At 39.9% G+C, this 90,808-nt stretch carries 87 protein-coding genes, 1 tRNA gene and 2 pseudogenes; 17 read left to right on the top strand and 73 right to left on the bottom strand.

From position 1 onward, the window contains the following. Window positions 1-340: 340 nt before the first annotated feature. Window positions 341-646 (bottom strand): hypothetical protein, encoded by a 306-nt coding sequence (locus tag JOC31_RS00900; RefSeq protein WP_205016337.1) that lies wholly within the window; start codon window positions 644-646, stop codon window positions 341-343. Between the two features lie 262 nt (window positions 647-908). On the opposite strand from JOC31_RS00900, the gene JOC31_RS00895 reads away from it, so the two are divergent. Together JOC31_RS00895 and JOC31_RS00890 are read left to right on the top strand one after the other, a co-directional pair. Beyond that, window positions 909-1,445, top strand: a complete 537-nt coding sequence (locus JOC31_RS00895) for a TetR/AcrR family transcriptional regulator (RefSeq protein WP_205016336.1) — start codon at window positions 909-911, stop codon at window positions 1,443-1,445. Between the two features lie 266 nt (window positions 1,446-1,711). Next, entirely contained in the window at window positions 1,712-2,971 is a 1,260-nt protein-coding gene (locus tag JOC31_RS00890; protein WP_205016335.1) for an ISL3 family transposase, read from the top strand. Between the two features lie 110 nt (window positions 2,972-3,081). Here JOC31_RS00890 and JOC31_RS00885 read toward each other — a convergent pair. Further along, a tRNA-Thr gene (locus JOC31_RS00885) sits at window positions 3,082-3,152 on the bottom strand. Window positions 3,153-3,371: 219 nt separating this feature from the next. Between JOC31_RS00885 and JOC31_RS00880 the strand changes: the two genes are divergently transcribed. Next, a complete protein-coding gene (locus tag JOC31_RS00880; RefSeq protein WP_205016334.1) occupies window positions 3,372-4,970 on the top strand; it encodes an IS1 family transposase in 1,599 nt (532 codons plus the stop codon). On the opposite strand, the gene JOC31_RS00875 is transcribed toward JOC31_RS00880, so the two are convergent. The 10 genes from JOC31_RS00875 to gatC all read right to left on the bottom strand — a co-directional run bounded on the left by JOC31_RS00875 (window position 4,965) and on the right by gatC (window position 18,363). Next, window positions 4,965-6,389: a restriction endonuclease subunit S domain-containing protein gene (locus JOC31_RS00875; RefSeq protein ID WP_205016333.1), complete on the bottom strand. Its 1,425-nt coding sequence runs from the start codon at window positions 6,387-6,389 to the stop codon at window positions 4,965-4,967. The genes JOC31_RS00880 and JOC31_RS00875 overlap by 6 nt on opposite strands. Beyond that, on the bottom strand, window positions 6,379-9,045 hold the full coding sequence (locus JOC31_RS00870) for an N-6 DNA methylase (protein ID WP_205016332.1): 2,667 nt from the start codon (window positions 9,043-9,045) through the stop codon (window positions 6,379-6,381). Before JOC31_RS00870 ends, JOC31_RS00875 begins: the two co-directional genes overlap by 11 nt. A gap of 13 nt (window positions 9,046-9,058) precedes the next feature. Further along, window positions 9,059-9,259, bottom strand: a complete 201-nt coding sequence (locus tag JOC31_RS09820; RefSeq protein WP_239551611.1) for a hypothetical protein — start codon at window positions 9,257-9,259, stop codon at window positions 9,059-9,061. 11 nt (window positions 9,260-9,270) lie between these two features. After that, the gene (locus JOC31_RS00860) at window positions 9,271-9,546 is read right to left on the bottom strand and encodes a helix-turn-helix domain-containing protein (RefSeq protein WP_205016331.1); all 276 of its coding nucleotides are present in this window, start codon (window positions 9,544-9,546) and stop codon (window positions 9,271-9,273) included. Between the two features lie 267 nt (window positions 9,547-9,813). Further along, window positions 9,814-10,026: a hypothetical protein gene (locus JOC31_RS00855; protein ID WP_205016330.1), complete on the bottom strand. Its 213-nt coding sequence runs from the start codon at window positions 10,024-10,026 to the stop codon at window positions 9,814-9,816. 77 nt (window positions 10,027-10,103) lie between these two features. Beyond that, entirely contained in the window at window positions 10,104-13,649 is a 3,546-nt protein-coding gene (locus tag JOC31_RS00850) for a glycoside hydrolase family 66 protein (RefSeq protein WP_205016329.1), read from the bottom strand. A gap of 519 nt (window positions 13,650-14,168) precedes the next feature. After that, window positions 14,169-15,071 carry a DMT family transporter gene (locus JOC31_RS00845; protein WP_205016328.1) on the bottom strand — a complete coding sequence of 301 codons (903 nt, stop codon included), beginning with the start codon at window positions 15,069-15,071 and terminating at the stop codon, window positions 14,169-14,171. An 87-nt stretch (window positions 15,072-15,158) separates the two neighbouring features. After that, window positions 15,159-16,595 (bottom strand): Asp-tRNA(Asn)/Glu-tRNA(Gln) amidotransferase subunit GatB, encoded by a 1,437-nt coding sequence (gatB, locus tag JOC31_RS00840; RefSeq protein ID WP_205016327.1) that lies wholly within the window; start codon window positions 16,593-16,595, stop codon window positions 15,159-15,161. Further along, window positions 16,595-18,061, bottom strand: coding sequence for an Asp-tRNA(Asn)/Glu-tRNA(Gln) amidotransferase subunit GatA (gene gatA / locus JOC31_RS00835; protein ID WP_205016326.1), 1,467 nt, complete (start codon window positions 18,059-18,061; stop codon window positions 16,595-16,597). Before gatA ends, gatB begins: the two co-directional genes overlap by 1 nt. Further along, entirely contained in the window at window positions 18,061-18,363 is a 303-nt protein-coding gene (gene gatC / locus JOC31_RS00830; RefSeq protein ID WP_205016325.1) for an Asp-tRNA(Asn)/Glu-tRNA(Gln) amidotransferase subunit GatC, read from the bottom strand. Before gatC ends, gatA begins: the two co-directional genes overlap by 1 nt. A gap of 120 nt (window positions 18,364-18,483) precedes the next feature. Here gatC and JOC31_RS00825 point away from each other — a divergent pair, with 120 nt between their 5' ends. Further along, window positions 18,484-19,461: a hypothetical protein gene (locus tag JOC31_RS00825; RefSeq protein WP_205016324.1), complete on the top strand. Its 978-nt coding sequence runs from the start codon at window positions 18,484-18,486 to the stop codon at window positions 19,459-19,461. 19 nt (window positions 19,462-19,480) lie between these two features. Here the strand turns inward: JOC31_RS00825 and JOC31_RS00820 are convergent, their stop codons facing one another. From JOC31_RS00820 to JOC31_RS00805, 4 genes are all read right to left on the bottom strand, one after another. After that, on the bottom strand, window positions 19,481-20,032 hold the full coding sequence (locus tag JOC31_RS00820; RefSeq protein WP_205016323.1) for a cysteine hydrolase family protein: 552 nt from the start codon (window positions 20,030-20,032) through the stop codon (window positions 19,481-19,483). Between the two features lie 3 nt (window positions 20,033-20,035). Continuing rightward, window positions 20,036-20,821 (bottom strand): GTP-sensing pleiotropic transcriptional regulator CodY, encoded by a 786-nt coding sequence (gene codY, locus JOC31_RS00815; protein ID WP_205016322.1) that lies wholly within the window; start codon window positions 20,819-20,821, stop codon window positions 20,036-20,038. 313 nt (window positions 20,822-21,134) lie between these two features. Continuing rightward, window positions 21,135-22,349, bottom strand: a complete 1,215-nt coding sequence (locus tag JOC31_RS00810) for a pyridoxal phosphate-dependent aminotransferase (RefSeq protein WP_205016342.1) — start codon at window positions 22,347-22,349, stop codon at window positions 21,135-21,137. Window positions 22,350-22,619: 270 nt separating this feature from the next. Further along, window positions 22,620-24,374: a glycerophosphoryl diester phosphodiesterase membrane domain-containing protein gene (locus JOC31_RS00805; protein ID WP_239551610.1), complete on the bottom strand. Its 1,755-nt coding sequence runs from the start codon at window positions 24,372-24,374 to the stop codon at window positions 22,620-22,622. A 147-nt stretch (window positions 24,375-24,521) separates the two neighbouring features. On the opposite strand from JOC31_RS00805, the gene JOC31_RS00800 reads away from it, so the two are divergent. After that, window positions 24,522-24,974, top strand: coding sequence for a universal stress protein (locus JOC31_RS00800; protein ID WP_205016321.1), 453 nt, complete (start codon window positions 24,522-24,524; stop codon window positions 24,972-24,974). Window positions 24,975-25,014: 40 nt separating this feature from the next. On the opposite strand, the gene JOC31_RS00795 is transcribed toward JOC31_RS00800, so the two are convergent. Next, window positions 25,015-26,409 (bottom strand): HAD-IIB family hydrolase, encoded by a 1,395-nt coding sequence (locus tag JOC31_RS00795; RefSeq protein WP_205016320.1) that lies wholly within the window; start codon window positions 26,407-26,409, stop codon window positions 25,015-25,017. 62 nt (window positions 26,410-26,471) lie between these two features. Between JOC31_RS00795 and JOC31_RS00790 the strand changes: the two genes are divergently transcribed. After that, window positions 26,472-27,443 carry an asparaginase gene (locus JOC31_RS00790; protein ID WP_205016319.1) on the top strand — a complete coding sequence of 324 codons (972 nt, stop codon included), beginning with the start codon at window positions 26,472-26,474 and terminating at the stop codon, window positions 27,441-27,443. Window positions 27,444-27,473: 30 nt separating this feature from the next. Continuing rightward, the gene (locus JOC31_RS00785; RefSeq protein WP_205016318.1) at window positions 27,474-27,629 is read left to right on the top strand and encodes a hypothetical protein; all 156 of its coding nucleotides are present in this window, start codon (window positions 27,474-27,476) and stop codon (window positions 27,627-27,629) included. A 59-nt stretch (window positions 27,630-27,688) separates the two neighbouring features. Here JOC31_RS00785 and JOC31_RS00780 read toward each other — a convergent pair whose 3' ends face one another. Continuing rightward, window positions 27,689-28,543, bottom strand: a complete 855-nt coding sequence (locus JOC31_RS00780; protein WP_205016317.1) for an aldo/keto reductase — start codon at window positions 28,541-28,543, stop codon at window positions 27,689-27,691. Between the two features lie 121 nt (window positions 28,544-28,664). Here JOC31_RS00780 and nmlR point away from each other — a divergent pair, with 121 nt between their 5' ends. From nmlR to JOC31_RS00765, 3 genes and pseudogenes are all read left to right on the top strand, one after another. Then, window positions 28,665-29,018: a stress response transcriptional regulator NmlR gene (nmlR, locus tag JOC31_RS00775; RefSeq protein WP_205016316.1), complete on the top strand. Its 354-nt coding sequence runs from the start codon at window positions 28,665-28,667 to the stop codon at window positions 29,016-29,018. A gap of 1 nt (window position 29,019) precedes the next feature. Beyond that, window positions 29,020-30,066, top strand: coding sequence for a zinc-binding dehydrogenase (locus JOC31_RS00770; protein WP_205016315.1), 1,047 nt, complete (start codon window positions 29,020-29,022; stop codon window positions 30,064-30,066). Between the two features lie 110 nt (window positions 30,067-30,176). Next, window positions 30,177-30,803, top strand: a pseudogene (locus JOC31_RS00765) (SDR family oxidoreductase). Between the two features lie 42 nt (window positions 30,804-30,845). On the opposite strand, the gene JOC31_RS00760 reads toward JOC31_RS00765, so the two are convergent. Next, window positions 30,846-31,187 carry a winged helix-turn-helix transcriptional regulator gene (locus JOC31_RS00760; protein WP_205016314.1) on the bottom strand — a complete coding sequence of 114 codons (342 nt, stop codon included), beginning with the start codon at window positions 31,185-31,187 and terminating at the stop codon, window positions 30,846-30,848. A 196-nt stretch (window positions 31,188-31,383) separates the two neighbouring features. Here JOC31_RS00760 and JOC31_RS00755 point away from each other — a divergent pair, with 196 nt between their 5' ends. Next, on the top strand, window positions 31,384-32,238 hold the full coding sequence (locus JOC31_RS00755) for a VOC family protein (RefSeq protein ID WP_205016313.1): 855 nt from the start codon (window positions 31,384-31,386) through the stop codon (window positions 32,236-32,238). A gap of 120 nt (window positions 32,239-32,358) precedes the next feature. Here JOC31_RS00755 and JOC31_RS00750 read toward each other — a convergent pair whose 3' ends face one another. The 14 genes from JOC31_RS00750 to JOC31_RS00685 form a co-directional block, all read right to left on the bottom strand. Continuing rightward, the gene (locus tag JOC31_RS00750; protein WP_205016312.1) at window positions 32,359-32,568 is read right to left on the bottom strand and encodes a helix-turn-helix domain-containing protein; all 210 of its coding nucleotides are present in this window, start codon (window positions 32,566-32,568) and stop codon (window positions 32,359-32,361) included. 12 nt (window positions 32,569-32,580) lie between these two features. Then, window positions 32,581-33,054, bottom strand: coding sequence for a DUF2975 domain-containing protein (locus JOC31_RS00745; protein ID WP_205016311.1), 474 nt, complete (start codon window positions 33,052-33,054; stop codon window positions 32,581-32,583). 16 nt (window positions 33,055-33,070) lie between these two features. After that, on the bottom strand, window positions 33,071-33,226 hold the full coding sequence (locus JOC31_RS00740) for a hypothetical protein (protein WP_205016310.1): 156 nt from the start codon (window positions 33,224-33,226) through the stop codon (window positions 33,071-33,073). After that, window positions 33,186-33,503 carry a hypothetical protein gene (locus JOC31_RS00735; RefSeq protein WP_205016309.1) on the bottom strand — a complete coding sequence of 106 codons (318 nt, stop codon included), beginning with the start codon at window positions 33,501-33,503 and terminating at the stop codon, window positions 33,186-33,188. Before JOC31_RS00735 ends, JOC31_RS00740 begins: the two co-directional genes overlap by 41 nt. A 562-nt stretch (window positions 33,504-34,065) precedes the next feature. Further along, entirely contained in the window at window positions 34,066-36,081 is a 2,016-nt protein-coding gene (gene recG / locus JOC31_RS00730; RefSeq protein WP_205016308.1) for an ATP-dependent DNA helicase RecG, read from the bottom strand. Between the two features lie 53 nt (window positions 36,082-36,134). Then, a complete protein-coding gene (gene alr, locus JOC31_RS00725; protein WP_205016307.1) occupies window positions 36,135-37,241 on the bottom strand; it encodes an alanine racemase in 1,107 nt (368 codons plus the stop codon). After that, window positions 37,238-37,612, bottom strand: coding sequence for a holo-ACP synthase (gene acpS / locus JOC31_RS00720; RefSeq protein ID WP_205016306.1), 375 nt, complete (start codon window positions 37,610-37,612; stop codon window positions 37,238-37,240). Before acpS ends, alr begins: the two co-directional genes overlap by 4 nt. Window positions 37,613-37,671: 59 nt before the next feature. Beyond that, window positions 37,672-38,730, bottom strand: coding sequence for a 3-deoxy-7-phosphoheptulonate synthase (locus JOC31_RS00715; protein WP_205016305.1), 1,059 nt, complete (start codon window positions 38,728-38,730; stop codon window positions 37,672-37,674). Then, on the bottom strand, window positions 38,730-39,764 hold the full coding sequence (locus tag JOC31_RS00710) for a 3-deoxy-7-phosphoheptulonate synthase (protein ID WP_205016304.1): 1,035 nt from the start codon (window positions 39,762-39,764) through the stop codon (window positions 38,730-38,732). Before JOC31_RS00710 ends, JOC31_RS00715 begins: the two co-directional genes overlap by 1 nt. Before the next feature lie 96 nt (window positions 39,765-39,860). After that, window positions 39,861-42,380, bottom strand: coding sequence for a preprotein translocase subunit SecA (secA, locus tag JOC31_RS00705; protein ID WP_205016303.1), 2,520 nt, complete (start codon window positions 42,378-42,380; stop codon window positions 39,861-39,863). 151 nt (window positions 42,381-42,531) lie between these two features. Beyond that, entirely contained in the window at window positions 42,532-43,470 is a 939-nt protein-coding gene (gene manA, locus JOC31_RS00700; RefSeq protein WP_205016302.1) for a mannose-6-phosphate isomerase, class I, read from the bottom strand. A 262-nt stretch (window positions 43,471-43,732) separates the two neighbouring features. After that, window positions 43,733-44,623 (bottom strand): fructokinase ScrK, encoded by an 891-nt coding sequence (gene scrK, locus JOC31_RS00695; protein WP_205016301.1) that lies wholly within the window; start codon window positions 44,621-44,623, stop codon window positions 43,733-43,735. A gap of 173 nt (window positions 44,624-44,796) precedes the next feature. After that, on the bottom strand, window positions 44,797-46,752 hold the full coding sequence (locus tag JOC31_RS00690; protein ID WP_205016300.1) for a sucrose-specific PTS transporter subunit IIBC: 1,956 nt from the start codon (window positions 46,750-46,752) through the stop codon (window positions 44,797-44,799). Between the two features lie 251 nt (window positions 46,753-47,003). After that, window positions 47,004-48,896: a sucrose-specific PTS transporter subunit IIBC gene (locus tag JOC31_RS00685; RefSeq protein WP_205016299.1), complete on the bottom strand. Its 1,893-nt coding sequence runs from the start codon at window positions 48,894-48,896 to the stop codon at window positions 47,004-47,006. Window positions 48,897-49,101: 205 nt separating this feature from the next. Here JOC31_RS00685 and JOC31_RS00680 point away from each other — a divergent pair, with 205 nt between their 5' ends. Next, the gene (locus JOC31_RS00680; protein WP_205016298.1) at window positions 49,102-50,544 is read left to right on the top strand and encodes a sucrose-6-phosphate hydrolase; all 1,443 of its coding nucleotides are present in this window, start codon (window positions 49,102-49,104) and stop codon (window positions 50,542-50,544) included. A gap of 4 nt (window positions 50,545-50,548) precedes the next feature. Continuing rightward, window positions 50,549-51,511, top strand: a complete 963-nt coding sequence (locus JOC31_RS00675) for a LacI family DNA-binding transcriptional regulator (protein ID WP_205016297.1) — start codon at window positions 50,549-50,551, stop codon at window positions 51,509-51,511. 272 nt (window positions 51,512-51,783) lie between these two features. On the opposite strand, the gene nusB is transcribed toward JOC31_RS00675, so the two are convergent. The 7 genes from nusB to uvrA form a co-directional block, all read right to left on the bottom strand. After that, window positions 51,784-52,227, bottom strand: coding sequence for a transcription antitermination factor NusB (gene nusB, locus JOC31_RS00670; protein ID WP_205016296.1), 444 nt, complete (start codon window positions 52,225-52,227; stop codon window positions 51,784-51,786). Continuing rightward, window positions 52,220-52,609, bottom strand: coding sequence for an Asp23/Gls24 family envelope stress response protein (locus JOC31_RS00665; RefSeq protein ID WP_205016295.1), 390 nt, complete (start codon window positions 52,607-52,609; stop codon window positions 52,220-52,222). Before JOC31_RS00665 ends, nusB begins: the two co-directional genes overlap by 8 nt. A gap of 67 nt (window positions 52,610-52,676) precedes the next feature. Continuing rightward, window positions 52,677-53,237 (bottom strand): elongation factor P, encoded by a 561-nt coding sequence (gene efp, locus JOC31_RS00660; RefSeq protein WP_205016294.1) that lies wholly within the window; start codon window positions 53,235-53,237, stop codon window positions 52,677-52,679. A gap of 110 nt (window positions 53,238-53,347) precedes the next feature. Then, complete coding sequence (locus JOC31_RS00655) at window positions 53,348-53,566, bottom strand: hypothetical protein (protein ID WP_205016293.1); 219 nt, start codon at window positions 53,564-53,566, stop codon at window positions 53,348-53,350. 63 nt (window positions 53,567-53,629) lie between these two features. Beyond that, the gene (locus JOC31_RS00650; protein ID WP_205016292.1) at window positions 53,630-54,091 is read right to left on the bottom strand and encodes a deoxycytidylate deaminase; all 462 of its coding nucleotides are present in this window, start codon (window positions 54,089-54,091) and stop codon (window positions 53,630-53,632) included. 9 nt (window positions 54,092-54,100) lie between these two features. After that, a complete protein-coding gene (locus JOC31_RS00645; RefSeq protein ID WP_205016340.1) occupies window positions 54,101-55,168 on the bottom strand; it encodes a M24 family metallopeptidase in 1,068 nt (355 codons plus the stop codon). A gap of 126 nt (window positions 55,169-55,294) precedes the next feature. Next, the gene (gene uvrA, locus JOC31_RS00640) at window positions 55,295-58,120 is read right to left on the bottom strand and encodes an excinuclease ABC subunit UvrA (RefSeq protein ID WP_205016339.1); all 2,826 of its coding nucleotides are present in this window, start codon (window positions 58,118-58,120) and stop codon (window positions 55,295-55,297) included. 871 nt (window positions 58,121-58,991) lie between these two features. Between uvrA and JOC31_RS00635 the strand changes: the two genes are divergently transcribed. Continuing rightward, window positions 58,992-59,936 (top strand): magnesium transporter CorA family protein, encoded by a 945-nt coding sequence (locus JOC31_RS00635; RefSeq protein WP_205016291.1) that lies wholly within the window; start codon window positions 58,992-58,994, stop codon window positions 59,934-59,936. Between the two features lie 71 nt (window positions 59,937-60,007). Then, window positions 60,008-60,667: a DUF1129 family protein gene (locus JOC31_RS00630; RefSeq protein ID WP_205016290.1), complete on the top strand. Its 660-nt coding sequence runs from the start codon at window positions 60,008-60,010 to the stop codon at window positions 60,665-60,667. Between the two features lie 151 nt (window positions 60,668-60,818). Here JOC31_RS00630 and rpsR read toward each other — a convergent pair whose 3' ends face one another. The 14 genes from rpsR to JOC31_RS00560 all read right to left on the bottom strand — a co-directional run bounded on the left by rpsR (window position 60,819) and on the right by JOC31_RS00560 (window position 70,808). Next, complete coding sequence (gene rpsR, locus JOC31_RS00625; protein WP_000068664.1) at window positions 60,819-61,058, bottom strand: 30S ribosomal protein S18; 240 nt, start codon at window positions 61,056-61,058, stop codon at window positions 60,819-60,821. Window positions 61,059-61,094: 36 nt separating this feature from the next. Next, a complete protein-coding gene (locus JOC31_RS00620; protein ID WP_205016289.1) occupies window positions 61,095-61,607 on the bottom strand; it encodes a single-stranded DNA-binding protein in 513 nt (170 codons plus the stop codon). Between the two features lie 11 nt (window positions 61,608-61,618). Further along, the gene (gene rpsF, locus JOC31_RS00615; RefSeq protein WP_205016288.1) at window positions 61,619-61,909 is read right to left on the bottom strand and encodes a 30S ribosomal protein S6; all 291 of its coding nucleotides are present in this window, start codon (window positions 61,907-61,909) and stop codon (window positions 61,619-61,621) included. 810 nt (window positions 61,910-62,719) lie between these two features. Then, complete coding sequence (locus tag JOC31_RS00610) at window positions 62,720-63,436, bottom strand: ATP-binding cassette domain-containing protein (protein WP_205016287.1); 717 nt, start codon at window positions 63,434-63,436, stop codon at window positions 62,720-62,722. Window positions 63,437-63,445: 9 nt separating this feature from the next. Continuing rightward, a complete protein-coding gene (locus JOC31_RS00605) occupies window positions 63,446-64,219 on the bottom strand; it encodes an energy-coupling factor transporter transmembrane component T (protein WP_205016286.1) in 774 nt (257 codons plus the stop codon). Then, window positions 64,216-65,205, bottom strand: a complete 990-nt coding sequence (gene cbiM, locus JOC31_RS00600; RefSeq protein ID WP_205016285.1) for a cobalt transporter CbiM — start codon at window positions 65,203-65,205, stop codon at window positions 64,216-64,218. The genes JOC31_RS00605 and cbiM overlap by 4 nt, the downstream gene beginning before the upstream one ends. Then, window positions 65,205-66,050, bottom strand: a complete 846-nt coding sequence (locus JOC31_RS00595) for an urease accessory protein UreD (protein WP_205016284.1) — start codon at window positions 66,048-66,050, stop codon at window positions 65,205-65,207. The genes cbiM and JOC31_RS00595 overlap by 1 nt, the downstream gene beginning before the upstream one ends. 1 nt (window position 66,051) lies before the next feature. Beyond that, a complete protein-coding gene (ureG, locus tag JOC31_RS00590) occupies window positions 66,052-66,666 on the bottom strand; it encodes an urease accessory protein UreG (protein WP_205016283.1) in 615 nt (204 codons plus the stop codon). A 14-nt stretch (window positions 66,667-66,680) separates the two neighbouring features. After that, window positions 66,681-67,394: an urease accessory protein UreF gene (locus JOC31_RS00585; protein WP_205016282.1), complete on the bottom strand. Its 714-nt coding sequence runs from the start codon at window positions 67,392-67,394 to the stop codon at window positions 66,681-66,683. Further along, complete coding sequence (ureE, locus tag JOC31_RS00580) at window positions 67,384-67,836, bottom strand: urease accessory protein UreE (protein WP_205016281.1); 453 nt, start codon at window positions 67,834-67,836, stop codon at window positions 67,384-67,386. Before ureE ends, JOC31_RS00585 begins: the two co-directional genes overlap by 11 nt. Window positions 67,837-67,905: 69 nt before the next feature. Continuing rightward, the gene (gene ureC / locus JOC31_RS00575; RefSeq protein WP_205016280.1) at window positions 67,906-69,624 is read right to left on the bottom strand and encodes an urease subunit alpha; all 1,719 of its coding nucleotides are present in this window, start codon (window positions 69,622-69,624) and stop codon (window positions 67,906-67,908) included. Between the two features lie 13 nt (window positions 69,625-69,637). Beyond that, a complete protein-coding gene (locus tag JOC31_RS00570; RefSeq protein WP_205016279.1) occupies window positions 69,638-69,949 on the bottom strand; it encodes an urease subunit beta in 312 nt (103 codons plus the stop codon). 18 nt (window positions 69,950-69,967) lie between these two features. Next, the gene (locus JOC31_RS00565; RefSeq protein ID WP_205016278.1) at window positions 69,968-70,270 is read right to left on the bottom strand and encodes an urease subunit gamma; all 303 of its coding nucleotides are present in this window, start codon (window positions 70,268-70,270) and stop codon (window positions 69,968-69,970) included. 22 nt (window positions 70,271-70,292) lie between these two features. Further along, complete coding sequence (locus tag JOC31_RS00560; RefSeq protein ID WP_205016277.1) at window positions 70,293-70,808, bottom strand: AmiS/UreI family transporter; 516 nt, start codon at window positions 70,806-70,808, stop codon at window positions 70,293-70,295. Between the two features lie 163 nt (window positions 70,809-70,971). Here JOC31_RS00560 and mutY point away from each other — a divergent pair, with 163 nt between their 5' ends. Continuing rightward, a complete protein-coding gene (gene mutY / locus JOC31_RS00555) occupies window positions 70,972-72,117 on the top strand; it encodes an A/G-specific adenine glycosylase (RefSeq protein ID WP_205016276.1) in 1,146 nt (381 codons plus the stop codon). Between the two features lie 51 nt (window positions 72,118-72,168). Here mutY and JOC31_RS00550 read toward each other — a convergent pair whose 3' ends face one another. The 14 genes from JOC31_RS00550 to JOC31_RS00485 all read right to left on the bottom strand — a co-directional run bounded on the left by JOC31_RS00550 (window position 72,169) and on the right by JOC31_RS00485 (window position 83,881). Further along, entirely contained in the window at window positions 72,169-73,515 is a 1,347-nt protein-coding gene (locus JOC31_RS00550; RefSeq protein ID WP_205016275.1) for an Nramp family divalent metal transporter, read from the bottom strand. Between the two features lie 345 nt (window positions 73,516-73,860). Continuing rightward, window positions 73,861-75,114 (bottom strand): D-alanyl-lipoteichoic acid biosynthesis protein DltD, encoded by a 1,254-nt coding sequence (dltD, locus tag JOC31_RS00545; protein WP_205016274.1) that lies wholly within the window; start codon window positions 75,112-75,114, stop codon window positions 73,861-73,863. Then, the gene (gene dltC, locus JOC31_RS00540) at window positions 75,107-75,346 is read right to left on the bottom strand and encodes a D-alanine--poly(phosphoribitol) ligase subunit DltC (RefSeq protein ID WP_205016273.1); all 240 of its coding nucleotides are present in this window, start codon (window positions 75,344-75,346) and stop codon (window positions 75,107-75,109) included. The genes dltD and dltC overlap by 8 nt, the downstream gene beginning before the upstream one ends. A gap of 349 nt (window positions 75,347-75,695) precedes the next feature. Then, window positions 75,696-76,961 (bottom strand): D-alanyl-lipoteichoic acid biosynthesis protein DltB, encoded by a 1,266-nt coding sequence (gene dltB / locus JOC31_RS00535; protein WP_205016272.1) that lies wholly within the window; start codon window positions 76,959-76,961, stop codon window positions 75,696-75,698. Beyond that, the gene (gene dltA, locus JOC31_RS00530) at window positions 76,958-78,496 is read right to left on the bottom strand and encodes a D-alanine--poly(phosphoribitol) ligase subunit DltA (protein WP_205016271.1); all 1,539 of its coding nucleotides are present in this window, start codon (window positions 78,494-78,496) and stop codon (window positions 76,958-76,960) included. Before dltA ends, dltB begins: the two co-directional genes overlap by 4 nt. A gap of 15 nt (window positions 78,497-78,511) precedes the next feature. After that, window positions 78,512-78,634 (bottom strand): teichoic acid D-Ala incorporation-associated protein DltX, encoded by a 123-nt coding sequence (locus tag JOC31_RS00525; protein ID WP_205016270.1) that lies wholly within the window; start codon window positions 78,632-78,634, stop codon window positions 78,512-78,514. Window positions 78,635-78,644: 10 nt separating this feature from the next. After that, window positions 78,645-79,805 carry an ATP-binding protein gene (locus JOC31_RS00520; protein ID WP_205016338.1) on the bottom strand — a complete coding sequence of 387 codons (1,161 nt, stop codon included), beginning with the start codon at window positions 79,803-79,805 and terminating at the stop codon, window positions 78,645-78,647. A gap of 1 nt (window position 79,806) precedes the next feature. After that, on the bottom strand, window positions 79,807-80,484 hold the full coding sequence (locus tag JOC31_RS00515) for a response regulator (protein ID WP_205016269.1): 678 nt from the start codon (window positions 80,482-80,484) through the stop codon (window positions 79,807-79,809). A gap of 111 nt (window positions 80,485-80,595) precedes the next feature. Beyond that, on the bottom strand, window positions 80,596-81,075 hold the full coding sequence (locus tag JOC31_RS00510; RefSeq protein ID WP_205016268.1) for a GNAT family N-acetyltransferase: 480 nt from the start codon (window positions 81,073-81,075) through the stop codon (window positions 80,596-80,598). Window positions 81,076-81,237: 162 nt separating this feature from the next. Then, window positions 81,238-81,555, bottom strand: a complete 318-nt coding sequence (trxA, locus tag JOC31_RS00505) for a thioredoxin (protein WP_205016267.1) — start codon at window positions 81,553-81,555, stop codon at window positions 81,238-81,240. Window positions 81,556-81,712: 157 nt separating this feature from the next. Continuing rightward, on the bottom strand, window positions 81,713-82,132 hold the full coding sequence (locus JOC31_RS00500) for an acyl-CoA thioesterase (RefSeq protein WP_205016266.1): 420 nt from the start codon (window positions 82,130-82,132) through the stop codon (window positions 81,713-81,715). 10 nt (window positions 82,133-82,142) lie between these two features. Next, the gene (locus JOC31_RS00495; protein WP_205016265.1) at window positions 82,143-82,739 is read right to left on the bottom strand and encodes a sugar O-acetyltransferase; all 597 of its coding nucleotides are present in this window, start codon (window positions 82,737-82,739) and stop codon (window positions 82,143-82,145) included. Window positions 82,740-82,895: 156 nt separating this feature from the next. Next, entirely contained in the window at window positions 82,896-83,393 is a 498-nt protein-coding gene (locus JOC31_RS00490) for a phosphatase PAP2 family protein (protein WP_205016264.1), read from the bottom strand. 263 nt (window positions 83,394-83,656) lie between these two features. Next, window positions 83,657-83,881, bottom strand: a complete 225-nt coding sequence (locus JOC31_RS00485) for a DUF4649 family protein (RefSeq protein ID WP_205016263.1) — start codon at window positions 83,879-83,881, stop codon at window positions 83,657-83,659. Window positions 83,882-84,065: 184 nt separating this feature from the next. Here JOC31_RS00485 and JOC31_RS00480 point away from each other — a divergent pair, with 184 nt between their 5' ends. Further along, window positions 84,066-85,253: an SAM-dependent methyltransferase gene (locus JOC31_RS00480; protein ID WP_205016262.1), complete on the top strand. Its 1,188-nt coding sequence runs from the start codon at window positions 84,066-84,068 to the stop codon at window positions 85,251-85,253. A gap of 232 nt (window positions 85,254-85,485) precedes the next feature. Here JOC31_RS00480 and JOC31_RS00475 read toward each other — a convergent pair whose 3' ends face one another. The 5 genes and pseudogenes from JOC31_RS00475 to JOC31_RS10050 form a co-directional block, all read right to left on the bottom strand. Continuing rightward, complete coding sequence (locus JOC31_RS00475) at window positions 85,486-85,707, bottom strand: DUF4649 family protein (protein WP_205016261.1); 222 nt, start codon at window positions 85,705-85,707, stop codon at window positions 85,486-85,488. 8 nt (window positions 85,708-85,715) lie between these two features. Continuing rightward, on the bottom strand, window positions 85,716-86,072 hold the full coding sequence (locus tag JOC31_RS00470) for a DUF2200 domain-containing protein (protein WP_205016260.1): 357 nt from the start codon (window positions 86,070-86,072) through the stop codon (window positions 85,716-85,718). 94 nt (window positions 86,073-86,166) lie between these two features. After that, entirely contained in the window at window positions 86,167-86,943 is a 777-nt protein-coding gene (locus JOC31_RS00465; RefSeq protein WP_205016259.1) for a hypothetical protein, read from the bottom strand. Window positions 86,944-86,973: 30 nt separating this feature from the next. Next, window positions 86,974-89,316 carry an endonuclease MutS2 gene (locus JOC31_RS00460; RefSeq protein WP_205016258.1) on the bottom strand — a complete coding sequence of 781 codons (2,343 nt, stop codon included), beginning with the start codon at window positions 89,314-89,316 and terminating at the stop codon, window positions 86,974-86,976. 231 nt (window positions 89,317-89,547) lie between these two features. Beyond that, window positions 89,548-90,463 (bottom strand): annotated as a pseudogene (locus tag JOC31_RS10050) (IS982 family transposase). Window positions 90,464-90,808: the final 345 nt, after the last annotated feature.

Here is a 90,808-nt window from a genome sequence, read left to right as displayed (position 1 = left end):
AACAACGACCTCCACTACTATTATACCGGAGGTCGTTTATCTAGTTTATGAAATTAATTTCTGAAAACGATATTTTCTTCATGCGTTTGTCGTGTGCAATTTCCCTAAAAAATCCACAAGTTCTAAGAGAGTTTACTTTAGTATCAAGTTTCAATCGCCAGTGTCTCGGCTAAAAGAGTTGCTTTATACCGTTACTATCCCACCAGACTAAAAAGAGTTTGAGACCTCTTTTGTCCCAAACTCTTCTTTACCTATTCTACAGTCTCTCTACTTCCTGTAGAAATCTTACTATTTAATGACTAGAGAAGCTCTTGTCCTTATCTCCTCTCTCCTATCGCTACTACAAACGATTATAGAGGACATCAACACCTAAATCATGATCGCTAGCAAATACTAAAAAGTCATCGTATGAGGTACGGCAGTTTTGAAAGGCCTCTCCATGGCAAATCTCTTCCAACAATTCCGTCTCTCTTTTTCCTAAAGCTTGTGATGATTTAAAACGAAGTAAAAAGCGTACTTCTTTCATCTCTTTTGGCATTCTGATATAGTAGTCATTTCCATTATCATCACTGATTAAAAATTCATGAAATAAGGCATGGCAATTAGTATCAGTCAATGCTACGTGGCTCTTTAAAAAATAGTTCATATGCGGTCCCTTTCAACATAAATGTTATGTCACTCTGTCACACGAATTTGTTATGGGCAAGAGTTATCTAGACACCATTAAATAGTCTCAGCCTTAGAATACACTATTTTCTTTCAGGACCTTTTACAAATTAAGATGAAATGTCAAATATTTTTTATCTTCTTAATATTTTATCCCTAAGATTAAATTTTTGCATTTTCAAAGATTTCCCTTGATTTCTAATTGTATATACTTTATAATTTATTTGAAGGAGATTGCTAGAATGACTTACAAATGGTCTATTTCTGAGCAAAAAATCTCAGCAGCTCTAGTAACATTATTAACTGAAAAAGAATTCGAACAGTTGACGATTCAAGATATTACTGAAACAGCTGGCGTCAGTCGAGCTACCTTTTACAATCACTTTTCCAATAAAGAAAACATGGTGGAGGTTATTTCAGCGAAATTATTGGATGATATCTCTGTTATCCTCATTCCAGATAGAAAGCTAGGAGAGCCTGTTATTTCACAGGCATTAGCCTATATCAAAGAACATTACAGTCTCGTCTATAGCTTAATCGACCATTTTCCAGATATCGAACTAACTCTTAAGACGTTTATATCAGACACCATTTTACATTCTGATATTGATCTCAAACAAAAAGTTCGCAACTACTATGAGATGCAAGAGAAATTTGCTATAGAAATTTATATCACAACAATTTATTCACTTATTATTACCTGGATTAAAACTGGTGCTAAAGAAAGTCCAGCTGAAATGGCTAAAACCATCAAGCACCCCATTAATCAACACCGATAAGCCTAAAACTATCAATAGGTGGTTTAGGGAGTATTAAATAGTTTAAGAAAAGTTTTAGGATGACTTTATATACTATAACCATCCTAAAACTTTTCTTTTTCATAAATCTCCTCAGGGTTTGGAACAGCTGTTCCAAACCCTTTTGGCTCTATAATTTCTGTAGTGGGTAAATCTCATTCAGATATTGTAGGGCTTTTTGACGGTATGCAAAAAGTCCCATATGACTTATAATGAAAAGCGACTAAACCATCATTAGAAAGTGTCACATGGAACTACAAAATTATATCAAAGAATCACTCAATATTAAAGACCCTAACATCATTTTTGATGACAAAATGGAAACACATTCCACACACAGAGAATACCATGCCAAATTGGATTACAACCCTCCTAAATGTCCTGCTTGTCAAGGACAGATGGCTAAGTACGATTTCCAGAAACCTTGTAAGATCCCCTACCTTGAAACGGTGGGCTTCAAAGTTCTCATCCGCCTTAAAAAGCGTCGTTTCAAATGCAAAGCCTGTGGCAAAATGACCATCGCTAAGACGTCTCTAGTTAGGGAAAATCATCAGATTCCCAACATCATTAACCACAAAATCACAGAAAAACTCATGAGTCGTGAGGCTATGACTAAAATCGCAAATGACCTCTCTGTCTCCGTCTCAACGGTTTATCGACAACTAGATCGCCATGAGTATCAGACTGACTTAAACCACTTGCCTCAAGTCATGTCTTGGGATGAGTATGCTTTTAAAAAGGGGAAAATGAGTTTCATCGCCCAAGATTTCGAGTCCAACAAGATTATCGCTATCCTTGATGGACGAACTCAAGCTGTCATCAAAAAATACTTCATGCGCTATTCTTACAAGATTCGTAAACGCGTCAAAGTCATTACCATGGACATGTTTAGTCCCTACTACGATATCGCGAAGTCGCTCTTTCCCAACGCAGAAATTGTTCTTGATCGTTTTCACATCATCCAAAATTTGTCCCGTGCCATGAACCGTTTTCGCATTCAAATCATGAACCAATTTGACCGTAAATCCCACGAGTATCGAGCCTTGAAACGTTATTGGAAGCTCATTCAGCAGGATAGTCGAAAGCTTAGTGACAAACGGTTTTACCGTCCAACCTTCCGGGCTCATTTGACCAATCACGAGATTGTCAAACGCCTTTTGAGCTACTCTGATGAGCTGAAGCAGCACTATGAACTCTACCAGTGTCTTCTCTTTCATTTTCAAGAAAAGCAAACCGAGCACTTCTTCGGGCTCATTGCAGATACCATCAAGGAGGTTAATCCTAGCTTCAAGACTGTTTTTTCAACCTTCCTCAAAGACCAGGACAAGATCATCAATGCAATGATGCTCCCTTATTCCAACGCCAAGCTGGAGGCTACTAACAATCTCATCAAAGTCATTAAGCGCAACGCTTTTGGTTTTAGGAACTTTACGAACTTCAAAAAACGGATTCTCATCGCTTTAAACATGCAAAAAGAGAGAACCAATCTGATTCTCTCTCGCTGCTGATTATAAGTCAACCCACTACAGTTGACAAAGAGCCACCCTTTTTTGATATAGACCAAAAAAGCATCCTAGTTCGGAAGACGTTCTCCAATACTAGGATGCTTTTGTATCGATGCCACCACCGAGAATTGAACTCGGAACTGAGCATTACCATTGCTCTATTATACCATTTAACTATAGCGGCTACCAACCTATAATAGCATAAAATAGGGGCAGAAGCAAGCCTCTTTTTTCCTACTTATATATTCCAATAATAGGGTGATGGCTATAAAACTTTATTTGAAGAGGTATTCCAACTTCAATTTACTCAGATTTATCACTTTCTCGTTGTGAATTCAAATTTATTTTATGATATAACTATAGTGTAGATAATTAAACTATGTGAATAGATTGAGGTGTGTTTATGAGTCAAAAAGCGCTAAGTTTGAATGATGTGATCAACTATGTTTCTCAATTACCTTTTGCAGACTTCAATAAAGTTGTACGTCAGTATGCAAATAGTCAAAAGGTTGATGTTAGTGATACTATGAACCTTGTCGTAGTTTCAAACTTTGAGGAACGCTTGGCGAAGTTAGGTGTCAATAGTTCATGTCCTCAATGTGGTTCACCATCAATCAGTAAATATGGTAAGCGAAATAATATTCAAGTCTTCAAATGTAAAGGCTGCTCTAAGCGTTTCACTCGTTTTTCAGGAACTGTTTTAGAAAAAACAAGGTGGCACTGGGATATTTGGCTTAAAGTCCTTGAAATGACCCTAAACGGTTACTCTATTGAAGATATGCGTAATGTCCTTATCAATGACTATTCTTGTATTGGGATTGATATTAAGACAGTTTGGTTATGGCGTTTAAAACTTATTACTGCTATGGCTAATATTCCAATGCCTATATTAAGTGGTATCGTACAAGTAGATGAAACTTTCGTCCGTGAGAGTCAAAAAGGAAGTCGTCATCTTAAATCAATGGTTACACAAACTGAAGAACGTAAACCTCGTTATGGTCGCCAATCCTCTAAGTTCGGTGTCATGGGTTCTGAGTTTGCAACAGTTGTAACTGCCATTGATAATCGTGGTTACTGTGTTTGTAAGGTCGCAAGTTTAGGAAGGCTATCTACCAATATTTTCTATGAACTTTTTCATGACCATTTTGATAGCCCTGCTTTTCTATGTAGTGACGCTAATAATATCTATGAAGAATATTGTCGTGTAACCAACACACCTCACTATGTTAGACCATCTAACTTTCTTAAAATTATAGGAAATCATGGCTATATTATTCAAGCAACCGATGAATTTGAAAAGAAAGCCAATAAGAAGGTATTGGAACACCTGTACTATGAAGGTATAACTGACAAGATCACTAATCGTGGCGAAATTCTCTTTGATAAATTCAATGATATTAAATATCAAAATGGCTTGTCATTAGCTCGTGTCAATGAATTACATAATGACATCAAGCGTTTTATCAACCGTGATATGACGAATGTTTCTACTAAGTACCTACAAGACTATATTGGCTATTTTGCTTATATCCGTAATTGGAGAGTGGAACACGGACACTACCCAACGTCTAAAGCAGACGCTGAAGCCATCTTTACTGAAATCCTAAAGACAAAGAAAAACCTTACTTCAACTGAAGTAAGGCAAAAAGAATTAGTATTACCAAAACCAAGTCCTCGTTATATGGAAGTCTTGAAAGAGGAAACCGAGAAAGCTAGAACAGCTATTGATAATCCTTATTTCAAGTTTAACGAGGAAGACGGTGTTTATTCCTTTAACAAGCGTGAGTACCTTCTTGACCTCCCTAAAAGCCGTCTCTTTGAGATAGCCAAGGAGTGTCACTTAACTAAGTATAGGAAATTAGCGCATTGGTCTTTAGTGTCACTGATTTTAAAACAAGACAAAATTCAAGATATTATCTATCAGCAGTTAGCTAGAGATAGAAACCAACTTATAGACGAAGAAGATTTAGAAGTGATGAGATCTAGTGGGTATGTATTATAAATTCTCATCTATAAAAGCGAGGGCTTTCTCTTCATTCTCTTCTATCGCAATTTCAACAGCTTTCACAGCTATCTTTAACAACTCATTGCTCTTTCTCCTTAATGAAAATGATTCTCTAATCAGGTTCCCTATATCTTTCTGAGCATTTTCATCTAACATTGGAATAAGAACTTGTTCTATTTGTGGAACACTCCAATGCTTAATAATAGAACCTCCTGCATCTCTTTTAGCTTGCATTTGAACAATTGGAGAGTTAAGGACTAGAGTTAAATAATCTAGATCAATGCTAATATTATCTTTTTTTATTAGATGCAATAAGGCACTTGAAGTAATTAATTTCCTATCTTCATCAACTTTATACGCTATTCCGCAAGTTCCATCTTTTGAGAAAAGTATTGTACCTTTTTTGGGAGAAATAGCCTGTGAAAAGTATTCAGAGGGCAAATAAACTTTTGGATTGTCAATTCCAAACTTATCAATATCTGCAACACGAACAAAAGGAATCCCTTCTTCTTCATAAAAGTTAGAACCAGGTTCAATGGATTTTTTTATATCAATTAAGTTTTTAAGTTTATCAAATTCATTTTCTTCAATTTGTTTAAGCAAATAATCAAATTTTGGCTGATAATATTCAGCATCAATACGATTCGATACTTCAATCTGTTTAATATTTTTTATTGAGATTTGCTTATCTGAAAATTCGTTGCTATCTATCCGTATATTTAGGATTCTTAATAACTCTTTGTTGACATCATGATAACTTAGATCAGATAATCTCTTTTGGGACAAAGCATTTTTTACGATTTTCTCAATTTCCATTTGGAAGTTATCTGACATTCGTGGAATTTTTAACTTTCGTATCTGAAACATACTAAGCCAAGGTTGAACATTTCCTGTTGAAAAACGTTCAACCTGTTTCAAACCAAATTTTGAATTAAAAAACGTTGTAAAGTAGAAGGGGTTAAAGCTATCATCGATAATAGTTAATTTAACAACATTTTCATTACAGTTGAACCCAACCTCACCTTCAGTAATAATCGATGCACCACCAATTTTTCCTTTTCTTGCCATCATTATATCATAAAGTTTTGTCTGCGAGGCTGGCAATTTTTTATGAGCCACCTCAGATATTTTTGTTAATTCATTAATATTTAGGAAAGTGTTCCCAACATTTCCCGACCTAATATACGGAACTTCTTTTGGATTTGTATCATTCAGTATATTGCTAATTGCTTTAAAACTACCGTTTGAAGTGACATCAGACATCTCTACAATATTTTCGATATAATTAGCGTCTTTTAAAATTAAATCAAGTTGAAGATATTCATTTTTAAAAAACTCTGAGTCAATTCTAAATTCACTATTTTTGGCTATCTCCCTAACATTTAATATAGATACTTCTAATTTTTCATTTGACAAAAGATAGCCCCTCTTTCTTAGCAAACTCCAAAAATGCTTCTGCAATACCGTCTTGTGAGTAAATGTTATGCGGATTTTTATTTTCTAGTAATGGGTCATGATTGAACAAATCATGTTTTACAAAAATATGCCCATGAGTATCCCTGATACGCTCTGAATATTCAATGACTTCCTCAGTTACTTTGTAAAATTTCTTCCATTCACTAGAAAGTTGATTATACTCATCATAGGAAATAAATTTATTATTGTTTTTCCCAAAAATAGGAGATTTCTTATAGTCTTTTTTTTCTGATGTGTTTAGTGATAAATACTCTCCGATAGAGAGCTTTTCAGGTTTGCCATCCGTTTTTTTATTTTTCTTAATGATAAATTCTACATTTTCTAGTTGCCAATACCTGTGGTTATTCAGTTCTCCATATTCCTCTATAAATAAATCCCTTATAAATTGTTTTTCCCCATTATTAGTGGTTTTCTCTATTTTAGTAACCCTATTTTCTGTCTGAATTTTATAATGAGATTTTTTGAACTCTTTTTTATTTTTCTCCTCATCAAATTCTTGCTCCGAAAGAAACACACCATCACTTTTACGAGTAATCACTCTAACAGTTTCATACTCATACTGGTTCCAAGTAAGATAATTTTCAGAAACATAGATTTTGTCTCCTGAACTGTCTTTGGTAGGTTCTTGCATAGTTGCAAAGAAAATAGGATAATCGACATCTCCATTTTCATCAGCCTGGGGTTTGGGACAAATATTGGGATATCCACAAGATTCATCAGTCCATTTCTGAACAAATAATACACTAGTTTTTGTGCTTGTATGAGGTTTAAAAACATGACTATGCAAGCCAACTACCCCTAGTAAGCGACAACGTTCTAAAATATAATCACGAATATATTTTTCGTTAGCATTATTAAAACGTCCTTGAGGTAAAACAACAGCCATTCTCCCACCAGGTTTTAAAAAATCAATATTTCTCTCGATAAATAATATATCTCTACCAACCTTATTCTGAAGTTTTTCTTTAGTTACCCCATTTTTTCGACCTAATAGATACTGTCTTAACTGCTCCTTATTTGTTAAATCTCCTGCGAATGGTGGGTTCGCCATTACAATATCAAAATCAAATTCTTTGAAGCGTTTACTGTCAGTTTTTGCCTTTAAATTACGACTAAGTTTTTTTAATCTGTCAAAACCTTCTCTGTACTTATCAGACCATTCTTCATTTTTGACATAATCTTTTGTCCAATTTTCATAGTCTAAAGTATTTAACTCAATGACATTGGTATGCCCATCTCCAGCAACAATATTAAGCATACGCCCAACTCGGACACTTTTTTCACTAAAATCAATACCGAATACGTTTTCCTTAACGTAATCTTCTTCCCTTTGTGTTCGCTTAGCAGTAGTAAAGAGATTATCTTTATTGGGATTTAAGATATTCCAAGAATGGAATATAGTATGCATTGGAAATCCGCAACTGCCTGCTGCGGTATCAATCATTTTTTCATCAGGAGAAGGATTTAACATTTTCACACACATATCAATAACATAGCGTGGCGTGAAATATTGTCCCATATCCCCTTTTTGCCCCTTATTTACAAGCTGTTCAAATGCTTCATCCACAACCTCTAAGTTGGAGTTAAATAGTTTTACATTTTGAAGTTCCTTGACACACGCTTTGACAGTTGCTTTTTGCATCTCTAACTTTGAGTTGGTTGGAAAGACACCAGTCCATTTATTCTTTGCTTTTTCAAAGAGTTCAGAGATATTGTCATAAATCAAATTTGTATTATCATGCTCTTTAGCTCGAAATTCTAACGCACGAAAGCCTGTATCATCTATCTCTTTAAGTGAACGACCACCATAACGCATTTGATTTGAAATTTCATCCGCATCATCCGCAGACATTTTTTCATCATAAAGTTTTGTGAAGATGAGCTTAAACAGCTCATCAAATGCTTTATCGCTAGAATCATTTGCTCCAAAACGTTGTTCAACATCTGAGATAACTTCTTTTAGAGTTTCATTATTTAAACGGTCGTAAATCATGAGTTGTTTAAGTGTAAATTTTTGCCCATTGACCCAATCTTCAATATCTTCTCCATAACGTAGAAAAGCAGATAAAGACAATTCATTATCAAAGTCAGGAGATTTATAAAATTTCAATAGACTTCCACCGTTTGTAATTACGCCTATTTGAGCTTGATTTTGCTTACAATATGAAGCCATTTGTTCTTTAGGAGTTGTCGACTCATCTCCTTCAATTTTGTTTTCATCTGTTACGTTGGGTCTCTTCACTTCAATAATAGCCGATATTTTCTTTTTCTTGCTATTCTCATAAATAGCTATGTCAATTCTCTTTTCCCTGATTTTTTCTCGGCCTGCAAACGTTGTCAAAACTTCAAAATCAAGTAATTCTTTTGGGTAACCATAAGTCTCGATAAGTTGATGAGCATATAGCTGTCTAACGATTTCCTCTGGTTTTAATTCAAAGTAATCATTATCCCTATTCAACCCCCTAACAACACACTCAACTCCAGCCTTTCCATCTTTTCGAAGATTAATCCTATCGTTAAGCCATTGAATTTCCTCCTTAGAAAAAGCTGTTAGCAACCCAAATTCATTTTTTTTAAGTAAATCTTTAACTTCCATATTACAGCCCCTCTCAAATACAAAAAACAGAATCTATGAATTGCATAATAAATTCTGTTTTTATTTTTGTATTATGAAAAAAGGTTGTAAAAATAACCTTAGTTACTGTGCTGTGCTGTGCTGTGCTGTGCTGTGCTGTGCTGTGCTGTGCTGTGCTGTGCTGTGCTGTGCTGTGCTGTGCTGTGCTGTGCTGTGCTGATGAGTATAACATCATTTTTCTCCTTATCAAGTGTTATTTTTTAGCATAAGTCGTAGAACTTTGTGACCTTGCTCAGTAATTTCGTATTTCCCACGTTTATTTTGATAAGGAATAACAAAATTCCCTTCTTTCAATTCCCGTAAGATACGATTTGTTTTCAGTTTAGACATGTGATTCATGTCTGCTATTTCTTGTTGAGAAAGCGCTACATACCAATGACCTTTTACCTCAACTTGATGCTCCATCAACGATTTTAAAATTTTAAAAGAATCATTAGCAAAAGGCTCAAGAGTAAATTCCATAAAAATCCCCCTTTACAATTATGATTATATCATAATTAAAGTGTAGCAAATCAAACTACATCAGAAAAATTTCTGATTCTCAACATGAAAACAACAAAAATAAGCTATTTTACCTCATTTTTCGGTAGAATAGCTTTTCTTATACCTAGAGCTACAAGGAGTTTGAAGTTTTTATGGATTACCACTCACTGATTGGAATATATAATTTCCTACTGCTCTCTATCAGGTTGGCTTACGACAGTGGTAGCAATACCATTATCGATAGGATTAGCGACGGCGTTTTACTCGGATTTTGATGAGTTGATCATACCCTTTTTCAGCATTTTGCAAGTCAGAACTTACAACGTCACTGTATTTAATGGCTTGAAAAGTGCTGCGCTGTGTTGTTGCTACGGTTGCTGCCTTTACAGGTTTAGCAAAAGAAGCTACTCCCAAGGTAGATACAAACAATACAGCAACTAAAATAAGGTTTTTTTTCACTAGAACTAGTCTCCTTAGATTTGATTTAAAATAGTATAACTATTGTCAGATAATTATCTGATACCAAACTTATTTTGTCAATTAATTGATTTTTCTTTTTTAGTTTTTCTTAGTAAAAGAAAAGCAGAAATTGTTGTTAAGGCGCCTAAAAACGTTAAGATATAAGAGTTTTTCGAAGAGGTCTCTGGTAAACGCGATGACGTCTCCTCTTCTGTTAATCGCTGAGGCTTCTCGCTATCATTAGAAAAGTCACGTTTTTCTGTTTCTATACGCTTAGGCAATTGGATATAAACTGTTTTTTCAGTTTGAATCACAAGGACCGAGACAAGGTCTGTCTCTGGTGATAAAACGGATGCTTCTGTCAAGTTAACATTTACTGGTTGCATCTCTTCGTTTTCATCCTTTGTAGGAGAAACGTCCGCTACTTCAGCGATAGAAGGATTAATCTCCTCTTGACTCTTTGGCACCAAGTCCACTGACTCTTGTAGCCTAGTAACCCCATTTTCATCAGTTTGATGAGGGGCTTCTACCGTCTCTTCCAAAGGGGTTAGTTCTAGAACACTGTCTTTATTAGTATCTTTGTCAGAGACAGCTTCTTGGTGATATTCTGGAGAAAGTGAAAAGGAATGTTCTTGCTCCAAGGCCTTATCATCTTTTTCAGAAGAGTTTTCTGCTATTTCTGTCACTTTAGGACTTGATGGAACATAGGGCTCCACTGACTGATCGTGGTAGTTGTTTGAGAAAGTATCACCACTCACAAAATCGACCAAAATAGGCTCATCAGTTGCTACCTCAGACGGAATTTCCTCAGCAGATACGGTATCGTTCTGACTAGGTAGAGTGACTTCTACAGAAGGTGAGACTTCTGTCGGTTCTAGATGAGACTGTGTTTCTTCTGCTTGAACCCTGTCTGAAAGGCTCTCAGTAGGAGAAACAGGTTCAGTAACTTCCTCTGCTTGAGGCCCAAAGTTCTCTTCTATGACAGGGGACACATCTTCTGACTGACTAGTATCAGATGAGGCCTGACTGTCTTTCTCAGTAATAATCTCTTCTGGCCATGTTTCCTGAGGAGCCGATCCTCCATCATGGTCTGAAGATGGTTGAGACTCTTCTATCGGAGAAGTTGTCGGAAGGCTTGGTTCTGAAAGCTCAGGTTGTGGAGTGATTTCACTTGATTGCGGAGACACTGGCTGCTCATCAGTTTGATCAAGCAGAGGGATTTCTTCTTCCTTTTCCAACTTTGTCTTAATAAAGATCATATCCCACAGGCTTAGTTTAGGCACCTGAATCTGTAGTCCAAAATTGCCATCCTCGTCTGTATAGACGCTTGCTTCAAGTGGTAAGACACTTGAACTTAACCAATCATCTGGTGAAGTGAGATAGGTTTGAGTTGCCATGACCTCTACTTCTTCTCTGCTGTAACCTGGCAACTTGTAAGAGACAGTCAGATTGGATTGCTCCTGTGGTGTTTTATTCTCTTCAAATCCATCTGAATTTTTCCACTCAGCACTGATTCCCATCAGATTAATCAATTGGATAGTCTTAACATTTTCGGAAGCCTTCGTAAATGTCCAAACCTGATGACCGCTTGTTCCGGTCGAATCTTTAGAGACTAGTTGCCCTTTATTATCTTGGGTACTAATCAAATCAGGATTTTCATTCTCCAATCCCCCACGCAGAAGATTTTCATAGGCAGTTACGAACTGCTGATAGTTGTAGAGACGATTGAGCATCTCTGGTGATACCGTCAAAGTTTGAGTTGGGTAATAAGCTGTCTGCAAGAGGCTAAGGTCAGCCTTAGGATTTGCAAGTGCAGCCAAGCTCATATGATAGCCTCCCGAGGCAGCAACAACCGCATCTACCAACAAGGCTGCATCTGCTTGAAACCCTTTACCTGCCTTAACATCACGAGCTGACCCATTCAATGGAAGACTGTCATGATCATAATCAAACTCAGGCTCTTCCATATAGGCACCAACCAGCAATGACTGACCAGTATAGTCATAGGCTTGATCAATACGAGCTTTCAAATCACCGTAACTCGTCTGTGAACGTCCTTTTATTGCTGATCTTCCATTTGGCCAAAGTTCGGTATAAATTACATCTTGAGGAACTTGATAGGTCTTATAGATATTCTCCCCATTAATATCATTAAGGGTGAAATAGTAGTCTGAACCAAAGACGTCTTTGACACGGCTAATAAACTCAGCATAGGTATCGCTCATCATAAATGATTTTTCAAAGTCACCTTTACCTGCATCTGCTGCAGTCGTCACACGGTTATCTCCGATTGTGTCTCCCTGCCAGCCATCAAAACCATAACGTTTCATAGCTTCAAGCATCTTGGTTGAGATAAAGTCTTGCCAGTCTTTATCTGCTGGGTTGTAATAAATTTGAAAAGGCTGTCCGTCAATCGAGTAGGTCATCACTTGCTTCGGATCCCCATAACCTTCGTCGTAAAAATTATAGACCATCTTATCTTTTGAAAAGACTGGTTGACTAGGGTTAGAGTCTGCTGCAATCATGTTGTACAGCATGGCTTTGGCACCTAATTGATGAACAGTATCCACTAATTCAGACACTGACTTAGTCTCCACATAGGTGTCACTCCAAGTATTCCAGTCCTGCTTAAATCTAGGAAGGTCTGGCAAGGGATCTGTCGTGGTGTGATACACATCATAAAAGAAGTATGAATTGATATTCATGGCAGACATCAAGGCTAATTCCTGCTTATACTTCTCCATATTCTCAAGAAGAAGGCTATTGTCACTATTTGGAGACCCTGCGACAACGCCATATCTCGGAAAGACTGTCCAGTCTTCTTCGACAGATAGACCAACATGTTTTTCTGCTAATAGATGATCAGAAGCATCTGATACACTCACCGTTACCAGATAACCTGTATTATTAGCAAACCAACTTGCAGGAAGGGTTAGATTATCAAACGCATAAGTCTCTCCAACTGCAAGAACTGGTGTTGCTTTTTTCACTTCCCCTTTAATCAGATTAGCTTGAGCTAGGCTCAACTTAACTGTCATTGCTTGCTCTTGCTTTGTTGCATTCGTCACTTGAAAAGAATAGGCTACATTCTGACCTGATTGATAAGTCGCTTGACTAGCTACTGGATTTGTTAAATAAGGATTTTTATCAAGATTTATACTAGCAGAAGCTATCGTCTGAGACTCTTCTGGTAGTTCTTGTGTCATTTCCTGATTCATCAGTGAGGCCGGTTCTTCTGACAGTGAACTGGTCGTGCTAACCACATCTCCCTCTGATACATCAGAGTCTGTAATGACCTCTTCTGAACGGTCTTGACTCGAATCCTCCATTGATGTATCCCCTTCAGTAGAAGTCTCTAAAGCAGGTACTTCATAACTCTCTCCTTCGGCTCTGCTTACATCATCGACTGAAGTCTCTCCCAATAATTGCTCTGCCAACTGCTCTGTTGTCATACTCTGCACAGTCGTTTGAGTCAGTAATGCCTCTGTGGCTACCTCCGAAACATCTGAAAAATCAACCTCTGGTGTCTGACCTCCATCCTCTTCGGCAGATACCGTCCTAAACGGAACTAGTAAACAACATAAGGCAACAATAAAGCCATAGAAGCTCTTTTTATTTTCCATCTTCTCTCTTTTAAACCTCATCCTTTTTTAATCTATCTTCAAGAATATCATAAATAGGTTGATACTTCAAGTTATTTCAGAAAGTTTTCAGAAAAAGAGAAACAAAAATTTTTAACCACCCTTAAACATAATGACTCAAAAATAAGCTAAGAGACCTGCTACAGTTACGATAAATCACTTAACCCCGTAATCTTTAAGACTGTTTTAGTTTTCTTTAAGGCTGGTCAACTATACTATAGCCAATCCTAAATAAACTTTTCTTTTTCATAATCTCCAAGAAGAGCTAGCCCTGTGCTAGCTCTTCTTTTTGGTTAGGTCACAATACAATGAAAAAGCCTTTATTCCAATGAACAAAGGCTAGCTATTTCTTGATATTAGAGAATCTCCTTAGGAGCACATAACTAATAAAAGTGATAAACAATCACAAGATGATGATAAATGATCAGCAGGACTTACTCATTAGTGACCAATCTGAAGCGCTCAGTCCTTCTAACCCAAGAAAAGACACTTTCTTCGTAGTTAAGCACTTTTTGAGGCAACTAGGTCCTTAACCGAAATCAGAAGGACGGCTAAGAAGATACAAATCATTCCCAAAAAATCAATTGGGTAAAAAGACTCCCTCATAATCAGAACCGAAAAAAATACTGACGCTACTGGCTCAACTGACGCCAATAAACTCCCCTTTACAGGTCCCACCAAGGTTGTCCCTTTTAAGAAAAAAGTATAAGCAAATAGGGTTCCAATACCAATGATACCAAAGAAAGCCAAGATATTTCCCGTAGACATCACGACCTGATACTGCCATGACTGCGTCAAAACAGGAAAAATCACACCACCCATCAGCATCCCTAAACCAATAACAGGTAAACTGCCCCACTCTCGAATTAATCGCGCTGGAATCAAAATATAAAGAGCATAGGTTACTGCTGATAAGAGACCCCAGAAAAGACCATTAGGAGTTATGGCTAGACTATCCCAACGACCGTGGGTCGCCATAACGTAAGTTCCAAAAATGGCTAATAAAATGGCTATCACTTCTAACATCGTTGGCTTCGTACGATTTTTTAAGCAAATAAATGCCAAAATCAGTACTGGCGTTAAATACTGTAGCACTGTAGCAGTTCCAGCATTTGTTTCTTTAATTGCATTCAAATAGGCGTATTGGTTCATCAATAAACCTGTCAAGCTAAAGAGTAAAACCCCCAATAAGGCTTTTTTCTGGCGTATCAGAGCAATCAAGATTTCCTTTTGATTCATATAAGCCAAAGCTGTTAAAACCAGACCTGAAACCAAGAGGCGCAAAGTCGTCAATAAGTTGACATTGATACCATGGCCCATCAAATATTGACCAGAGACACCAGATATCCCCCATGCAATTCCTGCTGTCAGAACCATAATAGTCCCTTTACTTTCTTTAGACATTACTTCTCCCCTCATGGTAATGGTAGTCCTACCATTATAACATCTTGTCCAGAAAAAAATCACCCTTATGGATGATTTTCAAATAGACTAATCCAATAATTTTTGCAATTCTTGTGCCAAAAGTTTAAGAGCCACTTGTGGATTGGCTTGTCCTTTTGTCGCTTTCATCAAGAAACCTGTGAAGGCCTTGTCCGCATTACGTTTACCAGACTTGAAGTCTGCAACAGCTGCTTCATTGTCTGCGAAGACTTGATGGATAATCGGAATAAGAACATCTGGATCAGAAATCTGAACGAGTCCTGCTTTTTCAACGTATTCACGCGCTGATCCACCGTTCTTAGCTAAGTGAACAAAGACTTTCTTGGCAATCTTAGATGAGATAGTACCATCTTCGATGATGGCAATCATTTCCACCAAGTTCTCTGGTGTCAACTCAATTTGCTCGATGGTTTTACCTTCTGCATTGAGGAATTGAGCCACTTCACCTTGCAACCAGTTAGAGACCTGCTTGGCATCACCACCGATAGCAACAGCTGCTTCAAAGAAGTCTGATGTTGCCTTAGTCGCTGTCAACTGGCTAGCATCGTAGTCTGAAAGACCAAGTTCAGACACATAAGCTGCACGACGTTCTGCCGGGAATTTAGGAAGGGTTTGACGCATTTCCTCAATCCACTCATCCGAAATCTCGTAAAGTGGTAGATCAGGTTCTGGGAAGTAACGGTAATCCGCTGCACCTTCTTTGACACGCATAAGGATCGTAGCCTTGTTCGCTTCATCGTAACGGCGTGTTTCTTGTTGGATTTGACCGCCTGCACGCAAGATCTTCTCTTGGCGAGCCACTTCGTACTCTAGACCTTTACGGACATTTGAGAAAGAGTTAAGGTTTTTAAGCTCTGTTTTAACACCAAACTTCTCTTGACCATAAGGGCGAAGCGAAATATTGGCATCCACACGCATAGAACCTTCTTCCATCTTCACGTCAGAGATCCCTGTGTACTGGATGATTTCTTTAAGAGCAGTCAGGTAAGCGTAAGCCTCTTCAGGAGAGCGCATATCCGCTTCAGACACGATTTCAATCAGTGGCACCCCTTGACGGTTGAGGTCAACCAATGAAGCTTGCGCACCGTGGGTATTCTTACCAGCATCCTCTTCCAAATGAGCACGCTCGATACGGATTTTTTTAGTAGAACCATCTTCAAGAGCTACTTCGATCCAACCATTGTAACCAATCGGCTCATCAAATTGTGAAATTTGGTAGGCTTTTGGATTATCAGGGTAGAAATAGTTCTTACGATCAAAGTGCATGTGCTGGTGAATGTCCATGTTAAGCGCTAACGATGCCTTGATACCTGCATCGATAACACCCTTGTTCATTACTGGCAGAACACCTGGGAATGACCAGTCAATCACATTGGTATTGGCATTTGGATCTTCACCGAAATGAGCAGATGATGGTGAGAAAATCTTTGAGTTGGTGTTCAATTCAACGTGGACTTCAAGTCCGATAATGGTTTCAAAGTTCATTAGTTCGCACCTCCAAAGATGACAGGTTGTTGTTTGTGATAATCAGTTGTCGCCTCAAAAGCTGCTGCCGCTTGATAGATAGTCTCTTCTGAGTATTTTGGACCGATCAACTGCAAGCCAACTGGCAGACCGTCCACAAAACCTGATGGGATTGAAATGCCTGGAAGACCTGCAAGATTGACAGGAATCGTCAAAAGGTCAGCCAAGTACATGGCAACAGGGTCTTGGCTTTGGCTACCAAGGTCGTAGGCAACTGTCGGTGCTGTTGGCCCCAAAATCAAGTCATAATCCGCAAAAACCTTGTTAAAATCGTCAATAATCAAGGTACGCACTTGACCAGCTTTCTTGAAGTAAGCATCGTAGTAACCAGATGACAGACTGAAAGTACCAAGCATGATACGGCGTTTCACCTCTTCACCGAAACCTTGGCTACGTGTTTTGACATAGATTTCTTCCAAGTTTTTAGCGTCTTCAGCACGGAAACCATAGCGAATCCCATCAAAACGTTGCAAGTTTGACGATGCTTCTGACGAAGCGATGATGTAGTAAACGGCCACACCGTACTTGCTGTGCGGTAGGCTAACTTCTTCTACGATAGCTCCCATTTTTTCAAATTGCTGAGCTGCTGCAAGGATATTTTCCTTGATTTTTGGATCAATTCCTTCTCCCAAGTATTCCTTAGGCAAAGCAATTTTCATACCTTTGATGTCCTGACCGATTTTTGAGGTAAAATCAGCCACATGAACAGGTGCAGATGTCGCATCCTTGTCATCAGCTCCAGAAATGACGTTGAGCAACTGGGCATTTTCCTTAACCGTCTGTGAAAATGGTCCAATCTGGTCAAGCGATGACCCGAAAGCAAAAAGACCAAAACGTGACACTGTTCCATAAGTTGGTTTAAGACCAACGATACCGTTAAAGGCTGCTGGTTGGCGGATAGAGCCTCCTGTGTCAGAGCCTAGTGACAAACGAACCTGACCTGAAGCAACTGCTGTGGCAGAGCCACCTGATGACCCTCCAGGAACCTTGGTTTGATCCCAAGCATTCTTGGTTTTCTTGAAATAGGACGTCTCAGTTGATCCACCCATAGCAAACTCGTCCATGTTAGTCTTACCGATGACAATCATACCCTTGTCATAGGCCTGTGCAACAGAAGTCGCATCAAAGATCGGCTCGTAGTTATAGAGCATTTTAGATGCAGCTGTTGTCAAAATACCCTTGGTAGAGATGTTGTCCTTAACAGCCAGCGGAATACCAGACATCATGTTGTCGGCATCGATACCTGCTTCGTCAATAGCCTTGGCTTGGGCAAGAGCTGCCTCATCAGCTACTGTGATGAAAGAACCAACAGCTTCTTCACGCGCATGAACGTCCTCAAGCGTCGCCTGAGTTAACTCTGTCGCAGAGATTTCTTTCTTGACCAGAAGGTCATGCAATTCTTCAATCGTTTTATCATTAAAAGACATTAGGCATCTCCTCCATCTTCAAAAATCGCTGGCACTTTGATAAAGTTATCCTCTTTTTCAGGGACATTTTTAAATAGCAAAGCACGGTCAGTGCCTTTTTCTGCCACATCAGGACGAACAACTGTCTTTCTATCAGCCATAGTTGTTGTGACAGGCACATCCGTCGTGTCAACCTCATCAAGTAAGGCAACCATATCAACAATTTTAGTCAAAGTTGTCGCAAAGGCTGCCGTTTCTTGGTCCGTAAACTCAAGCTTTGACAACTTAGCCACATGGCGAACTTCTTCTTCAGAAATTTTCATGAATTTCTCCTCTTGTATTTTTACATAGTCTCAATTAGTATATCATAAAAGCATGATTCTATCAGCACTTATGCTATAATTAAGTCTTAGCAATATATTAGGAATACAAAAAGGAGCATCATGGGAAAAATTCGCCAACCACTAGCTGAGAAAATCCTAGAAAACTCTGTTTCAAAACACCTTCCAACTGCCATCAAAGAGTGGCAGACCATTTCCAAGATTCACAACGAAATCGATGGTTCTATCCGCTGTCTCTGTGGACAACCTGGTATCAAGGACTGGTACGAGCTGGAAAATGTCCACAACGGCAAGGTACTTATCCACATCGGTGCCAACTGCATCACCTACTTCACTGCAGCAACTGACTTTCTTCCTGCAGATTCCCTCAAAAAACTGGGCAAACTCAAACAAACCGCTAAGGAAGATGAGGAACCTATTTTCACTAAAACGCATTTTCCACAGAGCTTGATTAACTACCTGTGGGAAAACGATGTTTTCAGCGAACGTCCTGAGAATAACTTTCATGCTTACGCTGACTACAAGCGTTTTAACGAACTGATCCACAAGGGGGGTCGTAGAGCCTCTCACTCACCTGAAGAATACGCAGAGCTAACGACCTTATGGCAAGACTTTATCAAGCCTTTTCTCCTAGACCAGCCACGAAAAGAGTTGCACCTAGAGACCTTGGACCACTCTAGCTTCGCTTATCAAAAACGTATCCAAGAATTAGAAAATCAAGTTGCACAGCTCCAAGCACAACTAACCAGGAGAGAAAATACAGCTAAAACTAGGATAAACAACTCCCAGCCTAACACCCCAGAGAAAAAAACAAGTGAACACCTTGCTCCTAGCTCCTACAAAGCCATCCAAACCATTACTCGTCGACGTAAAAACAAGCGTCACCTCCTACCAAGTGACTTTAATCAAGAACTACTGGAGTATTTCCTCGCTCGAGACTTTATCCAAGACCAAGACTATCGCAAGCTAAAAACAGCCATGAGCCATCAGAACTATACCCTCAACGATTATTTGCGAAAAGAAATCAACGCTATCCTAATCCCCTTAACAGAGACGATAAAAAAAGATAAGAGCAGCTGATATAGCTACTCTTATCTTTTTAATCAATAATCTTAGCACCTAGAACCGTTTTAAAATGGTTGAGGGCAAATTGGTGCGCTTCTTCTGTCAATGAAGCAATGGCAGAGGCCTGAATTTCAATGTCGTAGCCTAAGTTATAGGCATCAATTGCAGTATGCAAGACACAAATATCACTAAGAACACCTGTCAAAACAAGAGTCGTAACGCGGCGCTCACGCAATCGGATATCAAGATCTGTCCCTGCAAAAGCAGAATAATGACGTTTATCCATCCAAAACACGCGTCTATCGTAGCGAATTTGCTCATAGAAATCACCTAAGCCGCCATAGAGACGGCGACCTTGAGTCCCTTTGATATTATGTGGCGGAAAAAGCTTTGTCTCAGGGTGGAAAACATCCTCTTCATCATGACAATCAATCATGAAAAAGACGTAATCTCCGTTGTCATAAGCTTCTTTCGTAACGGTAGTGATGCGCTCCTCAATCTTCTGAGCAGGCTTACCAGCTGTTAATTTACCCTCATCTGCTACAAAATCTACAGTGTAATCAATTGAAATCAGTGCTTTGCTCATATCCTAGTCATAGTCCTTAATCTTGTCGAAGATACCTTCGTTAATAACTTTAAGGTATGTTCCTTTCATACCTAGAGAACGGCTTTCAATAATACCAGCAGACTCTAACTTACGAAGGGCATTAACAATAACAGAACGTGTAATACCGATACGGTCTGCAATAACAGATGCTGTCAAGCGGCCTTCGATACCATCAAGCTCGTGAAGGATAGCAGCAACTGCTTTCATTTCTGAATATGACAAAGTATTGATAGCCATATTAACAGCCGTCTGTTTACGGATTGTTTCTTCAAGGTTCTCAGTTTGAAGGTTCAACAACTGAAGACCAACTACCGTAGAAGCGATTTCAACCAAAATCAAATCATCATCATGGAACTCATCGTCATTACGCCAAATGATAAATGATCCTAGACGCATACCACCACCGTAGATAGGGGCAATTGTTGTCAAACCATCTGGATAGATATCTTTTGATTCTACTGGGAAGATGGTCAAATCGCTATCAACTGACAAATTAGCCTCTGTATCATAGACACGGCTAGCAGCCTTCACATAGCTATCTGGAAATTGCTTAGCTTCAAAGAACTCTTCGACACGGTCTGTGTTGGTCTTGTACTTCATGGCATAACCGAGAAGGTTACCACCACCGTTGATAATACAAGCATTACAGTCAATGATGTCTGCTAACTGCGCTGCCATAGTGTTATATGGTAGATCTGTATCAAGACTATCCACAGAGCGTTGCAAAATAGAGGTAATTTTTCTCGTTTTTTCTAACAAATTTGGCATATTATTACTCTTTCATTTCTTTCTTTTTAGTCATTCATAGTCATTATAACAAAGCTACTGTCGAATTGCAAACAATTATCAGAAAATTTTTTATTATCCAAAAAAGAAACAAAATCATTCGGTTTTTTAAACTTTTATACTTCACATTCTTCAAAATATACAGTTTTTATCTCTTTTTTCCGAAGTATTATTTTCGCAATTGACTTGAAAACTTTATACAATTCACAATATTATCGAACATTCTTTCTACTTTTTCAAAAATACACACAAAAAATTGACTTTAATTGAACAAAATCAAAGTCAATTTTTTAATTTAACGTTTGTACTGAGCTAAAACGCGTGTTAGTTTATCTTGAACTTCTGCTAGTTCTTCTACACGTGGAAGATAGACAATTCGGAAGTGATCTGGTTCATTCCAGTTGAAACCTTTCCCTGGTACCAACATAACCTTCTCTTGCTTCAAAAGTTGCAAACAAAACTCTTCATCATCGTCGATACGATACATGTCGCGATCAATTTTAGGGAAAATATAAAGTCCTGCAGTCGGCTTCACAGCTGACAAGCCCGGAATATCATTGATGGCTTTAGTGATAAACTCACGTTGCTCATAGATGCGACCTCCAGGAACCAAGAGTTCATCAACAGACTGGTAGCCTCCAAGCGAGGTTTGAACAACGTGTTGCGCCAAAACATTCGAACAAAGGCGCATATTAGCAAGCATGTTCAGTCCTTCAATGTAGCCCTTAACATTTTGCTTAGGACCAGACAAGACCATCCAGCCCACACGGAAACCACAAATGCGATGAGACTTGGAAAGACCATTCATTGACACGCAGAAAACATCAGGCGCTAGACTAGCAATGGCCGTATGCTCTTTACCATCCATAACAAGGCGGTCGTAAATTTCATCAGCAAAGATAATCAAGTCATGTTGTCTTGCAATATCAACCAATTCTTCTAAAATATCCTTAGGATATAGAGAGCCTGTCGGGTTGTTAGGGTTGATGACGACGATAGCTTTGGTATTTGAGGTAATCTTTGATTTGATATCATCGATATCAGGATACCATCCTGCCTTTTCATCACAGACGTAGTGTACGGCATTTCCCCCTGCTAGACTGACACAAGCTGTCCACAAGGGATAATCTGGCATAGGCACCAACACCTCATCTCCATTATCAAGCAGAGCTTGCAAAGAGAGTGAAATCATCTCAGATACGCCATTTCCAATATAGATATCATCGATATCAACGCCTTGAATCCCCTTCACCTGACAATACTGCATGATTGCTTTGCGGGCTGAGAAGATTCCTTTACTATCTGAATAGCCCTCACTATGACGGGCATTCATAATCAAATCACGAATAACCTCATCAGGTGCTGTAAAACCAAATTCGGCTGGATTTCCTGTATTGAGACGCAAAATCTTTTCGCCATTTGCAATCATACGATTGGCTTCATCTAAAATCGGACCACGAATATCATAAGCAACATGCTCTAACTTTGAAGATTTATCGTAAATTTTCATCATATCTACCAAGAGAGGGGACTCTCTTCCTTTCCTAATAACATAGAAGCTCCTCACTTAGAAGAGCTAGGAACCTTGTTACGAAATAGTTTTTGCTATCTCTTGTTATACTAAGTACTCATGAAGGGCTCTATCATAAAGCACCTTCAAAAGTAGCTGGGTTAGCGTTATAGTGATAAGTCAAAAGCCACGTGACCTTATCTTATCACGAGAGGCTTTTTAGCTTATCAAGTATTATATACCTTATTGTCAGAATTATCAAACTTTCTATTATTGCATCAATCGTAGGAAATAAGCCAAGTAGGATTGATCCTTATTCAACAGTTCTTTTTCTGATTTAACAAGTGCAGGATAGTCAGTAATCACTCCGTCAACGTCTGTCTGAAGGTATTTATCAATATCATCAGTATCATTCACAGTCCAAATAAAGACCTTTTTCTTCAGATGATGGGCACGATCAACCAGTAGTTTATTGTAAGAAAACTCTTCTAAAGCATAGAAATCAACGACTTGACTTGTAAAATCACCAAGCTGTAAGGAGATGGTGTAACCCGTTTGGATTTCAGGAGCTAACTTTTCGACCTTTTCAATCGTTGCTAGCTTCAGTGACATCGCTAAGTAGGTCTGACTAACACCTAGTTCCTTCAGTTTAGTCACAAATAGCTGCTCATAGTCTTCTGGCTCCTCTCCTGTTGGCTTTAGTTCGACCAAGAGTTTAACCCCTAACTCCTTAGCCTTGGCGACATAGGTGTCAAAAGAAACGATACGACTCGTGTGACCATTTTGATGGGTAGCTAGTCCAATCACATCACGCGCTTTCGACTGCGAAATCAACTTGTCTTTTCCTGTCAAACGTTTTAAGTTATTGTCGTGACTCACAATAAACTGCTTATCTTTTGACAAAATAACATCCATTTCAACATAATCAGCACCTTCTTTGGCAGCTGCCTCCAAAGCTTCTAGAGAATTTTCCACACCCTTATTCACATCGCCTCGATGAGCCAATATTTGAGCATTCGTTTCGGCCTTGTCTGATGCCTGTATGCTATTATAAATCAAACTTACCCCACCGATAATGGTCACCAGAACTAGCAAGAGCATACCACGACGTTTGACCCTTTCTCTAGATGCTTCTGAAAGATGGTCAGCCCTGTCACGTCCAATAAGCGTCAACAAGTACGACAAAGAAGTCAATTTAAAGAGTAAGGTTCCCACAAAGCTAAGTCCCCAAATAAAGGACAAAAACAAGACCTCGATCAATAGATTATCCTGATGACTATCCAAATAACTAGCAATACCGATGCCAATACTTGATATCACTCCCATGATAAACATCAAAATGAGCAGGGCTATCACTAGCCCAAACAAGCGAAAACTCTTCACCCCTTTGGTCTCTCGCCACGATGATAGCATGTGATACACAAATCGTTCCCCCTGACCGGTTACCGTAAACGGGATGGTAAAAATCAAGCGGATATTAAGATAGGCTAAACCAAGATAAAGGCTGTAATAAAGCCACTTTCCTTGAGTTGATTTTAACAATTCTCCAGTTAAAAATTTTGGAATATAGAGACCTTCCAGTAAAACTGATGAAAAAAGGAACTGCAAGAAAGGTAAAGTGAGAACCAGATAAAATATGAAAGCAAACAGATGCCAACCAGAGATAGACCTCAGAAAATTGAGAGTATCCGTCCGTAAACGCCTAAAGGTTAGACTCAACTTAGCTTCCTTATGTCTAATCATCTCTACCAAGAGGGAAAATTCAAAATACACCAGAAAAGCCAAGGCAAAAAGATACCCCAAAAGTAATAACAGGGTCACAGGATTTGCCAAAAAACTGCCAAGGTTATCTGTCGTGATCCCTGGTAAATGACTACTGATCAATAGCATCCTAAACAGCAAGGATAAGACAAAAGAGCCCCCTAAGGTCACCACCAACTGCAAGACCATTCCTCGCAAGGTATAGGTGTAACGATGACGGTAAAGATCTTTTAAAACCGTCTGAATCATCTTCATTAAAGACATATCACTACCTCAAAAATAGAATACCTTTATTTTATCAAAAAATGATAGGAAAATTTCACTGAAACGCTTTCATTTTCTTTCAAATGGGAGTATAATAAAGGTGAACTTGGGAAGGTCTTCCCAACAACTAACAAGGAGGGCAAGCTTATGTCTCAAAAATATGAACGTATTCTAGTCGCAATCGATGGTTCCTACGAATCAGAACTCGCTTTTAACAAGGCTGTTAACGTAGCTCTACGCAATGGTGCAGAGCTACTCCTGACACACGTCATCGATACACGCGCTCTCCAAAGCGTTGCTACTTTTGACTCTTATATCTATGAAAAACTTGAACAAGAAGCCAAAGATGTCTTAGCTGACTTTGATAGACAAGCACGCGAACGTGGTCTCAGCAAGATCCGTCAAGTCATCGAATTTGGTAATCCAAAGACTCTTCTTGCTAAAGATATCCCAGACAAAGAAAAGGTCGATCTCATCATGGTTGGTGCGACTGGTCTCAATACTTTCGAACGCCTCCTTATCGGCTCTTCATCCGAATATATTATGAGACACGCTAAAGTTGACCTCTTGGTCGTACGTGATACAGATAAAGTCTTTTAAACAATAAACAAAAGCACGCCCAGAAAATCTAGGCGTGCTTTCATTTGTCATCTTTTTTTCGATTTAAGGATTTTTGAATCTGTCTATCTAATTCTCTTCTGATAGATGGCTCAGGAGCAAAGCGCTCCTCCCAATCATCTGGTTTTAAAATTTTATGCGTTACCGGATCAAAATGTGCCTTGCCATCTGGGAAAATTTTACCCATGTTCGCTTCATGAACGGTATCAAAGAAAGGTTTGGGATCTACCCCCATTAACACAAATGAGCCGTAAGTTAGGTAGAGCAAGTCTGTCAAAGCATCCACTTGTCCCACCAAAGGACTTTCTGGATGTGGTTTTGACAAGACTTTTTTAGCAGCTTTATCAACCGCCTGATGCAGGTTAGCAACCGCCTGCTCAAAAAGCTCTGGATTGCCCTGACAAGCAGCATAGAGGAATTCAACGATTTCTTCTACTTTAAAATCTGAGCGATGACCTCCTTCTACCATATCATATAGACGAGGGGTCTCACAGGTTTCACCATCCATCAACTGATGGAAATCCTTAACCTTATTAAAGTTCTCATCGCTAGATTTAAAACTATGTTCAGGCATCAAATGAACCAAACCATAGTGGGCTAGTGCTTTTGAGATGCCATCGTTATTATTGGATGCTGTTGTGTAGTGAGCGGCTGATTTAACCTCGTCTTTGGCATTTCCCATAGCAACGCCCACTCCGACACCAGACAACATCTCAATGTCGTTTTCAGAGTCTCCAAAAGCCATGACTTCAGACATCTCAAAACCAAAGACCTGACCAACTCGATAAATCCCATGAATTTTAGATTGGTTTCTGGAAATCAGATCGGCTGAATAAGGACTCGAACGGGTTACTTTGATTTGTGGAAAGCGATTTTGAAGTTTTTGAGTCTCTCCTTCTGTGGCTACGAGAACAATCTGATAAACTGGCTCACGCATGATCGTTTTGAGGGCTTCAATATTTTGTGGTTTAAAACGCCTCACCAAATGTTTAAAACTGCGTTCGACTGCTTTTGCCCATTTTTTAGGAACTATAGTAGATACCAACTGACCAAAAGGGCTGGTCCCCATCCCAATAATCCCAGAACCTACCAAACCTGATGAGGTTCCTAGAGAAATTTCACGACGCTTATCACTAGCGTAACGAATCACACGATAAATCATCGATTTTGACAGCTGGTTTTGATAAAGGATGCGATCCCTTGTAAAAATGTATTGACCATTATAAGTGACTGCAAAATCTAAGCCAAGATTGTCCATAAAAGGCTCCACAAAACCTGGACCACGACCAGTCGCAAGCCCTACCAAGATGCCTTGTTCTTTCAAACTTTGGATAGCTTTCTGCGTTGATTTTTGAACCCGTTTCGTATCACTCAACAGCGTCCCATCAATATCAAAAAACACAGCTTTAATTGCCAATTACTGCTTTCCTCTTTCTTTTTATGTTACAATAAATTATAACATATTTTAAAGGTAGTATCATGAACAAACAAAAAAACATCCTCGTTCTGCACACTGGCGGCACCATTTCCATGACAGCTGATGAAGGTGGTAATGTTCGTCCCAATCAAGACAATCCCATGAATCACGTCGGAGTTAATCTCGATCATATCACGATTACTAGCATTGACTTCCTCAATATCCCCAGCCCCCACATCACAACACAACACATGCTGATGATTTATCATAAAATCAGAGAAACGGCTGGGCGATTTGACGGGGTCGTCATCACTCACGGTACTGACACGCTAGAAGAGACAGCTTACTTCTTGGATACCATGGCGGTGCCTGAAATCCCTATCGTCCTGACAGGTGCCATGCGTTCTTCCAATGAACTGGGTAGCGACGGGGTTTACAATTACCTGTCTGCTCTACGTGTTGCCAGTCATGATAAGGCAGCTGATAAGGGCGTTTTGGTCGTCATGAACGACGAAATCCACGCTGCCAAGTATGTCACTAAAACCCACACCACTAATGTGTCAACCTTCCAGACCCCAACTCATGGACCTCTGGGTATTATCATGAAACACGATATTCTCTTTTTCAAAACAGCTGAACCTCGTGTTCGCTTTGACTTAGAGGAGATTTCAGGGACTATTCCTATTGTCAAAGCTTACGCTGGTATGGGAGGAGAAGGTATCATCAGTTTCTTAGGACCTCATAACGTGCAAGGTGTCGTTATCGAAGCCCTTGGTGCCGGCAATATGCCTCCGCGTGCTGCCCAAGAGATCACAACCCTTATCTCTCAAGGTGTGCCAGTCGTCTTGGTCTCTCGCTGTTTTAACGGTATCGCAGAGCCCGTCTATGCTTACGAAGGTGGTGGCGTGCTTCTACAAGAAACTGGCGTCATGTTTGTCAAAGAACTCAATGCCCAAAAAGCTCGCCTCAAGCTCCTCATCGCCCTTAATGCTGGTCTGACAGGAGATGACTTAAAAGACTATATTGAAGGCTAATAGCTCTGCTATTTTTAAAGAAAGAAAATCATGAAACTAACTATCACTGCTACCGATAAAGCAAAAGAACAAGACTTTCATTACGAGCTCAACATCCCCAACAAGCAAGCCATCACAGCCATGGCCTGCACCACTTTGGTTATCTGCTCTCTAATCTGGAGAAAGTCAAAGAAACATAAACTCTAATCACTAACTAGACTAAAACGAGTTTGAGACAAAATAACCTCAAACTCGTTTTTCGTTCATTAAAAAGATTTTCCTACAAATCCAGCCAGAAGTTCAACTGTTGAAGCGGCATGATGGTCTGCAAAAACGGTTAAGGCTTTCTCAAGACTAGTAATTTTAGTCATATCTTCTTGGCTCAATTCAAAGTTGAAAATATCAAAGTTTTGACGGACACGTTCTGGGGTAGCTGATTTTGATAGCGACACAACCCCCAGTTGCAATTGCCAGCGAAGCATGATTTGCGCTGTGGTTTTTTGGTATTTATCAGCAAGCTCCTTAAGAACAGGATTGTTAAAGATATCATACTGTCCTTCTGCAAAAGCTCCCCAACTCTGTGTTTGAACTCCTTTAGCTGCCATGTAATTTCTGTCGTCTTCTTTTTGATTAAAAACATGGAGCTCAATCTGGTTGACAGCTGGCACAATATGATTGAACAAGGAGAGGTTGGCAAGTTGATCTGGTTTAAAATTAGACACACCAATAGCACGAATTTTTCCTTCTGAGTAGAGTTCCTCCAAGGCACGCCATGCTCCAAAAGTATCTCCAATCGGTTGGTGCAGAAGGTAGAGGTCAACATAATCTAACTCCAATTTTTCAAGAGAGTCCGCAAATGCTTTCTTAGCACCATCGTAACTCATATCAGAAATCCAGAGTTTGGTCGTGATAAAGAGTTCCTCACGTGGCACACCTGATGCTCTAACCGCCTTACCCACAGCCTCTTCATTGCCGTATGCTTGAGCTGTATCAATCAAACGATAACCTGTCTTAATAGCTTCTTCGACGACTTGCTGGGTGGTCTCTGCATCTTGGATTTGGAAAACACCAAAACCAACTGTTGGCATTTCAACGCCATTATTTAATGTAACAGTCTTCATATTGTCTACCTCACTTTTGCTTCATTATACCAAAAGTTAGCAAAACATTTTTCAAAAAACCTTGACTTAGAGTTTACTCTAAGGTTTATAATAACATCATCAAGTTGAGAGGAGGGCGAAAATGAACATCAAAACGGCCAGTCAGGAATTGGGAATTTCAGCAGATACCATTCGTTACTACGAGCGTATCGGCTTGGTACCACCGATCACGAGAACCAGTTCTGGGATTCGCGATTTTCAAGAAACAGACTTGAATGCTTTAGAGTTTGTCAAATGTTTCCGAGCAGCAGGTGTCTCTGTGGAGAGTTTGATTGACTATATGACTCTTTTTCCAAAGGGAGAGGCGACTAGAGAAGCTCGTTTGACCATTCTATTAGAAGAACGTGAGAAAATGGTGGAACGTCTCGAGGAATTGCAATCTGCTCTTAAGCGTTTAGATAAAAAAATCAATTACTATAAGGAAGGTAAATACTAAGATGAAAACAGCTATTTTTGAAAAAGCAGGACAAATGATTATCGAAGAAGTGGCGAAGCCACAACTTCAAGCTGACGATGATGTCATCATCAAGGTGGTCCGTGCTTGTGTCTGCGGGTCAGACCTCTGGTCATATGGCCACGGAGACAGTAAAGAAGCCCATTCAGACAACTCAGGACACGAAGCCCTTGGTATCGTTGAAGAAACAGGCTCTGCTATTACCACGGTCAAAAAAGGTGACTTTGTCATCGTGCCCTTTACACACGGTTGTGGTGAGTGCGCCGCTTGTCGTGCTGGTTTTGACGGTACTTGTGATAATCACCCAGGTTACAGTAACTGGGGTTCTGGCTACCAGTCAGAATATATCCGTTTCCATTATGGTAACTGGGCTTTGATCAAAGTCCCTGGTCAACCAAGCGACTACACAGAAGGCATGATCAAATCGCTCTTGACCCTTGCGGATGTTATGCCAACAGGTTATCACGCAGCACGTTGTGCTCAGGTTGAACGTGGTGATAAGGTTGTTGTCATCGGTGATGGTGCTGTCGGTCAATGTGCTGTTATCGCTGCGAAGATGATGGGAGCTTCTCAAATTATCCTGATGAGCCGTCACAAAGACCGTCAAGACATGGCACTTGCTTCAGGAGCGACAGCTGTCGTTGCCGAACGTGGCGAAGAAGGCATTGCCAAAGTCCGTGACATTCTTGGAGGCGGTGCCGATGTTGCACTTGAATGTGTGGGAACAGAAGTCGCCATCGACCAAGCCCTCGGTGTTCTTCGTAACGGTGGACGTGTGGGATTTGTGGGGGTTCCTCACTACAATAATCACGCGCTAGGCTCAACCTTTGCCCGTAATATCTTAGTTGCAGGTGGTTCAGCCTCTGTCACAACTTACGATAAGGACGTTCTCCTTAAAGCCGTTCTTGACGGTGACATCAACCCAGGGTGTGTCTTTACAGATACTTACCAGTTAGACGATATTAACCAAGCCTACAAAGACATGCAAGACCGCAAAGCCATCAAGTCAATGTTGATTGTAGCGGAGTAATCACTACAGTATCACCACACTCTCATCACTGTCAATTAAGCTAGCCTTTTCTTTGACTAGCTAACTTAGGTGTGGCTATATTTTATTTTTTGAAAAAAGGAGTAGTTAACCTGAAACCATCAGTCGTTATTACAAGAGCAAGTTCAGGTTTTGGTAAATCCTTGGCAAAAGAATTTCACGAAGCAGGACACCCTCTTCTTCTAGTCGCTTGTCGTGTGGAGAAATTATGAGCCTATAGTTTTTCAAATACGATTTGTGCTAAAGTGGATGTGACTATCAAGGAAGAATTCGAAGCAGCTGTCAGAAAGGCTGAAGAAGTCTATGGTCCAACAGAGGTCCAACAGACGTGATGATTAACAATGCTGGCGTGATGTTGCTAGGTAATCTTGACAATCAAGATCCAAAAGAATGGCAAAGTATGATGGACATTAACGTCATCGGTGTAATGAACGGTATGCAGATTGTCCTAGAAGATATGAAAGCAAGACATCACAAGACAATTGTTAACCTATCATCTTCGTGTAATCAGAAGCTTGCCTGGAGCTGTTAATACGGAATTACTCAGCCATACAACAAGCGATGCTATCAAGGACGGCTACCACGCTTGGCTAGATCAGACAGGTGTTGGAGGCATCACATCTGAAGATATCGCTAAAACAATCCGCTTTACCTATGATATGCCTCAAAGCGTCAACCTTCGTGAAATTCAAATCGCGGACACAAGACAAGACGCTTAATGCCAAACCGCCACTCAGTTTCTACTGAATGGCGGTTTTTTCTTAGTCTTTTGACTTCACAAAGTCGATGTACTTGTCTCCGAAGATAGCGATTTGTTGTAAGACTTGTTTAAATTCTAGACCGATGTCTGATAATTGGTATTCGACCTTAGGGGGCACTTGGGCATAGACCTTTCGCTGAATCAGCCCCGCTTCTTCTAACTGACGCAACTGCTTGGTCAAAGTCGTCTGAGAAATCCCTGTCAGACGACGGTGAAGTTCATTAAAACGAATAGGCCCCTCTTCAACATGATGTAAAATGAGAATACTCCACTTGCCAGAAAGAACACTTTGAGTTGTGACGAAAGGACACTCAGGTACGGTATGTTTGGTAAAAGTTGCCATATCTATCTCCTTGTGATAATCAATTACGCCTTTTTATTATAACACAATAGAAAAAAGATTGCCTTTTAAAGCCCGTCAATGAACATTACTTCATAAAAAGATAGTATCTTCAGTAAAATTACCTACTTGTAAAAAATAAGGTATGTACTATAATAGGACTATCTTAAATGACAATCATTAAATAAGGAGACCTATTATGTATCAATCCGATTTTGAATTAGGGCATGTTGCTCTCTATGTTAAAAATATCAACCTACAAACCATGTATTATCAGCAGGTACTTGGCATGGATGTCATCTCCAAAGGTCAACATAGCGTTGATCTCGGTGTTGAGAAAACTGTTTTAGTCCGCTTGATCGAGACAAGTCAAACAGACCCTGTGTCAGCCAGCTACGGTCTTTACCACTTGGCTATTGTCCTACCAAGCCGAGAAGACCTTGGTGATATTTTCAAGCATTTCTTAGTTAATAAGGTTCCCCTTGTTGGTGCTAGCGATCACGATTATAGTGAAGCTATTTACTTAGAAGATACCGAAGGAAACGGTATCGAGATTTACCGTGACCGTCCTATGTCAGACTGGGATATTCGAGAAGACGGTCAGATTATCGGTGGAACAAAAGAGATGGAAGCTGAGGCTATCTATACCTTAGGAAAACACCTGAACCCCTATAAACTACCTCTAGGTAGTCGTATGGGGCATATCCATCTATCAGTCAGAGACAGCCGAGCTTCTAGCCAATTCTACCAAGACAGTTTAGACCTTATAGTAACCTCTAGTCTACCTGTAGCCGCTTGGTTGGCATCTGGCAAATACCACCACCACTTAGCCGTCAATGAGTGGGCTGGTCCTTCTTTACAGACACGTCAAGAAGGCATGCCGGGTCTGGCTTACTATACCGTCATTTATCAGCAAGAGAGAACCTTAAAAGAAAGACTAGAAAAAATAGCAGCACTTGGTTTTGATATCAAACAAGACGGCGATAGCTTCATCCTTACCGATAGCAATGGCATCAAGACAAGACTAGAGTTAGGGAGTCAACTGGCTAAATAATGACATAAAAAGACTTAGTTCTGTTTCAGACAAAACCAAGTCTTTTTTCTATTATGTCTTCGAGCCAGTTTTTCTAGAAGACATAGACAAATAAGCTAGCAGAACATCTGCTAGCTTATTTTAATCCTCGTCAGGACGGTATTCTAAAATATCTCCCGGCTGGCAACCTAATTCACGACAGATAGCTTCCAGCGTTGAAAAGCGAATCGCCTTTGCCTTTCCTGTCTTTAAGATGGACAGATTGGCAGGAGTAATGCCGATACGCTCAGCCAACTCACCCGAACGCATCTTATTTTTAGCCAGTTCAACATCAAGATTAACAATAATCATCAACTGACCTCCTCAAATGGTAAACTCATTTTCTTCAGCGATAGCAATGGCTTTTTCTAAAACTTTAGCAATAACCCAAACCAAAAGAGAGGCAAAGAGATAAATAAAACTACCTAAGTTTGTAATAGCAAGTATCAAAAGTAAAAGACTGGCTTTTTTAGCCAAGATGACATTTTCTTGAACGAAAATAGTCTCTGAAATAATATTGCTAAGAAACCTACGGATCGCTTTCAAAAGCAAAAGCAATACCACTATTTCTACCAATCCAAACACAGCCAAAAGAGAACCAAACGATAAGGCTTCTAGGTAAGACCAATTAATACCATTTTCAGCTAGAATAGACAAAAACTCTACTTTTCCAAAACTAGCAGCAACACCAATTATTCCAGCTATTGCTGCGTAAGCTACTATAGCAATGATATTGATATAGTAACAAACAGTCACAAATCTTAAAATCCATTTCATTTTTTTAGTGTCATTTTTCATTTTATTTCTCCTATCCTTAAATGGTAAACTCATTTTCTTCAGCGATAACAATGGCTTTATCCAAAATCAAGGTCATCACCCAGATAAAGATACCCACTACAAATTGATCAACTCCAAAGAAGTAAGTATCGCTAGTAAAAATCCCTTCTCCACCCATAAGCAAGTAAGACAAGAATAGCTGTTGCTAGGTTACCAAGTTGAACATTCTGTCTATCAAAAATCCTATCAGCCATCACATTTTTGATGAACTTACGCAGACAGACCAATAGAACAAGATAAGCCACCATACCTAATATACCAGCTAGAGAGTTGAGTGGAGCTAAATCTAGAGACATACTTGCAGGCAACAAGCCAGTCCTCAAAGCTAAGATAAGCCCAATAGCAAGTCCCAGTACTCCAATCAACATAGTAACCGCATAATAAACAATACTAAGCAAGACTTTTTTCATTTTATTTCTCCTTTAATCAACCAATAAACAACAGTAAGATAAGCGCGCTTTTATCTTGAACGAAAACGATTTTCCTTTTTTAATATATTATTATCGTTTTTCGATATATTAAGTATATCACAAAATTTATTTTTAACAAGCTATTTTTGTTGTTTTTCAATAAAAATATATTTAATCACAAAAAAATCTCCCAAATTGGGAGATTTCATCATATTGCCAAGGTCTTACAGTTTGAAGTGTCGTATTATCCTGCCTTGGGCTTACATCTTGTGTCGTTTATAAAAGTTTTTTATGTGAATTTAGGAGATTATAGAGCTAAAAGCTCTGGAGAGAAAAAGAAGTTTTAGGAGTTAGTGTTCTTATCAGATTTTTGATTTCAGCTTATACATTACCGTAAGACTGAACTGTCTTTTTGGTATCATCATAGGTTTTTTTGTAAGTTACTGTTACATTTACTGTCATAGAAATACCTCTTTTCTAGATGACTGCTGCCACCTTTGATGATTATAGTATAGTGGCTAAACCTTAAAATAAACTTGCAGAATCCTTTCAGCAACCTTAACTAGTCAAAATTACCTTTTTCTTTGAGATTTTGAATAATGGGTGCCCAGCGACTATCTGATTTCCACTCTGGGTCAGCCACAATCTGCCCTGCTACCTTTCTGGCTTCCTCCAAGATCGCATAATCCTCAATCAGATCTGCTGCCTTAAACTCTGGAATACCTGACTGACGGGTTCCAAAAATCTCACCTGACCCACGCATCTTCAGATCTTCCTCAGCCAAGACAAAACCGTCGGTCGTCTCCACCATGGCAGTCATGCGTTTCTTGCCAGTCTCATTTTTAGGATTGGCGACGAGGATAGCATAGGACTGCTTTTCCCCACGCCCTACACGCCCGCGAAGCTGATGCAGTTGGCTGAGACCAAAGCGGTCTGCGTCCATGATAACCATGACCGTAGCATTAGGCACATTGACACCCACCTCGATAACGGTCGTTGAGACCAAAATCTGTGATTTCTGATGCTTGAAATCCTGCATGATGGCATCTTTTTCATCATTTTTCATACGACCGTGCATGAGGGCGACTGTGGCAGTCTCGCCAAAATAATCTACCAACTCCTGATGCAGGGCGACAGCATTTTTCAAGTCCATAGCCTCCGACTCCTCAATCAAAGGAGAGATAAAGTAAACCTGCGAATCTTTGGCAAGCTCTCCCTTGATCCAGTTAAGAACAGTATCCAACTGCTGGTGCTTGACCCAACGCGTAATAATCGGCTTACGTCCCGCAGGCATCTGGTCGATGATAGAGACATCCATCTCTCCAAAAGCAGTGATTGCTAGCGTTCTGGGAATAGGGGTTGCCGTCATCATGAGGACGTCTGGATTGTCACCTTTTTCTCTGAAAACACGACGCTGATTGACTCCAAAGCGGTGCTGCTCGTCTGTGATGACCAGACCAAGATTGTGGTAGCTGACCGCATCTTGAATCAGCGAGTGTGTCCCCACAATCATATCTACTGATCCATCAGCGATACCTGACATAGCTGCTCGCTTGACAGCCGCTTTCATCCCAGAGGTCAGAAGAGCCACATTGAGGTCTGGAAATAACTCCGACAAACTTTGAAAATGTTGCTCCGCTAGGATTTCCGTAGGTACCATGAGAGCTGACTGCAATCCAGCTGTGTAAGCCGCGTACATGGCAAGACTGGCAATGACGGTCTTACCTGATCCCACATCTCCCTGCAAAAGACGATTCATGTGAGAGCCTGACGACATATCCGCCAAAATCTCGTCCAGACTTCGTCTTTGAGCCTCTGTTAGGGGAAATGGCAGAGCAGAGACCTTGTTCTCTAACTTCTGTCGATCGTAGTTGATGACCAGACCATTGACCTCGGACTTATTCTCTGCCTTGAGCATCTGCAAATTCATCTGAAAATAAAAGAGTTCTTCAAACTTCACGCGTCTGAGAGCCTGCTTGTAATCCGCCAAATCTCTGGGAAAATGCATGGCAGCCACAGCTTCTTGCCTCGTCATCAGTCGGTACTTGTCCATCAAGACCTGTGGCAAGGTTTCTTCCAAAGTTTCCAAAAGCCCCGTGTCAAAAGCTGCTTTGATAGCCTTAACCAGAGCAGCTTGCGAAATGCCTTGAGCCACATGATAGACAGGCTGCATATCATCCTCTACCTGAGCCAAGACCTTCATGCCAGTTAAAGCTGACTTAGTAGCCTCCCATTTGCCAAAAACAGCAACCTCACTTCCAAGCTCAATCTTGTCAACCAGATAAGGTTGATTGAAAAAGCTAACCGCAATCACAACCTCACCTTGCTTGATTTTAAAGGTCAGGCGGTTGCGTTTAAAACCGTAGTACTGAACATTAGCAGGCGTCACAACTGTCCCAGTCACAACAGCCTTTTCACCGTCCATCAGTTCAAACACCGATTTAGACTTAAAATCCTCATAACGAAAAGGAAAATATAAGAAGAGGTCTTCAATGGTAAACAGACCTAATTTGGTAAATTTTTCAGCTGACTTGGGACCAAATCCCTTCAAAGCTGCTATTGGATCCTGTAATTTCATAGTTCTATTATAACAAAAAGTAGAGATGAAAAGTCACCTCTACCTTGATTCTCTTATTGTTCATACTGCCTTGGAATACGGTCACTAAGAAGGCAAAGCACTTCATAGTTAATGGTTCCACGGTAATGTGCAATATCAGTCGCTGAAATGGTCTCAGCTCCGCTATTGCCAATCAAAACGACTGGCGTTCCCAGAGGATAGGGCTTTGGCAGACGAATGGTGATCTGATCCATAGACACGCGCCCCACGATAGGACAGGCCTGTCCATCAACCAGGACAGAAAAGTTCTGCATATCACGCGTCCAACCATCCGCATAACCAATCGGAAGGGTACCGATAACCTCTGTTCCCTGACTGGTATAGGTTGCTCCGTAGCCCACATCCTGACCAGGCTCAAGCTCCTTGACATGAACCAAGGCTGATTCCAATTGCAAAGCTGGCTTGAGGACATAAGGAAGCTCAAGCTCACGTCCACTTGGATTAAGTCCATAGCAAACAATCCCCAACCGAACAGCATTAAAAATAGTCTCACTATGCCAAAGACTGGTTGCTGAATTGCTAGCATGCACAAGACTTGGTCGTGATTCCAAGCCTGCTAAAAAGTCTTTAAAGAAAGCTAGTTGTCTCTCAAACTTGCTGTTATCAGCTTCGTCAGCCGTCGCAAAATGGGTAAAAATCCCATCAATATGAACACCAGCTTCCCTCAAAAGAGCCATGGCACGATTGGCATCCTCTAACTTCCGAAAGCCAATACGCCCCATACCAGAATCAACCTTGATATGGACATGAAGTTTTTGGAACAAAAGCTCTTCTTTCAAAGCAGCTTCCACCCAAGCTAGACTAGCAACCGCAATGGTCAAGTCATTGGCAATAACGAGATCCAACTCCTCAGGCATGACCACACCTAAAATCAAAATTTCCTTGGTAATACCTTCCTGGCGCAATTCCAAAGCTTCATCAACGTTGGACACGCAAAAACCTGTGACCAAATCTTTGACAAACTGAGCAACCTTAACCGCACCGTGACCATAGGCATTAGCTTTCACAACAGCATACACCTTTTTGTCAGAGGGAATACGATCCTTGACTGCTTCTATGTTGGCAGCAATAGCCTCCAAATCAATCTTAGCCACTGTTGGTCTGTGTAAACTTGAAATCATAAATGATCCCCCTTACCTTTTTCATCCTCTAAAATGACACTTGCTTGTACTAGGTTACCACTATGAGAAATAGAAATCAAGCAGTTCCCAAGAAAAGGACTTCTGGCAACATAAGGACGTCCTTTTTGATCATTTAAAATTTCAATATCTTGAAAGCCTAATTTACCGATTCCTGTCCCCATAGCCTTAGAAAAGGCTTCTTTTCCAGCCCAGCGTCCTGCTAGATATTCCATTTGACGCTTTCCTGAGTAACCATTAAAGACTGCCAATTCTTTTTCCGTTAAGACACGTTTGGCAAACTCTTGGTGCTTCTCATAAGCTTTTTTAATTGCAGAAATTTCTTGTAAATCAATGCCATGACCTAGAATCATCTTAAACTCCTTCATATAGAAAGAGGATAGACAAATCTGTCCATCCACCCTCTTTATTCTTATTGTTTCAATAATGCTTCGAACGAATCATAAGATAGTGTCGCATGAATCTCACGAATCATTTTTTCAGTTTTATCCCAACCAAGACATGGGTCAGTGATCGATTTACCAAAAACTTCCGGTTTATCCTGACGACCATCTTCAAGGTATGACTCAATCATGAAGCCACGGACAGATTGACGAATACTTTCGTTCCAATCACGATTAATGAGAGTTTGACGTACGATACGGATTTGTTCCAAGTAGTTCTTTCCAGAATTATCATGGTTGGTATCAATAACGATAAATGGATTTTTAAGCCCCATCTTCTCATACTGCGCGATAGCTTTCACTAAATCATCATAATAATAATTCGGTTCATTTTCACCATACTCATTTGTCGCACCACGAAGGATAGCATGAGCCAGTGGATTTCCATCTGTTTCTACCTCAGCATTTTGGAAAATGAAATTCTGACTAGTCTGTGCAGCATAAAGCGCATTAAACATCACATTCAAGTTACCAGATGTCGGATTCTTCATTCCTGTTGGAACATCGATTCCTGACGCAACAAAACGGTGCTCTTGGTCCTCAACAGAGCGTGCTCCAATAGCATGGTAAGAAACCAAGTCATCAACCAAACCAAGGTTTGATGGATAGAGCATCTCATCGGCAGTTGTTAGACCTGTCTCAGTGATAACACGATAGTGAAGATTACGAACAGCTGCGATACCATTGATAAGATCAGGTAGTTTTGATGTATCAGGTTGGTGAATAAGACCTTTATAGCCATCACCATTAGTACGCGGTTTTGCCGTATAGACACGCATCACCATAAAAATCTTATCTTTAACCTCTTCTTGAAGGGCAGCCAAGCGGCGAGCGTACTCAAGAACAGCTTCTTCATTATCTGATGAACAAGGACCAATGACAAGCAAAAGACGATCGTCTTCTCCCTTGATAATATTGGCAAGTTCAAGATCACGTGCTTCTTTACGCGCTAAGAAATCACCTTCCAACTTAGAAAGCGCCTTAACTTGAGCTACATCAATAGTAGCACTCTTTTGATGAATTCCCATTATTTATTCCCTAATGTGTTGTAAATTTCACGGACAAGTTGTTCAGTGTTGTCCCAACCAAGACATGGGTCAGTGATTGATTTACCATAAATTTCTGGTTTGTCTTGACGACCATCTTCAAGGTATGACTCAATCATGAAACCACGAACATATTTACGGATATTTTCATTCCAGTCACGGTTGATAAGGGTTTGACGAACGATACGAACTTGTTCAAGGTACTGTTTACCAGAATTATCATGGTTAGTGTCAATCATGATAAATGGATTTTCAAGTCCCATTTTTTCATACTGGGCAATAGTTTCCAAAACGTTATCGTAGTAGTAGTTTGGAATGTTTTTGCCGTACTCGTTAACTGCACCACGCAAGATAGCGTGAGCAAGTGGGTTACCTGATGTATTAACTTCTTCACCATTGAAGAGGAAGTTTTGCTTGTTTTGTGCTGCATAGATACCATTGAACATGATGTTCAAGTTACCTGATGTTGGGTTTTTCATACCAGTTGGTACGTCGATACCTGAAGCCACGAAACGGTGTTGTTGATCCTCAACTGAGCGAGCACCGATAGCGATGTATGATACCAAATCATCAACCAATGGAAGATTCTCTGGGTAGAGCATTTCATCAGCAGTTGTGATACCAGTTTCAGTGATGACACGATAGTGAAGATTACGAACTGCCTTGATACCATTGATCAAGTTTGGCTCACCTTCTGCATCTGGTTGGTGAACAAGCCCTTTGTATCCGTCACCATTAGTACGTGGTTTTGCAGTGTAAACACGCATCACCATGAAGACACGGTCTTTAACTTCTTCTTGCAATTTAGCAAGACGGTTAGCATAATCAAGTACAGCTTCTTCGTTGTCTGAAGAACATGGACCGATGACAAGAAGAACACGGTCGTCGTCGCCTCTCATGATAGCTGCAAGCTCTTGGTCACGAGCTTCTTTCTTTGCCAAAGCATCACCTGTCAATTTTGACAATTCACGAAGTTCTTCAACATTGATTTTTTCACTTGCGGGTGTAAATGACATATTTCTCTCCTAATTATTGTTTGAAAATTTAAATTGTTTTCATTATATCATGTTTTACAACTAATTTTCAACGATTTTTCATATTCTATGCTAGTGTTAGCGTCCGTGACAATTTTTGAATTTTTTACCTGAACCACAAGGACAAGCATCATTACGACCAACTGAAGAAAAGTCAATTGTTTCCTCGACCTCTTCTTGACCAGCAATTTTAGCCGCAATATTTTGAGTTGCTGTTGTACGTACTTGCTCAGGTGATCTGTCACGTTCTTGTTGATGGATTTGAGCTTTCATCATTGTACGTGTAACTTCAAATTCAATTGATGAAACCATGTCGTTAAACATACGGAAAGCTTCGCTTTGATACTCCACAATCGGATTATTTTGAGCATAACCACGCAAACCGACTGCTTGGCGTAACTGATCTAAGGAATCAATATGGTCTGTCCAGTGATTATCAACCACCATCAAAATCAAAACTTTTTGGAATTCAATAACAGCATCTTCATTTGGCAATTTTGCAATTTGACTACGGTAAACAGCTATTGCACGGTCGTACAATTCCCCTTTGATATCATCAAAATCCAAATCTTCTAAATCAGATAAAGCAATGCTATCTTCTGGCAGAAGGTTGTGTTGCGCAAATGCTAAAATCCCTTCTAGAGCCTCTTCACGAGAAGAACGACTGTGATTATCGACAGTACGTTCAATCGTACGTTCAATCATAGCAGAAATCTCAGGTTCAAGGTCACGAATAGCTGTGATCACTTCATAACGGTTTGCATAGATGATTTCACGTTGTTCACGCATAACGTCATCATATTGAAGGACTTGTTTACGTGTATCGTAGTTATTTCCTTCTACACGTTTTTGAGCTGACTCAACTTGGCTAGTAAACATACGTGACTTGATCACAATGTCCTCATCACCACTCAAGCGTTCCAAGAAGACCTTAATACGATCAGAACCAAAACGACGCATTAAATCATCTTCAAGAGAAAGGTAAAATTGTGATTCACCTGGGTCACCTTGACGACCAGCACGTCCACGAAGCTGGTTATCGATACGACGACTCTCATGACGCTCTGTACCAATCACACAAAGACCACCCAAATCAAGAACACCTGCTCCTAATTTGATATCGGTACCACGACCTGCCATATTGGTTGCGATAGTAACTGCACCACGTTGACCAGCATTCATGATAATCTGTGCTTCTTTCGCGTGGTTCTTGGCATTCAGAACTTCGTGTGGAACCCCTTCTGCAACTAATTGTTTAGAGATGTAGTCAGAGGTTTCAACCGCTACCGTACCAACCAAGACAGGTTGACCTTTGGCATGACGCTCTTTAATATCTTTAACAACCGCACGGAACTTCGCTTCTAATGTTGGGTAAAGAAGGTCAGAGTGGTCAATACGTTGAACAGGACGGTTAGTTGGAATTGGAATGATACGCATGTTGTAAATTTCACGGAATTCCTCTTCCTCTGTCTTACCAGTACCTGTCATACCTGCCAATTTTTTATACATACGGAACATATTTTGGTAGGTAATTGAAGCTGATGTCTTAGACTCGTCTTGAATTGGAACATCTTCTTTAGCCTCGATAGCCTGATGAAGTCCATCTGAGAAACGGCGTCCTTCCATAGTACGACCAGTAAATTGGTCAACAATCAAAATCTCTTGCTTCTCAGAAACCACATAGTCAATATCAAGAAGCATGATGTAATTGGCACGAAGAGCGTTGTCAATATAGTGAGTTAGAGCAACATTTTCAATATCGTAAAGGTTGTTGAGGTTGAAGAACTCCTCAGCCTTATCAATACCTGAATCCAAAAGACCGATAGTCTTAGTTGGAACATCAATAGCATAGTCATCGCTAGACAATGTTTTAACAAAACGGTCTGCACGATAATACAACTGACTTGTCTCTGAACTAACTGGACCTGAAACAATCAAAGGCGTACGCGCTTCATCGATAAGAACAGAGTCGACCTCATCAACCAAGGCAAAATTCAATGGGCGTTGAACCATATCCTCGCGACGGCGAACCATATTATCACGAAGGTAATCAAAACCAATCTCTGAGTTGGTTGAGTAAGTAATGTCACAATTGTAGGCTTCGCGCTTCTCAAATGTTGATTTAGATGCTAAGTTGATCCCTACAGAGAGACCTAACCAACTATAGAGCTCACCCATTTCAGTCGCATCACGTTCTGAAAGGTATTCATTAACCGTGATAACGTGGACACCTTCTCCAGAAAGAGCATTGAGGTAAACAGGCATCGTCGCTGTCAATGTCTTACCTTCACCGGTACGCATCTCTGGAACATCACCGTGGTGAAGTACAATCCCCCCCATAATCTGAACGCGATAAGGGAAAAGTCCTAAGACACGTTTAGCACCCTCTCGAACGACTGCAAATGCTTCTGGCAATAGATCATCCAAAGTCTCTCCATATTGGTATCTATCTTTAAATTCTTCAGTTTTAGATTGAAGTTGCGCATCTGAAAGACCAGCCATCTCATCAGCATAAGCTTCTACTTTTTTTGCAATTTTTTCTAGTTTTTTAATTTCGCCTTTATCATTTTCAATGATTGTGCGTAAAATATTTGCCATCTTAATTCCTTTCGATAGTCTTATCGCTCCATTCTACCATATTTTCCACTTTTTTTCAATATGATTACTTGTAACGAGATGTAAGAAAAACCAAGCAAAGACACTACTCATCCTAAACTTGGTTTTCTTGTTTTACCACAAATTAAAGGGCTCAAACATGGCTCACAATCATTTCAATCTGACCATCGAACACCCAGTTTTCGATACCATTTGGCAAAATAAAATGATCTCCTTTTTTAATTGCAAAAACACGATTATCAACTGTGATATAGCCCTGACCAGAAGTCACACTGACAAGTAGGTAAGGAGCTGTCCTCTTCATCTTGACTGGACTTGAGACCTTCCATTTAAAGACTTTAAAAAAGGCATTAGATACTAAAAGCGTCACATCCATCCCTGCTACATTTAGACTGGTTGGATAACTATTTTGAGGTTGTCCATAAGTCAGTACATCAAGAGACTGCTCAATATGGAGTTCACGAAGGTTACCTTGGGCATCTTGACGATTAAAATCATAGACCCGATAGGTCGTATCGCTGGACTGCTGGGTTTCTAAAATTAAGATACCTTTACCGATTGCGTGCATGGTTCCACTTGGAACATAGAAGAAATCACCAGCTTTTACTGGAACTCTTGTCAAGAGCTTATCCCAATCACCAGCCTCTATCATATTTGCTAACTCTTGGCGATTTTTTGCTTGATGCCCATAGATAATCTCAGCACCCTCTTCAGCCGCTAGAACATACCAACACTCTGTTTTCCCTAGCTCCCCTTCATGTTCCTTGGCGTAATTATCGTCAGGGTGAACTTGAACGCTAAGCCAATCCTCGGCATCCAATATCTTTGTTAACAAAGGAAAAACATCACTCTCTGGATTACCAAACAAGTCCTTATGTTCACAATAAAGCTGGTCTAAGCCAAGCCCTTTAAAGGGACCGTTAAGAATACGAGAGACACCATTTGGATGGGCAGATATTGCCCAGTATTCACCTGTTTTATCTGATGGGATATCATATCCAAAGACTTCTGATAATTTCTTCCCTCCCCAGATTTTTTCGTGCATCTCTGATTTTAAAAATAGTGGTTCCATCCTACTTCTCCTTTTTTCACAACATGAGATAACTGCTATTTTTCAACATCAAACCAAGCCCTTCCAATTCAGATTGAGCAGCACTCATTTTGTTTGATAAATAGCACAGCTGTTTCTCACCAGATTTAGACTTTCAAAGACCTAAATCTTGGATTAACCCTTCCTAATTTCTGCTATATTATACTCATTAGACTCCAACAAGTCAATAACTTCTAAAATAAGAAAAAGAGAACACGACCGCTATCGCATTCTCTATTCGGTATTATTTTGAAAAACGCTCTGCTACTTTTTTAGCAAGGGCAAAGTTACCAAGTGTTGCTGAGCCATTTTCAGCAACTGCTGGTGTCACAATATACTCAGTCACGTCTGGTACTGGAAGGTAGCCATTCAAAAGGGCTGTGAATTTTTCACGAACACGTTTAAGCATGTGTTCTTGAGCCATAACACCACCACCGAAGACAATGACCTGCGGACGGTAAAGAACAGTTGCTTGAACAGCTGCTTGAGCGATGTAATAAGCTTGGATATCCCAAACATCTGAATTTTGCTCAATCAACTCACCACGGATACCAGTACGAGCTTCAAGAGATGGACCTGCCGCAAGACCTTCTAAACACCCGTTGTGGAAAGGACATGTTCCAACAAATTCATTAGCGTAATCACGTGGATGACGTGGCACATAAACGTGACCTGCCTCAGTGTGACCGATACCGCCTACGAATTCACCATTTTGGATAGTACCAGCACCGATACCTGTTCCGATAGTGTAGTAGACAAGGCTATCTACACCTTTACGAACAAGTGTCTCACCATAAGCAGATGAGTTCACATCAGTTGTAAAGTAAAATGGCACATTAAATTCTTTTTGGATAAGACCAAGAAGGTCAACATTTGACCAATGCTCCTTAGGTGTTGTTGTCACATAACCGTAAGTATCTGAATTTTGGTCAATATCGATAGGACCAAATGACCCAACCGCAATACCTGCCAAACGGTCTTCATAACGTTTGAAAAATTCTACTGTACGCTCAATCGTTTCGTATGGTGTTGTTGTTGGAAATTGTGTTTTTTCAATGACTTGGAAATTCTCATCACCAACAGCACAAACAAATTTTGTTCCGCCAGCTTCCAAGCTACCGTATAATTTAGACATTTTTTCTCCCTTTTAATGTAAATAGATACTCTAATATTATAAAAAAAAGCTGACGCAAAAGCAAGATATTAGAGGTATAAGGGAGCGTTTTCTGAAATAGAAAAAGAGAGCTAGAGCCCCTAGCCAGATTTGATTTTTCTGAACTCAAGGGACTCTATACTCTCTTATTCTTTTTATTTAACAGAAATGAAATCATCACCTTCTGAGACTGTACCTGAAGCAAGAGGTGCTACCTCTGCGTAGTCTGCAGTGTTTGTAACGATAACCATCGTTGTGTCATCAAGACCTGCTTCTGTGATAACTGAGCTATCAAATGTTGCCAAAACATCACCTTTTTTAACAGTTTGTTCTGCAACCACCTTAGCATCAAATCCTTTACCATCAAGAGACACTGTATCAATACCAACGTGGATAAGAATTTCAACACCGTCGTTTGATTTGATACCATATGCGTGACCTGTTGGGAATGCAATTTGGATTGTACCATCTACTGGTGATACTACTTGATTGCCACTTGGTTTGATAGCAGCACCAGATCCCATAGCTCCTGATGAGAAGACTGGGTCATTAACGTTTGATAATTCAACAACTTCACCAGCAAGTGGTGCAGCAATTGTTTCAGCAACAGCAGCTTTTTCTTCAACTACAGGAGTTGCTTCTGCTACAACTTCTTTAACATCAGCTTCTGCTTCAGCTGTTGCTGCTTCGGCTGCAAATACGTCAGCAGCTTTTGTCTTACCATAGAAGTAAGTTACTGCAAAGGCAATTGCAAATGACAAAATTTCACAAATGATGAAGAAAACAATTGATTTAGCTTGGATTGAAAGGAAACCAAGTACACCAGCTGAACCAAGTGATACACCGATAACTTTCCAAAGACCTGCAATAGCAGCAGCAGCGGCAGAACCTACCAAGGCACAGAAGAATGGGAAGCGGTATTTAAGGTTGACACCAAAGACAGCAGGTTCTGTAATACCAAGAAGGGCTGAAACACCAGCTGATGATGATAGACCTTTTGTTTTTGAATCTTTAGTCAATGTGTAAACAGCAAATGCAGCTGCAGCTTGTGCCATGTTAGCCATTGAAGCAACAACAAAGATAAAGTCTCCCGATCCCTTACCTGCGTTATAGGCTGTGATCAATTGTGTTTCAAAGGCTGGGAATGATTGGTGCAGACCAGTTACAACGATTGGTGTGTAAAGAGCACCAAAGATACCCATACCAAGGAAACCAGTTGTATCATACAACCACACAAGACCAGTTGTTAACCATTCAGAAACGGTACCAAAGACTGGACCAATAATTGAGAATGTCAAAAATGCTGTAATCAACATTGTCAATAACGGTGTGAAGGTAAAGTCAATAGCTGAGTTAAGGTGTTTGCGGAACCATTTTTCAACCACACACATTACCCAAACAGCTACCAAGGCTGGAATAACTTGTGAAGTGTATTGTTGTGCATGAACCGTCCAACCAAGGAAATCCCAGTTAAGGTTAAAGTTAGCAGCTTTAGCGATTGTCGCATTTAACTCTTGAGAGCTCATCATCAATCCAAGAGCTGCCCCCAAGAACTGATTACCACCGAAACGTTTTGCACCAGAAATACCAATCAAAACAGGAAGGTAGATAAATGGCGCATCAGATAGAACTGTCAACATATTTGACAAACCAGTGAATTGTGGGTATTGAGCAATCAAAGACTCTGAACCAAATAAACCAGCTGATTTGAAAATGTTATTAAGAGCCATCAAAAGACCACCAGCAACTAGCGCTGGAATAATTGGCACAAAGATATCTGCCAAAATCTTAATGAAAGCCATGACTGGATTTTGTTTTTTACCGTTTGCAGCAATTTGCTTCAAATCATCAGTAGAAACTTCTTTCAATCCTGTTTGCTTAATCAACTCAGCATAAACATGGTTAACATCACCAGCACCGATGATAACTTGGTATTGACCATCGATTTTGAACGTCCCTTTGACATCAGGGTTTTTGTCAAGTGCTACTTGATCAACTGCCTCGTCGTCCTTCAAAACAAGGCGAAGACGCGTCGCACAGTGAGCACCAGCAATGAGATTATCCTTACCAACTGCGGCAAGGACATCGCTAGCAACTTTACTATAATCCATTTAGTAAATATCCTCCTTAAAGTTTTCTAAACTATTCTATCCTAAAGACTGCATGAAAGCAATTGAAATATTTTGATTATTTTCGATTGCCTCTTTTGATTGTTATTAAAAGACCTCTAGATTGTCTAGCTACATCTTATTCTTTCATAACAGACTCATTATCTCAAAAACTACCAGCAACTATCATCCAACAAGAATTTATCTCACAATAAACAAAAAAGAGCTTGGACAATATCCAAACTCTCTTATTATTATTTAACAGCGATTAGGTTGTCACCTTTAGCAACTGTTCCAGTTGCAACTGCTGATACTTCTGAGTAGTCAGCTGTATTTGTAACAATAATCATTGTTGTATCATCAAGTCCTGCTTCTGCAATAACAGCACGATCAAATGTTCCAAGAACATCACCTGCTTTAACTTTTTGCTCAGCTTTAACTTTTTGGTCAAATCCTTTACCATCAAGTGTTACGGTATCAATACCAACGTGGATAAGAATTTCAGCACCATTGTCAGATTTAATTCCGTAAGCATGACCAGTTTCAAATGCGATTTGAACGGTACCATCTACTGGAGAGTAAACTGTATCACCGCTTGGTTTAATCGCAATCCCTTTGCCCATTGCTTCAGAAGCAAATACTGGGTCATTAACTGATGTCAATTCAACAGCTTCTCCTTCAAGAGGTGAAACGATTGTTTCTTCTGAAAGTGTTGCTGGGACTTCTTCAACTGCTGGAGCTACTGGCTCTTCTTTAGTTTCAGTACCGTCTTCTGAATAACCAAACAACCAAGTCAAAGCAAAACCAATTGCAGTAGTTACAAGAACCATGATCACATAACGACCAACTTGACCGTTAAGGTAAAGAAGTGTACCTGGAATAATTGTAATACCAAAACCTGTACCAGCAAGGCTGAAGATTGAAGCTAACCAACCACCGACAGCACCTGCGATAAGCCCCATTACAAATGGTTTACCGTAACGAAGGTTTACCCCAAAGATAGCTGGCTCAGTGATACCAAGACCCGCTGAAAGGGCTGCTGGGAAAGCAAGTGCTTTAAGTTTTGCATCTTTTGTTTTCATACCAACTGCAAGAGTAGCACCTGCTTGTGCAGTCATAGCAGCTGTAATGATAGCGTTAAACGGATCTTTACCATCTGCAGCAATCAATTGAGATTCAAGTAAGTTGAAGATGTGGTGAACACCAGTTACCACGATCAATTGGTGAAGACCACCAATAATAAGTCCTGACAAACCAAATGGAAGGTTAAGCAAGAATTTAGTTGCTGCAAGAACATAGTTTTCTACTGAGTGGAAAACTGGTCCAATCACAAAGAGTGCCAAAACTGACATAACAAGGAAAGTCAAGAATGGAACTAACAAGAGGTCAAGGACATCAGGAATAACTTTGTGAAGTTTTTTCTCAAGTTTTGCACCAATCAAACCAACAAAGAAGGCTGGAAGAACTGAGTTTTGATAACCAACTACTGGAATCACATCAAAGAAGTAGATTGGTTTATCAGCTCCTGAGGCAACATTCCAAGCATTAGGAAGTGCTGAGTTTACCATCATCAAACCGAGAACCAAACCAACGATTGGGTTACCACCAAAAACATTGAAAGCAGACCAACAAATCAAAGCTGGGAAGAATGCAAAGGCAGTATCTGTCAAAACAACAGTGTAAGTGTAGAAGTTAGATGCTGAGAAAGCTTCTGACGTTGTTCCGAAAAGTCCAAGGATAGTATCGTTGTTAATCGCACCACGAATACCCATGAAAAGACCTGTCGCTACGATTGCTGGAAGCAATGGCACAAACACATCACCGAATGAACGAATAGCACGTTGGAACCAGTTACCTTGTTTAGCTGCTTCAGCTTTTTGTTCATCTTTAGAAGCAGTTGGCAAACCTTGCGAAACAACTTCATCGTAGATTTTGTTAACTGTACCAGTACCGAAAATGATTTGATACTGACCTGAGTTAAAGAAAGCACCTTGAACTTTTTCAATGCTTTCAGCCTTGTCTTTGTCAATCTTGGCTTCATCAACAACCATGACACGAAGACGTGTTGCACAGTGAGCAACGCTACGAACATTTTCACGTCCACCGAGCGCTTCGATCACTTCTTTTGCAATTTGTTTGTTATCCATTTGCAAAAAACTCCTTTTTAAACATTTTAAATTCTCCCGTGAAAGCGTTTCACGTTTTATATGTACTATTTTAGCATTTTTTTAGTTTATGTCAACCGTTTTGCATATTTTTTTATTTTCGTTACTAAATCATTGATTTTTAGCAAGGAAACGTTTACTATATATAGTAAGATTAATAGTATATTAGAGCATAGGAGATCTAACAATGAACTTACCTACAGAAGTCCGTTACCGCCCATATAAAGATTGGACAAAAGAAGAAAGAGAAACCATCTCAAACCATGTTGCTAGCTCACCTTGGCACACCTCATACCACTTAGAACCTAACACTGGATTATTAAACGATCCAAATGGCTTTTCATATTTCAATGGAAAATTTCAGCTTTTTTACCAAAACTGGCCTTTTGGTGCTGCCCATGGCTTAAAACAATGGGTTCATACTGAGTCTGATGATTTGGTACACTTCACAGAAACTGGTGTTACTCTTGAACCTGATAATGCCAATGATAGCCACGGTGCCTACTCTGGTTCTGCTTATCAAGTAGGCGACAAACTTTTCCTCTTTTACACAGGTAATGTCCGCGATGAAAACTGGGTTCGTGACCCTCTTCAAGTCGGTGCTTGGATGGATAAAGACGGCAACATCGAAAAATTCAAAGAAGTCCTTATCCAACAGCCTAGCGATGTTACTGAACACTTCCGTGATCCTCAAATTTTTGATTACAAAGGGCAATTTTACGCTATTGTAGGAGCACAAAACCTTGATAAACAAGGATTTATCAAACTCTACAAAGCTGTTGATAATGACGTCTACAACTGGGAGCTGGTCGGAGACCTTGACTTCGGGGGTACTGGATCTGAATACATGATTGAGTGTCCAAATCTTGTTTTTGTTGATGGACATCCTGTTCTCCTCTATAGCCCTCAAGGACTAGACAAGTCAGAACTAAACTATGACAACATCTATCCAAATACTTATAAAATCTGTCAAGCGTTTGACACAGAAAAACCTGCTCTTGTTGAGCCTTCTGAAATCATTAACCTAGACTACGGTTTTGAAGCCTATGCGACTCAAGGATTTAATGCACCAGATGGACGTGTCTTAAGTATTAGCTGGATTGGTCTTCCAGATGTTGATTACCCTACAGACCGCTTTGATTACCAAGGAGCTATGAGCCTCGTTAAAGAACTCTCTATCAAAAACGGAAAGCTCTATCAATACCCAGTCGCTGCCGTAGCTGACCTTAGAGCTTCTCAAGAAACCTTTGCTGATAAGACGGAAACAAATAACTGCTACGAACTGGAATTAGAAATCCCTGCCAATACTAAAACTGAACTTCGCCTCTTTGCTGATCAAGATGGAAAAGGTCTCCAGTTGATTATTGATACTGAGTCTGGAAAAGTTATCCTAGATCGCTCACAAGCTGGTGAACAATATGCAACTGAGTTTGGTACACGTCGCGAGTGCCATCTCGAATCAGGTGAAAGTGCAACTGCTAACATCTTTGTTGATAACTCAGTCATTGAAATCTTCATCAATAAAGGCGAAAAAGTATTTACAAGCCGTGTCTTCCCACTAGAAGGACAAAACGGTATCCAACTCATTTCTGGTCAAGCTAGCGGTTCTTACTTCGAATTGAAAGCCTAAGCCTATGGTTGCAAAACTTACAGATGTTGCTGAACTTGCAGGCGTCAGCCCAACAACCGTTTCTCGAGTCATTAACAAAAAAGGATACTTGTCTCAAAAAACTATCCAAAAAGTAGAAGATGCCATGAAAAAGCTAAATTATAAACCTAATAGTTTAGCTAGAAGCCTTCAAGGAAAATCAGCCCAACTTATCGGACTTATCTTCCCAAATATTTCCAACATTTTTTACGCAGAATTAATCGAGCACCTTGAGATTGAACTTTTTAAACACGGCTACAAAGCGATCATCTGCAATAGCCAACACGACCCAGTTAAAGAGCAAGAATACCTCGCAATGCTCTCAGCCAATCAAGTCGATGGTATTATTTCATCAAGTCATAATCTAGGCATCGATGTATACGAACAAGTAGAGGCCCCTATTGTTGCCTTTGACCGTAATTTAGCTCCTACCATTCCCATCGTCTCCTCTGATAATTTTGAAGGAGGAAAGCTTGCGGCACAAACATTAGAAAAAGCAGGGTGCCAAAATATCATCATGATTACAGGTAATGATAACTCAGAGTCCCCTACTGGTCTTCGACGTTTAGGTTTTAACTTTCATCTGAAGGGAGCCAGTGTCCACCAAGTCCCAAACACCTTATCAAATATGCGCAGAGAGATGGAGATTAAATCTATCATAGCTACTCAAAAACCAGATGGCATTTTTGTTTCTGATGATTTAACAGCTATTATGACGATCAAAATTGCACAGCAGATGGGCTACTCTATTCCTGCTGATTTAAAAATCATCGGCTACGATGGAACTAAATTTATCGAAGACTTCTATCCTCAATTAACAACTGTTAAACAACCCATATCAGAAATCGCCTGCTTACTTGTTGATACTCTTATTAAGCGTATTAAAAAAGAAAAGACTAGCAAAGACTACATCCTACCAGTCAATTTGATCTTAGGTCACTCTATCTAATCTCATCTTTAAACACTAAAAGCCGTTTAAAGAAATGCATCTCAAACGATATAGGATATTCACTTTTTGTAAGTTTGTATCTTACATACCTAAAAAGCTTTCCAAATGTAACTGGAAGGCTTTTTAGGTAGTCTCATTAGCATTCTCTCCTTAATATCAGAAAAAACGGCTAATAAAAGAATTCATTTAGCAGATAAAAAATAAGTAAAAAGAATAGAGCCCTGAATATCAAGACTCTATTCTTAATCTTTATATAATCACTTGAAGGAACATTAATTATTATCTAGTTCTGTTGTGACAAATTGACTTAAAAGACCATTAACAAATTTAGCTGATGTTTCATCTGAGTATTTCTTAGCAATCTCAATGATTTCATTAAGTGCTACACGATCTGGAGTTTCATCAAAAAACTTAATTTCATAAAGTCCTAGACGCAACAAAGTCTTATCTGTGACTGTCAAACGCTCTAAAGTCCAACCAGATTTTAAGTTTTCTGAAATCAAACGATCAAGCTCTTCTTGATGATCTTGAACACCCTTAACTAAGGTGAGAAGAAATACTGGTACTTCAAGCAGCTCATCCTCATCAACTTCTTTATCATGTCCATAAGACGCTTGCGCTGCCTCTAAGAATCCTAAACCAAATTCTTGACTGAAGAGTGCTTGAAATGCACGTTCACGCAAGTCACGTCTTGAATCTTTAAAACTCTTACTCATCCAAGAAATCCTCATCAAACAATGCTGCCAAGTCAGGTTTTGGTGTTTTGTCTGTCACGATTCCTGCAACATGAATATTCACTTCTGAAATCGAAACTTCAGCCATATCATAAACTGCTGATTTAACAGCTTGTTGAACTGCCATCGCAACGGCTGGTACATTCACACCATATTGAAGATAGACGTAGATATCTGCATTAACCGTACCATCTTCAGATGTTTGAAGGTAAACACCTTTTCCTAGAGATGTCTTACTAAGGCCATCTGCAACTGTTTTGTTATGAAGCGAATGAACACCTTCAACTTTTGTCGCTGCAATGCCAGTAATAACTTCTAGAACGCGTGGTGAAATGACAATATCTCCAATTGTTTCTGTTGTCATAGCATTATCCTTTCTCTCGTTTTTAAAGGAAAATAGAAGAGGAGTCCCCTCCTCCATCTACTTTAGCTTAGGCACGTGAAACGTAAGTACCTTCAGCTGTATTGATAACCAATTTTTGACCTGCTTCAATAAAGTCAGGAACGTTAACAACAAGACCTGTTTCAAGCGTTGCTGGTTTACCAGAACCTGTAACAGTAGCACCTTTGATAGATGGCTGTGTTTCAGCAACTGTCAATTCAACAGTTGTTGGAACTTGAACACCGATAACTTCTGTTCCGTAGAATTGAATTTTAACATCTGAGTTTTCAAGAATGTAAAGCAATTCGTTTTCAACGTTAGCAACTGGAATCTCATATTGGTCATAAGTTTCAGTATTCATGAAGTAGGCTGTATCATCCATTTTGTAAAGGTATTGTGCTGGTACAGTTTCGATAATAGCTTGTTCAAATTTTTCCTCTGGACGGTAGCTTGTATCGAATGTTGAACCAGTACGAACATCACGCAATTTCATACGCATGATTGTATTTCCTTTACCTGGTTTGTGGTGACTTGCTTCCAAAACTTTAATCAATTTTCCGTCTGCAGTTTCAAAAGTCATACCTGCTTTAAGCTTACTTGCTTCAATCATGTTGTAATACCTCTTTGTAAAAATTATTTATCAACCCATTCTACCACAAATCACTTGCTTTCTCAAATAGTTTATTAGCTTTGAACTTATATTGAATAGGTACATTAAGATTAACGATAAAAATCAGCTTTATCAACAACGTCATTACTCAAATAAGATGATAAGAAAATCCTAATGGTGTCAAACTTATCTCCGGCATCAAATTGATGAATAACAGAATGTGCAATCGTGATCCTTTCCAAAACATCGGTCGTATTTGAACAGATATGCTCATGCATTTCAAATATAACCGGTATCTCTAAGTCTCTCCCATCCCAGTCTTTTGACATCCATGCTTCCTGAAAATCAAGGTAAAGATTATTCACATAGGCGATAAAGTCATTTTCATCTTTTTACTTCTGTTGGTCCATCCCAAGTGTTACCTCTGGAACATCATGCTGGACAAAGGCTATCCCTTTTGACTCCATGAGTTCAACAGCAAACGGGTGTGGGCGGTAATTTGCTTTATAGGTGATTTTCCGAATTCCTGCCTGTAAGAGGGCCTTGGTGCAATTGATACAAGGAAAATGAGTCACATAGATTTCAGTGTTATTGGTTGAAATACCTTCCTTAGCACACTGAATAAGAGCATTCATTTCGGCATGGACAGTTCTAATGCAATGCCCATCTTCCATATAATGCCCCGCCTCATTGCAGTTATCTGTTTCAGAAACGCCTCCGTTGTAACCTGTGGCGATAATGCGGTTGTTTTTAACCAAAACAGCTCCAACAAAAGCACGATCACAGGTTGAACGCTTGGAAATCAGCTCTGCATTTGCCATAAAATAGTCCTGCCAAGAGAGTCTATCCGTCATGAAAGCCTCCTACTTAATCACAATTAACTCTTTCGGTGCTAGCGTCAAGACCTCACAACCATCCTCTGTAATCAAAAGATCATCCTCAATACGTACACCGTACTTGTCAGGAATGTAAATTCCCGGTTCATCTGTCAAGACCATATTTGGCTTAATGGTCTCATCAGACGTTCCGAAGTAAGGATACTCATGGATATCAAGACCAATACCATGGCCAATACCGTGTGTAAAGTAATCACCAAAACCAGCGTCCTTAATGACTTGACGAGGAATCTGATCAAACTGGCGATAGGTTACCCCTGCCTTAGCCGCCTCAATCAGTGCTTGATTGGCAGCCAAGACTGTCTCATAAATCCGATGCTCTTCATCAGTAACGTGACCTACATGAACTGTACGTGTCATATCACTGACATAATGGTCGTAGTAGCAACCAAAATCCAAAGTTAAGGTCTCACCTGACTGGATAACTTTGTCACTAGCCACACCGTGAGGCATAGCAGAGCGATACCCAGATGCCACGATAAATTCAAAGGAAGCACACTCTGCACCATAGTGACGCATACGAGCATCCAAGAAATGATTAACAGCCATTTCAGTCGTTTGACCAGGCTTAATGAAGTCAAGCACATCGATAAAGGCCTTATCTGAAATCTGACAAGCCTTGCGAATAGCAGCAATCTCAGAAGCATCCTTTATCATACGGAGATCCTCAAGAAAGAGACTCTGCGCTTTCAAATCATACTCAGCAAAAACACGTAATAAATGCTGATAGTCAGCATAGGTCACTTGCTCATCAAAACCAATTGTTTTGATATCACTACCGCCTAGGAGCTTAGCAATCTCTTCCAAAGCTGCTCTTGTTTCAATGATGTCAAAATCAGCGGTGATAGACTGCTTAGCAATCAAAGTATAGCGAGCATCCGTCAAGAAGAGACGACGATTTCGCCCTATAAAGACTGTCGCCTCTGTCCCCCAAAAACCTGTCAAATAATAGACATTACGTTGACCAGACACGATAAAGCCATCAAGACCTGTCTCAACCAACTTATCTTCCACACGTTTCAAACGTTCCTCAATATGATTTGTCATATCCCTAAGCCCTCCTTATTCTTACCTATAAGTTTAGCATGATTAACAGAGTTTTAAAAGAAAATATACAAAAGAGAGTAGGACAAAAATGAATTAGTATCCCACTCTCTAAAATTAGTTCAATTTTTCTTTCAAATACTGTCCGGTGTAGCTAGCTTCAACCTGAGCAATTTCTTCTGGTGTTCCTGTCGCAACGATGGTACCACCACCAACACCACCTTCTGGTCCAAGGTCGATGATGTGATCAGCTGTCTTGATAACATCCAGATTATGTTCGACGACAAGAACAGTATTGCCCTCGTCAACAAAGCGATTAAGCACGGTAATCAAGCGAGAAATATCGTCCGTGTGCAGACCTGTTGTTGGCTCATCCAAGATATAAAAAGACTTGCCTGTTGAACGTTTGTGCAGTTCAGACGCCAATTTCATCCGCTGAGCCTCCCCACCAGAGAGGGTTGTGGCTGGCTGACCAAGGGTCACATAACCAAGTCCCACATCCTTAATCGTCTGCACCTTACGAGCGATCTTAGGAATAGCTGCGAAGAATTCTACCGCGTCATCCACAGTCATATCTAAGATATCAGCGATTGTCTTATCCTTGTAGCGAACTTCCAAGGTCTCCGAATTATAACGTGTTCCATGACAAACTTCACACGGCACATAGACATCAGGCAAGAAGTGCATCTCGATCTTGATAATCCCATCCCCTGAGCAGGCTTCACAACGTCCACCTTTGACATTGAAAGAGAAACGCCCTTTCTTGTAGCCACGGATTTTAGCTTCATTCGTCTGAGCAAAGAGGTCACGAATGTCATCAAAAACACCCGTGTAAGTCGCTGGGTTAGAGCGTGGCGTGCGTCCAATAGGACTTTGGTCAATATCTATCAAACGCTCGATATGCTCAATGCCCTCAACAGACTTATGCTTACCTGGCTTGTCAGAATTGCGGTTGAGCTTTTGCGCAATAGCCTTTTTCAAAATAGCGTTGACCAAGGTTGATTTTCCAGATCCAGACACACCTGTCACCGCGACAAATTTGCCCAACGGGAACTTAGCAGAGACATTTTTGAGGTTATTCTCCGTTGCTCCTTTTACCTCAATAAAACGCCCGTTACCTGAACGTCTCTCCTTCGGAACAGCGATGGCTTTTTGACCAGATAGGTACTGCCCTGTAATAGAGTTGGGATTTGCCGCAACCTCTTCAGGTGTCCCTGATGCCATAATCTGTCCACCGAAGGCACCTGCACCAGGGCCCACATCAATCAGCCAGTCTGCCTCACGCATGGTATCCTCGTCATGCTCCACCACAATCAAGGTATTGCCCAAATCACGCATCTTCTTGAGGCTGGAAATCAAGCGGTCATTGTCACGCTGGTGCAGTCCGATAGACGGCTCATCGAGGACGTAGAGAACACCGCTCAAGTTTGACCCAATCTGCGTTGCCAAGCGAATCCGCTGACTCTCTCCACCAGAAAGCGTCCCAGCCGTACGAGACAGGGTCAAATAATTCAAGCCCACGTTGTTCAAGAAAGTCAGGCGGTCAATGATTTCTTTGAGAATAGGACGCGCGATCACTTCGTCATTTTGCCCCAGTGTCAACTCCGATACCAGCTCAAAATGATCCTCGATAGACAGGTCTGATATCTGACCGATATGAAGACCCTCTTCTCCTCCGACACGGACTGACAGCGCAGCATCATTGAGGCGGTAGCCGTGACAAGTTGCACAGGTCAGCTCATTCATGTACTCACGCATGACATTACGCGTGTAGTCACTATTGGTCTCGTGATAGCGACGATTGATATTGGACACAATCCCTTCAAAAACGATGTCAATATCACGCACACCACCAAAATCATTTTCATAATGGAAATGGAACTCCCTATCCCCAGAACCATTCAGCACCAGATCCTGCTCCTCTGCCGTCAAGTCCTGCCAAGGCTTGTCCATCGGCACCCCAAACTGAGTCATGGCCTGCTCCAGCATCTGCGGGTAATAATTAGATGAGATTGGATTCCAAGGCGCAATCGCCCCTTCTGCCAAGGTCTTACTTTGGTCAGGAATGACCAAGTCCAAGTCAACCTCAAGCTTCATTCCCAAACCATCGCAGGTTGCACAAGAACCAAAAGGTGCATTGAACGAAAAGAGACGAGGCTCAAGCTCAGGCACCGTAAAGCCACAAACAGGACAAGAGTAATGCTCCGAATAAAGCAACTCATTGCCATCCATGGTGTCAATGATGAGATAGCCGTCCGCCAACCGCAGCGCTGCCTCAACAGAATCAAAGAGACGTGACCGAATGCCGTCTTTATTGACCAGACGGTCAACCACCACCTCGATGTTATGCATCTTACTCTTGGACAGCTCAGGCACTTCCGTCACATCGTAGATTTCGCCGTCCACACGGACACGGACGTAACCGTCCTTTTGAACCTTTTCAAAAATGCCCTTGTGCTGCCCTTTCTTACGACGAATGACAGGTGCCAAAATCTGCATACGCGTCCGCTCTGGCAATTCCAAAACCTCATCGACAATCTGCTCAACCGATGACGCTGCAATCGCTCCATGCCCATTGATACAGTAAGGCACACCCACACGCGCGTAAAGCAGACGCAAGTAATCATTGATTTCCGTCGCCGTTCCAACCGTCGAGCGAGGATTTTTGCTAGTCGTTTTTTGGTCGATAGAAATAGCAGGGCTAAGACCGTCAATCGAATCCACATCAGGCTTTTCCATATTGCCCAAAAACTGACGGGCATAAGCAGACAAACTCTCCACATAACGGCGTTGCCCCTCAGCATAAATGGTATCAAAAGCCAAAGAAGACTTCCCAGAACCAGACAAACCAGTCACCACGACCAACTTGTCCCTAGGAATCTCCACATCAATATTTTTCAAATTGTGGGCACGCGCCCCACGAATAACTAACTTATCTTGCATAATGATGATACAAAAGCCGTTAAACGCAAAGTGAAAATAGGAAATCTGACTAAGACGCTTGCGTCTAGGAAGAGTTATCTTTTTCACACAGCGTTTCGGCTGTGTTCTAATCCTTTCTATGATACAAAGCCCGTCAAAAACGACTGAATTTTAGGAAATAGGCGCAGTGTGATTATACACAAGGCGATTTATCTAAATTCCGAGTTTTTAGGGCGTGTTCTAATCCTTTCTATGATACAAAGGACTTTCCAGCAAGCTGGAAATTTTCGTAGAAAAATAGGAAATCTGACTAAGATGCTTTAGCATCTAGGAAGATTTATACCTAAAGGTAGCCGTATCTGTAAGCAGTAAAAACTGCAACAGCTACGTCTCTTTTTAACAAAATTCGTATCCCGCCTTCTAAACGATACAAAGCCCGTCAAAAACAATTCATTTTTAAGACATCACCGCAGAGTGCTCACACACAAGGGAATCTATCTAAATGTTGAATTTCTAAGAGCTATTCCACCCCTTCACAATAAACCGTTGAGCCAAAATTTTCAATGAGATAAATGTAGCTCATCAGAGTCATCTAAAGATTCTATAGTTATAAAAGAAGGCGGGTCTAACAGAGCCTACTATAATTTTAGGCTCTTTCTAACTCAAACCATACCAAACTGATTTGGATATGTTCAATCCAGTCTACGCACGACTATTTCTGATAAAAAATAGTTCTCATAGCAATCTTTATTATAACAAATTTTGTCTTCTTTATCGTCCACAAAACTTGACAATTATAGTATAATAAATAAGTATGTATCTTTTTGAAGCATCCGGTAACGATGGTCTTTAAAGAGGTTCCCATTTATAACAAAGCAAGGAGGGTTTTCCTATGAAACAGATGTTTCTATCAACAGCAACAGATTTCAAAGATATTGAAACATTCGAGCCTGGCGCTTGGATCAATCTGGTAAACCCTTCCCAGGAAGAATCTGTTAAAGTTGCTGAACGATTCAATATCGACATTACCGATTTACGTGCCCCTTTGGACTTGGAAGAAATGTCACGTGTCACTGTCGAAGATGATTACACACTTATTATCGTTGACGTACCTACCTATGAGGAACGTAACAACAAGAGTTACTATGTCACCATCCCTCTAGGTATCATTGTCGCAGAAAACGTTGTGATCACAACCTGCCTCCAAGAACTCAGTCTCTTCGATAATTTTTTCAATCGTCGCATTCGTAGTTTTTATACCTTTATGAAAACACGCTTTGTTTTTCAACTCCTCTATCGTAATGCAGAGCTCTTCCTAACAGCCCTACGCTCTATCGACCGACAAAGCGATAAGATTGAGGCGCAACTTGAAGATGCAACACGAAATGAACAATTAATCGATATGATGGAGTTGGAGAAGTCGATCATTTATCTAAAGGCTTCTCTCAAAATAAATGAACGAATTGTCAAAAAGCTCTCTTCAAGCACATCAAGTCTCAAAAAATACGTTGAAGATGAAGACTTACTTGAAGATACCATTATCGAAACCCAGCAGGCCATCGAAATGGCAAGTATTTACGAAAACGTCTTGAATGTCATGACAGAAACGTCTGCATCCATCATTTCCAACAATCAGAATACAATTATGAAGACCCTGGCTCTTATGACCATGGCCTTAGATATCCCAACAGTTGTTTTCTCTGCTTACGGAATGAACTTTAAGGACAACACTATGCCTTTCAATGGTATTCCTAATGCTTTTTGGATTATTGTCCTAATCGCTGCGCTGGGGTCATCTTGTGTTGTCATCTATTTCTTCAGAAAACGCTGGTTCTAACCTAACACCTCTGAAGTCAGTGAACAACAAACTTGACCTTTAACACAAACTATCACAACTAGGAGTTAAAAATGGATTTACAAAATCTTACCAAAAAAAATCAAGAATTTATCAATATTGCTACTCATCAATTGATCAAAGATGGTAAAACAGATCAAGAAATCAAAGATATTCTCGAAAATGCCTTACCATCTATCCTCGAAAACCAATCTAAGGGGATTCCAGCTCGTACAGCTCTTGGTGCACCTACTGTGTGGGCTGCAGCCTTTACTGAAAAACCTGAAGATAAGAAACAAGCTACCCAAGAAAAAGATACGACACCTTGGCGTATGTGGTTAAATACTTCACTTTGGTTGTTTGGTCTCTTCGCCCTCGTTACTGGTGTTCTAAGTCTCATTAGCCCAACCTACCCACTCTATGGTATCTTTACACTCATCGCCTTAGGATTCGGAGGCGGTGCAGTGATGTACGGTAGTTACCACTATATCTACCGTTTCCAATATACTGAAAAACGTGTCGGTTTTTTAAAAACTATTGCCATCATGTTTGTGATGTTGATTGTTTGGATGTTATTATTTGCTTTAACAACCCTCATCCCATCATCAATCAACATCATCCTATCAAATATCATCAGCATCCTTTTAGGCGCTATTGTTCTTGTTGGACAGTATTTCTTCAGAAAAAAATACAATATCGAAAGTGCTTGGTCACCTCAACAAAATACCAAATAATATCAAAACTATGGGAAAAATAACCCCATAGTTTTTTATAGATTCATTTTAACAATCCATCCTCTTTCCTCGTACCACAAGACCGGAAGCCATGAGAATAAAAAAACAACCTTCGATGAAGGTTGTTTTTTTAACGTAAATCGTCTACGAATTAGTCTTCGTTTACGAATGGCATAAGAGCCATAACACGAGCACGTTTGATAGCTGTTGTTACTTTACGTTGGTTTTTAGCTGAAGTTCCTGTCACGCGACGTGGCAAGATTTTACCACGTTCTGAGACGAAACGGCTAAGAAGCTCAGTATCTTTGTAATCAACATATTCAATTTTGTTAGCTGCGATGTAATCAACTTTTTTACGGCGTTTGAATCCGCCACGACGTTGTTGAGCCATGTTTAGTTCTCCTTTATATATTTAATTCGTTCATTCCTAGAATGGAAGATCGTCATCTGAGATATCCATTGGACTTGAATTACCAAACGGACTATCATCTCTAGAAAAGTTAGGTGTTTGACTTGCTTGTGAAGGTTGTGATGAGAAACCACCACCAGATGGAGCACCGCCAAATGAATTATCGAATCCACCAGAACTATATGAACCAGCTGAGCCACCTTCACGTGTAGCACGACTTTCCAAAATTTGGAAATTGTCTGCAATGACTTCTGTCACATAAACACGTTGACCTTGTTGATTTTCATAATTACGAGTCTGAATACGACCTGTAATACCAATCAATGCACCTTTTTTAGCCCAGTTAGCCAAATTTTCAGCTTGCTGACGCCAGATAACACAGTTGATGAAATCAGCCTCACGCTCACCAGCTTGGTTCTTGAAGTTACGATTTACAGCTAAGCTAAAAGTCGCAACTGCTTGATTAGATGGTGTGTAACGAAGTTCTGCATCGCGGGTCATACGACCAACAAGTACTACATTATTAATCATAAACTACCTTCTTAAGCGTCTACTTTAACGATCATGTGACGAAGAATGTCACCGTTGATTTTTGAAAGACGGTCAAACTCGTTAAGAGCTGCATCGTCGTTTGCTTCAACGTTAACGATGTGGTAAAGTCCTTCACGGAAATCTTTGATTTCGTATGCAAGACGACGTTTTTCCCAGTCTTTTGATTCAACAACAGTTGCACCGTTGTCAGTTAAGATAGAGTCGAAACGTGCTACCAAAGCGTTTTTTGCTTCTTCTTCAATGTTTGGACGAATGATATAAAGAATTTCGTATTTAGCCATTGATATTTTCCTCCTTTTGGTCTAATGACTCATGCTCTTTGTCATGAGTAAGTGAGGTATTCTCACAAGACATTATTCTATCAGTTTTTTAGTGATATTGCAAGTAAAAAGTCTCTTTTATATCCTTTCAAGATTTATTCGTTCTCTAAAGAGCAAAAAATTCCGATTCTTAGAGATGGAATCGGAATTTTTTGCTGATAATCTTCTGTCACAGACATCATCCTTTCTTGACAGTCATAAGGAATTTAAGCCTTCATATCTCCATTTTTATAGCGAGAAACATTCATCATTATAACCCTCACTATCTAATAACTATTATCATAGATTATTGTTTTTTGGTGGTCTCACCCCTTTAGATAACTTAAATAACACTTACTTTATCACCGTTTTTATAACGGCTCACATCAAACAACAACATAAGCAGTCCCTCCATCACTTTGTAACAAGTTTTTTTGAACTTCTACTATGCTATGAAAATTTACTAATTTGCATTGGACTCACTTCCTAATCCTTCTTGCAATTCTTTCTTGTAATTCTTTCTTGTAATTCTTTCTTGTAATTCTTTCTTGTAAAGTGGTTTTGCCTACCGTCTATAAAGAGATCTAGTCTCCATTTTTATACCTTGCGACATTTTGTTTCATCATAAGATTTCCTCCTATAAGTCAATTCCTCTATGCCTTCTTTCTATCTTTATTATATTGTAATCGCTTACAAAAATCAAGTGTTTTTGACAAAAAAATAAAAAAACATTCTAACATCACCCTATAAAGAGTCGGTTAGAATGTCCGTTTTATGATTGTCACTATTATTTTAGTAATGTGACAGGATTTCTCTTAGGTTGGCGTCGCTATTCACTTCTTGCGCGGAGTAATAGTCGACCCCTTTGTCCGTAAACAAGAGAATATCTGCCTTCTCATGGTGAACATGCTTAAAATGATGAGAGGACATTACAATCGTTTTACCTAAGCTATGCAAGCTATAAAGGAGCTCTTTAAAAAGCTCATCAGCTTCTTTAGCCAAATTATTAAAAGGTTCATCTAGAATGTAGGCATCTGGATTCATGGCGATAATACTTGCCAAAGCGACCTTTTTCTTCTCACCACCTGAAAGCTGATAAGGGATACGTCTCTCTAATTTTTCAATATTGAGCAATCCTAGAACATCTCTTACTTTGCTTTCAATCGTTGCTTCATCTTGTCCCATTTGACGTAAACCAAAAGCAACTTCGTCATATACTGTTTGGTTAAAGAGTTGCATATCAACATCTTGAAATAAAATTCCTAGCTTTGCATAGAAGCGGTGCTTGCTTTGATTTTGGGATAGTAGCTGATCTAGAGGCTGATCATTGAAAAAAACGGTCCCTTGATCAGCTTTTTTAAATCCCGTAATCAAATCGATAAATGTTGATTTTCCTTGGCCGTTTTCCCCCATTAGAATCAAGTACTGACCTGCCTCAATATCGACAGAGATATTTTCAAAAACCAGTTGATCGTCATACGAACAAGTTACATTTTTTATCTGAAACACTTTTTCCTCCTATACTAGCATACCAACAACAAAAAGAATAACTACAAGTAGGCATAGGTAATCTTTCCAGATAAAGGTAGGTCCCTTATCATAGTAAGCTCCTGTGAACCCTCTTGCTTCCATGGCTTTTTGCAAGTCTTTACCATATTGAACTGCCTTTAAGTAAAGAATTCCCCAAATGTTACTCCCTATTTGAAAATTAAGATGTTGGCCAACAGCTCTCGCCTCGATACCTTTTAGAATATCACCCAACATATTTCCAAAAACGTAAATATACTTGGCAGTGATGTCAATCTGCAATAGTATCATATCTGGAAAATGTAAACTTTTTAAAGCCAACAACAAATCAGACATTCTTGTCAATTCAGAATAGAAGGTAATGAGTAAAGCAATAGTCAACAATCGAATTAAAAATAAAAAGTTAACTCCTTGCCAAAAAAGTGAGGGCAGGTATAGCACAATAGGAAAGACTAAAACAAGCAGCCACTTTTTCAAGACAGCTCTTAAACTATCATCAGGCAAAGTTGCAATAAGCCCAAACAAGACCAATGCTAATAACCAAAAATAGAGTAAGTGATGCGATAAACTAACGCCAACCAACAAGAAAAAGAGACACAACAACCATACTAAAGGATGGAAGTGTGATTTTAAAGGGATGGCTGCCTTGTCTCTAACTTTGACTGTTACTAGAGATAAGACACGGCGATTGCGAATGAGAAAATGGTCTTTTCCTTTTTTAACAAGGAAATCATTTTCTTCTGATAACCAATCCGGTAAAATCATTTTGCTACCCTTCTACCAAATAGGAGACGGTACAAAATGAAAAAGATAAGAATAGCTGTCAAAGCACTTAAAATATAAGCTACTGGCTCAGGTAGACCCTTAATGCTGTAATCTGCCATCAAACTAGTAAAATTAAAGCCATTAACCATTCCTTGAGGTGCTGTAGCAACAACATGGTATTTTGATAAGTTATCAACCAAACCAGCTATATCCCACTCGGCAAATGCTGTACCTGAAGCTAGTAACCCTAATGGTGCAAAAACAATCATACAAGCTATCAAAACTAGCAAAGATTTGTATCTACCCCACTGATTTTTTTCTTGATCTACTGCTGTTTTTTGGTTCTGACGTTTAACAAATTGGTAAACACCTACTGTGAAGAAACCTTCTACAAACCCAATCAAGAGATGGGTTATTCCCATAACGGACACTGTCACGCTCAAAGGATAGGGATTATAGAGTGGATTTCCTGAAGAATCTTTAAATAGTAGTGGTTGTAAACCTAATAGAAGCGCCACTAAAAAGGCTGATAGATTGATACTAACATAACCTGCAAAAAAGCTTGCTAGACCTTCTCTTTTATTGTCCTTACCTCGAACCAGTTTAAAAATACCATAACCTGAAAAAGGCATTACAACAGCCATCACAAAACAGTTCGCTCCTAGAGCTAAAATACCACCATCTCCAAATAAGAAGGCTTGCATCGCTAAAGCAATACTAACCGATAGGGTCGCTGCCCACGGCCCCAGTAACAGGGCGATTAGACTTGCTCCCACTGCATGAGCTGTTGTTCCACCTGGAGCTGGTAAATTAAACATCATAATCAAAAAAGAAAGTGAGGTAGCAATCCCTAGCATAGGTACTGTTTCTTTATCTTCTTTAACCTTGATTTCAACTTTTTTAACCGCCGTGTACCAGATAGGTAACATAACGGCCCCCATAAGGGCACATGTCGTTGGACTCAGATAATTTTCTGGAATATGCATTAACCTCTCCTATCATTTTTTCGTAAGCGTAAAGCAGGAAGTCCTTTTACTTTTTCTCGGAAATAATTGGTACATTCCATAATAACCTCACGGTTATCCCCTGCTGTTGGTCCTAAAATCTTTACAGCTAAACCTGGACAAGCGAGTTCAGAAATACCAAAATCAGATACAAAGTCAAATTCATCCAAGAAAGCTCTCAAATCCTTGATAAAATCGGCATCGATTGCCTGTGAGATAATGACCAAATTATTATAATTAGTCTTTCCTTCAAAATAACCCAAGGCAAACATATCTTCAAACTCAGGCTCTAGGAGCATATTATCATGAAAGACTAATTGCCCGTCACGATAGATTTGCGTCAAAGAATGAAAATAAGTGTACTGGAAAGGTTTATCATCTTCTGACCAACCAGCTGTGACACCGTCTGAGTAGATGAGTTCGCTTGATTGATCCAGCTCAAAAATATTGTGCTGGAGATAACGTGACTTCCCATAAGGAATAACCTCATCAGCTAGATATTCCAAGTAGGTATCTTCTTCTAAGTGAGCTAGTGTTTTTTGTTTGGTTAGGTGACCATGCTTATCACACTTAAAGACATAGGTCGGTGCCTGAGTCGTCACCAAAGCCTTAGCTCCCTTGGTCAAATCGATATCAACATGATAGTTCTCACCCTCTAAAAAACCACCACCTGTACTAATCAAAAAATAGTAAGGCATCTCAGCTTGCTGTTGAGAAGTGTCTGCAGAGATACGAGAATTACCCTCGTAATATTTTTTCCTAGTGATGACCCTGCCATTACGCTCAGAGAAACCTAATTGCATGAGTCCATCGTAGTGTTCTGACATCTTACAAATCCTCTAGCAAGAAGTTTTTACGAATCCATGCTTCTACTTCCTTAACATTGTCTTCATTATTGAGGTTAGTAAAGATGAATGAATCTTCATTACGGAAATGAAGGGTATCTTCACGCATACGGTTGAGATCTGCCCCAACATAAGGTGCTAGGTCTGTTTTGTTAATTAAGAACAAGTCACTCTTAATCATCCCTTGACCAGCCTTACGAGGGATTTTCTCACCTTGAGCAACGTCAATGATGTAGATGGTAAAATCAACCAAGTCTGGACTGAAAGTCGCTGCAAGGTTGTCTCCTCCACTTTCAAGGAAAATCAAATCCAAATCATGATTGAAACGCTCTTGCAATGTTTCAATAGCTTCAAAGTTCATAGAAGCATCTTCACGGATGGCAGTGTGAGGGCAGCCACCTGTTTCAACACCGATGATACGGTCTTCGCTGAGGTTTGAATTTTTTGCCAAGAAAAGGGCATCTTCTTTAGTGTAGATATCGTTGGTGATAACTGCCAAGTTCAAATCTGACATTTGACGTGTCAAACGCTCAACCAACAAGGTTTTCCCTGAACCAACTGGTCCACCAACACCAATAATTACTGTACGTTTTGTCATGTTTTCCTTCTTTCTTACGACATGAAAAGTCGAAAAATTTGCGTTTCATGTTTGACCTGAGACAGTTCAATACCAGGTGTATTGGCTCCTAGGAGAAGCTCATCTCGGTCTTTAATATCCTGATAAATCTCTTCCAAAATTGGAAAAGTATTTTTGACAATTTCTTGCCCTGCGATTTGCCCCAAAGGAATGGCACGTACCGCATTTTGAACCATAGTTGAAATAATGCTGTAACCGTAAAGCATCATTGCTTCTTGAGCTGAGAGACGCTTATGGTAAGCATAAAGAGCAAAGACGATACCTGGATTTCCAAAACTCTGACCAGCTCGAATTCTCTTTTGATAGGTCGCTAAATGGTCAAGTGGACACAGTTTTTGAATGAGATTAAGCATCTGCTTGGCAATCATCTTGGTACCGTTTCGGGTCTCACTTGCCTGTGATGACATGGTTAAAATCTGGTCGTATTCCCAAACTTTATCCAATTCTCCCGCTTCCAAGGATTTGTAAACCAGACAAATTACAAAGGCTTCACCATATTTATACTGAGTTTTCAAAAAAGTATCCTGCCAAATTTCAAATTCTTTGGCGTTAGTAATGGTGTCCTCACGAAGATAGTTTTCCATACCAAAGGAGTGATTGAAGGTTCCGATAGGGAAGGTTGAATCACAGATTTGAATAACTTCTAAAAAATCCGTGGTCGGAATACTTGCTAAACCATTAATGTTCATGGGCAGTTAAATTCACATGTCTCAAAGGCTTATCCAAGACAATTTCTTCGATAGTGTAGGCAATGTCTTTTTGAGTCAGCACTTGCTCTACAACTGGGTCAACTTCAAGGTAGATTTTGGCATCTTTGACCACGACTGGCTTGTGGGTGTTTCCCAAAATATGAGCCGTTGTTCCCATCTCATCCATATCTTTAGGCGAAATAACAATCAAGTCTTGTGATTCCACACCAATGGCCAAAACATGATGATCATCAATGAAAAAAGCTGAACCGTTTTCCAAACGTTGACCTTTTTCCAGACGAATGCCAAAGTCATTGCCGTGATCGCTGGTCACACGGATAATTTTTTTATTCAAGTCATCGCTTGAAAGTGTTACTGTTTCGATATGATACTTGTCGACATCTAGGTCTTTGACTTGAGCATCAATTTTTGTAAAAATCATAAATTCCTCGCAGTATTTAATAACATCAAAAGAGGTTGGAGTTACTCAGCCTCTTTTGCCTTTTTATGTTTAGAATAAGAAATAACGTTGTGACAATGATGTTGTATGGATAGGCTCACAAGTGATCAATTCGTCATCAATGAAGACATCAAAGGTCTGTGGATCGATACGGATTGTTTTTGGAGCGTAATCATTCAACTTCATATCACGTTTGCTAATATTACGGGTATTTTTAACAGGAAGAACGATTTTATTAAGACCTAATTCTTCCTTGATCCCATGCTCGTAAGCGTATTGTGACACAAAGGTCAAGTTGGTGCGGTGAACAGCTTGTCCATAAGCACCGTACAATTTACGCATGATACGAGGTTGCGGTGTTGGTAGACTTGATCCAGCGTCCCCCATAACACCGTAAGTAAGCATACCAGCTTTCATGACCAATTTTGGTTTAGCACCAAATTGAGCTGGTTCCCAGATAACAAGGTCAGCGTATTTACCGATTTCAACAGAACCGATGTAGTCTGAAATACCGTTGATAATAGCTGGGTTGATCGTGTATTTAGCGACGTAGCGTTTGATACGGTTGTTATCGTTAAATTCAGAGTCACCTTCAAGAGGACCACGTTGAGCTTTCATCTTATCAGCCAATTGCCAGCAGCGCATAGCAACCTCACCAATACGTCCCATGGCCATAGCATCAGATGTCATAACAGAAAGAGCACCCATATCATGAAGAACATCTTCGGCAGCCACTGACTGCTTACGCACACGAGATTCAGCAAAGGCAACGTCTTCTGGAATTTTTGAATCCAAGTGGTGACAAACCATAACCATATCAAGCAACTCACCGATAGCGTTAGTTGTGTAAGGGTTAGTTGGGTTAGTTGATGATGGCAAGATATTTTGTTGACCTGCCACAATCATAATATCTGGAGCGTGTCCTCCACCTGATCCTTCTGTGTGGAAAGTATGGACGGTACGACCTTGGAAGGACTCCAAGGTATTCTCCATGAAGCCACCTTCATTCAATGAGTCCGTGTGAACCGCAAAGGATACATCATACTTATCAGCAACTTTCAATGAATTGTCGATACCTGCGTATGTTGCACCCCAGTCTTCGTGTGTTTTAATTCCACCAGCACCAGCACGGATTTGTTCTTCAATGACTTCTGTATCTGAACCAATCCCTTTAGCCAAGAAACCGAAGTTAGCAGGCATGTTATCAACTGCTTGAAGCATACTTTGGATGTGGAATTTACCGGGTGTACATGTTGTGGCATTACTTCCTTCGGCTGGACCTGTACCACCACCAAAGAGAGTTGTAATCCCATTATCCAAACCAAATTCAGGAAGGTCTGCTGAGATATAGTGAACGTGAAGATCGATACCACCAGCAGTGACAATCAAACCATCAGCTGAAATTGCTTCCGTGCTAGCCCCAACGATAAAGTCCACATTATCCATAGTATCTGGATTACCACCGCGACCGATAGCGACGATTTTACCATCACGGATACCGATATCAGCCTTGATAATTCCTGTGTAGTCAATGATGGTTGCACCTGAGATGATAGTATCTACGACAGCTGGGTTGCTGCGAGTTGCCGTCGCACTCACACCCATACCATCACGAAGCACCTTACCTCCACCAAATTTTGACTCTTGTCCATAGACAGTATAGTCTTTTTCAATCGCAGCAAAAAGGTTGGTATCCCCAAGACGAACGCTGTCTCCTACTGTTGGTCCAAAGTGCTGTGCATACTCTGAACGTTCCATTTTAAAGCTCATATTTTTCCTCTTTCTAATCTAAGAAACCATTGACCTTGTTGTTGAAACCAAAGATACGACGTTTGCCACCAAAATCAATCAAATGAACTGTTTTTGTTTCTCCTGGTTCAAAACGAATGGCAGTTCCTGCTGCAATATCAAGACGTTTGCCGTAGGCTTTTTCACGGTCAAATTGAAGCCCCGCCTCATTTGCCTCATAAAAGTGGAAGTGAGAACCCACTTGGGCAGCACGGTCACCAACATTTTTTACTTCAAGTGTAATCGCCTCATAACCACCATTGTAGTCAATTGGCTCTTTAGAAAGATGATATTCACCTGGAATCATGATTAGTCCTCTTTTCTCTTATTGAATTGGGTCATGAACAGTAACCAATTTGGTACTGTCTGTGAAGGTTGCCTCAACCTGAATCATTGGAATCATTTCTGGAATACCTTCCATAACATCTTCTCGTGTCAAGATATTGCGAGCTTCATCCATCAATTGAGCCACTGTTTTCCCTTCTCGAGCACCTTCCAAGACGTAATCTGTAATGAGTGCCACACACTCTGGATGGTTCAATTTGATGCCTTTATCTTTACGGCGTTGCGCTATCATAGCCGCAAGGCTAATCATCATCTTTTCTTGTTCACGCATTGTTAATTGCATGTGAATTCCTCCAAATACTCATTTACCATTTTCCGATTAACATCAAAAATCCTGGAATCCAAGCTGTCACGATACCTTCAAAAATAGCAAGGTAAGGGACAAATTTCCCGAGATCTTTTTTGAGGTTAATTTCAATAAATCCTGTTAGCCATAACAGTCCCCAAAGCCACCAAATGATACCATAGATTGCATTACCACCATATCCTGAAGTCATACACAAAAGACCTGCAGGTACAGAGTTAATAGCTACAAAGAGACTAAACCAACCATAAAGTCGTTGGTCAAAATCAAAGATGGTATTGATAGCAGAGTAGAGATAGGTAAAAGCAAACAAAAGTCCTGTTGCACTTCCGTAAAACCACTCAGCATCCTGTCCACTACTATTTCCATAGGCAATAGCAATGATATTTAGAATCAAACCAAGACCACCTGTGAAGATATTCATGACAACATTAGATTTATCCTGAATGCCTTCGAGTCGGTAAAGACCGTTACTGATCAATACAATTCCGACATACAAAAGTATTACGCCTAGCATTCTGTTACCCCTTTCTTATTTTACTGGTATAATCATACTACTCCAGTTTTGAAAATTCAAGGTTTTTTAGAATTTTTTAACCTATTTTCTAACATTAGATGTTACAATAAACTAACAGGCACTTGGCTAGACCCCTATTTATCCTTTTGTTAAAATAGAGCTTATGTTAGATGTAAAAGATTATGGTATCGAGATGTGGGACGAAACAAAGATTGCTGACTTTCGACGTACCCTCTTATCCTGGTACGATCGCGAAAAACGCGACTTGCCTTGGCGTCGCACACAAGACCCCTATGCTATTTGGGTATCAGAGATTATGTTGCAACAAACGCAAGTCGTGACTGTCATCCCATACTACGAACGTTTTTTAGAATGGTTCCCTACCATCCAGGACCTTGCTCAAGCGCCTGAAGAAAAACTACTAAAAGCTTGGGAAGGACTGGGTTATTATTCTCGAGTTCGTAATATGCAAACGGCAGCCCAACAGGTCATGTCTGATTTTCAAGGACAGTTTCCAAATACCTATAGTGGTATTTCTAGCTTGAAAGGCATCGGCCCCTACACTGCAGGAGCTATTGCTTCTATTGCTTTTAACTTACCTGAACCAGCTGTAGATGGTAATGTCATGCGTGTCATGGCTAGACTCTTTGAAGTTAATTACGATATCGGAGACCCTAAAAATCGCAAAATTTTTCAAGCCATTATGGAAATAGTGATTGATCCCGATCGCCCTGGAGATTTTAATCAAGCTCTCATGGACCTGGGAACAGATATCGAATCCGCCAAAAATCCTAGACCTGATGAGTCTCCAATTCGAGCTTTCTGTGCAGCTTATTTACACGGAACTTATGACAAATACCCTATTAAAGAACCCAAGAAAAAACCACGCCCTGTTCAACTTCAAGCCTTCGTCATCCGAAATCATCAAGGTGAATTTCTCTTAGAAAAAAATACTAAAGGTCGATTGCTCGGTGGTTTTTGGAGTTTTCCTATCATGGAAACTGATTTTCTCGCTCAACAGTTGGATTTATTTTCAGAAGAAAACACACCTCTTGAAATCAAATCTCAAAAACAGGTATTTGAACAAGGCTACCAGCTTCAGCCAGTATGGACGGACCGTCTATTCAAACCTGTCAAACATACTTTTAGCCACCAAAAATGGACCATAGAGTTGACTGAAGGCTTGGTTGAGCAAACCTCTCTTTCTAATCAGCACGAACTCGCCTGGGTAAAAGAAGAAGATTTCCCAAACTATCCTCTAGCATCTCCTCAAAAGAAAATGATTCAACAATATTTGGATACACATTAAAAAACCTTAACCAGCCCCTTTCAACTGAAAAGGAAGCGTGGTTGAGGTTTTTTAGAATAATTCAAAAATAAGCTTGATGTTTAGTAGCGTAAGAAGTATCGCTATCCCGTAGGCAAGATAGGTATTCCACTTCGCATTAACAAATTCTCCCATCAGATTTCTCTGAGATGTAAAATACACTAAAGGAAAAATTGAAAAAGGCAACGCTAGCGATAAAAAGACCTGTGAATACACGATAAGCTGGTCTAACATCGTCTCTTGACTACCATATAAAAAGGCCACAACAATAACAGGAGTCAAGGCTAAGAGACGTGTCACAAGACGAATAAGCCAATCTGGTAACTTCATATGGAGAAAACCTTCCATCACAATCTGACCTGTTAAAGTACCTGTAATGGTTGAGTTTTGACCACTCGCCAGTAGGGCAATCGCAAACAAGGTCGAAAGAAAAGACGATGCAATAGCACCAGCTATATTGGAATCTTGAAGGGCATTATACATTTGTGAAAAGGCGCTAATGTCGCTGGCATGACCGTAAAATAGCGAAGCTCCTAAAATCAGTAAAAGAGAATTCACGATAAAGGCTAACCCCAGCTGGAGATTAGAATCCCAAGTCATAAAGCGCACTGCTTTTTTTATAGAATCCTGACTGCTATAATCGACCTTTCTAGTCTGAGAAATAGACGAGTGAAGGTAGAGATTGTGCGGCATCACTGTGGCACCGATAATTCCAAGAGCCAAAGTCAGCTTACTATTTGCACCACTATGAGACAAATCAAAAATAGACAACTGTGGTAAATAGCCAGTCAAAATTCCTGAGATGCTTGGTTTTGATAAAAAGGTCAAATAAGCAAAGATGAATAGAATGGTCAAAATTAAGGTGGACACAATAGCTTCAATTCGTTTAAAACCTAGCTTCATCAATGACAGCAATAAAAAGACATCCAAAATTGTTATTAAAATGGAAAATAATAGCGGCCAACCAAACAACAAGTGCAAGGCAATCCCAGAGCCGATAACTTCTGCTAAATCCGTTGCCATTAAGGCAAGCTCAATGATGATAAAAAGCAGATAACGTAATCCTCTAGGCAGATGAGCTGCCGTTGCTTGAGCCAGATCATGCCGCGTCACAATACCGAGTTTTCCTGCCATTTGTTGAAGCTGCATCGCAATTAATGATGACACTAAGATAACTGATAGCAGTAAATATTTATAAGTTGCTCCGCCGACCACACTGGTAATCCAATTACCTGGATCCATATAACCAACGGCTACCAAAGCTCCTGGACCAAGAAAGGCACGAAGGGTCTTAAAAAAAGAAGCATTATCTGGAACTGATACACTTTGGTTGATATCTGATAGAGATTCTTTTGAAGGTTTTTGAGAAATAGCTGACATAGCAATCCTCTTTCTATTCTAGAGTAAATCTATTATAACATAAAATTAAGTATACTTAACTTTTAAATACACTTTTCTTAATTGATAATCAAAAAAGCTTGGATAAGCTCCATTTGCCTATCAACCACAATTATAAACAGTCTAAATTTTAAAATCGCTATTGATTTCTATGAACAATCAAAATACACCTACTGTTATAACAATATCAAAATTTTTCTATACCTTGAAAAGAGATTGGAATCACCTTTCCAATCTCTGTGCGTCTATTCACTATAACCTAATGTTAAAGCACTCAAAATCAAAGCTAACTCCAAAATCTATAGTAAGATATCTGAATTAGTCGAATTATTTGCCAATACTAGTGGTGTTAGCCCACTCTTTACTTAAAAACTGGTCTTGGATTGTATAGTTAGGAGCAGGTCTTGGATTGGTCAAAAAAGGTTCGACAGCCTTATCCATAGCCAGCCAACCCGACCAGCCCATATGAATCGTATCTTGCATAAAATAAGGTTTTGCACCGTCCTTTGAAAGATCAACGATATTGGTAAACCCTTGACTTTGAAGTTGATACTTAATCTTGGCAACTGTCTTTTGATACATCTTGGTATCCAACCCAGTGTAGGCTACCCACTTACTATTCACAGGGGGAATAATGAAGAGAACATTGGTGTGGTTTTTCGCAAATTGGTTCAAAACCAGTTGTAAATCATTATACTCAGGCGATTTTAAGTAGCTAAAGTGAGCCTGCGAGCCTTTTAATTTTTTTAACTGAAAACCGATGCGAGATTGGTAAAAACTGTCTTTAATACCAAAAGAATTATTTCTAGTCTCTTTCTGACCTAACTGGATGGCCTGTTTTTCTAACTGATCGTAAGAAAAAGTATTTGGCAAAGTCTTCGCTTGTGACACTATTTTTTGCTGATAGACATTCCTTAGTGAAAACTGACCAAATAGATTATCTTCCTTTTGGTAAATCAAGTCCGCTACAGATAATCTTCTCTTATCGCTAGTAGATAAACTTTTACCACTTGCAACTTTCTCAACTAAATCTTTCAAGCTTGCATTAGGGTACATCGTCAAAAAGCGCTTAGCTGCATAACGGTCATACAGACTTCCTGTCTGTTGTTGCAAGAAGTCAATCAACTGACCACTGCTAAAATAACTCTGAAAAGCAGCTGGACTTTCCCCTTTCTTGACGAACCACTGAGGAGATACAAAGTAAACTGCCTGCTTATTTCTCATCTGGGAATGGATTTGCGCCATTCCAAAATAATGTGTTAGAGAAGTCGCTCCTTTTTGTCCCAACAAATAAGGAGTGTAATTGCGATGATAGGCTTCTGCCAAAACAGACGGATGCATAGGATCTATCCGAGACCATTCACTAGATCCAAAAAAAGGAACAAACCGATGTTTTGTATCAGAAAGTGCACTGACTTTCCTATGTTTACTTTTAAATGTTTCTGTAGTTAAGGAGACTGCCGCATTTTTATCGCTTCGAAAAGAACTTCTCAACTGTGTCGGAAAACAAACAAAAACCAAGACAACTAGGAACAAAGCACAAATAACCGGCCCTAAAATCTGCCAAAGTCGCCTAAGCATTTCGAAGTTCCTCTACTCCTGCAATGATTTTATTGGTGGTATTCCAGTCATCACGACCAAATTCTGACACAGGAACTGTAATATCAAACTTGCTCTCTAACTCAACAATCAGCTCAACCGTCCCCATACTATCAAGTACACCAGCATCATATAAATCTTCATCCATTCTCTCTGAGACATCTTCCATAAAAAGATCATCGATAATTTCCAATACTTCTGATTTTACATTCATTGTTCTTCTCCTATTTTTAATTTTATTCTTTTTTGATAGTTTCTTAAGTAGTGCAGTCGTTAGCAACCAACTTCGTCGTTTCATGACTTATTTTAACTTGATATCAAAGTTGATTAAGAACTTGTATTCATAAAAATTTTTGTGACAGTCTGCCCTAAGTTGTGGGGACGGCAGCGACCGACTACGTCCTTCCATGCCTAATTTTCGAGCCTAAGGTCTCGAAAATCCCCACGATTGTTGCCCGAAACGGGCAACAATCTCATCACCACAGCGGCAACTATCGTCTTAGCGACCTTTCGGTCGCTTTTTTCTACCTATGTCATTCAGATGAATTTTGTGAATACAGGTTCTAATATTTACTCATTGGTTTTGGAAACCAGAGTTGATCCAAGAACCCTGAGAAGAGTAAGAAGGACAGCATGACCACATTGAAGGTGATCAAGATACCCAAGGCCTTGGTCCATTTGTTGTCCGGAAGTGGCGCCTGTCCCTTGCCCTTGCGTTCCTTGTTGATTTTTTTCTTCTTGCGTAGCCACCAGTCATTGATAACCAGACCAAGACCGTGGAAAAGTCCATAGGCAATATAGTACCAAGTCACCCCATGCCAGAAGCCCATGATGAGCATATTGATAATATAGGCGACGCTTGATGTCACATTGCGGTTTTTGAAAACCTTGTTTTTGACCATGACCTTAACCAGACGCATGAATACAAAGTCACGGAACCAGAAGGACAAGCTCATGTGCCAACGATTCCAGAATTCTTTCAAGTCACGTGATTTGAAAGGCTGATTAAAGTTGGCAGGGCTCTTGATCCCCATGAGGTTGGAAATACCTAGCGCAAACATGCTATAACCTGCAAAGTCAAAGAAAAGATCTAAGCCGTAGGCATACATGACACCTAAGGTCGGTAGATTGAAGACACCACCCATCTGTAAAGCCACTTCTTTAATGGGATTCATGAGTAGTTGCCCAAAGATATAAGCCAAAATAAACTTATAGAGGAAGCCCAGCATGATATAGCGAACAGATTGTTCCAGCATGTCCAGCAATTCTTCACGCTCAGGGATATTGTCATAGTCCTCATTGAAGCGTTTGAAGCGGTCAATTGGTCCGCTGGAGAAGGTTGGCATAAAGAGTAGGAAACGCAGGAATTGCCAGAGACTAAATTCTGTTAGTACACCGTCACGCATTTCCATAAGCATACCCACCGCACGGAAGGTCAAATAAGAAATCCCTAAGAAGCCAAAGAGTGAAGCACGATTTTCGACCTCAATCAGTGGACTGATTTTGACAAATGCCAGCGGCAAGACTGATAAGAAAATCCAGAGATAAAAGACCCACTTATTATCACGCGCCCTGCGGTAAAACTTGTAACTATAAACTAAAATAATCTGCCAGATCACATAAGCTAATAGCGAAGCCAGTTGATTAAGGTGCTTTCCTGTCAACATTAAAACAATAAAAATTAAACTAACCAATGCTTCATATGCGGGGAATCTCTTCTTGAAAAAGAGACCAATAAAGATTGGAAAAACAGCCAAAATCAAGTAGAAAAAGTACTGAGGATTACCATAAGCTTCTAATTTAGGTAACGAGCGAAGAAAATCAATCATCGATTATTTACCTCACTCATGAGTCCTTTAATATCAATCTTACCATTTGGAGTCAAAGGCAGACTATCACGATAGATAAACTTAGAGGGCATCATGTAGTCCATCATGATATCTTTAAGGTCCTCTTTTATCTCTTTTGTGATATCAAGTTCTCGGTCAAATTGCTGAGCGATACCTTCTTTAAGAACAACATAAGCCAAAAGATTTTGAACTTTGTGATCCTTATTATATCGAGGTACTGCTACAGCTGATTTGACGTATTGTGACTTGTTAAGATTCTGCGATACTTCCTCTAGTTCAATGCGGTAGCCATTAAACTTAATCTGGAAGTCCAAACGACCTCCGTAAATCAGTAAACCATCTTCCATCATACTACCAAGATCCCCGGTATGGTAAGCCGGCTGACCGTCTAATTCAAAGAATGCAGCCTGTGTACGCTCAGGATTATTAAGATAACCTTTTGACACAGCAGGTCCTGTCACAATAATTTCTCCCTGTTGACCAGCTAACAACTTCTGCCCATCTTCATCCAAGATAAAGGTCGGTGAATCAGGCTTAGTGTAACCAATCGGAAGACGTTTATAAGTCGTTAGCATTTCCTTAGTTATCGTAACAGCTGATAAAGCAACTGTCGCTTCCGTTGGCCCATAAGAATTAATGATACGAGCTTCCGGAAAACGTTCTTGAAGTTTTTGCGCTGTCTTAACCGTCAGCTCCTCACCACAGAAATAAAAACGCGTTAGATCAGGCAAGTTTTCAGCATTGAAGTCAGGTGACAACATGGCCATGTCCACAAAGGACGGCGTTGAGACCCAGACTTGGATGGGCATTTGATTAATGGTGTCAAAGAGGCGCTTGAAGTCTGTCGTTAAGTCTTTTGGCAGAGCAAATAAGGTGCCCCCCTTAGCCAAAGTCGGTGCCCAGTACATGACCGACAGGTCAAAGGAATATGGCGGTTGCGCCAGTGTTTGCGGTTGGTCAGGTACCGAGAAGGCTTCCGCTGAAATCATCCAATTGGTAAAACTGAGCAAATTATCGTGGGAGATTTGCACTCCCTTAGGCTTGCCAGTTGTGCCAGAGGTAAAGATGATATAGTAATTGTCATCTCCCTTGACAGGATGTGTCAACTCATAAGAGGCTTTTTGTGCGAAGATGTCTTTTAACTGCGCCAGCTTAAGCACCGGAATAGTCTTAGCATCCACCGGAAATTCTCCAACAGAGATAATGAGACTAGGCACTGCTATTTCCATAATAGCCTCAATACGCTCTAGCGCCGAATGCTGATCCACTGGGATATAGGCATGACCCGACTTAGTCAGTGCCACAAAGCTAGCTAACATCTCATATTCTTGTCCACCAAAGACCAAGATAGGTGATTTAGCCTTAAGACCAAGTGTATCAATATAAGCTGCCAATGAATCAGAATCAGACTTCAAATTAGCATAGGTGTGAACTTCTCCTAAACTATTATAAACAGGGAAGTCTCCTTGTGTTTGAGCCAACTGCTCAAGATTGTCAATCATATCATGCAACATGTATACAATCCCTTTCTAAAATTCATTGTAGATAAAATTACCCTGACCACGACCAAGATAACTGAAAAAGTAAATCAAGGTCATTATAATAGCGAAATAAAATAGGGTTTTCCATAAAAATTGATAACGTTTTGTCATTCATTACTCCTTATACGATTGGTAAGGTTATATCAAACAGAACACTGCCATCCTCTTGATAAGCCTGGATCGTCCCCTTGTGTCTCTCTACAATCGCCTTAGCTATAGACAAACCTAAACCAAAGCTTTGACTATTGTTTCTAGAATCTTCTGCTTGATAAAAACGCTCAAATAAATTTTCCATAACTTCCTCTGGATAAGGATAACTAGGATTTGAAACAATTAAATTTATCCTTCTTTTGGTTTTAGACAAGGTTATTTGTAACTTGCTTTTAGTTAAAGAATACTTAATAGCATTATCTAGTAAAATTGCCACAAGTTGCTTTAACTGAGCGTCATTTCCCATGACAAAGAGATCCTCAGTAATACAAGCCTCAATCCATTTGCCTTCCTCATAGGCCAAACTCTCATAACTAAGAATCATTTCCTCACAAATAGCAGATAAATTTACCTTCTTAACATCAAAAGAATAGTCTACTTCGTCTAATTTTGACAAACCTAGCAAATCCTGAATTAAATGCTCCATACGCTTACTTTCTGATAGAATATGATCTAAATATCGGTTTGGTTCAACTTGCTGTTGAAGTACTTGTGCATTTGCCCTAATAGCTGCAATAGGTGTCTTTAATTCATGGCTAGCATCAGAAACAAAACGTTTCTCTCGGACAATAGCGTCGTGAGCTGGCTTGGTAATAAACCGGGACAAATAAATACTAACTCCTGTCAATAAGAAAAAGCTAAAAAATGCAAAGCAAATAACTAAGAGATTCTGCACGGAAGATATAGAATAACTATCAGTATCAATAAAGACAAGCTGCCACTTACCATCTGACAATTCTCTAAGAGAATAAATAAAATGATGCCATTTCCACTTTTTCTTTCCCAAATTCAATAAAGACAAACTAATCTTTTTTACTTCCTTATTGGTTAATTCCGTAAAATTGGATGCAACTGTCGGTACCATATCTTCATCAATGGTCACAAAAGCTACAGCTTCATTTGAATAATCTTTCAAGTAACCATTTTTAGAAATTACCTCAACGACCCGATGAGTATCATAATCATTCCAATATTCATCATAAAAGTGGCTAATCATAAATAATAATAACCCTAGTCCTGCCATTAAAGACATGGTGATAATCACAAATTTTTTTCGAAGTTTTGTTAGTATGCTAGCTCACCTCTTCTTCCATAGAATAACCAATTCCTTTAGTTGTTTTAATCCCTATAGTCGCTTTCAAAAAACGCAACTTTTTTCTCAAAAAAGAGATGAACACTTCCAGTTGATTATAGTCAGAGTCATCCAAAGGCCCCCAAACTTTCAAAATTAAGCGATTTTTAGGAATAACTTGATGCGGGTTTCTCAAAAATGTTTCCATAAGCAAAAATTCTTTATTCGAAAGAGTGACTCCATGACTATTAGTGCTCAATTCACGATTCTCTAAATTCAACATGATATTTCCCAATTTGAGATAGTTGACCTGACTCACTGTAGATTGTCTCGTCCTCACTCTAATACGTGCTAAGAGTTCCTCTGCCTCAAAAGGTTTCGTCATATAATCATCAGCTCCCAAATCAAGACCACTCACCTTATCTTCCAACTGTGATTTAGCTGTCAGAAAAATAATGGGAACATCCATATCTAACTGTCTGACCCTCTTTAAAACTGATACCCCATCTAACTGTGGTAACATAATGTCTAATAAGATTAAATCATACATTCCTGTTACTATATAGTCCAGAGCAGATTCCCCATCACCTACCATATCAACACTATAAGTAGCAGATTCAAGGATTGCTTTTATCGCCTCAGCAATACTAATTTCATCTTCGACAACTAAAATTCTCACTAAAGTCCTCCCAATTACTTATTGCTACGATTAGTATAATATTCCAAAATTGAATTAACCTTGAAATTAACCTCAATAGAGCAATTTAGTGACTTCTTCCATCTCTCAGACTCACTTCTCCTGAATCATCATTTTTTCAAAAGTAAACATCAATTCGTCACTATCGTCATTGAATGGAAAGATATCAATAATTTTAAAACCACACTTCTTGAGATAGAAAGCGATATTTCGTTTTTCAAAATAAGGAGTAACAGTTTCCCAAACCTTAGTCTCTGGGAAACTCTCCTCAATTAAATACCAGGCTCGGCTACCGTATCCTTTGCCAATATCACTCACAGAGATATAGAAGAAGTCTAGGTGATTATGTTGATCAGCAGAGATTTGTAACACAACACCACCAACACGATGACCAGAATCTTCTATAAAAAAGCTCTGAGCATTTGGATGTTGCAGACTTTCCAATAAATCCTCTGTTGGAGGTATCAACTCTGTCGGAATATCTTCCTCTTTATCGACCGCTAAAGCAAACGAAGCTTGACAATCTTCTATAAAAGAAGGCCAGTCTGATTTGTCCAAGGGAATAAGTTTCATCGGTTCTCCTTTACCAATTTGACAATTATCATAAGAGACTCAGTGTTTTCTCAGGGATAGTTAAAATCCCCGCTATCAATAAGCTCCTGTTTTATTTTACGATATTCAATGGCAGAAAAAAAGAAGAATGATATCATTCTCTATCATTCTTCTTATCACTGATTAAGCGTTTAATTCTGCTACGATTGCTTTAATTTGTTCTTTAGTGTGAACACCTGCAACTTGCTTAACGACTTCTCCATCTTTTTTGAAGAGAAGTGTTGGAATAGACATGATACCAAAGTTTTGAGCTGTTGCTGGATTTTCATCCACATCAACTTTAACAATCTTCAACTCATCTTCATCCAACTCCTCAGAAAGTTGATCCAAGATAGGTGCTTGCATCAAGCAAGGACCACACCAAGTTGCCCAAAAATCAACAAGAACTAATCCTTGACTTGTTTCTGCTTCAAACGATGCATCTGTAACGATATGTGCCATAATATTTACCTTTAACTGGAAAAACCAGCTTTATCCCTTTCTATTAATAAGCTCAAAAGCTTTACATGTCCTCATAATATCTTAAAATCAGTATTTTGCCAACTATTTGCTACGTTAGTGTGATAGAAAATTTCTATCACATTTTCTAAAAAAACGATTAGGCTTTTTCATCAACCAGCTCTGTTAATTGTTGGAAGAAATCTGGAACTTCTTTTTTTAGATTGACAAACTGACCTGAACTATTCAAAAAACTATGTTCTGAGTGGGCGCTGCAAACTTCTTGACCATCTTGATTGGTCATTTTGTAATCAAAGCCTAGACGCGCAGCTTTTACCAAAGAAACTGAAATCACAATGGTAACTTCATCCGCAAAGGTAGTCGTCGCCTTATAATCACACGATACCCGCGTCACTGGAGAGATAATTCCCGCTTCTTCAATTTTGTCATAAGGCCAACCGATTTCTTTTAGTAAATGGGTTCTAGCTTCTTCCATCCAGCGGATATAGTTGGAATGGTGACTGATTCCCATACGATCTGTTTCATAATACTGAACATAGTGTTTATAAGTTATTGTCATTAGTTCTCCTTTAATGATTAGGCTGATAGCCTGTTTTGTCTGCTTCTGTAATTGGTCTAATAATACGGCAAGGAACTCCTGCAGCAATTGAATTTGATGGAATATCTTTGGTCACCACAGAACCTGAGCCAATAACCACATTGTCACCAATAGTCACTCCTTGATTGATTTGGACGCCACCGCCAATCCAGACATGACTACCGATAGTCACAGGTTTTGAATAGCAAGCACCGTTTGCCCTTTCGATAGGATCAATCGCATGATTAGAGGTATAAATTCCCACACGTGGCCCAAATAGCACATGGTCACCAATCTCAATACCACCACCGTCTAGCATGACACAATCAAAATTGGCATAAAAATGGTTGCCAATACTAATGTTGGAGCCAAACTCACAACGGAAATTCGGCTCAAAGAACACATCCTCTCCCATTGATTTGAGCAGTTTTTTCAAAATAGCTTGACGTTCTTCAGCTGGTTGACCAAAGCTAGCATTGTATTCATTAGTCAAAAGGACGGTCTTCTCACGCGCTTCAACTAATTCCTTTTGCAAGTCATCATACATACGACCTGATGCGACCTCAGCAAATATCTCCTCGTGTCTCATAGTATTTCCACCTTCATTTTTTCATAGTATAGCAAAGAACGAGAGATGACAACCACTCTCTCCTCTTGAAACCATAATCTGATTTTTCCCCTAGTCAGATTTGATACTCTACATGGCTAAACAACTAGCACCTTTTTGTTCCTCAGTATCTCAGAGTCATAGGACAAATAACAAAGCCCCCCAGAGAATCCCTAGAATAAGACCAACCAAAACATCTTTGGGATAGTGTACACCTGCTAGAACACGGGCTACAGCTAATAGCCCAGCCAAGCCCAACATCAGTAAGCCTATCCCTAAATAAACCTGACAAAAACACATAGCAATCACACTAGCACTAAAAACATGCCTACTTGGAAAAGACTGTCCTTGAGTATCCTTAGCAATCAAGGGACTTATTTGCCACTCTTCATAGGGCCTTGCTTGATTGTACCAACTTCTAAAAAAACTAACCAAGAGAAAACCAAGCCCCGGTATCCCTATAACAAATAGAAGCCTATCTGGCTGTTTCCAAAAAAGATAAGCCAACAACAATGGGTAACAAAGATACATCAGAGTCGTTATTCCCTTATTGGTCAATCGTAATAGTTTCAATTGCCATGAACTAGCCCTTAACTTAGCTGTTAAACGACCATAAAATTGCGCATAATCTTTCATAACACCATTATATCAAACGAAACATAAAAAGAGCGGAATAGTAAGAGCATCTTGGAGATGTTTTTAGCAGATTGACAAAGACATTCAATGTTAGCAGCACGTTCTCACCTCTAATCGCTGATTTAAAGCAAGCTATCCCTACTGTGTCAGCTCCTCTTTCGTCCAACTTGATGTCAAAAGGAGTTTGGGACAACAGTAGTCCCAAACTCCTTTTAGTGATATCTTGATAAAATGAGATTTACCATTCTCGTTTCAAATCTAGTTTAATGATCGTATTGCGTTAAATCTTGTTTTAGGAGGAAAAAGAAAATATCTCCGTATGTTCCTGAGTAATCCAAATCGTGTCCATTATAAGTCAACTTCGTCACCTTATAATAGTCTGCGATCCCAATCAAGCAGGCTTGTTGTGAACGTTCAAATTCATCATAAGACTCAAACGAAACAACCTTTTCTTGTTTAGCTGCATCAAGGTAAGTAATTGTAATCATAATCATTTCTCCTTCAATGTGATAACTTTAGTCTAGTCCTCTTTTTTTATTTAGACAACTATCTTGCTCAAGTTTTTAGGATGAGTGAAAATATATCTGAAAATTTCTTGCAAAGTTTATGAAACGGCTTGTTTTTTTGAATTTCAAGAGTATAATGTAAGTCGTAATAAGGAGGACATCAGATATGGTTATGGATAACCTCATCTTGAAACAATTGATTAAATCATCGTTTGATATCCCATTGCAAGTCACTTATCCCAACGGAAAAACTGAAAACTACAATGGTGATAACCCTCAAGTCAAAATCACATTTCACAACAAAATAGCGATTTCTGACTTAGCTAAGGATGCCTCGATTACCTTAGGCGAAGCTGTTATGGACGGTTCTATCGACATCGATGGGTCTATCCAAGATCTCGTTAGCTCTGCTTATCGACGAGCCGATAGTTTCTTAAAAAGTAGTCAATTTAATCGGCTACTTCCTCACCAGTCACACACTAAAAAAGATAGCAAAATCGATGTACAAAGTCACTACGATATCGGAAATGACTTCTATCGACTTTGGCTAGACAAAACCATGACCTACTCTTGTGCCTATTTTGAACATGAAGACGATACCCTAGAAGAGGCACAGATGAACAAAGTACGTCATATCATCAAAAAACTTCATCCTCAGGCTGGAAAAACCTTACTTGATATCGGCTGTGGCTGGGGAACCCTGATGCTGACAGCAGCTAAAGAATTCGGCTTAAAGGTTGTTGGTATTACGCTCAGTCAAGAACAAGCAGACTTTGTCAACCAACGCATTAAAGAAGAAGGTCTCGAAGAACAAGCTCAAGTAATTTTGAAAGACTATCGTGATATTTCCCACGGACCTTACGATTATATTACCAGTGTTGGTATGTTTGAGCACGTCGGTAAGGAAAACCTTGGGCAATATTTCCAAACTATTTCTAGCTATCTGAAAGATGATGGTCTTGCTCTTATCCACGGTATCTGTGGCCAAGCAGGTGGTCAGCATGGTAACGGCTATAATGGATGGATCAACAAATACATCTTCCCAGGTGGCTATATTCCCCGAATGACCGAAAATTTAGAGCATATTTCTGATGCCGGTCTTCAACTGGCTGATCTCGAATGCTTACGTCGCCATTATCAAAAAACCTTAGAAATTTGGACAGAAAATTTCCATAAGGTACTTCCTGAAGTGCGTAAAAGTCACGATGAAACCTTTATTCGCATGTGGGACCTCTACCTACAAGCCTGTGCCGCTTCCTTTGAAGCTGGTAACATAGATGTTTGTCAGTACCTCATTGCCAAAGGTAAAACGCAAGAAACAATGCCTCTGACACGTTCTTATATGTACGCTTAAATAAAAAAAGTGGAGACTAAAATGAACTGCACTCCAATCGTTAGATTTATTGTCTAACTTTCGAAGGCAGTACAAAGTCCCACCTTTTTTATACCATAATAGTTTGATAAAGTCCTTGATCAAAGAGGTAAACACATAGACTATTTTAAAGTCGCACGTAATCTCAAGACCTCTAACAATATCGACAGCATCAGTCCACTACAAGTGACTAACTTTATCATACGATCGGTTTTTAATCCCATTGGGTAAAGTCAACCCTCAATAAAAACTGATAAATATCCCCGTAAGGCCCCCTATAGCCTAAGTCATGTCCCTTATAAGTTACCTTTAATGCTTTGAAATAATCATGAATATCATGCCAGCAAGCTTGTTGTGAACGGACATACTCACTATAACACTCAAATTTCACAGTCTTTTCACACTTAGCTGCATCCAAATAAGTAATCTCTAACATCGTTTTCCTCACTTATCATATTTATCGTAGATCACTTCCAGAGATTTGCCCTTAGCCAACCAATCCACTAACTTATCCAAGCGACGAATTTCTTGCATCAAAGAATCCTCTATAGTCTCAATCTGAACACCACAGATTTTACCTGTGATATTGAGGCGTTTAGGATTGTAAGCTGGTGCCTGTCTAAAGAAATCACCATAAGTCAGTTCCGACTGTAAGCACGCTTCAATCTGCTGGGGGGAGTAGCCTGTCAACCAAGCCGTCACTGCATAAACTTCTTGAGCAGCTCTTTCCTTTCGCTCAGCCTTGGCCACCAAAGCCTGATAGACACCAGCAAAACTCATACCATAAATACGGTGCGTCATCTCGTTACCTCCTGATTTGTTAAGATATGACCTTGTAAAGAAGCTTCTAAGAGTACCTGTCAATTAAACTTTATCCTAAAGAGTCTGTTTCACTTTACTTTCCCAAAAAGGGGGGGATAAGGTAACATCCGTCATTCAGCTTGTCCTCAATAGTCGTAAAAATAGTTGATTTGATTGAAAAATAGCGAAAAGCATCTGGTTCAAAATACGTTCGAATATCTTCAACTGTTAGATCTGACTTAGCTAGACTAGTCGCTACCAGTGACTCATCGTTTGGAAAATAAGTATCTGCTATGCCCTCTTCTCTCATACGCCTAGAAACTCTCCTACGTTCATCTAAGCAAACCTCTACTGCTCTTGCTGATAGACGACTAAGTGGGAAGTAAGTCTTATAGATCCTGTCTTCAAAGACTGCCATTTTAGGACGCCAATACCAGGATTCATTTGCTAAGGCATAGTAAGGGAGTAGGGCATCAGATTTGAGAGAACAGAGTCGCTTAAAGAATAACTGTCGCATAGAGGGTGTCAGATAAACATCAGGCTCAAACAACCAATAACATTCTGCTTCAACAGCCTGGTGAAAAGCATAGTAAAAATAATCACCACACAACCATCCCAAACGATGCTTAGTGGGATTGTACCAATCTTCTTGATTCAATCCATCATAAGTTGATTTTAGACCTGTTTTTTCGAGAAAATCCTTGGATAGTGAAACCTTATTCAGTCCCTCAGGTAAGTCAATCAGCTGACCCGATATTTCATCACAGATAATATAAATCTGACTAGCCGAAAAACAAGTGAGTAAATCCTCATAGGCACGCTTAACAAGCACGTCCCATTTATGCGTTCTGATACCTATAACAGTTCTCAATAGACGACTCCTTATCATCCAATAGGGCAATTACCCCAAGGTTGCAATCGTACAACCTGAGCCTCCTGCGGTTTGTGGGGCATACTCAAAGGACTTAACGTGCTTGTTGCGACGCAGATATTTAGTCACAGCTTCACGGATAACACCCGTTCCGATACCATGGATAATATCAACTTGCCCCATGTTATTTAGGAGAGCTTGGTCGATAAAGGCATCTAGCTCCTGCATCGCCTCTTCGTAGCGTTTCCCACGTAGATCAAGTCTTGCACGCGGACCAGTACTAGTCTTACCTTTGGCTTTTTTGACAGTGTGAACTTGTTTTTTCTTGGGTTGCTGAGCTTCCTCTTGGATCTTAACCAGATTAAACTCATCTTCCTTAAGGGTCATCTTAATCAGTCCAACTTGAGCTTCCCAAACGCCCTTTTTAACCTCCCTAGTCAAGCTCCCACGCTGACCATAAGCCGTCACAATGATATCATCTCCTACGCGTGGTGCTCTTTTCTTCTTAGCTTTTTTAAGCACCTTGTTATGGGAGAGGTGAGCTTCAGGTGCCAATTTTTTCAAATCTGCCTTAGCTTCAATAATCTCATGTGGCTTGAGTTGAGCCTTGGCATGAAGGTTTTTGAGGATAGTATCACTTTCGGCAATTGCCTTATCCACAATCTGACGGGCTTCAGCCGTCGCTTTTTCAACTTCTTTATCCTTGGTATGACTAAATTCATTGTACAGTTTTTTAACCGCACGGTTAAATTTAAGGTTTTCTTGCTCAACATCTCTAATATGCTCTAGACGACGGCGGGTCTCTAGAGTCTGAGCTTCCAACTGCTCAATGATACGGTTGACATCCGTGTCGGTATCTGTCATCTGCTCCGCATCATTAACAATCAGATCTGAAAGTCCCAAACGACGAGCAATTTCAAAAGCATTTGAACGCCCAGGAACCCCTTGCATGAAGCGGTAAGTTGGACTAAGGGTACTTGCATCAAACTCCATACTGGCATTTTCCACAAATTCTGTCTCAATACCGTAGGCCTTGAGCTCAGGATAGTGGGTCGTCGCCATGGTCTTAATCTGACTCAGACGCAGGTGTTCCAAGATAGCCATCGCTAAGCTAGCACCCTCTTGGGGATCCGTACCAGCTCCAAGCTCATCGATAAGGATAAGACTATCGCTATCAGCTTCATCTAAAATTTCCACAATATGAGTCATGTGACTAGAGAAAGTTGATAAACTCTGCTCAATCGACTGTTCATCTCCGATGTCTGCAAAAATATGATTGAAGAGGGCAACCTTTGACCCCTTATCTGCCAAAATCGGCAGACCAGACTGGGCCATGAGCTGCGCTAATCCCAAAGTCTTAAGCATAACGGTCTTACCACCTGTGTTAGGACCAGTGATAACAATAGCTGTCAACTGATCTCCAAAATGCAGGTCATTGGCAACAGGATTTTTCAACAAAGGATGACGTGCATTGAGCAGTTGGACTGTCTTATCTTCTGACAGACTTGGAATTGTTGCCTTATACTCTCTCATATAGAGGAATTTTGCTCTGACAAAATCTAAATGTCCTAAAAGCCAAGCATTATTACGAATCACATGAGCATGTGGGCGGAGCATTTCTGATAGCTCATGTAAAATACGAGCCATCTCATGACGCTCATCCGCTTGAAGCTGAGTTATTTCTTCATTGAGTTGGACAACCGCACGCGGTTCGATATAGACAGTGCTTCCTGATGATGAGATATCGTGTACAACACCGTTGATACGATTTCGATGCGTATTTTTCACAGGTAAGACAGAACGTCCATTACGGCTAGCAATCAGATTTTCTGATAGGTAGTCTGCGTTTTTCCTAAGAATATCCTGTAAAACCTGACGTACTTGAGTTTCACTGCTAGCAATACGGCTACGAATACTGGTCAATTCTGGACTGGCAAAGCTCTCAATAAAAGCAGCGTCGTTAATAGATTGAAGGCTACCTTGCAGAGACGGGAAGACCTCAATACTCTCAAAGAGACGTTTCAGAGCATGCAGAGCTATATTTTCCAAATCAGCGTAAAAACGGCTCATTTCTGCTGAGACAATCAGCACTTTCTTAATGTCCAGTAGTTCTTGAACGCTCAAATCAGCGTTTAGCTCCAATCGACGTACAGGCTCTTTAATATCTACCAAACTCCCTAAAGCAAAATGATGGTGTTCAATAAAAATCTCTGCCATTTCTGCCAACTCTGCAAATTGAGTCTGTAGTTTATCACGTTTATTCAAAGGTTCAAGAAGCAGTAACTCTTCTCTTCCTTGCTCCGTCTGCAAAAAAGGAGTGAACTGATCCCTTACCTTATCAAATTCTAACTGTTCTAAAATTTTTGTGTTCATAAGCCTTATTATACCAAAAAATCACGAAAAAGATAAAAAGCTAGGACGACTGTCTAGTCGTCCTAGCTTGGAGATTATGAAAAGGTTTGTAGTTGACTTAGGAGGTTCAACTACAGAAAAGTTTTAGGATTGACTATAGTATAGCAAAGCCATATAGCCATCGCAAGTTTTATGCTCACAAAAATACCCATTAAATATGAAGAAACATATAGTACCCGTTGTGCTAGTTAATTAGGCATAATCAAGAGAATATTTCAAACTCACCCCCAATTTATTATGACTACTTTCAAGCATAAGAGAATAGGTAAGCAATATTGCCTCTGTTCTAAATTTGAGTGCCCGTAAGTTTCGGCAACGTAAACACTCGATTCCAAATCGCTCTAAATTCGAAAATACGGTCTCTATGGGCTTTCTCAAACGACTGATTCTGTAATTGTCAAACCACGAATAGTCAATCATATTCTTCCTTAGTTGCGAAATCAACTTAATTCCACAAAGTGCTAGCTCTGCTTTTGTTTCTCTATCCACATAGCCTTTATCACCATAAATGATTGGAATCGGACTGTTTTCAAGAAGTTCCAAAGCCACATCGCCGTCATAAACGGAGGCTGGAGTGACCACGTAATCTATTGGAAATCCATTATCACTCACAAGTACTGAAAATTTGATACCGTAGTAGTGCATTTTCTTAGTCGCATTATATATAGCCAATATCTGCCACTTCTGATAAAAGTGTTGCTCTCAAGTTGCGAATGGGCTGACACAAAGGACAGGGAAAACTGTCAATCAAGCCAAAAGAGCAGATTTGACACAGGTCTAAGACCATAAAATAGCGCATACGCTGAATGCTTGGGGCGAGATTTTGGCAGATCCGGCAAAATCGAGAACGTTCTGGGAAATTGTTAGGAAAAAGATTGTGACGAATGGCACGGTAAATAGCACTCGCTGTTCGACAGCCCTCCTGAATTGCCCAGAGATAGCTAGCGATAATAACCGCATCAGGTTGTTTTTGTAAGTGGACATTTCGTCGATTTCTAACCTTATCAGGGACAAAACGCTGATACAAAGTGACAACTTTGGTCAAGATTTTTGAAAAAATGACTTGTGTTTGATTGGGATTTACGAGATAATAAGCTTGACTTTGTATATCGTTTCCTCATTTCGTGGTTGTTTTGAGTTTATGATACGCAAAGTTTTTTAGTTTGGCTAGAATTAACTAGCACAATGGGTATCACAATGGGTATATAGTATAAAAAAATAAGGGCTCTATAATTTCTGTAGTGGGTAAATCTCATTCAGATATTGTAGGGCTTTTTGACGGTATGCAAAAAGTCCCACATGACTTATAATGAAAAGCGACTAAACCATCATTAGAAAGTGTCACATGGAACTACAAAATTATATCAAAGAATCACTCAATATTAAAGACCCTAACATCATTTTTGATGACAAAATGGAAACACATTCCACACACAGAGAATACCATGCCAAA

The organism is Streptococcus saliviloxodontae, from assembly GCF_016908655.1.
GTDB lineage: Bacteria > Bacillota > Bacilli > Lactobacillales > Streptococcaceae > Streptococcus > Streptococcus saliviloxodontae.
The sequence above is the reverse complement of the archived record's forward strand: the minus strand, read 5'-3'. Positions and strand labels throughout refer to the sequence as shown.

Bases quoted from the DNA above. Each gene is read 5' to 3' on its own strand.
- JOC31_RS00900 (WP_205016337.1), bottom strand. From the start codon at position 646: ATGAACTATTTTTTAAAGAGCCACGTAGCATTGACTGATACTAATTGC.
- JOC31_RS00895 (WP_205016336.1), top strand. From the start codon at position 909: ATGACTTACAAATGGTCTATTTCTGAGCAAAAAATCTCAGCAGCTCTA.
- JOC31_RS00890 (WP_205016335.1), top strand. From the start codon at position 1,712: ATGGAACTACAAAATTATATCAAAGAATCACTCAATATTAAAGACCCT.
- JOC31_RS00880 (WP_205016334.1), top strand. From the start codon at position 3,372: ATGAGTCAAAAAGCGCTAAGTTTGAATGATGTGATCAACTATGTTTCT.
- JOC31_RS00870 (WP_205016332.1), bottom strand. From the start codon at position 9,045: ATGGAAGTTAAAGATTTACTTAAAAAAAATGAATTTGGGTTGCTAACA.
- JOC31_RS09820 (WP_239551611.1), bottom strand. From the start codon at position 9,259: ATGATGTTATACTCATCAGCACAGCACAGCACAGCACAGCACAGCACA.
- JOC31_RS00860 (WP_205016331.1), bottom strand. From the start codon at position 9,546: ATGGAATTTACTCTTGAGCCTTTTGCTAATGATTCTTTTAAAATTTTA.
- JOC31_RS00850 (WP_205016329.1), bottom strand. From the start codon at position 13,649: ATGGAAAATAAAAAGAGCTTCTATGGCTTTATTGTTGCCTTATGTTGT.
- JOC31_RS00845 (WP_205016328.1), bottom strand. From the start codon at position 15,071: ATGTCTAAAGAAAGTAAAGGGACTATTATGGTTCTGACAGCAGGAATT.
- gatB (WP_205016327.1), bottom strand. From the start codon at position 16,595: ATGAACTTTGAAACCATTATCGGACTTGAAGTCCACGTTGAATTGAAC.
- gatA (WP_205016326.1), bottom strand. From the start codon at position 18,061: ATGTCTTTTAATGATAAAACGATTGAAGAATTGCATGACCTTCTGGTC.
- gatC (WP_205016325.1), bottom strand. From the start codon at position 18,363: ATGAAAATTTCTGAAGAAGAAGTTCGCCATGTGGCTAAGTTGTCAAAG.
- JOC31_RS00825 (WP_205016324.1), top strand. From the start codon at position 18,484: ATGGGAAAAATTCGCCAACCACTAGCTGAGAAAATCCTAGAAAACTCT.
- JOC31_RS00820 (WP_205016323.1), bottom strand. From the start codon at position 20,032: ATGAGCAAAGCACTGATTTCAATTGATTACACTGTAGATTTTGTAGCA.
- codY (WP_205016322.1), bottom strand. From the start codon at position 20,821: ATGCCAAATTTGTTAGAAAAAACGAGAAAAATTACCTCTATTTTGCAA.
- JOC31_RS00810 (WP_205016342.1), bottom strand. From the start codon at position 22,349: ATGAAAATTTACGATAAATCTTCAAAGTTAGAGCATGTTGCTTATGAT.
- JOC31_RS00805 (WP_239551610.1), bottom strand. From the start codon at position 24,374: ATGTCTTTAATGAAGATGATTCAGACGGTTTTAAAAGATCTTTACCGT.
- JOC31_RS00800 (WP_205016321.1), top strand. From the start codon at position 24,522: ATGTCTCAAAAATATGAACGTATTCTAGTCGCAATCGATGGTTCCTAC.
- JOC31_RS00790 (WP_205016319.1), top strand. From the start codon at position 26,472: ATGAACAAACAAAAAAACATCCTCGTTCTGCACACTGGCGGCACCATT.
- JOC31_RS00785 (WP_205016318.1), top strand. From the start codon at position 27,474: ATGAAACTAACTATCACTGCTACCGATAAAGCAAAAGAACAAGACTTT.
- JOC31_RS00780 (WP_205016317.1), bottom strand. From the start codon at position 28,543: ATGAAGACTGTTACATTAAATAATGGCGTTGAAATGCCAACAGTTGGT.
- nmlR (WP_205016316.1), top strand. From the start codon at position 28,665: ATGAACATCAAAACGGCCAGTCAGGAATTGGGAATTTCAGCAGATACC.
- JOC31_RS00770 (WP_205016315.1), top strand. From the start codon at position 29,020: ATGAAAACAGCTATTTTTGAAAAAGCAGGACAAATGATTATCGAAGAA.
- JOC31_RS00760 (WP_205016314.1), bottom strand. From the start codon at position 31,187: ATGGCAACTTTTACCAAACATACCGTACCTGAGTGTCCTTTCGTCACA.
- JOC31_RS00755 (WP_205016313.1), top strand. From the start codon at position 31,384: ATGTATCAATCCGATTTTGAATTAGGGCATGTTGCTCTCTATGTTAAA.
- JOC31_RS00750 (WP_205016312.1), bottom strand. From the start codon at position 32,568: ATGATTATTGTTAATCTTGATGTTGAACTGGCTAAAAATAAGATGCGT.
- JOC31_RS00745 (WP_205016311.1), bottom strand. From the start codon at position 33,054: ATGAAAAATGACACTAAAAAAATGAAATGGATTTTAAGATTTGTGACT.
- JOC31_RS00735 (WP_205016309.1), bottom strand. From the start codon at position 33,503: ATGAAAAAAGTCTTGCTTAGTATTGTTTATTATGCGGTTACTATGTTG.
- recG (WP_205016308.1), bottom strand. From the start codon at position 36,081: ATGAAATTACAGGATCCAATAGCAGCTTTGAAGGGATTTGGTCCCAAG.
- alr (WP_205016307.1), bottom strand. From the start codon at position 37,241: ATGATTTCAAGTTTACACAGACCAACAGTGGCTAAGATTGATTTGGAG.
- acpS (WP_205016306.1), bottom strand. From the start codon at position 37,612: ATGATTCTAGGTCATGGCATTGATTTACAAGAAATTTCTGCAATTAAA.
- JOC31_RS00715 (WP_205016305.1), bottom strand. From the start codon at position 38,730: ATGGGAATTCATCAAAAGAGTGCTACTATTGATGTAGCTCAAGTTAAG.
- JOC31_RS00710 (WP_205016304.1), bottom strand. From the start codon at position 39,764: ATGTCATTTACACCCGCAAGTGAAAAAATCAATGTTGAAGAACTTCGT.
- secA (WP_205016303.1), bottom strand. From the start codon at position 42,380: ATGGCAAATATTTTACGCACAATCATTGAAAATGATAAAGGCGAAATT.
- manA (WP_205016302.1), bottom strand. From the start codon at position 43,470: ATGGAACCACTATTTTTAAAATCAGAGATGCACGAAAAAATCTGGGGA.
- scrK (WP_205016301.1), bottom strand. From the start codon at position 44,623: ATGTCTAAATTATACGGTAGCTTGGAAGCTGGCGGAACAAAATTTGTT.
- JOC31_RS00690 (WP_205016300.1), bottom strand. From the start codon at position 46,752: ATGGATTATAGTAAAGTTGCTAGCGATGTCCTTGCCGCAGTTGGTAAG.
- JOC31_RS00685 (WP_205016299.1), bottom strand. From the start codon at position 48,896: ATGGATAACAAACAAATTGCAAAAGAAGTGATCGAAGCGCTCGGTGGA.
- JOC31_RS00680 (WP_205016298.1), top strand. From the start codon at position 49,102: ATGAACTTACCTACAGAAGTCCGTTACCGCCCATATAAAGATTGGACA.
- JOC31_RS00675 (WP_205016297.1), top strand. From the start codon at position 50,549: ATGGTTGCAAAACTTACAGATGTTGCTGAACTTGCAGGCGTCAGCCCA.
- nusB (WP_205016296.1), bottom strand. From the start codon at position 52,227: ATGAGTAAGAGTTTTAAAGATTCAAGACGTGACTTGCGTGAACGTGCA.
- JOC31_RS00665 (WP_205016295.1), bottom strand. From the start codon at position 52,609: ATGACAACAGAAACAATTGGAGATATTGTCATTTCACCACGCGTTCTA.
- efp (WP_205016294.1), bottom strand. From the start codon at position 53,237: ATGATTGAAGCAAGTAAGCTTAAAGCAGGTATGACTTTTGAAACTGCA.
- JOC31_RS00655 (WP_205016293.1), bottom strand. From the start codon at position 53,566: ATGTCAAAAGACTGGGATGGGAGAGACTTAGAGATACCGGTTATATTT.
- JOC31_RS00650 (WP_205016292.1), bottom strand. From the start codon at position 54,091: ATGACGGATAGACTCTCTTGGCAGGACTATTTTATGGCAAATGCAGAG.
- uvrA (WP_205016339.1), bottom strand. From the start codon at position 58,120: ATGCAAGATAAGTTAGTTATTCGTGGGGCGCGTGCCCACAATTTGAAA.
- JOC31_RS00635 (WP_205016291.1), top strand. From the start codon at position 58,992: ATGAAACAGATGTTTCTATCAACAGCAACAGATTTCAAAGATATTGAA.
- JOC31_RS00630 (WP_205016290.1), top strand. From the start codon at position 60,008: ATGGATTTACAAAATCTTACCAAAAAAAATCAAGAATTTATCAATATT.
- rpsR (WP_000068664.1), bottom strand. From the start codon at position 61,058: ATGGCTCAACAACGTCGTGGCGGATTCAAACGCCGTAAAAAAGTTGAT.
- JOC31_RS00620 (WP_205016289.1), bottom strand. From the start codon at position 61,607: ATGATTAATAATGTAGTACTTGTTGGTCGTATGACCCGCGATGCAGAA.
- rpsF (WP_205016288.1), bottom strand. From the start codon at position 61,909: ATGGCTAAATACGAAATTCTTTATATCATTCGTCCAAACATTGAAGAA.
- JOC31_RS00605 (WP_205016286.1), bottom strand. From the start codon at position 64,219: ATGATTTTACCGGATTGGTTATCAGAAGAAAATGATTTCCTTGTTAAA.
- cbiM (WP_205016285.1), bottom strand. From the start codon at position 65,205: ATGCATATTCCAGAAAATTATCTGAGTCCAACGACATGTGCCCTTATG.
- JOC31_RS00595 (WP_205016284.1), bottom strand. From the start codon at position 66,050: ATGTCAGAACACTACGATGGACTCATGCAATTAGGTTTCTCTGAGCGT.
- ureG (WP_205016283.1), bottom strand. From the start codon at position 66,666: ATGACAAAACGTACAGTAATTATTGGTGTTGGTGGACCAGTTGGTTCA.
- JOC31_RS00585 (WP_205016282.1), bottom strand. From the start codon at position 67,394: ATGAACATTAATGGTTTAGCAAGTATTCCGACCACGGATTTTTTAGAA.
- ureE (WP_205016281.1), bottom strand. From the start codon at position 67,836: ATGATTTTTACAAAAATTGATGCTCAAGTCAAAGACCTAGATGTCGAC.
- ureC (WP_205016280.1), bottom strand. From the start codon at position 69,624: ATGAGCTTTAAAATGGAACGTTCAGAGTATGCACAGCACTTTGGACCA.
- JOC31_RS00570 (WP_205016279.1), bottom strand. From the start codon at position 69,949: ATGATTCCAGGTGAATATCATCTTTCTAAAGAGCCAATTGACTACAAT.
- JOC31_RS00565 (WP_205016278.1), bottom strand. From the start codon at position 70,270: ATGCAATTAACAATGCGTGAACAAGAAAAGATGATGATTAGCCTTGCG.
- JOC31_RS00560 (WP_205016277.1), bottom strand. From the start codon at position 70,808: ATGCTAGGCGTAATACTTTTGTATGTCGGAATTGTATTGATCAGTAAC.
- mutY (WP_205016276.1), top strand. From the start codon at position 70,972: ATGTTAGATGTAAAAGATTATGGTATCGAGATGTGGGACGAAACAAAG.
- JOC31_RS00550 (WP_205016275.1), bottom strand. From the start codon at position 73,515: ATGTCAGCTATTTCTCAAAAACCTTCAAAAGAATCTCTATCAGATATC.
- dltD (WP_205016274.1), bottom strand. From the start codon at position 75,114: ATGCTTAGGCGACTTTGGCAGATTTTAGGGCCGGTTATTTGTGCTTTG.
- dltC (WP_205016273.1), bottom strand. From the start codon at position 75,346: ATGAATGTAAAATCAGAAGTATTGGAAATTATCGATGATCTTTTTATG.
- dltB (WP_205016272.1), bottom strand. From the start codon at position 76,961: ATGATTGATTTTCTTCGCTCGTTACCTAAATTAGAAGCTTATGGTAAT.
- dltA (WP_205016271.1), bottom strand. From the start codon at position 78,496: ATGTTGCATGATATGATTGACAATCTTGAGCAGTTGGCTCAAACACAA.
- JOC31_RS00525 (WP_205016270.1), bottom strand. From the start codon at position 78,634: ATGACAAAACGTTATCAATTTTTATGGAAAACCCTATTTTATTTCGCT.
- JOC31_RS00510 (WP_205016268.1), bottom strand. From the start codon at position 81,075: ATGAAACTTATTCCCTTGGACAAATCAGACTGGCCTTCTTTTATAGAA.
- trxA (WP_205016267.1), bottom strand. From the start codon at position 81,555: ATGGCACATATCGTTACAGATGCATCGTTTGAAGCAGAAACAAGTCAA.
- JOC31_RS00500 (WP_205016266.1), bottom strand. From the start codon at position 82,132: ATGACAATAACTTATAAACACTATGTTCAGTATTATGAAACAGATCGT.
- JOC31_RS00495 (WP_205016265.1), bottom strand. From the start codon at position 82,739: ATGAGACACGAGGAGATATTTGCTGAGGTCGCATCAGGTCGTATGTAT.
- JOC31_RS00490 (WP_205016264.1), bottom strand. From the start codon at position 83,393: ATGAAAGATTATGCGCAATTTTATGGTCGTTTAACAGCTAAGTTAAGG.
- JOC31_RS00485 (WP_205016263.1), bottom strand. From the start codon at position 83,881: ATGATTACAATTACTTACCTTGATGCAGCTAAACAAGAAAAGGTTGTT.
- JOC31_RS00480 (WP_205016262.1), top strand. From the start codon at position 84,066: ATGGTTATGGATAACCTCATCTTGAAACAATTGATTAAATCATCGTTT.
- JOC31_RS00475 (WP_205016261.1), bottom strand. From the start codon at position 85,707: ATGTTAGAGATTACTTATTTGGATGCAGCTAAGTGTGAAAAGACTGTG.
- JOC31_RS00470 (WP_205016260.1), bottom strand. From the start codon at position 86,072: ATGACGCACCGTATTTATGGTATGAGTTTTGCTGGTGTCTATCAGGCT.
- JOC31_RS00460 (WP_205016258.1), bottom strand. From the start codon at position 89,316: ATGAACACAAAAATTTTAGAACAGTTAGAATTTGATAAGGTAAGGGAT.